Genomic DNA, 113,103 nt, shown 5'->3' on the forward strand with positions numbered 1-113,103 from the left:
GGATCGGCGCCCCGACCACGGCCGTGAGCCCGGCCACACGGCAGGCCTCGCGCAGGGGCCGCAGGCGTGCATCGGCACCGTCCAGCGTCAGCGCTGCCGCCAGGGTCGGTTCATAGCCGGTCAGGGACAGTTCCGGAAACAGCAGGAGCTCCACCCCGGCGTCGGCCGCCGCGGCGATGAGGTCGAGATGGGTGCGCAGATTGGCGGCGAGATCGCCGGCGATCGAAACGGACTGGGCGGCGGCCAGGGTAAGGGTGGGCATCGAGACTCCAGAGCAAGCGGCAGCGACCGGGCGATCCGGGCCCGTCCACCGCGGGTGTTGGGGCGTCCAGCTGGGGGGCACGATAGCTCCGTGCTACCCGAATACGCTGGGTTGCCTGCCGGTTATACCGCTATCGCTACCTCTCAGTATTTGGCGCGGAAGCGCCTCGCTATAGTCGGGCCGTCTATCAATTTCAAGAATAACAGGACGGGTCATGGCGATAATCAACTATGTAACGGAGATCCGCTTCGGCGCCGGCTGCGCGGCCGAACTGGCCGAGGTCAACGCGCGGCTGGGCTTCCAGCGACCGCTGATCGTCACCGACCGGGGCGTGGTGGCAGCCGGTCTCATCGAGCAGCTGATGGCGCTCAATCCCCTGGCCGCCTACCAGGTGTTCGACGCCACCCCGGCCAATCCCACCGAGGCCGCCACCCGCGAGGGCGTCGCCTGTTTTCGGGACGCGGAATGCGACGGCATCATTGCCGTCGGCGGCGGGTCGCCCATCGACCTGGCCAAGGCCATCGCCGTGTCCGCGCGTCATCCGGGACCGCTGAAACAGTTCGCCGTCATCGAGGGCGGCCTGGCGCGCATTACCGCGGCGACGGTGCCCATCGTGGCCATTCCGACCACCGCCGGCACCGGCAGCGAGGTGGGACGTGGGGCCATCATCATTCTCGATGATGGCCGCAAGGTCGGCATCCTCTCGCCCCATGTCATCCCGCGGGTGGCCATCTGCGACCCCCTGCTGACGCTCAGCCTGCCGCCGCACCTGACCGCCGCCACGGGCATGGACGCGGTGGCCCACTGTATCGAGACCTTTCTCGCGCCCGGCTTCAATCCGCCGGCCGAGGGCATCGCGCTGGACGGCCTGCGCCGGGCCTGGCGCCATCTGGAGCTGGCGTTCAACGAACCGGACAATCTGGAAGCCCGTACCCAGATGCTCAGCGCCTCGCTGCAGGGGGCGCTGGCCTTCCAGAAGGGGCTGGGCTGCGTGCACAGCCTGAGTCACTCGCTGGGTGGCATCGATCCGCGGCTGCACCATGGCACCCTCAACGCGGTCCTGCTGCCGGCCGTGGTGGCCTTCAACCGGAGCGCGGAATCGGTGATCCGCGACGAGAAACTCGAACGCCTGGCGCAGGCCATGCAACTGCCGGCGCAACTGTCGGTGGAGCAGGCGCTGGCGCACAAGGCCGAAGCCCTGCGGCTGCCGACGGGACTGGCGCAGATGGGCGTCGACCCGGGACTCATCCCGCGCATCGTCAGCGGCGCCCTGGCCGATCACAGCCACAAGACCAATCCCCGGGAAGCCTCGGCGGAGGACTATGCCCAACTGATCAGGGCCTCGCTCTGAGGCCCTGTCGTCCGTAGCGGAAAGCCCTTCCGCTGCAGTGTCGTCCGCCGTCCTGCCTTGCGCCCCGACTCGTTCCGGGCGGGCAATGGGCTGCGGATGACCGACGACTGCCCTGCAACACCCTCGCGACAATCACAACAATTAAAGGACGCGAAACATCATGGCCCATCCCAGTACCAGCGCATCCCCGGTGCCGTTCGATCCGCTCTACCGCAAGGTCGCCTGGCGCGTGTTGCCCCTGCTGCTGCTCGGCTACATCATCGCCTATCTCGATCGGGTCAATGTCGGCTTCGCCAAGCTCGCCATGCTCAGCGACCTCGGCCTGTCCGACGCGGCCTATGGCCTGGGCGCCGGCATCTTCTTCATCGGCTACTTCATCTTCGAAGTCCCCAGCAACCTGATGCTGCATCGCGTCGGCGCCAAGCTGTGGATCGCGCGCATCATGATCACCTGGGGCCTGGTCTCGTCGCTGATGGCCTTCACCGGGCCCGTCGCCCAGTGGCTGGGCATCAGCCACGAGCTGACCTTCTACGGCTTGAGGTTCCTGCTCGGCGTCTGCGAGGCGGGCTTCTTCCCCGGGGTCATCCTCTACCTGACCTACTGGTTTCCCTCGGCGCTGCACAGCCGCATGATGGCCATCGTCATCCTCGGCAACCCGGTGTCCTTCATCTTCGGTGGTCCGCTCAGCGGCGCCATCATGTACTACATGGGCGGCGGCAGCCTGCTGGCCGGCTGGCAGTGGATGTTCGTCATCGAGGCCGTACCGGCCGTGGTGGTCGGGGTGGTGGTGCTCTGCCTGCTGGACAACGGCATCCAGGATGCCAAGTGGCTGAACGTGCAGGAAAAGGCCGAGCTCACCCGGCGCCTCGCCGTGGAGGCCGCGGAAAAGCCCCGCATCGCCCTGAAGCGCCTGTATGCCCTGCCCATCATCTGGCTGCTGACCGGCATCTACGTCCTGCTGATGCTCGGCAACTACGGCATCAATTTCTGGGTGCCGACCATCATCAGGAACGCCGGGGTGGCCTCGGTCCTGGACATCGGTCTCATCACCGCCATTCCCTATGTGTTCGGCGCGCTGACCATGGTCTGGATCACCCGTCTTGCCCAGCGCACGGGTAACCAGCGCGCCTATGGCGCCCTGATGTCGGTGCTGGCCGGTATCGGCCTGATCCTCTGCGCGGCCTTTCCCCAGCACCTCCTGCTGATGATCCTGGGGGTCGCCTTCGCCGTGGGTGGCAGCCTGAGCGCCATCGCGCTGTTCTGGGGGCTGCCCGGCGCCTTCCTGCAGGGCGCCGCGGCCGCGGCCGGCATCGCCATCATCAACTCCTTCGGCAACCTGGGCGGCTTCGCCGGCCCCTATCTGCTGGGCCTGCTGACCACCCTGTTCGGCTCGGCGCAAGGGGGGCTGATGCTGCTCGGGGGTTGCCTGCTGGTGTGCGCGGCGCTGATGCTGTGGGTGACCCGACGCCCCGGTCAGTCGACCACCGGGCTGCTGGCCGAGTAGCCACGCCGGGATAGCCGCGCGTTTTCGAGCGGAAGCGACCGCCGTTCGCTTCCGCTTTCCTTGTCAGTGAAGAGGACGTCATGGATCTGGTCAGCGAGTTGCAAACCATCGTCGGGCGGCGCCATGTCCTGCAGGGCGACGCCGCGACCCGACGCTTCCGCCTGGGAATCCGCTATGGCGGCGGAGCGGTGCTCGCCGTGGTCCAGCCCGGCACCCTGCTGGAGATGTGGCGGGTGCTGCAGCGTTGCCACGGCGCCGGGACCATCATCATCTGTCAGGCGGCCAACACCGGTCTGACCGGCGGCTCCACCCCGGTGGCCGAGGGCTACGACCGGCCGGTGGTGCTGATCAACACCCTGCGCCTGACCCGCCTGGTCCTGCTGCGCCAGGGCGAGCAGGTGCTGTCCCAGCCAGGCGTGACCCTGAGCCAGTTGGAGACGACGCTGAAACCCCTGGGGCGCGAGCCCCATTCGGTGATCGGCTCGACCTGCATCGGCGCCTCCGTCACCGGTGGCGTCTGCAACAATTCCGGCGGCTCGCTGATCCGTCGCGGACCGGCCTTTACCCAGCTGTCGCTGTTCGCCCGCATCGACGAGGCCGGGCAACTGCAACTGGTCAACCATCTGGGCCTGGCGCTGGGCGACACCCCCGAGGAGATCCTCACCCGGCTCGACGAGGGCCGCTTCGACGACAGCGCCGTGCAGGACCCGGTCGGGGCCATGGCCTCCGATCGCGAATACGCCCGCCATGTCCGCGACGTGACCTCGGCCACCCCGGCCCGCTACAACGCCGATCCGCGGCGGCTGTACGAGGCGTCGGGCTCGGCGGGCAAGCTCGCCGTGTTCGCCCTGCGCCTGGATACCTTTGCCGCCGATCGCAATACCCGGGTGTTCTACATCGGTTCCAATCGAGCGGCTGACCTGGAAGCCATCCGCCGGCACATCCTGGTCAATTTCGCCTCTCTGCCGATTGCCGGCGAGTACATGCACCGCACGGCCTATGAGCTCAGTCGCACCTACGGCAAGGATCTGTTCCTGTTCATCCAGCGTTGCGGTGCGCAGCGGGTACCCCAGGCCTTTGCCTGGAAGACCCGCTTCGATGCCCTGAGCGAACGCCTGGGCCTGGGCGCCCAGCTCGGCGACCGACTCCTGCAACGCCTCGCCGCGCCGCTGCCCGAGCATCTGCCAGCGCGGCTCAACGCGTTCGCCGAGCGCTTCGAGCATCACCTGCTGCTCAAGATGGGCGAAGAGGGCATCGACGAGGCGCGCGCCTATCTGCAGGCCTGGCTGCCCAGCGCGGACGCGGACTTCATCGAGTGCGACGCGGAGGAGGGCAACGCCGCCTTCCTCAATCGCTTCGCGGTCGGCAATGCCATCAACCGCTACCGCGCGGTGCACCGGGACAGCGTGGAAGACATCCTCGCCCTGGATATCGCCCTGCCGCGCAACACCCAGGACTGGTTCGAGACCCTGCCGCCGGAGCTGGCGGAGCAGATCGAGGTGACCATGTATTGCGGGCACTTCTTCTGCCACGTGCTGCACCAGGAGTACCTGGTGAAGAAGGGGCACGACTGCGCGGCTCTCAAGCGGCGCCTGCTGGACCTGCTGGATGCCCGCGGCGCCCGCTATCCGGCCGAGCACAATGTCGGCCACCTCTACGCCGCGGCGCCGGAACTGGAGCGGCACTATCGCCAGCTCGATCCGACCAACGCCTTCAATCCCGGCATCGGGCAGCTGACGCGGCGCCATCGCTGGCAGGAGGACTGCTGCGCGGAGCACTCCAGCGACGCCATCGCCGCGGCGGCGAAGGCGGCCCGAGCGGCGCCTGCGGAGACGAGTCGCACGTCCTGAACGGGAGTGCCGGGCGGCTCAGTTTTCCTGCTGGATCGCGTAGAGCGATTCCACCAGCAGCGCGAACGCCGGGTTCTGCTGAGCGCTGCGCCGCGAGACCAGCTCATAGGGTTCGCTAGGGGACCTGAGCTGCAGCGGCAGGCGACTGACCAGGCCATGCTGGCAGACATAGTCCGCCACCTCGACCGAGACCAGGGCCACCAGCCGAGGATTGCGGCTCAGCAGCGACAGGGTGGTCAGCGCCGAGGTGGTCTCGATCAGGTGCAGCGGAAACGGCAGCTGGGCTTCGAAGAACTCGTGCTCCAAGGTGCGGCGCATGGGCATGTTGGCCCGATAGACCACCCAGCGACTGTCCGATAGATCCTGCAGCTCGACTCGCTCGCGCTGAGCCGCCGGATGGGAGGCATGGGCGATGACCGCGAGGGACTCGTCCTTGATGACCAGGGCGTCGTAGGCAGTAGGCTTGTCGCTCACCGATAGCCGGCAGATGGCGGCATCCAGCCGCCCCTGATCGACCAGGCCGAGCAGACTCTCGCTGGTGTCCTCCACCACCTCGATCGACAGCCGCGGCTGCAGCTCCAGCAGCCGGGAAATGGCGTGGGTGAGCAGGGGGACGGCGCCCATGATGGTGCCGATGGCCAACTTGCCGCCCGAGCCACTGGCGATGGTGTGCAGCTCATGGCGCAGATTGTCCAGGTCGGCCTGGATCAGGCGGGCGAAGCGAATGGCGCAGGTGCCCGCCGGGGTCGGCAGCAGGCCGCGGTTGGTGCGCAGGAACAATTCCACTCCCAGGGTGGACTCCAGCTCCTTGAGCGCCTTGCTGGCGCCTGGCTGCGTGAGCCCCAGGCCTTCCGCGGCGTTGAGCAGTGAACCCTTTTCCGCCAGGGCGATGAGCAGGCGCAGCTGCTTGGCGTGCAGGCGCGACATGATGGTGTTGAGGCTGGCGAGATTCTTCATTGACTGAACGTTATACCGCAGTGGCTGCGATCACATCCTCAACAATAAACAGCGGGTACGAGGCCTGACCCGATTCGTTGGGCTTCGGCGATAGAACCGCCTCAACCCAACCTACGGGGCTGTGTAGGTTGGGTTGAGCGCCAGCGAAGCCCAACGGACCGGCGTCAAGGCGCGCATCCGGTCCCTCACCCCAACCCTCTCCCGGAGGGAGAGGGGGCGGCAAAGGCGCGAAGGGAGGCAGCGGCACTGAGAGGCACGCTTTTACCCTCCCGAAGGGAGAGGTTAGCGTTCAAGGCGCGCAGGGAGGCAGGACGGTATCAGGGGGCACGCTTCTACCCCTCTCCCTTTGGGAGAGGGTTGGGGTGAGGGCGTAAGGGAGGCGGGGCGGTATCAGCAGGATGCCGGCTTCTACCCCCTCTCCCTCTGGGAGAGGGTTGGGGTGAGGGATGATCCCCATTAGAGCAGTGTAAAACTCCCCTCGCGCACCCGCTCCGAATCCAGGCCGACCATCACCTTGAATTCGCCCGGTTCCGAGACCAGCTTGAGGTCGTTGTTGTAGAAGCGCAGGTCCGCCTCGGTGATGGGGAAGTCCAGCTCGCGGCTTTCGCCCGGTTGCAGCATCACCTTCTGGAAGCCCTTGAGCTCCTTGACCGGTCGCGCCAGGGAGGCGGTCACGTCGTGCAGGTAGAGCTGCACGACGGTGGCGCCGGCGCGGGTGCCGGTGTTCTTGACCGTGACCTTGGCAGTCAGGGTGTCGCCCTTCTTCAGGGTGGCGCTGGACAGCTGCGGCGCCGAGACGTCGAAGGTGGTGTAGCTCAGGCCGTAACCGAAGGGGTAGAGCGGGCCGTTGACGATGTCGAAGTAGCGCGAGGTGTACTTGTTCGGCTTGGCCGCATCGAAGGGGCGACCGCTGCTCAGGTGGTTGTAGTACAGCGGCACCTGGCCCACTTCGCGGGGAAAGGTCATGGTCAGCTTGCCGGAGGGGTTGTGGTCGCCAAACAGCACATCGGCCACGGCGTTGCCGCCCTCGGTGCCGGGGAACCAGGCTTCCAGCAGCGCACTGGCCTGCTCCTGTTCCCATTCCAGCGCCAGCGGGCGGCCGTTCATCAGCACCAGCACCAGCGGCTTGCCGGTGGCCTTGAGCGCCTTGATCAGCTCGCGCTGGGTGTCGGGCACGCTGATGCGGGCGCGACTGGAGGCCTCGTGGGCCATGCCCTGGGATTCGCCGACCACGGCCACCACCACCTCGGCCTGGCGCGCGGTGGCCACGGCTTCGGCGATCAGCTCGCTGGCACTGCGCGGATCCACCGCGACCGCCGGTTCATAGGAGTTCAGATAGGCCAGCACATCGCGGTCGTCCAGCAGGTTGGCGCCCTTGGCATAGAGCACCTTGCCCTGACCGGCCACGGCGTTTTCCAGGCCGCGGCGGATGGAGACGGCCTGGGCGGCCACGCCGGCGGCGGACCAGTTGCCCATGACGTCGCGTGGACTGTCGGCCAGCGGACCGACCACCGCCAGGGTGGCGCCCTTGCGCAGCGGCAGCACGGCCTTTTCGTTCTTCAGCAGCACCAGGCTCTCGCGGGCCACCTGGCGCGCCTCGGCGCGGTGCAGGCGCGATTCGGCGTTGGTGTCGACCGGATCCTGGCCCTGCAGGCGGCGATAGGGATCGTCGAACAGGCCCAGGCGGTACTTGGTCAGCAGCATGTCGCGCACGGCCTGGTCGATCTCGGCCTGGGTCACCTTGCCGGCGGCCAGCAGGGCGGGCAGCTGCTTGCCATAGACGTCGTCGTGCATGTTCAGCTCGACGCCGGCCTTGAGCGCCTGTTCGGCGGCGTCGCGGGTATCCCTGGCCACGCCGTGCAGCACCAGTTCGTTGATGGCGCCGTGATCGCTGATCAACAGGCCCTGGTAGTTCCAGTCCTTGCGCAAGAGGTCCTGCAGCAGCCAGCGATTGGCCGTGGCCGGCACGCCATTGATGCTGTTCAGCGCCACCATCACCGCGCCGGCTCCGGCCTCGGCGGCGGCGCGATAGGGCGGCAGGTAGTCCTGCATGAGCCGCTGCGGACTCATGTCGACGTTGCTGTAGTCACGTCCGGCTTCCACGGCGCCATAGCCGCCGAAGTGCTTGATGCTGGCCATCAGGCTGTCGGGGGCGCGCAGGTCGTCGCCCTGGTAGGCGTGCACCAGGGTGGCGCCGATGCGCGAGGTCAGCCAGGTGTCTTCGCCGAAGGTTTCCGAGGCACGGCCCCAGCGCGGTTCGCGGGTGACGTCGACGGTGGGGGAAAAGGTCAGGTCGAGGCCATCGGCTGCCGCTTCCAGGGCGGAGATGCGCCCGCTGGTGGCGATGGCGTCGAGATTCCAGGTGCTGGCCAGGCCCAGGTTGATGGGGAAGATGGTGCGCATGCCGTGGATGACGTCATAGGCATAGAACAGCGGGATCTTCAGCCGGCTGTGCACGACCTGGTCCTGCATCTGGCGGATGTCGGGGCGGGTCACGGTGTTGAACATGGCGCCCACCTTGCCGGCGCGGATGTCCGCCATGATGGCTTCCTTGGGATAGTCCGGCCCGACGCTCACCAGGTTGAGCTGGCCGATCTTTTCCTCCAGGGTCATCTTCGCCAGCAGGGCGTCGACATAGGCGCGCGCCGGATCCTGGTTCTGCGCCGGGGCGAGGGTGGCGCTGACCGCCAGTCCCAGGCCGAGCATGAGTGCGGTGAGGCGTGGTGCGTTCAACATCGTCCCCAATTCCCTGTGCGTACTTTCTCGTTGTTCTTGAGCACCCTTGTGCCGAGGGGATTGTACAGCCGCGACGCCGGGAAGCGGAGCCGTTGACGGCCGGCGGCAAGGCCGGTCGTCAGGGGCGTGGGAGCGGGGGGCGAAGAGCTAGAAACGCGGCTTGCGGGTTTCCCAGTCCGGCTGGTACTTGCGCATCTGGCGCACGTCGTCGCGGCTGCGGATGTCGATGGCGAGGAATTGCTCGTGCAGCTTGGCGAGCTGGTCCTGATCCAGCTCCACACCCAGGCCGGGGGCGTCGCTGATCGCCACGCAGCCGTTGCGGATCGGCAGCTTGCCGCCCTGGATGACCTCTTCGTCCTCTTCCTGCCAGGGATAGTGGGTGTCGCAGGCATAGGCCAGGTTGGGTACCGCGGCGGCCACGTGGGTCATGGCCATGAGGCTGATGCCCAGGTGCGAGTTGGAGTGCATGGAGACGCCCAGGCCGAAGGTGTCGCACATCCGCGCGAGGATCTGGGTGTCCCTGAGGCCGCCCCAGTAGTGGTGGTCGGCGAGCACGATCTGCACGCTGTTCTGGGCCACGCTGCGGCGGAATTCGTCGAAGTCGGTGACCACCATGTTGGTGGCCAGGGGGATGCCGGTGCGCCGGTGCAGTTCGGCCATGCCGTCGAGGCCCGGGGTCGGATCCTCGTAGTACTGCAGGTCGTCCTTCAGCACCTCGGCGATGCGCAGGGACGTTTCCAGCGACCAGTTGCCGTTGGGGTCGATACGCAGCGGTGCCTCGGGAAAGGCCTGGCGCAGCGCCTTGATGCAGGCCGCTTCGTGATCCGGGCCAAGCAGGGTGCCGGCCTTGAGCTTGATGCTCTGGAAGCCGTTCTCCTCGATCATCCGCGCCGCCTGGGCCACCACCTGCTCGGGGCTGATGGCTTCGCCCCAGCGATCGGGCTTGTAGGGCGCATCGATATGCTCGGCGTACTTGAGGAACAGGTAGGCGCTGAAGGGCACCTCGCGGCGCACCGCACCGCCCAGCAGCTCGACCAGGGGAATGCCCAGGGAGCGTGCCTGCAGATCGAGGAAGGCCACTTCGAAGGCGGAATAGGCGTTGGCCACCTGCTTGCTCGGATGGGAGCCGGGCGCCAGCTCGGCACCGGCCACCACGCCACCGGCGAGGCTGGCGACGGTCGTCACCACCCGCGCACGCAGGCCATTTAGGTCCCAGGCGGAGAGCCCGACCAGGCTGCTTTCCATGGCCTTGAGTACCGCCAGCACCGGGGCGTCGCCATAGCTCTCGCCGAGACCGATGTGGCCGTTGTCGCCCTCCACCTCAATGATGGATCTCAGCGCATAGGGTTCATGGATGCCGCTGGCGTTGAGCAGCGGGGCATCGCGAAAGGCGATGGGGGTGACGGTGATCCGTTTGATCTTCACGCTCAGACTCCTGGATTTGTCATTGTGGTGGTCTTTGTCAGTCATCGTATGACTAGTGGTCGGGATCTTCAACCGAAAGAAGTGCCAAGATCCTGATGGCATGACCGCATATCGCATCGGGGTTGCCCGCTCCGGTCGGGGCTGGATAAATAGCCAGCCGCCACCTCATTCGTCCGTTTCGCATGAAAGCTCCGCTCGAAGATCCCTTCTACTATCTGCACAACTTCCAGCGGGTACTGGACTGGGTCGCCCTGCGCTATCCCGACCTGCTCGACGACCGCGAGCAGGCCTTCATCGCCGCCTTCGCCGACCTGCCGCAGCCTTCGCGGGCCCTGCTGGTGCGCCTGGTGATGCGCAAGGGCGAGGTGTTCCGCGCCAGCAAGCTGGTCTATGGCGAGATCGGCTGCCCCCGCGCCGCGGCGACCCCCCTGGTGGGGCTCGGCTGGCTGCTGGCCGATCCGGAATTGCACCTGATCGAACTCTTCGCCCTGCTGCGCAAGGAAGAACTGCTCGGCTGTTTCGGCGCCCGCCTGCCCAAGGCCGGCCGCAAGGAAGACTGGCTGGCGCGCCTGGAAGCCGAACAGGCCACGCCCCTGGCCTTCAGCGGCTGGGCCGGCACCGTGCCCGAGCTGGTGGAGGAGGGCGTCTGGCGGCTGACGCTGATGGATCTCTGCGATCGCCTGCGTCTGCTGTTCTTTGGCAACCTGCACCAGGACTGGACTGACTTCGTGCTGGCCGACCTGGGAATCTTCCAATACGAGACGGTGGCCTTCAGCGCCGAATCCCGCGCCTTCGGTCAGCGCCAGGAGGTGGATGCCTATCTGCACATCCAGCGCTGCCGGCAGGCGCTGCGCGACGGGCTGCCGGCCGCCGAGCTGCTGCCGTTGCTGCCCGCCGAGCGCTTCGCCAACACCTGGCTGGAGTTGCGTCGCGGCAAGCTGCTCCACGAACTGGCGCAGCACCACGAACGCCTCGGCGAACTGGCCCAGGCGCAGGCGCTCTACGCCGCCTCGGCGCATCCCGAATCGCGCATCCGCGCCCTGCGCATGCTCGAACGGCTGGAGGACTGGTCCGCCGCCCAGGCACTGGCGGAAGCCATCGTCGCCGCGCCGGCCCATGACGCCGAACGCCAGCAGGTGGCGCGCATCCTGCCGCGGCTGGTGCGCAAGCAGGGTGGGCCGCCCAACAGGCGCCGCCCGGCCAGTCCGGTGGAGCGGCTCGATTTCGAACTGGTCAACGACGGCCTGCGCCGGGTCGAGTGGCTGGTGCGCGAGCACCTGGGCCGCGACGAGGCGCCGGTGCACTATGTGGAAAACACCCTGCTCACCAGCCTGTTCGGGCTGCTGTGCTGGGACGCCATCTTCCTCGCCATCCCCGGCGCCTTCTTCCACCCCTATCAGCGCGAGCCCGCCGATCTGCGCCTGCCGGGCTTTCGCGAGCGACGGGCCGAGGCCTTCGCCGCCTGCCTGGCGCGGCTGGACGACGGCTCCTATCCAGCGGTGATCCGCGAACGCTTCGCCAGCAAGCGCGGCCTGGCCTCGCCCTTCGTCGCCTGGGGCATCCTCGGCAGCGAACTGCTCGACCAGGCCCTGGCCTGCCTGCCGGCGCGACACCTGCGGCTGTGCTTCGAACGGCTGCTGGAGGATCCGGAAAACAATCGTACCGGCTTGCCCGACCTGATCCAGTTCTGGCCGGCGGACGGCCGCTACCGGATGATCGAGGTCAAGGGCCCCGGCGACCGCCTGCAGGACAACCAGCGCCGCTGGCTGGACTTCTTCGCCGCCCATGACATCCCGGTCAGCGTCTGCCACGTGCAGTGGCAGGTGGCCGCGACCTCCGCATGAGCTATCGCATCGCCGTTCGCGCCCTCTGCGAATTCACCGCCAAGGCCGGCGACCTGGATCTCAGGTTCACCCCGTCGCCCACCGCCCTGGAAGGCATCGAAGGCCACCAGCGGGTGGCGGCGCGGCGCGGTCCCGGCTATGAGTGCGAGGTCAGCCTGCAGGGCGATTTCGAGGATCTGCAGGTGCGTGGTCGCGCCGACGGCTTCGATGCCGCTGCCAATCGCCTGGAGGAGATCAAGACCCACAGGGGCAGCCTGGAACGCCAGCCGGGCAACCATCGCCACCTGCACTGGGCCCAGGCCAAGGTCTATGGGCATCTGCTCTGCCAGAGCCGCGCGCTGGCGGAGCTGACCCTGGCGCTGGTCTATTTCGATATCGGCACGGGCGCCGAGACCGTCTTCACCGAGCAGTGGACGGCCGCGGACCTGGCCGCGCATTTCGAGCTGCAGTGTTCGCACTTTCTCGCCTGGGCGCGCCAGGAACTGGCCCATCGCGCCGCGCGCGATACGGCGCTGGCGACCCTGGCCTTTCCCCATCCCGACTTTCGCCACGGCCAGCGGCTCCTGGCGGAGGCCGTCTACAAGGCCGCCAGCGTCGGCTGCTGCCTGCTGGCCCAGGCGCCCACCGGCATCGGCAAGACGGTGGGCACCCTGTTCCCGCTGCTCAAGGCCATGCCGCGGCAGAACCTGGACCGGCTGTTCTTCCTGGCCGCCAAGACCCCTGGCCGCGCCCTGGCCCTGCACGGTCTCGATACCCTGGACGCGCCGGTGCGGGTGCTGGAGCTGGTGGCGCGGGACAAGGCCTGCGAGCACCCGGAGCTGGCCTGCCATGGCGAGTCCTGTCCGCTGGCCCGTGGCTTCTATGACCGGCTGCCGGCCGCGCGCACCGCGGCCCTGGCCGAACCCACGCAACTGACCCGGGCACGGGTGCGGGAGACGGCCCTGGCCCATCAGGTCTGCCCCTACTACCTGGCCCAGGAACTGGCGCGCTGGAGCGACGTGGTGGTGGGCGACTACAACTACTATTTCGACGGCAGCGCCATGCTCCATGCCCTGGCCCAGACCCAGGAGTGGCGGGTCGGGGTGCTGGTGGACGAAGCCCACAACCTGCTCGACCGCGCCCGTGGCATGTACAGCGCCAGTCTCGACCAGCGTCGCCTGGCGGCGGGCAAGGCGGTGGCGCCGCCGGCCATCGCCAAGGGCCTGCAGACGCTCAATCGCGAATGGAATCGCCTGCACAAGGAACAGCAGGTCGACTACCAGGTGCAGGCGGAATTGCCCGCTGCCTTCCTGACCGCCCTGCAACGGGTGGTGGGTCTGCTCACCGAGCATTTCGGCGAATCCGGGCAGCCACCGGCGCCGGAGCTGCAGACGCTGTTCTTCGACCTGCTGCAGTTCATGCGCCTGGGCGAGACCTTTGGCGATCACTCGCTGTTCGACGTCACCCTGCTCAAGGGCCGCGGCAAGGCGCAGTCGCAACTCAATCTGCGCAACCTGGTGCCGGCGCCCTTCGTCGGTCCGCGGCTGGCGGCGGCGCACAGCTGCACCCTGTTCTCGGCCACCCTGATTCCCCAGCATTTTCACCGCGACCTGCTCGGGGTCCCGGCCGGCAGTGCCTGGGTCGATGTCGCCTCGCCCTTCGCCGCCGAGCAGCTGGAGGTGCGCCTGGTGCGGCTCTCCACCCGCTACGCCGACCGCGCCGCCTCCCGCGCACCCATCGCCGCCCTGATCGCCAGTCGCTATCGCCAGCGACCAGGCAACTACCTGGCCTTCTTCAGCAGCTTCGACTACCTCGACCAGGTGGCCGAGGCCCTCGCCGAACTGGCGCCCGACGTGCCCCAGTGGCGCCAGTTCCGCGGCATGGACGAGGCCGCCCGCCAGGCCTTTCTCGAGCGTTTCCAGGCCGACGGCCGCGGCATCGGCTTCGCCGTGCTCGGTGGCAGCTTTGGCGAGGGTATCGACCTGCCCGGCGACCGCCTGATCGGCGCCTTCGTCGCCACCCTGGGCCTGCCCCAGCTCAATCCGGTCAACGAACAGCTGCGCCAGCGCCTGCAGCGGCGCTTCGGCGACGGCTATCGCTACGCCTACCTCTATCCGGGCCTGCAAAAGGTCATCCAGGCCGCCGGCCGGGTGATCCGCACCGTGCAGGACCGCGGCTGCCTCTACCTCATTGATGACCGATTCACCCAGCCCGAGGTCAGGGCGCTGCTGCCGACCTGGTGGCAGGTGGAGGAGGGCGCGGTGCCCACGGGCGAACCTGCGCCCGCTTGAAGGCTACCGTGGTCATGGCCGCCCGCCGATGCAACTGATCCTATGGCACTCCGGTGTTTTGTTGATCGCGGCCATGGGCCGCTCCTACGATTACATCGAGCCTGTAGGAGCAACTGCCTTAGCCGTTATAGGGGTGCACCAGTTGTAGAGCCGTAGCGTGGAAAACGGCGCAGCCTTTTCCACTGGGGACTTCGTGGCGAGGGCGCCCCACCCCAACCCTCTCCCGAGGGGAGAGGGAGCCATCCACGCAGGCGGTCATCTCCATCATCGAGCCTGTAGGAGCGGCCCATGGCCGCGATCACCGTACAGCCGTCGCTTAGGCCTCCGGCGTCTCCTCGCAAAACCTCAATCTGTTGCCAAAGGGATCGGCGATCTCCATCACCAGGCCCCAGGGCAAGGCCTCGATGCCCGGGCGGGCGAAGCCATAGTTCCTGGCCAGCAACTCGGCCTGGAAGGCGCGGATGCCGGTCATTCGGACGAAGACCGTCGAGCCCGGGCAGGCGTCGCCGTGGTGACCGGACAGGTGGAGGCGCAGGCCGGCGCGCTCGACTTCGGCGTAGAGCGGCAATCCCGGCTCGAAGCGATGCTCCCAGACCAGGCGGAAACCCAGGAAGTGGCAGTAGAATTCACGCGCCTTTTCGTCATCGAAGATGCGCAGGATGGGGCTGGGTTGCCCGAAGGTGATGGCGGCATTGGCCATGAGCGGTCTCCAGGGGCGCGAGAGGAATGTCGATGATGCCCATTCCACCGCGTCCGGCAACCCGAAGTGTGATCCGGAAAGCTTTGGTAACCGCTCTGGCAGGCCAGAGCGTGCGCTAGGCGGCAGTTCACCGGTGCGATGGCGAACCTATCCGGGTATCGTGCATTCTTTTCCTTTCTGGCGGTTCGGCTGGACCGAATCTTTCATCCTTTGTGACCAAGGTTGATCCATGCAGCGTAGACACCTGCTCAAAGCGTCCCTGGCCCTGGCGGCCTACACCGGCATTCCCTCCACCGGGCTGTTCGCCCTCCAGGCCTTTGCCAATCCGGCCAATGGCGATGGCCAGGCCTTCGATTTCGACTGGCTCAAGCAGCACGCCAAGGAGCTGGCCGGCCAGGCCTACCAGCCCACCGCCCAGAAACTGCCCGACACCCTGGCGAACATGACGCCCCAGCAGTTCAATGCCATCGGCTACGATGCCCAGCATTCGCTCTGGCACGACCTCAAGGGCCAGCTGGACATACAGTTCTTCCATGTCGGCATGGGCTTCAAGACGCCGGTACGGATGTATTCGGTGGACCCCAAGACCAACGAGGCCAAGGAAGTCCACTTCCGCCCCGAGTTGTTCAACTACAACGACAGCGGCGTCGACAAGAGCCAGCTCAAGGGCGACCTGGGCTTTGCCGGCTTCAAGCTGTTCAAGGCGCCGCACCTGGCCCAGTACGACATCGTCTCCTTCCTCGGCGCCAGCTACTTCCGCGCCGTGGACAAGACCCGCCAGTACGGCCTCTCGGCCCGCGGCCTGGCCATCGACACCTATGCCGATCGGCCCGAGGAATTCCCCGACTTCACCAAGTTCTGGTTCGTCACCCCGAACAAGAACAGCACCCGTTTCGTGGTCTATGCGCTGCTGGATTCGCCCAGCGCCACCGGGGCCTATCGCTTCGACATCGACTGCCTGAACGACCGGGTGGTGATGGACGTGGACGCCAACGTCAACGCCCGCCGCGACATCAAGCAACTGGGCATCGCGCCCATGACCAGCATGTTCGGCTGCGGCACCCACGAGCGCCAGACCTGCAATACCTACCATCCGCAGATCCACGACTCCGACCGCCTGGCCATGTGGAAGGGCAACGGCGAGTGGATCTGCCGCCCGCTGAACAATCCGCCCAAGCTGCAGTTCAACGCCTTCAAGGACGACAGTCCCAAGGGCTTCGGCCTGGTGCAGACCGATCACGAATTCGAGAGCTACCAGGACGTCATGGTCCGCTACGATCGCCGGCCGAGTCTGTGGGTCGAGCCCACCTCCGCCTGGGGCGAGGGTGCCATCCAGCTGCTGGAGATCCCCACCACCGGCGAGACCCTGGACAACATCGTGGCCTTCTGGGCGCCGGCCGAAACCATCACCGCCGGCAAGTCGCTGCACTATGGCTACAAGCTGCACTGGAGTGCGCTGCCGCCGGTAAGCACGCCGCTGGCGCGGGTCAATGCCACCCGCTCCGGGATCGGCGGCTTCCCCGAGGGCTGGGCGCCCGGTGAGCACTGGCCCAAGGTCTGGGCACGGCGCTTCGCCATCGATTTCAACGGCGGCGGCCTGTCTTTCCTGCCCGAGGGTACCGGCATCGAGCCGGTGGTGACCGTCACCGACGGCAAGGTGCAGGATTTCCACGTGCTCAAGATCGACGAGATCGGCGGCTACCGGGTGATCTTCGACTGGTACCCCACCAGCGACAAGGCCGATCCGGTGCAGATGCGCGCCTTCATCCGCACCCAGGACCGCGCCCTGAGCGAAACCTGGCTGTACCAGTACTTCCCGCCGGCCGCTGACCAGCGCCGTTATCCGGACTGGAAGCAGTCCTAAGCGACGGCTGGGAAAAGCCGCTGTGCCTCTCCGGCACAGCGGCTTTTTTATGCCCGGAGCAAGGGCGCAAAGCCTGACAGGTCGCGGTGATCAGTCGGCCAGTACCACCTGGTTGCGCCCTGCGCGCTTGGCCCGGTAGAGGGCCGCATCGGCCAGGCCGTAGGCGAGCTCGAAGTCGGTGCCCGGCTGGTTGATGCTGAGGCCGAAGCTGGCCGTCACCGGCGCCGTGCCGGTCGTCTCCCGGGCGATGCGCAGGCGCAGGCATTCGGTCATGGCCAGGGCCTCGTCCCGTGCCAGGGTCGGCAGCAGCACGGTGAATTCCTCGCCGCCCACCCGACCGACGATGGCCGGCGCCTGGACCAGCTCCTGCAGGCAGCGGGCGATGGCCTGGATCACTCGATCGCCGGCGGGATGGCCGAAGTCGTCGTTGATGCGTTTGAAGTGATCGATGTCCAGCACGATCATGGCGCCGCCCCGCTGTCGCAGCGCCTGGCCGGCCTGGTCGATCACCGCGCCGCGATTGAGCATCCCGGTGAGGGCGTCGTGGGTGGCGCGGTATTCCAGCTGCTGGCTGAGGGTCTGCAACTGCTGGTTAAGGGCGTTCATCTCGCGTTCGGCGCGATCGCTGCGGGCAATCAGCCGGCGGGTCTCGCGCATCAGGCGTTCGAAATGCAGCGTCAGGTCGCCCAGGGCGGCGCGGTAGCGTTCGGCATCGGCGTCGTCGGCCACATAGAGGGCGCGCGCCGCCTGCAGCACCCCGGCTTCCTGCTCGAACAGGTCGGGACCCGCTTCAACCGGGCTGCAGCGCCTGACGCTGGCGGTCATGCCGGTAGCTCGGGATGCTCGACGAACGTCAGCGCCTGGAAGTCCAGTCGCAGCTCTTCGCCGAATTCCTGGATGGTCTCGTCCTCGGCATCGTAGTACCAGTGCAACTCCACCTGGTTGCCGGCCTGGGCCGCCTGGTCCAGGGCGTCGAACAGGGTGAACAGCATCTTGGTGCTGGAGCTGTTGAAGTAGGCCAGGGCTACGTGCACCCGGATGTTGGCGTCCTGGCACTGGTCGAGATAGGCCCGCAGCGACTCGATCACCGGCAGGTAGAAGGCCGCGGCGTTTTCCGGAAAGGATTCGCCCTTAAGCCAGAGCTCCGCCTCGGCGAAACGGAAGTCCACTTCCGGAGAGGTGGCGGTGGGCGCGATGAACACGGTGTCCATACGAGGTCGGAGTCCCATGTCAGATGATGGCTTTCAGGCAGAACAGGGTGGTGCCCGGCGTCTGCGTGGAGGGATGGAAGGCGAATTCCAGGGGTGCGCTGGCATCGCGCGCCATGGTCAGGAAGCCGAGGCCGGCGCCCTTGCTGTCGGCCGGGGTCTCGGCGCGCAGGGATTCGCGATAGGCCTGCTTGATCTGCTCCAGGGACATGCTGCACAGCGGCTCGAGCCGTGCGCGCAGGGCGTCGACCTTGTCGCTGACGATGGGGTTGGCACAGAGCATCTGGTAGTTGCCGTCCTGGCGGGTGATACAGACCGAACCCTGACCCAGCTTGGCGTCCGCCAGGGCGTCCGGGGGCAGGGCATCGGCGGAATAGTGCAGGACGTTCTGTGACAATTCGATGAACGAGGAGAACAGCTTGCGCCGGGTGGCGCTGCTGATCCCTTCGAATTCCAGTTGCAGCTTCACCACCTCGGCCATGGCGGCGACGATGCCATGGGAGAAATAGCCGCGGTGATAGAAGATCACGTGCTGCTGCTGGGCAATTTCGAGAAAGGCGCCGTTCGTGGGAAAGGAAGCGGTCATGTCGGTCAGGCCACGCGGATGCAGAGAAAGGTGAGGTCATCGCGACGCAGTTCGTCGCCCTGCCAGCGGGCGAGGTCCGCGCTGAGCTGTGCACAGAAGGCCGCGGTGGGCGCCGTGCGCGACTCGCTCAGCCGGGCCAGGGCGCGGCGCTTGCCGAAGGAGGTGCGCCGCGGACCGCCGATCTGGTCGATCAGGCCATCGGTGGTGGCGAACAGCAGGCTGCCCGGTTGCAGCGGCAGGGTGGTGGCCGGCCAGCACTGGTCGAGCGGGCTGTCGGCGTAGCCGATGCCCAGGCGCAGCGGCGCCAGGGTCAGGACCTCCGCGGCGTCGGGTGCCAGGAGGTGGAGGGGCATGCGGGCGCCGGCGTAGGTCAGGCTGTGGCTGTGTCTATCCACCCAGAAACAGGCCAGGTCCAGGCCGTCGTTGGATTCGGAGATGCCGCCGGACTGTCCCAGCATCGCCTTGACGCTGCCGTTGATCGCCGCCAGCAGCGCCGAGGGATCGCGCGGTCCCAGCTGTTGCAGGGCCTGGGTCAGGGACGCCGAGGCGATCAGGGTCATGAAGGCGCCGGGCACGCCGTGGCCGGTGCAGTCGGCGATGGCGCCGAACCAGCCGTCCTCGTGCTGGGCGAAGTGATAGAAGTCGCCGCCGACCACGTCGCGCGGCTGCCAGACCAGGGTGGCGTCCTGCTCCATCACCGCCAGGGCCTCGCGCGAGCTGCGCAGCATGGCGCGCTGAATGACGCTGGCATACTCGATGCTGTGCATGATCTGGCGATTCTTCTCGGCCTGCAGGTCCGCGACCATGCGCATCAGCTGCACACCCAGGCCGAGTCCGACGAAGCGACCCTCGCGGGTGACGATGAAGCCGTCGGCCAGGGCCTTTTCGCCCACCTCGACGGTGCGCCGGGTCAGCTCCTCGATGGACAGGGCGGCGTCCACCACCAGCGGCTCCTTGTCCATGAAGGCGATGCAGCTCTTGCGATCGTAGACTTCGCGGTGATACGGCTTGCTCATCTGCGAGAGAAAGATGTCGCGGTTGATCAGCCCGATCGGCCGGTCGTGCTCGATCACCGCGAGACTGGTGATCTCGCGGCGCTCGTTGAACAGCTCCATGACCATGGCGTTGGTGTGCTCGGCCTCGACCGCGGGCCACTGGGTGCAGAGGTCGAGGGCGCAGCCCTGGCTGGGACGGGAAGAGGTACGCGAGGAGGACAGGGGAGCGGACGACATCGATACGAATCCGTTCTCGGAAGGTCGATGCAGCCTAGGGGCTCCGTATTGAGCTTTGATGACAGAAGCTGGCCAGGCGCCAGCACGGAGTGGCGCCCGGTCAGGGGGATGGCGTCAGCCGGTCAGGATGCCCAGGGCGGCGCGGGTGAAGGGCGGGGGTGGCACGGCGTTGAGCACCGCACCCTGCAGCTGCAGACCGCTGTGGGCGAACTGGCGCTGGGTCGCCTCGATTTCCTTGGCCGTGTTGCAACCGTAGCGCGACACCAGCAGGCAGGTGCCAGCCTGGGCGGCCAGCAGCACGGCATCGGTCACCGCCAGCACCGGCGGGGTGTCGAGGATGACCAGCTCGTAGTCCTGCTGCAGACCGCGCAGCAGTTCGGTACAGCGCGCACTCATCAGCAATTCGGCCGGATTCGGCGGGCGGATGCCCCCCACCAGACAGTCCAGGCCGGGTATCGCCGAGGGCTGGATCGCCTGCTCGGGCGTCGCCAGTCCCGCCAGCACCTCGGCGAGGCCCGGGCGGCGGGCCAGCTGCAGGCGCCGGTGCAGGCGCCCGCGCCGCAGGTCGGCATCCACCAGCAGCACCCGCATTCCGCCTTCGGCCAATACCCGCGCCAGTTGCACGGCCACCGACGACTTGCCGGCGGCAGGGCTGGCACTGGTGATCAGCAGCAGATCGTTGCGCGCCTCGGTGCGGGCGAAGGCCAGGCTGGTCCGCAGGATCCGCAGGGCTTCCTGGTAGCCGCTGTCGAGCGAGGTCTGCAGTGGCCCGCCGACCTGGCGACTCGGCGCCAGCGGCAGTTGCGCCAGCACCGGCAGGCCGAGGTCTTCCAGGCCCTCGGCGTCTTCGATGCCGCGCTCGAGACTGGCGCGCAGATAGACCCAGGCGGCGCCGGCCAGGCAGCCGAAGAGCAGGGCGCTGAGGATCAGCAGGGGCTTCTTGGGATAGACCGGGGCGATCTGGGTGTAGGCGCTGTCGATGATGCGCACATCGCTCACCGTGCCGGCGCGCACCACCGACAATTCCTGGATGCGCTTGCTGATCAGTGCATAGACCTTGTCCGCCGCCTCCACGTCGCGCTGCAGGCGCAGCACCTCCTGCTGGGTCTGCGGCAACTTGGCCAGGCGCTGCTGCAGGGCCTGACGCTCGCCGTTGAGCACCTGGCGGCGCGCCAGCAGGCCCTGGTAGAGCGGATGGGTGGGAGTGAAGCGCAGGGCCAGGCCCAGGCGCTCCATTTCCAGGGCCGATAGCTGGGCGTCGAGCTCCACCGCCTGGCTCAGCAGGCTGCGTCCCTCCGCGCCGATGGCGATGGAGCCCCGTTGCCGCTGGTAGCGGTCCAGGGCCTGGCGACCTGCAGTCAGGCGCTGGTTCACCTGCGGCAGTTCCTGGCGCAGGAAGGCCAGCTGCTGGGTGGATTCATCGGCGTTGCGGGTCACGTCCTGGCGCACATAGGCCTCGGTGATGCCGCGCAGGATGCGTTGCGCCCTGAGCGGATCGGTGTCCTGCAGCTGGATCGAGAGGATGCCCGAGCGCTTGCCGCGCTCGCTGACCATGAGCCGTTCCTGCAGCGCCTGGATGGTCACGCCACGACGCTGCTTGACCAGGATGAATTCGGTGCCCGGATAGGCGTGCAGCTGGGCGATGTCCAGGCGCAGCTCGCCGGCGCTGGCCGGCTCGCCCAGCCGACCCTCCAGCAGCCGCTTGCCCTGGGCATCGCTCAGCAGGAAGCGATCCGGGGCCTCGGCGGTGAGGGTGAGTGGCTGGCCATAGAGGGCATCGGGCACGCTCAGGCTGGCGATGGTCAGCTGCTCGCCGCCCCAGCCGAACTGCTTGAGGCCGAACAGCGGCGGGGCGACGGCCCCACCGGCTCGCTCGTGACGCCGGGCCAGCCAGTCGCCCAGCAGCGGCAGGCGCCGCGGGGTGACGCTCAGGTCCAGGCCCTCGGCGTCCACGACCTCGCCGACCACCCGCCGCGAGGTGAGCAGCTGCATTTCGGTGACGGCTTCCGGCGGTGGCATGGGCCGGCCATTGTCGGATTCGTCCAGACGCACGATGCCGCGCTGGTATTCGATCTGCACCGTCGCCACCGCCTGATAGCGCGGCGCGGCCAGCTGGGTATAGGCCACGCCCAGCAGGGTGCAGAGGGCAATGCAGACGAGCAGGCTGCGGCGATGGCGCCAGAGGGCGGCGCAGTAGCGGGCGAAGCCGATGTCCGCCGCCTGGGTGGCAGCGGGTAGCGAGTGATGCGACTGGTCCATGCAGGAGCGGGCCTTGGGCAGGTACGGAGGAGGACAGCCGTCGCGGCCGCGCGCTGTCGAGGAGACACCGCGCGGCGAACCGGGGGCGAAATCGTCACGCCAGGCAGGGCACAGCTTGGAACACCAGGCGCTGGATCAGGGATCCGCACCTTGTCGGCTGGAGTGCTGCGTCGACTCTAAGCGAAAGCAAAAGCCAAAAATGTGACACTCCATGCAGAACGTGACAGATGCCCGCTTGGCAGTCTCAAGGTGCTAAGGCAGTCTTCTTCGCGACCTGTCGTGTCTCCGGACGACAAGCCCTGGCTTGCGCCGGGTTTTCCGGAGCCGCTGGTGCCCTGCCGAGGCTGGCGGGCGCACCCGGGTATCAGATGCAAACGCCGCTGCCTTCCGGCAACGGCGTGTTCCTGACGGCTTCTTGAATGTAGTCAGCGGTTGAAGCCCGGTTACCCGCCCATGCGCCGCTTGGCCTGCGTGGGCGGTCTTGCACCGGCTGTACCAGGCCTGCGGAAGATGGCGCCTGGTTCTTCACTGCCCTGGACGGCGTTCTCGACTGCATGGCTGTCAGGAGACAGGACAATGAGCGTGGTATCTGACGTTACCCATCCCGGGGTCCGGGTGGGACGGTGGCCGTTCTGGCTGGGCGGTCTGGCGGTCGGCCTGCTGTTATTGCTGGCCCTGCTGTGGCGCCTGCCGGATTTCCGCGACGGCACCGGGGCGCAGAATCTCGAAGCCAGCTATCACGTCCTGCTCAGCCTCAATGCCCTGGACGAGTCCGGCGTGGCCCGGCACTGGTGGTTGCCCACGGTGACCCTGGGTGGCAGTCACGACAAGCAGGTGTCCTGGGGCGCGACCATTCCCACCCACAGCGGCGACTATGTCTACACCAGCTTCAGCAGCTACGGCTTCCTCGCGCCCTATTTCGGTCTCAAGGCCGCGGGTCTGACGCCTTCGCTGCACAGCCTCGCGCTGTTCAACGCCGCCCTTGGCGCCCTGACCGCGCTATTGCTGTTTCGCCTGCTCTACCTGGTGCTGCGCAGCCATGGCGCCAGCCGCGGCCTGGCCGCCACGAGCGCGGTGCTGGGCTGCCTGATCGCGATCTTCAGCCGCGAGGCGCTGCTCTCCCAGGGCCTGCTCTACTGGGTGCAGAGTTTCTACCAGGTGCTGCTGCTGGCCAGTCTGCTGACCTTCTTCCACTACCTGCGGGCGCCGGCTGGCCAGCGCAACCGCCTGGGCTGGCTGCTGGCCGGCCTGGTCTGCTTCGGCGCCCTGACCGAATGGACCGGCTACGTCTTTGGCGGTGGACTGGTCGCGCTGTTCTGGCTGCAGCACCGGCACCTGCCGGAAGGCCGGCGGATGGCCTGGCGCCTGGCCTTCGCCACGGCGCTGGCTGGCCTGCTGGTGCTGTTGCACTACAGCCTGGCGGCGGGTCTGTTGCCGACGCTCAAGGCCTTTGCCCGACGCTTTCTCGCCCGCAGCCCGAACAATGCCCACCTGACCGACTTCTTCACCGGCTACGGGCTGTCCTTCGGCCTGTTCCTGGCCGCGGTGGCCATCGCCCTGGGGGTGCTGCTCTGGAAGCGCAAGTCGCTGAACTGGCCGCGCAGCACCGCGCTGCTGCTGGTCGCCGCCAGCGTGCCGCTGCTGGAGAATCTGCTGCTGCTGCAGCACGCCACCCAATTTTCCTTCGATCGCCTCAAGTTCATCTTTCCCGCCGCGCTGCTGCTCGGCCTGGCCTTCCTGGCGCTGAAGACCCCAGGGCGTGCGGTGCTCGCCGTGGTGCTGGTGGCCGCGGCCCTGCAGAACGGCCAGACCTATCGCCAGGACCTCGCCGGCTATGCCGGCTGGGGCGCCATCGACCGGCAGAACCAGGCGCTGGTGAGTCTGGTGAAAGGCCAGGTCGCGCTGGATTGCACCCTCATCGCCACCGACATGACGGTGCGCGGCTACGCCAACCTGCTGTTCCACCGCAGCATCCACGAATTGCAGCGCCAGCCGCTGGACTACCACGGCGAGCCGGGCGCCTGCGGCGGGCTCTATCTGGAAGGCCGGGAATTCCGCGTCGACCTGCCGGAATACACCCGCGCCCGCCTGAGTCTGGCGGACGGCCGCCAGCTGACCTACGCCAAGGTCGAGGGTGACTGGCGCCTGCAATGAACGCCTTATCCATGAACACGCTGCGAGGAAACCGGGCATGCCGGGTACGCTGATCAATCGACTGAGTTTTCTGGCCCTGGGTGGCCTGATGGTCCTGCAGTTCGGCGTCTTCGAACAGAGCCCGACCAACCCGGTGGGCATCCGCTACGTGGGCGAGCTGTACCTGGCGATCTGCCTGGGTTTCTTCGCGCTCTTCACCCTGAGCACCTGGCATCGGCCGCAGCGCGACTACCGGCTGCTGATGGGCTTCTGCCTGTTTTCCACGGCGATGTTCGTCGGCCTGCCGGCGGTGTTCGCCCAGCTGTTCTGGGGCCAGCCGCTGGTCTACGGCCTCATCGAGGAGCGGCGCGTGCTCTACTGCTTCAGCGCCTTCCTGGTCCTGTACCTGGCCAAGCGACTGAATGCCGTGCAGTTCGAGAATCTGATCATCCTGGTCGGACTGCTCTCGGCACTGCTGTGCTGGCTGTCCTACTTCAAGATGCTGCCGGACCTGCGCGACGAGGTGAAGGACCTCAGCCGCCCCGGACGGGCCTCCACGGGGGCGGGCGCCATCTTCTTCGGCTACTTCATCTGCATCTACTTCGCCGGTCGCGGGCGTTCCTTCATCGACGGGCAGTTGCGGCCCAAGCTGAGGCACGGCCTGCTGGCGCTGTTCTTCCTGGCGACCATCGTGGTGGTGTTGCAGACCCGCCAGCTGATCGTGGTCTGCCTGGTGTTCACCATCCTCGCCCTGCGCGCGCGCCTGGTCGGACCGGCGCTGTTCGGCGCCATCATCATCGCGCCGCTGATCCTCTATCCACACCTGCTGGAAACCCTCGGCTTCAACCTGGATTTCTATGCGCGCTCGGTGCAGGAAGGCCCCACCGACAACGTCCGGGAAACCACCATTTCCCAGATCATCAACCACCTGCAGCTGTACAACGGCTTGCCCAGCGGCAGCCTCAGCCTGATGTGGAACGATGGCTTCAAGCCGATCTTCGGCGACTACTTCTTCCTCTCCGATGTCGGCATCTTCGGCACCGTGTTCCGCTTCGGCTTCCTGTCGATCCTGGTGATTCCCATCGGCCTGGCGGTCCACTACCTGGTGGCGCGCAAGCTGAGCCGCGACCTGGAATTCACCCTGGCGGTGTTTCTCGCCTTCATGACCATCTGGCCGCTGCAGGGACTGTTCGAATACCAGGGCACCGCGGCCCTGCTCTTTGTCATGCAGGCGCTGAAGACCTACCACGGCGCGCCCCAGTACGGGGTGGTGAGCCTGCCGGAGCGACCGGGGGCGCTGCCGCCCGGTCGCCAGGTCTTGCCGGTCTAGCAGCCGGTCAGGCGTTCGACGCGGCGTTCGCCGGGAAAGAAGAAGGGGCGCAGGCGCACGCCCAGGCTGTTGCCGAAGAAGGCGGCCACCAGCCACAGCCAGCCATGCAGGCTGCCCGAGGCGATGCCGCTGAAGTAGGCGCCGATGTTGCAGCCATAGGCCAGCCGCGCGCCGTAGCCCAGCAGCAGGCCGCCGAGCACCGCCGCCACCAGTGACCGCGCGGGGATGCGCAGGCTGGGGCGAAGCGCCCGGCGAGGCCCGCGGCGGCCAGGGCGCCCAGCATGATGCCAAGGTTCATCACGCTGGTGACGTCGAACCAGAAGGGCTCGGCCAGCGCCCGCGCATTGGCCGGTTGCTGCCAGAAGGCCCAGGCGGAGACGTCCAGCCCGAGCAGACCGGCACCCTTGGCGCCCCAGAGCGCGAAGGCCGAGGTGACGCCCCAGGGGCGACCGGCCAGGGCCAGGGTGACGAAGTTCAGTATCGCCAGGGCGATGGCGCCCCAGACCAGCGGCCAGTTGCCGCGCAGCAGGCGTGCCGCGCCCTGGTGTTCGCCGGGGACCGTGGCTTCCAGTCTGCCGTGGCGACGGCGCTCCAGCACCACCGAGATCCAGGCGATCAGGGCGAAGGCCGCCAGGCTGACCAGGATGCCGGGCAGCACGCCCAGGCTGGTCACCAGGGAGGTGGGCGGCAGGCTGGGCAGGGCGAACCACCAGCCCAGGTGCTGGGTGGCGATCAGCGAACCGATGACGAAGAACAGCAGGGTCACCAGCATCCGCGCATTGCCGCCGCCGGCGGTGAACAGGGTGCCGGAGGCGCAGCCACCGCCCAGTTGCATGCCGATGCCGAACAGGAAGGCGCCGATCACCACCGAGGTGGACAGCGGCGAGACATTGCCGCGCACCGCCTCGCCGAACAGACTGCCGGCGCCGAGGGCGGGAAAGAACAGCAGCACCGCCAGGGCCAGCATCACCATCTGAGCGCGCAGGCCGGCACCGCGACGGTCGAGGATGAACACCCGCCAGGCCGAGGTGAAGCCAAAGGCGGCGTGGTAGAGGGTCAGGCCCAGGGCGCCGCCGAGCAGTAGCAGCAGGGCCTGACGACCGCCCACGGCCTGGTTGAGAAAGACCATGCCCACGGCCAGCAGGCAGGTCGCCCACAGGGCTGCCCAGGGCAGGCGAGGAGAGGAGAGCGTAGAGGTCTGCTGCATCATGGTTCCGGTAGCTTCGAACTAAAGTCCGACTATTTTAGTGGGACTTGTTCGGGAATCCCAGCGGACATCTGCTGCTGGTTGAATGAAAAGGTTACATCGATATAACCAGAGGTTATTGGCCGGGCATTACAGCCATTTGCTCGGCGTTGTGGTCAAAGCGGCCAAAGGAATCTTCCGGAGTTACCGTGTCCGCTGCTGTCGCCCTGTCCGCTTCCGCTTTGCCCACCCTGTCGCGGCTGCGCGGCTGGACTGCCCTCGTCGCTGCACTGGTCCTGGCCGGTTGCAGCCTGACGCCGACCTCCCAGGGGCCCACGCGCTCGCCGGCCGAGGTGCGCGCCGAGTTGCTGCGGCTGTTGCCCGCCAGCGTGGCGGATCGGCAGGGCTGGGCCAGCGATATCCAGACCGCCTTCAGCGCCCAGGGTCTCGAGCCCTCGACGGACAACCTCTGCGCGGTGCTGGCGGTGGCGGAGCAGGAATCCACCTACCAGGCCGATCCGCCGGTGCCGGGGCTGGGGCGGATCGCCCGGGAGGAGATCGATAGACGCGCGGCGCGGGCCTATGTCCCCCAACTGCTGGTGCGCACCGCGCTCAACCTCAAGTCGCCCAGCGGCAAGACCTACGCCCAGCGCCTGGACAGTGCCCGTACCGAGCGCGAGCTGAGTCTGATCTTCGAGGACTTCATCGTCATGGTGCCCCTGGGCGGCCAGCTGTTCGGGCGCTTCAATCCGGTACGCACCGGCGGACCCATGCAGGTCAGCATCGACTTCGCCGAGGCCCATGCCCGCGGCTATCCCTATGACCGCGACGGGTCCATCCGCCACGAGGTGTTCAGCCGCCGGGGTGGTCTCTATTTCGGCACCGCGCACCTGCTCGGCTATCCGGCGGACTATTCCACGCCGCTGTATCGCTTCGCCGATTTCAACGCCGGCTGGTACGCCAGTCGCAATGCCGCCTTCCAGAGCGCGGTGAGCCGGGCCACGGGGCTGAAGCTGGCGCTGGATGGCGATCTGGTGGTGCCCGGCTCGCGCACCCAGGGCGAGACCGAGCGCGCGGTCAATCGCCTGGCGCCGGCCCTGGGCATGAGCGACATCGCCATCCGCCATGACCTGGAAGCGGGTGAGTCCGAGGACTTCGCCAAGACCGATCTCTATGCCAAGGTCTATGCCCTGGCCGAGCGCAAGACCGGTCGCAGCCTGCCGCGCGCCATGCTGCCGGGCATCACCCTGGAAAGCCCCAAAATCACCCGGACCCTGACCACCGCCTGGTTCGCCCAGCGGGTGGAGGAACGTTGGCAGCGCTGCCGGGGCCGTGCCTCGCGCTGAGCGGGCAGGGGGCCGAACGGCGTTTTCCAGGTGACGAGGGTCGGGCCCGGGGATGGCAATTGGCCAGACTATTCGCCTACCATGGGGAGATGAAGCGGCCTCGCGCCGTGCGGTTCTGGTGTAGTCCCTAGAGGTCCAGATGACCGATATCCCCGGCTCCCGGTTGACGCTGATCGTCGACCAGCCCACCCCCACGGCCCGCCATCGGCTGCCGCCCCGCGAACAGGCCAAGGCCCTGCGCCTGCTGCGCACCCTGGGCCTCGAAGCCGATACCCCGCCGGAACTGGTGCTGGCCTGGCTGGAGCGCCGCGATGGCGGCTGCTCGCTGCCGGAAGCGGCGCGCCAGATCGGCCTGGGCAACTGGCTGGGGATCACCACCAGCCTGGCCGATCTCACCCAGAATCTGGCGCGCTTCGAAGCGGCCTACGCCCTGGACAGCGTGCTCGACTCCCTGAACGTCCTGGTCGAGCAATCGCCGCCGGAGTCCCGCTAGCCGCTAGAGGCCGGCACCGCGGATGTTGACGTAGAGGCTGTAGAGCGAGTGGGAGCCGGCCATGAACAGCCGGTTGCCTTCCGGGCCGCCAAAGCACAGGTTGGGGCAGCGTTCCGGCAGGTGGATGTGGCCCAGCGCCTTGCCGCTGGGATCGAACACCCGCACGCCATCGAGGGCTTCGGGCTTGGCCGCCGGCGCGCCACTGCTGCCCCAGCCGCACCAGAGATTGCCCGCCACGTCGCACTTGATGCCATCCAGGGCGCCGTATTCCAGCGCCTCGATGTGCTTGCGGCGCTCGCCCAGGCTGCCGTCGTCCTTGACCGTATAGGCCCACACCAGGCGATTGGGCTTGGCGCGGCCCTCGACCACATAGAGCAGCTTCTCGTCCGGCGAGAAGGTCAGGCCGTTGGGACCGTTGAGATCGCCGATCACCCGGGTCACCGCCAGACTCTCGCCGTCGATGCGATAGACCCCGTCGGGCTGCTCGGTCTTGACCCGATGGCCCTCGTAGTCGCTGTTGGCCTGGAACGGCGGATCGCTGAACCAGATGGAGCCGTCACCCTTGACCACCACGTCGTTGGGCGAGTTGAAGGGCTTGCCTTCGAAGTTATCGGCCAGCACCGTCAGGCGCCCGTCGTGCTCGGTGCGGGTGACCCGCCGGCCGAGACCGTGGGTGGTCGAGCCTTCACAGGCGATCAGCCGACCCTGGCGGTCGCGGGTCAGGCCGTTGGCGAAATTCGACTGGGCGCGATAGGTGTCCAGCCGGCCGCTGACCTCATCCCAGCGCACGATGCGGTTGTTGGGGATGTCGCTCATCAGCAGGTAGTTGCCGTCGCCGATCCATACCGGCCCTTCGGCCCAGCGCAGACCGGTGGCCAGGCGCTCGACGCTGGCGTTGAACAGCCGCAATTCCAGGAAGCGGTCGTCGAGGATCTCGATCAGCGGATCGGGATAGCGTTGGCTCAGGGGTTCGGCGGCGCGGGCGAGGGTGGGTAGCGCGAGGGCCGCGCTGCAGATGAGGCCGCCCTGAAGCAGACGACGACGCGACAGCGGCCGGGCGAGCCCCGGGGAAGAGTCATGCATGGTGCAGGTCCTTGATTGTTATTGTTCAGACGAGGCTATGCGGATCGACCTGCGGCAGCAGACCAATCGTCTGACATCATATGTCTTGTGACGCAGGGCGCCAACCCGGGATCCGCGCTACTCGGCGTCCAGCACCAGGCAGGTACGGCCACGGCCCTGGCGCTTGGCCTGATAGAGGCGCCGGTCGGCTTCGTGCAGAAAGCCTTCGAGGTCATTGGCGAGGCCACTGAAGACCCCAGCGCTGAACGACAGTGGCGGGGCGCCGGGGGCATAGGTCTGGGCGTGGCAGTAGCGGCGCAGCAGGTCCAGCGCCTGCAGCAGCTGCTCCGGGGGCAGGCGGCTGACCAGGGCGAATTCCTCGCCGCCGAGGCGGCCGGTCAGGTCCTGGGGCAGGGTGCGAGCCAGTGCCTGGGCAAAGACCACCAGGGCGCTGTCACCGCTGGCGTGGCCGTGCTCGTCGTTGATGCGCTTGAAGTGATCCAGGTCGAGCATGGCCACGCTCAGCGAGTGGCCCTCGCGTTCGGCCTGGCGGAACAGCTCCTGGGCCTGATCCTGGAAGGCGCGCCTGTTGCGCAGTCCGGTAAGGGAATCGTACTGGGCGGCATGGGTGAGGGCGCGCATGAGGTCCCGCCGCTCCAGGGTCGAGACCACCCGGCAGTTGAGCTCCTCGGGGCAGAAGGGCTTGCGCAGGAAATCGTCGGCGCCCTGCTTGATGAACTTGGCGCTGAGCGAGCCCTTTTCGTCGGCCGACAGGCCGATGATGCTGAGGTCGTGGCGGCGCAGCTTCTGCCGCAGCAGCTGCACCAGTTCGAAGCCGCTGAGGCCGGGCATGCTGTGGTCCACCACCAGCAGATCGATGTCCGGCTGCTCCTGCAGCAGGCGCAGGGCCTCGTTGCCGTCGCAGGCGTCCAGCAGCTGGTAGCGGTGTGGCGTCAGCACGTGGCGGATGTAGTTGCGGGTGGCGTCGGAGTCCTCGGCGATGAGGATCTTGACCGCGGTGTTGCTGTCCAGCCGGCGCAGCAGCCGGAAGGCGAATTCGTAGGAGTACTGGCTTTCCTTGAGCACGTAGTCGACCACGCCCTTGGTCAGCAGATCATCGCGCCGGCGTTCGTCGTAGGAGCCGCTGAGAACGATGCAGGGCAGGCGATAGCGCAGCACCAGATCGACGCTTTCGCCATTGGGCGCATCGGGCAGGTTGAGGTCCACCAGGGCGGCAAAGAACAGATTGGCCGAGGTTTCCAGCATCAGCTCGGCTTCGGCCAGGGTGGCACAGAATACCGGCTCGAAATCGCGCTGCTGACGAAAGAGGTGCGCCAGAATCTTGAGGACCATGGGGCTGTCTTCGATGACCAGGATGGAGCGCACCGGTAACTCCTGCAGGACAAGGATCGGCCGAGAGCCGGCCTGGCGTCAGATGAAGCGATCATTCGCCTAGGCGTATCGGCCAAAGGATCGGCGACTTGAATGGTCGCCGATCCTTGGCGTTTCAGCTGTCCGGCAGGCCTTCCAGGGGGCGCTGCCGGGGCAGGCGCAGGGCGTCGTCGCGCGGCAGCGGACGGCTCAGCAGGTTGCCCTGTACCTTGTCCACCTGCAGTGCCTTGAGCGTCGCCAGTTCGGCGAGGGTTTCCACGCCCTCGGCGATCACCTCCTTGCGGGTCTCGCGGGCGAAGGCAATGATCGCCGAAGCCAGCGCCCGGCGTTCGGCGTCGCTGTCGATGTCACGGACCAGACTCATGTCCAGCTTGATCATGTCCGGCCGCAGCCTGAGGATGTGCCTCAGGCTCGAATAGCCGGCGCCGGCATCGTCGATGGCCAGGCGCACGCCCTGGGCCCGTAGCGGTTGCAGCTGGGCATGGAGGGCGGCGTAGTCGTCGACCTCGGCGTGCTCGGTGATTTCCAGCACCAGCCGGCCCGGCGGATTGCCCGCCAGCAGCGCGGGCAGGCGGCCGGCCAGGATGGTCTGCGGTGAACAGTTCATGGTCAGGTAGGTATCGTCCGGCAGGCTCTGCAACCCTTGCAGTGCATAGCGCATGGCGCTTTCTTCGAGTTCGTCGCCCAGGCCCACCGCCGTGGCCTCGGAAAACCACAGATCCGGACTGCGCTGCGGCGGGCAATGGAAGCGCGACAGGGATTCCCAGCCAGCGATACGCAGATCGGCGAGATGATAGATCGGCTGGTAGACGATGCTGGGTTGGTGGGCGGCCACCGCCCCCTGGATGCGCTCGCGCATCTCCACCTGGCCGCGGCGGCTGGAGACGTCCAGGCTGAGGCGATCGGCCACCAGCTCGGCGAAGGTCCGCACCAGTTCCAGGTCTCGGGGACTGAGGGTTGGATCGGGCTGGTACTTGAAGCAGCAGAAGGTGCCATAGAGCTCGCCGTCGTTGAGTCGCACGGGCACGCTCAGGTGCGCGCCGATGGGCACGGCGCGGGTCTCCGGAATCAGCCGGGTGGCGCCGACGGCCCGGGTGTCGGGGATGAGTTCGGGGAGATGGCCGGTGACCACCTGCTGGCAATAGCCCTGGCTGAGCGGCAGGGCATCGCCGGCCTTGATCGGCGCATCGGGCACGGCATCGACATTGCGAAAGACCCGGTCCTGCTGGCGAAATTCGGCCAGGAAGGCCACGTCCATGTTCAGATGGGTACGCAGCGCGTGCAGCACCTTGTCGATGCAGCCCTGGCTGCTCAGGTTGCCGGTATCCAGGCCAACCACGTCCAACAACTCGGTACCTGATTCCCTCATGTCCTCACTCCCGGGAAACTGCGACCTGAACCAGTGTAGAGCCTGGAATGAATTTGTCAGTCAAATGACCTCATCCGTTCGGCTTAACCCTGTTCGGCGTACCAGGCCTCGAAGGCGGGCAGGGCCATGGGGCGGGCCAGCAGATAGCCCTGAACCTCGTCGCAGCCGGCTTCCTGCAGGAAGGCCAATACCTCTGGCGTCTCTATCCCCTCGGCAACGCTGCGATAGCCGAGTTTGCCGATCAGCGCCAGCAGCGCCCTGACCACCTCCTGCTTGCGCGGATCCTGGGGCAGGTCGTGGATCAGCGAGCGGTCGAGCTTGACGCTGGTGACCGGCAATTCGTAGAGATAGGCGAAGTTGCTGTAGCCGCTGCCGAAGTCGTCGATGGCGATCTCCACACCCAGCTCGCGCAGGGCATGCAGCTGGGCGATGGCCTCCGGATTGCGTCTGAGCCATTCGCCTTCGGTGATCTCCACCTCCAGCCGGCGGGGATCGACGCCCTCGCGCCGGCAGGTCTCGCGCAGCAGTTCGACCAGGTCGCCCTCGTCGAAATCCCGTGGCGACAGGTTGAGCGACAGTCGCCCCTGATAGCGATTGTCCCAGTGCGCCAGCTGGCTGACGGCGGTACGGATCACCCAGCGGGTGACGCTGTGGATCAGGGCGGTCTTCTCTATCGCCGGAATGAAGTCGCCGGGCGCGATGGGGCCGAGTTGCGGGTGGGTCCAGCGTAACAGGGCTTCGGCGCTGCGCAGTCGGCGTCCGGGCAGGGCCAGGCGTGGCTGGAAGGCCAGGCTGAAGTCGCCGCGCTCCAGGGACTCGGGAATCTGCCGGACCAGCTGGAAGATGCGCTGGAAGGCCTCGTCCTGCGGACGCTCGTAGACGACCCAGTGACGACTGCTCAGCGTAGCCTGATCGACCGCCACCATGGCCTTGCGCAGCAGGTCACGGACTTCGCCCGAGTCGAGCAGGAAGGGCACCACACCGGCCTTGACCGGTGGATCGATGGGAATGCGGTCGGCCTGGACCGGCATCCGCAACTGGGCGATGAGCGCATCGAGCAGCGGCGGATAATCGCAGTCCTCCGGCAGCAGGAAGGCAAATCTCTTGGTGTCCACGTGATAGACCTTGGCCCGGTCCTTCAGGGCGTCGCACAGGCGCAGGGCCAGGCTGCGCAGGAAGGTCTCGAAGGGCCACATGCCCTGGGCCAGGATCAGCTGCTCCTTCCAGTGGGTCTCCAGCGGATCCACCAGCACCAGCAGGCGCCCCTCGTCGGGCTGGAATTCGGCCAACTGAGCGACATCGGCCTGGAACTGCTGACGATTGGGCAGGCCGCTGACCGGATCGCGACGGCGCAGGTGCTGGCGCAGGGCGATGAGCCTCATCACCTGGGCGGCGAAATCGTCCAGGCGCTTGCGTTCCGCGACCGTCAGTTCGCGCGGCTGGCTGTCGAGGATGCACAGACTGCCGATCGCATAACCGCCCTCGGTGACCAGGGTCGAGCCGGCATAGAAGCGCACATGGGGTGCGCGGACCACCAGGGGGTTATGGCTGAAGCGGGTATCGCAGCAGGCATCGTTGATCTCCATCCGGCCATTCTCGGCCCGGATGGTGTGGGCGCAGAAGGCATCCTCGATGGGCATCTGCGCCAGGTCGAAGCCAACGCGGGCCTTGAACCACTGACGGTCGCGGTCCACCAGACTGATCAGCGCGGTCGGCACATTGAAGCTGCTGGCGACCAGCTCGCAGAGTCGATCAAATTCCTCCGCCGGCGCCGAATCCAGCAGCTCCAGGGCGTGCAGGGCGTTGAGGCGGTCATCTTCGTACTTCAGTGAATCGGCCATCAGGCTATCTCGGGAATGTCGATGAGCCTTGTGCGAGCAACAAGCACATCCTGGAAGAACTGCCGCCACCCGAGCCAGGCGGGTGCAGCAAACGAGAGGCAGGTCTGTGGAGGTATCGGCAAAAAATCGTAAGACTTTAGCCGTTTCGTCTCGCCTGCCAGTCTGGAACCTTAGCGCGGCTGCACGTCGGGTGCGAGCCCTGGTCGAAGAGGTATCCCTGCCGAGTAGCGACCATGACCCTGACCTGCCTGTTCGACATCAACGAAACCGTGCTCGACCTGTCCGCGCTGGATGGCCTGTTCACCGAGCTGTTCGGTGACCCCCGGAGCCGCACGCTGTGGTTCGCCCAGACCCTGCAGAACGCCATGACCGCCGAGCTCTGTGGCCGGCACGCGCCCTTCGAGGCCCAGGGCCAGGCGGCGCTGGAGATGATCGGCGCACGACTCGGACGGACGCTGACGGCCGCTGACAGACAGCGTGTGGCCAAGGCCCTGCAGGCGCTGCCCGCCCACGCCGATGTCCGAGCCGGGCTCGATTTCGCCCGGGCGCAGGGGGTGCGTTGCATCGCCTTTTCCAACAACGCGCGCGCCGCCACCCAGGCGCAGCTGGCCTACGCCGACCTGAGCGACGCCTTCGCCGGCATCCTCTCGGCCGAAGACGCCGGTGCCAGCAAACCCGCCACGGCGGCCTATCGCCAGGCCGCCGTCAGCCTGGATCAGCCGGCCGAACAGCTGTGGCTGGTCGCCGTCCATGCCTGGGACATCGCCGGCGCCCAGGCGGCCGGTTTCAAAGGTGCCCTGTTGCAGCGGCAGGCCGAGCAGGTGGCCAACCCCCTTGCGCCGCCCGCGGTGACCGCCGGCACCCTGCAAGAGGCAGTGGCGCGCATTCTGGCGCACGAGGGCCGCAGCCAGCGGCCCGGCGTGCTAACGTCCGCGCCATCACCGGCGGGTGCCGGGTTTTCAAGACAGTGAGAGTCGCTTTCCCATGACGGATACCCTTGCCCGGCTGCGCGCCGGCGAACTGGCCGGGGCCACGCGCCTGACCCTGCGTGCCGACCTGACCGAATTCCCCGAAGAGATCTTCAGCCTGGCCGACAGCCTGGAAATCCTCGACCTGTCGGGCAATCGGCTGACCCGCCTGCCCGCCGACCTGGGCCGGCTGCACCGCTTACGCATTCTCTTCTGCTCGGGCAATCCCTTCACCGAATTGCCCGAGGTGCTCGGCACGCTACCCAGGCTGGAAATGATCGGCTTCAAGGCCTGCCAGCTGGAGCGGGTGAGCGCTGCGGCCCTGCCGCCGCGCCTGCGCTGGCTGATCCTCACCGACAACCGCATCGCCGAGCTACCCGCCGCCCTGGGTGAGCGCCCCGCCTTGCAGAAACTGATGCTGGCCGGCAACCAGTTGCAGAGCCTGCCGCCGTCCATGGCCGACCTGCACCAGCTGGAACTGCTGCGGCTGTCGGCGAATCGCTTCGCGGCGCTGCCCCCGGCCATCCTCGATCTGCCGCGGCTGACCTGGCTGGCCTATGGCGACAATCCCCTGGGGGCCGAGCGCGAGCGCGCGGTGCGCACCCAGGCGGCGCGGCAACAACGCATCGCCTGGAGCGACCTGGTGCTGGGCGAGCGGCTGGGGGAGGGCGCCTCCGGCATCATCCATCAGGCGCGCTGGCAGTCGCCCACGGGGCCGCGCGAGGTCGCCGTCAAGCTGTTCAAGGGCAGCATGACCAGCGATGGAACCCCGGAAAGCGAAAGCGCCGCCAGCCTCAGTGCCGGCACCCATCCCTGGCTGATCGGCGCCCTCGGTGATCTGGCCGAGCATCCCGAGCAGCGCAGTGGCCTGGTGCTGGAGCTGGTGGAGCCGGCCTTCGGCAACCTGGCCGGTCCGCCGAGCTTCACCACCTGCAGCCGTGACGTCTATCCGGAAGACACCCGCTTCACCGCCCGCGCCGTGCGCAGCATGGCGGGCGGCATGGCCAGCGCCCTGGCGCACCTGCACGGGCATGGCCTGGTCCACGGCGACTTCTATGCCCACAACATCCTCTGGGACGGTGGCGCGCGCTGCCTGCTGGGCGACTTCGGCGGCGCCTCGCTGCTGCCCGAGGACCGGACGCAGGCCGCGCGGCTGCAACGCTTCGAAAGTCGCGCCTTCGGTATCCTGCTGGAGGAGTGGCTGACGCGTTGCAGCGAGCCCGTGGATCCGGCGCTGGCGGCCCTGGCCGCGCAGTGCCAGCAGCCCACGCTCGATGCGCGTCCGCTGCTGGCCGAGGTGGCGCAGCGGCTGCACGGCTAGCCCTGGGTCTCGTCCAGCGCCCAGTCCACGGCGGCCAGGGCGTGCAGTCGCGTGGTGTCGAACAGCGGCACCGCGCTGTCGCCCTGGTCCACCAGCAGCATGATCTCGGTGCAGCCGAGCACGATGCCCTCGGCGCCCTGGGCGACCAGCTCGGCGATGATCGCGCGATAGGCTGCCCGCGATTCGGGGCGCACCTCGCCACGTACCAGCTCGTCATAGATGATGCGGTGCACGATCTGGCGCGCGGCCGCGTCAGGCACCACCACTTCCAGGCCGAAGCGCTCGGTCAGCCGCTCGCGATAGAAAGCCTGCTCCATGGTGAAGGCGGTGCCCAGCAGGCCGACGGTCCGCAGGCCCCGGGCGCGGATCGCCGCACCCGTGGGGTCGGCGATGTGCAGCAGCGGCAAGGTCGTGGCCGCCTCGATCTCCGCCGCCAGGCAGTGCATGGTGTTGGTACAGAGCACCAGCGCCTCGGCACCACCGGCGGCCAGTTGCCGCGCATGGTCCTGCAAGCGCTGACCCAGCGCCGTCCAGTCGCCGGCATGCTGCAGCGCGGCGATCTCGGCGAAATCCACCGACAGCAGCAGGCAGGCCGCCGAATGACTGCCGCCCAGCCGGCGCCGGACCTCTTCGTTGAGGATGCGATAGTAGTGCGCCGAGCTTTCCCAGCTCATGCCGCCCAGCAGGCCCAGGGTGCGCATGGTCGTTCTCATAGTGATTGGCGAACGGGCATCTTGGCGTCTGTTTAAGCGGTGCGTGAGGATCAGTAGGCCGGAGATCGAGCAGTACAGTGAGCGGCCTGGTAAGCCGCAAAAAAGTCGAGGGGATCGGCGGGTGGTTTCCCGATGGAGCTGTGGCGGATGCTGACCCGAGGCCTTGAACGGCAGGTCAGGAAAAGCAGATAGGGAGCGCCCGACTCCTGGTTCGTCCAGGCAGAAGATGAACGCCCAGGGTCATGGCAAGGTGGCGCGCGCTCAGGATGGCGAATGTGTTTTCAGCCAATCCTTGAGCGCGGCATCCATGCGGGTCTGCCAGCCTGAACCCGTCGCGCGGAAGGCGTCGACAACGTGCGGGGAAAGCCGAATGGTGATGCGCTCCTTGGTGACGCTGGCTTGGGGGCGGCCACGACGCAGCTTGGCTTGCAAGGTCACCGGCAATGCACCGATGCGCACCGATTGCTCGACTTTTTCGTCGGTCCACTCCGGGTTTTCCACGTCGATCAATTCAGGATTGAGTGGCTTGCTCATAGCGTTTTACCTCGCGATTGTTTGCCTTGCGGAAGCTGATGACCCGGATGCCAGTGGCGGTTTCGGTGAACACCACGGCGTGCACCCGGCGCGCAATCAGGCCCAGGGCCGAATACCGTACTTCCGGATAGATCCTCCGGTCATCGACCCAGATCAGCGCCGTTTCGAAGTCGAAGTTGGCAACCCCTTCGAAGCTCAGTCCACGAGCGGCGATGTTGGCGATGTTCTTGGCCGGATCGAAGCTTATGTCCATGATTTATTGTATGTACATTAATTGAGGCCGGCAAGACGTCCTTGTACAGCGGATCCCACGGTAGGTGAGGCGGTCTGCCGCTAACGTCGACGAGCCTGGAGGAGGTGGCCTCGATAGCCGTCGAACATGGCTGACATCGTCCGCTCCAGCGCTTGGATACGAGCCCTTATGTCATCAGTGCCCGTGGCACACCCCACGTGCGCAAGCTACGCTTCGAGAGGCCACTCCCGGCCCTTGGAGGTGATCGTCATGCTCAAAGCTCTGTTCGCCGCGGTAGCCCTGACCCTCTTCGCAGCCGCCAGCGTCCAGGCGGCACCCTGCCGGGATGCCCACGGCAAGTTCGTCAAATGCGACACCACCAAGACCAAGGCCGCGCAATGCAAGGATGCCAAGGGCAAGTTCGCCAAGTGCGGTACGCCCGGAGCCACGCCGGTCAACTAGAGGCGGCCAGCCGGACGTCAGGCAGGGTCTTGGTCATGACGCCTCGCCTGACGTCGCCACCTGCGCCTGCCAGCGCCCCGGCGCAAGGGCCGCTAGTCCTTTTCCGCCGACCCCGGCTCCGACCAGGCGCGATGGCGCTCGGCCTTCTGCGCCTCGCTTTCCACCCGATTGAGCACCTCGCCCTCGTGCTGGACTTCGGGGCCGCCGCCATAGACATGGTCGAGGCCCTGCATCAGCGCGGCGTAGCCTTGGGCGGCCACCTGCACCGGATCGTTCTTGGGCCCGGCGCCGACGCTGGTGTCGTCTTCGCCGGCGCGGTGGAAGAAGTTGGTGTCGGTCTGGCCGGGCATGAGTACCGTGAGGGTCACGCCACTGTCCTTGAGTTCGTTGCGCAGGGCGAAGGCGAAGGAGTTGATGAAGGCCTTGGAAGCACCGTAGACGGCCTCGAAGGGAATCGGCGCCGTGGCCGAGATGGACGACGTGAAGAGCACCCGGCCACGGCCGGCGGCGACCATCTCCGGCAACACTAGCTTGGCCAGGTGCACGGTGGACATGACATTGAGCTGGATCAGCGCCATCTCGTCTTCCAGCCGCGTCTGGCCGACGAAGGCGCCGCCCAGGCCGACCCCGGCGTTGAGTACCACGACGTCCAGCGGCCGCCCCTGGCGGCGCAGGAATCTATAGGTCTCTTCCACGCCCACGGCGGTGCGCAGGTCAGCCGCATGACTCCAGACCTTGACTCCCAGGGCGCGCAATTCACGCTCGGCGGCGTCAAGGCCGTCGCCGCGGGAAACCAGCAGCAGATCATGGCCATGGCGGGCCAGCTGCTTGGCCAGTTCGAAGCCGATGCCGCTGGAGGCACCGGTAACGGCGGCCAGTGGCCGGGTAACATTGCTCATGCTGAAATCCTCTGCAGACCTGGTGTAGCTGGGATCGTCGCGGAGAGCTGGTGCTCCCCGCGGCCGACGGTTGACCCCTGACGGCATGGCATAATCGCCAGGCCGTGTAGAGGAGACAAGCGATGCAACCCGCGGATCTGGACGCCCTGGTGACCTGGACCATGCCCTATGGCAAGTACGCCGGCCGCCTGCTGGCCGACCTGCCGGGCCACTACCTCAACTGGTTCGCCCGCAGCGGCTTTCCACCTGGCGAGCTGGGCCGGTTATTGGCGCTGATGCAGGAGATCGACCACAACGGCCTCAAGCCGCTGCTCGATCCGCTGCGCCGCCGGCGCTAGTCCGCCAGGCGACGCATGTCGATATGGGGAATCCCGTCCTCGTCGTACACCGCTGAGCAGGGCGTGAAGCCATAGCGGCCATAGTAGGCCTGCAGATGAGCCTGGGCGGAGAGAAACAGCGAGCGCCCGGGCCAGCGCTCGGCGCAGACGCGCAGGGCTTCCCCCAGCAGCAGGTGCCCCAGCCCGCTGCCGCGGCCCTCGGGGGCGACGATCACCCGGCCGATCACCACGTCCTCGCGTACTGCCCCGAGCAGGCGCAGGTAGGCGTGCAACTGGTCGTCCCGCCAGCCGAACAGGTGCCAGACATCCGCTGCCAGATCCAGGCCATCGGCGTCGGGATAGATGCACTGCTGCTCCACCACGAACACCCGGGCGCGCAGCACCAGGGCGGCATAGAGCTCGGCGGTGGTCAGCGCTGGCGCGGCGCGGCAGCTCCACTGGAGGGTCATGGTCAGTCCTTGCGGCGGCCGGACAGCATGCGGAAGCGGTTGCGGTTGAGCAGCACGTAGCCGGTCAGCTGCAATCCCGCTGCGAACAGCAGGCTGCGCATGGCACCGGGTTCGGTGGGACGCGGACCCTGGTAGAGGCCATAGAGGGAGAAGGCCACGCCCAGCAGGCCAAGGATGAAGAAGACCAGGCCGATCTTGGTCAGGCGGGGGAGGTTGCGCAGATTCATGGGCATATCGTCAGAGGCGAAGGCCGCCACGCTAACCGTCCGCGCCGGGCTTGTCGAGCCGATAGGCAGGCGCGACGGACTGGTCTAACGTGGCTTGATGACCCCTGCAGCGGGAGAGCGTCCATGTTCAGCCATGTACAGCTAGGTGCGCGCGATCTGGAGCGCCTGATCGAATTCTACGACAGCGTCTTGCACGAACTCGGGCTGGTGCGCATGCCGGCGGAAGACGACGGTGGCCCGCCCGGGTGTGGCTGGCAGCGGCCGGGGCGGGAGTGGCCGCAATTCTATGTGCAGCTGCCGTTCAACGGCCTGCCGGCCTCCTGGGGCAATGGCGTCCAGGTGAGCTTTGCCGCGCCTAGTCCCGCGGCCGTGGAGGGGGCCTGGCATCGCGCCCTGCAACTGGGCGGCAGCGACGAGGGTGCGCCGGGCATCCGAGCGGGCTACGGACCGGACTTCTATGCCGCCTATTGCCGGGACCCGGAGGGCAACAAGCTGTGTTTCGTCCACGCCGAGGGATTGGCCGCCGCCTGCGACTAGCGTGTGGTCCGGCGATCCGGCGATCCGATGGTCAGACGTTGGCCGCCAGGGCGACTGCGTCGGTACGGGCGGCCATGATGAAGTCGTTGCGGTGCAGGCCGCCGATGTTGTGCGTCCACCAGCTCACCGTCACCGCGCCCCATTCGGTGAGCAGGGCCGGGTGATGGTCCTCGTCCTGGGCCTCGCGGCCGACGCGGTTGGTGAAGTCCAGGGCCTCGAGGAAGTTGCCGAAGGCATAGCGGCGTTCCAGCCGCGCAATCCCCTCGCGTTCCACCAGCGTCCAGCCGGGGACGGCCTTGAGCAATTCGCTGCTGGCGGCCGCGCTCAGGGCCGGCTCGCTGGAGCGGCAGGGGACGCAATGAGAGTGGGCGAGATCGGCCATGGGGCGCTCCTTGGGAAAGAAAGTCACGAAAGGGCAAGGGTAACAGACCCGCCGGTCAGCTCCCGGCGCCCCGTCCGACCATGGTCGAATGGTCCGAAACCGGTGCGCGCCGTACAACGGAAGGCAACAAGAACAACAGTTTCCCGCCGAGGAGATCGTCCCATGAGTGCCGCCTTCTACCCGGTCCGCGCGGAAGTCGCTTCCCGGACCCTGACCGATGAAGTCACCTATCGCCGGCTGTACCAGCAGTCCATCCTCAACCCCGATGGCTTCTGGCGCGAGCAGGCCCAGCGCCTGGATTGGATCAAGCCCTTCAGCCGGGTCAAGCAGACCTCCTTCGACGATCATCGCGTCGACATCCAGTGGTTCGCCGATGGCACCCTGAACGCCTCCTACAATTGCCTGGATCGCCACCTGGAAACCCGCGGCGACCAGACCGCCATCATCTGGGAAGGCGACGATCCGGCCGACAGCCGCCACATCACCTACCGCGAACTGCATCGCGAGGTCTGCCAGTTGGCCAACGCCCTGCGCGGCCAGGACATCCACCGCGGCGACGTGGTGACCATTTACATGCCGATGATTCCCGAGGCCGTGGTGGCCATGCTGGCCTGCGCCCGCATCGGCGCGGTGCACTCGGTGGTGTTCGGCGGCTTCTCCCCGAATCCCTGGCCGGCCGCATCAGCGACTGCCAGTCCAAGCTGGTCATCACCGCCGACGAAGGCGTGCGCGGCGGTCGCAAGATCCCGCTCAAGGCCAACGTCGACGAGGCCCTGACCAATCCGGCCACCTATTCGGTGCGCAAGGTGATCGTCTGCAAGCGCACCGGCGCCGACATCGCCTGGCACCGCCACCGCGACGTCTGGTACGAGGACATCACCTCGGTGGCGCCGGAACATTGCGAGCCCAAGGAGATGTCCGCCGAGGCGCCGCTGTTCATCCTCTATACCTCCGGTTCCACCGGCAAGCCCAAGGGCATCCTGCACACCACCGGCGGCTACCTGACCTATGCCGCCCTGACCCACGAGCGGGTCTTCGACTATCGCCCCGGCGAGGTCTACTGGTGCACCGCCGACGTCGGCTGGATCACCGGCCACAGCTACATCGTCTACGGCCCCCTGGCCAACGGCGCCACCACCCTGCTGTTCGAGGGCGTGCCCAACTACCCGGACGTCACCCGCATGGGCCAGGTGGTGGACAAGCACCAGGTCAACGTCCTCTACACCGCCCCCACCGCCATCCGCGCCATGATGGCCCAGGGCGATGCGGCCATGCGCGGCGTCGACGGCAGCAGCCTGCGCCTGCTCGGTTCGGTGGGCGAGCCCATCAACCCCGAGGCCTGGCACTGGTACTACAAGACCGTGGGCCAGGAGCGCTGCCCCATCGTCGACACCTGGTGGCAGACCGAGACCGGCGGCATCCTCATCAGCCCGCTGCCGGGCGCCATCGGCCAGAAGCCCGGTTCGGCGACCCGTCCCTTCTTCGGCATCCAGCCGGCGCTGGTGGACAACGAGGGCAACCTGCTCGACGGCGCCGTGGAAGGCAACCTGGTGATCCTCGATTCCTGGCCGGGCCAGTCGCGCTCCATCTATGGCGACCACGACCGCTTCGTCGACACCTACTTCAAGACCTTCAAGGGCATGTACTTCACCGGTGACGGTGCCCGCCGCGACGAGGACGGCTACTACTGGATCACCGGTCGCGTCGACGACGTGCTCAACGTCTCCGGCCACCGCATGGGCACCGCCGAGATCGAGAGCGCCCTGGTGGCCCATCCCAAGGTGGCCGAGGCCGCGGTGGTGGGCATGCCCCACGACCTCAAGGGCCAGGGCATCTATGTCTACGTCACCCTCAACCAGGGCGAGGAGGGCAACGAAGCCCTGCGCCAGGAGCTCAAGCAGTGGGTGCGCAAGGAAATCGGCCCCATCGCCACCCCCGATGTGATCCAGTGGGCGCCGGGTCTGCCCAAGACCCGCTCCGGCAAGATCATGCGGCGGATCCTGCGCAAGATCGCCGTGGGCGAATACGACTCGCTCGGCGACATCTCCACCCTGGCCGACCCGGGCGTGGTGCAGCATCTGGTCGGGACCCATCAGCAGATGAGCCAGGCCGTCGCCTGATCCGGCTGCCTCAGCGACCGCCCGCTATCGTCCAGGTAGCGGGCGGTTTCTTTTTTGGCGGTCCTGTAAGGACGTGTCGCCAGGGTAGAAGCCGCCGCCGTTGCGCTGGCGCTAGAATCGCGCCAGCCGGCGGGCCGCAGGGCACTCCGGTCCGCTACCCGGGGCAAAGGCCGGGACAGGGGCAGCGCTCCGGCGTACCATGCGTGCCACCCCACAAGGGTTTCATGGCGCGCGGGCCCCGGATCGGTCGCCCCCGCCGCTCTCGACAGGAAGCCAGACGTTAGATGACCATCCGCATCGCCTTTCTGCTGTGGCCCGACGTTCGTCCGCTGACCGTGGGCCTGGTCGAGGAAGCGCTGGAACTCGCCTCGCGCCATTCGAGCGATACGCCCTACGAGGTGCGCTTTCTGCAGGCCGGCAGCGAGTTGCAGCCGCGACTGCCGGGTGGCCACTGGGAAGGGCAGCTGGAACGCCTGGATCGGCTCTTCGTGCTGGCCGACGAACCCTCGCCGCCGCTGCCGCCACCGCTGGTCGCGGCCCTGCGCCAGACCGCCCGGGCCGGTGTGGTGATGGGCGGTTTTTCCGCTGGCGTGCACATCCTCGCCCAGCTCGGGCTGCTCGACGGTCATCGCGCCGCCGTGCATTGGCGCTGGCTGGAGGAATTCAGCGAGCAATTTCCCAAGGTCATCGCCACCCACCACCTCTACGAGTGGGACCGCGATCGCCTGACCGCCTGTGGCGGCCTGGCCATCCTCGATCTGCTGCTGGCCATGATCGGCCGTGACCGCGACGCCGAGCAGGCCGGCACCATCGCCGAGGAGCTGATCGTCGAGCGGCTGCGCGAAGGCAGCGAGCGACAGCGCATTCCGCTGAAGAATCGCCTGGGGTCGAGTCATCCCAAGCTGACCCAGGCGGTGATGCTGATGGAGGCCAACATCGAAGAGCCCCTCACCACCGACGAGATCGCCCAACACGTCTGCGTCTCCCGCCGGCAGCTGGAGCGGATCTTCAAGCAATACCTGGCCCGTGTACCCAGCCAGTACTACCTGGAGTTGCGGCTGAACCGGGCGCGCAAGATGCTCACCCAGACCAGCAAGTCGATCATCCAGATCGGCCTGTCCTGCGGCTTCTCGTCGGGACCGCATTTCTCCAGCGCCTATCGCAACTTCTTTGGCGTCACCCCCCGCGACGACCGCAACCAGCGGCGTGGCGCGGCGGGCGAGGGCAGCATGGTGGCCGAGCGCTAGGCGCCGAGCCCCTGCCGATTCAGCTCAGCGACTCGGTCGCCAGTTCGTCCAGCCAGGCGCCCAGCTGGTCGGCCGGCAGGGGCGCGCCGCAATGGAAGCCCTGGATCTCGTCCGCCGGCAGGTGCTGCAGCTGGCGCAGGTGCTCGGCGTCTTCCACCCCCTTGAGGGTCACCCTTAGTCCCAGCGAGCGGCCGAGATCGATCATGGCCCGCACCAGGGCGCTGTCTTCCGGCGCCTGATGGTGGCGGGCGATGAGGCTGCGATCCAGGCGGATGCCGTCCAGCGGATAGCGGCGCAGATAGGCCAGGGAGCAGAGGCCGGAACCGAAGTCGTCCAGGCACAGGCGTACGCCCAGGCCCTTGAGCGCGCCCAGGGTGTTGGCCACGTCGGCGGCCGGATCCAGCAGGGTGCGTTCGGTGAGTTCCAGCTCCAGGCGCGAGGCCGCCAGGCCGCTCTGGTAGAGCGCCTCGGCCACGGTCTGCACCGGATCTTCGTTGGCGTGGAATTGCTGCGGCGACAGATTGACCGACACCGAAAGTCGTTCCGGCCAGCCCTGGGCATCGTGGCAGGCGGTCTCCAGCACCCAGCGTCCCAGGCGCTGGCCGAGGCCGGCGTCCTCGGCCAGGGTCAGGAAGTCCAGCGGCTCCAGCAGCCCCTGGGTCGGATGCTCCCAGCGCACCAGCGCCTCGAAGCCACGCAGGCTGCCATCGGTCAGGCAACGCCGCGGCTGGTAGTAGAGGCTGAGGCGGTCATCGCGCAGGGCCTGGCGCAGGTCCTGCTCCAGGTGCCGGCGCAGCAGCACCTGCTCGTTCATGGCTGGCTCGTGGAAGCGCCAGGTGCCGCGGCCAGCGGCCTTGGCCTGGTAGAGGGCGATATCGGCCAGGCGCAGCAGTTCCGCCGGGATGCCGGTATCCCGCGGCGCCAGGGCCACGCCCAGGCTGCTGCCGATGAAGACCCGCTGCTGGCCGAGGCGGAAGGGTTGGCGCAACTGCTCCACCAGCCGTCGACAGAGGTCGGCGATGGCGCCCGGGTCGCGATCGCCGCTGAGCACCACGCAGAATTCATCGCCGCCCAGGCGGGCCACCAGGTCGGTGGCGGTCACGTTCTGCCGCAGGCGCTGCGCCGCTTCCTGCAGGACCTGATCGCCGGCGGCATGGCCGAGGGCGTCGTTGACCGTCTTGAATCTATCCAGGTCCAGGCTGATCAGCGCCAGGGGCCGCGGCTCCGGTCCTTCCAGGTGGGTGGCGAGAAACTGGTGCAGGCGATGGCGATTGGGCAGGCCGGTCAGGGGATCGTGCCAGGACAGGTGCTGGACCTGGGCCAGGGCCTCGATCTCGTCGGTGAGGTCGGTGACGGTGCCGCGATAGCCACCCTCGGGAATGGCCCGGGCGGCGACCCGACAGGTGCGTTCGCGGCCGTTGCCGTCCAGGTAGTGACAGACCAGCGGCGGCCGCGGCTTGCGGTCGTGCGCCTGGCCGGCGAGCCAGTGCGCCAGGGTGTCGGCATGGGGCGTCAGGAGTTCGTTGAGCGGTCGCCCCAGCCAGCGGTTGGTGGCTTCCCCGGTGACTTCGGCGAAGCGATCCGAGACATAGACCAGGCGCAGGGTGGAGTCGACCTCCCACAGCCAGTCCGAGGTGGCCTCGGCGATGTCGCGGAAGCGCCGCTCACCGATGGCCAGTTCGCTGCGACTGGCCAGCAGGTCATCGTACTGGGCATCCAGCTGGCGCATCGACAGCAGCGCCTGGCGAAACAGCCAGATCAGCCCCAGCAGCAGGATCAGCACCCCACCGCCGAACAGCGGCAGGGTCTGCTGCATCAGCCACAATCCCGGTCGCGGCGGGCGCCAGGTCAGCTGATAGCCGGAGCCGGGCAGTTGCCAGCTGGCACGGCTGCCAGCCGGGTCGGTGGTGATGCTCAGCGGCGGCAGGTTGTTGGCTTCGCTCAGGGCGGCCAGCCGGGCGGGACTCAGCACATTGACGAAGACCAGTACCGAGGCCGGCGCCTCCTGGGGGCGGACGCCGGCATGATCGCCCGGGGTGATGGCGGCGGCGGCCACCAGCGCCGGCATCCCGGCCACGGTCAGCACACCGGACACGCTGCCGGCGCGGGCGTCGGCGCTGCGTGCCGCTGCCAGCAGGCCGGCGATGTCGCCCTGCAGCCAGGGCGTAGCGGGATCGGCCAGTTGGCCATTGAGCAGGCGATAGCGGGGGCGGTCCTGGCCGTCGAATACCAGCACCCCTTCGTAGCCATAGACGCGGTACAGCGATTCGCCGAGGTTGCCCTGGTCGTAGGCCCAGTCGGGGTCCAGTTCCTGATGCAGGCGGCGATAGGCCTCGTCCCATTTGCTGTAGTCGATCAGGTTGCGGGCGACCTCTTCGTCGAGGCGGGTAAAGGTGCGACCGATCGCGCGTTCGGTGTGCTGGGCGACGGTGGCATCCTGGCGCACGGCATTGTCGACCAGCAGATAGCAACCCAGGCCGATAAGGCCGAGGAGCAGTACGCAGAGCGCCGGGAACAGCCGCAGGAGGACGGTATGGCCCCGCCGACGCGGTAAGGCGCTGCGGGACGCGGGAGATGTTGGCATGCCTGGACCCTGGCTGGATGAGCGTTCCTGTGGCTTCGCTCGGCGCGACCCGGAGGTGGCCAAGCGAAGCGGATGAAGCCTTGCCGTCGCTAGACTAGCCCCTGGGGGCGCACGACGCTAAACGTAAAGCGGAAGATGCCAAGGGGATCGCGCTAAGCATCGCGCGAACGCCCGACTTAGGTGGGGTTGCCGGCACCACCGTAGAAGGCACAGCCCTGCCAGGTCTGGCCATTGATGCGCAATTCGGCCTGCAGTGACTGCACGGTGCCGGTCCGGCCATCCACGCAGCGCCGGGGATTGATCCACAGCTCGACCTTCTCGCCATTGGCCTCGGTGGACAGGGCGCGCATGCCGCCGGGCAATTCTTCCTGCACGAAGGGCAGGGCGCGGCGCTGTTGGCCGGCGGTACTGACCAGCATGCCCTGGTTGCTGACCTGGACGCTCCAGTCCGGTCCATGGCCACCGGCATTCATGGCGGTACGCTTGAAGTTGGGATCGCTGCAGCCCGGACCGCTGTACTGCACGCGGTAGACGTCGGTGACGGCGAACACGCCCTGGGCGCCATCGCGACCGCCGGACTTGAGCTTGCCGCGCAGATCGGCGAACAGCGAAGCGGCACCGCTGTCGGCGGCCAGTTCATGGGCATCGCGCAGGATGGCGGTGTTGTTGGCGTCGGTGACGTCGAAGAAGCGCTGTTCCTGGCAGGGGCGGAACAGCAGCTGGTCACCGTTCCAGCGCAGATCGCCCTGCAGGCGCTCGCCGCCCGGTGCACGCGGGGTGTCGTCGCTCTGGAACAGGCTGCAGCCGCCGAGGAGGCCGAGCAGGGCAAGGGGAAAGATGGCACGCGGCGCAGGCATCGCAGGACTCCGACTGAGGTGGGCACACGTTACTCAGACAGCGCCGCGAGCTCAAGGACTTACCAGACGCGATAAGTCTTGCCGGTTTCCCGCCCTTCCACGCTGCGTTCGTAGGCCAGGGTAGCCTCGGCCCCCGATACCGCCTTGAAGCCGCGGAAGAAATCGCCGTAGTGCCCCAGCGATTCCTCCAGCACCGTCGGACTCACGGCATTGATCCGCTGACCCCGCGGCAGCTCGATGGCCGCGCCGCGGACGAAGCCCTCCAGGGCGGCATTGACCATGGCCGCCGAGCTGCCCTGAGCGATGGGCTGTTCGCTGAGGATGCCGGTGGTCAGGGTAAAGGAGGCACCCTCGGCCGCCTGGGTCTGGCCCAGCAGCACCAGATTGACCTGGCCCATCAGCTTGTCCTGCAGGCCCTTCTGATAGGCCTCGGGCGTCATCTCGGTGAAGGGGGCGAAGGTCACCGACCCCACCGCGCTGACCAGGGCGTCGAAGCGCCCGACCTGGGCGAACAGGGCGCGGATGGAATCCGCTTGGGTGATGTCGACCTGCAGATCGCCGGATTGGCGGCCAACGCGGATCAGCTCGTGGCGGTTGCCCAGGCGTTCGGCGATGGCGCTGCCCAGGGTACCGCTGGCACCGACGAGGATGATTTTCATGAGGCGACTCCGTGAAGGGAAGGAGTCTCCAGCCTAGAATGGCGCATTGCCCTGATAAATCACCTGAATGGCAATCCAGTGTTTCCCGGAGGAAACGATGCAGGACGATTTCGCCGATCTCGCCGCCTTCGCCATCCTCTGTGAAAGCGGCAGCTTCACCCGCGCCGCCGAGCGCCTGGGCTGCAGCAAGGGGCAATTGTCGAAGCGCATCCGGGCGCTGGAGGTGCGCCTGGAGACCCGCCTGCTGCACCGTACCACCCGACGTCTCGATCCCACCCCTGCCGGACGCGCCCTGCTGCCCGAGGCGCAGGCCCTGGTGCGCCAGCGCGAGCGGGCCCTGCAGAGCGTGGCCCGCCTGCAGGAGGAGGCAGCCGGGCCGGTACGCCTGACCGTTCCGGTGTCCCTGGGCTACACCTTTTTCGAGGTGCTGCTGGCCTGTCGCGCCACCCATCCCGCCATCCAGCTGGACCTGGTGCTGGACAACGGCTATCGCGACCTGGTGGCCGAGGGTTTCGACCTGGCGATTCGCGCCCGGCTGGACCCGGACGAACGTCTGGTCGCGCGACCGCTGTTCGCCATGCAGGAGGTGACCTGCGCGGCACCCGCCTATCTGGCCGGGCGCGAGGTCCCCCAGGCGCCCGAGGAGCTGCTCGGCCACCGCTGCCTGGTCAACAGCCACTATGCCAAGGGAGAGGTCTGGCTCTATCACCGCGAGCACCGACTCGACCGCGTGCAGGTAATCCCCAGCCTGGCCTGCAATCACTACAGCCTGCTCAAGCAGGCCGCCCTGGCCGGGCAGGGTATCGCCCGGCTGCCCTCGTTCATGGTGCACGAGGAGCTGGCCAGTGGCGCCCTGGTCTGGCTGCTCAGGGACTGGCGCACCCCCAGCCAGCCGCTGTTTCTGGTGCATCCCTACCAGGGTGGCCTGCCCAAGCGAACACGGGTGGTGGCGGAAGCCCTGAGCGACTGGTTCGAGCGTAGTCGGCAGCGCCTGGAGGCGTTGGGGTAGCGGAGCCGATGAGCTGAACGCTGGTGCGGATAGCTCCCTCTCCCCGCGGGAGAGGGCTTGGGTGAGGGCACTCTTCGCCAGGAAGCCCCGGTGGAAAAGGCTGCGCCGTTTTCCACGCTACGGTGCTGTTGGGCTTCGACGGTGGAGCCAACTTACGTGGCGCACAGATAGCCCCCTCTCCCTGCGGGAGAGGGCTGGGGTGAGGGCACTCTTCGCCAGGAAGTCCCAGTGGAAAAGGCTGCGCCGTTTTCCACGCTACGGTGCTGTTGGGCTTCGACGATGGAGCCAACCTACGTGGCGCACAGATAGCTCCCTCTCCCCGCGGGAGAGGGCTGGGGTGAGGGCACCCTTCGCCAGGACGCCCCGGTGGAAAAGGCTGCGCCGTTTTCCACGCTACGGTGCTGTTGGGCTTCGACGATGGAGCCGTCTCAACCCAACCTACGTGGCGCACGGATAGCCCCCTCTCCCTGCGGGAGAGGGCTGGGGTGAGGGCACCCTTCGCCAGGAAGCCCCGGTGGAAAAGGCTGCGCCGCTTTCCACGCTACGGTGCTGTTGGTCGAGGCATGTGGGGCGGCGACGGGGTGACTCAACCGCCCAGATAGGCCTTGCGCACGTCCGGGTTGGCCAGCAGCTCGGCGCCGCTGTCCTGCATGACGATGCGGCCGTTCTCCAGCACGTAGCCGCGGTCGGCCAGTTTGAGTGCCTGGTTGGCGTTCTGCTCGACCAGGAACACCGTCACCCCATCCTGGCGCAGCTGTTCGATGATCTCGAAGATCTGCTGGATGATGATGGGCGCCAGGCCCAGCGACGGCTCGTCGAGCAGCAGCAGGCGCGGCTCGCTCATCATCGCCCGGCCGATGGCGAGCATCTGCTGCTCGCCGCCGGACATGGTGCCGGCGCGCTGGGCATAGCGCTCCTTGAGGCGCGGGAAGAGGCCGAGGACCTTCTCCAGCTGGCGGTCGTAGGCGTGCTTGTCGGTGAAGAAGCCGCCCATGGCCAGGTTCTCCTCCACGGTCAGACGGGCGAATACCCGGCGACCCTCGGGCACCACCGCGATGCCCTTGCGCATGATCTGCGCGGTTTCCTGGCCGACCAGCTCCTCGCCTTCGTAGCGGATGCTGCCGCCGTGGGCCCGCGGGGTACCGCAGAGGGTCATCAGCAGGGTGGACTTGCCGGCCCCGTTGGCGCCGATCAGGGTGACGATCTCGCCCCGGTTCACCTGCACGCTGACGCCATGCAGCGCCTGGATCTTGCCGTAGAAGGTGGAGACGTTGTCGAACTGCAGCATGGTGGTCTCCATCAGGATTCGCCCAGGTAGGCCTTGATCACGTCGGGGTTGTTGCGGATCTGCTCCGGCGTCCCGTCGGCCAGGGGGGTGCCCTGGTTGATCACCACGATGTGGTCGGAAATGCTCATCACCAGGTGCATGTCGTGCTCGATCAGGAGCACGGTCACGCCGTGCTCGGCGCGCAGCAGCGCGATGAGCGCCTTGAGGTCCTCGGTCTCGCGCGGGTTGAGGCCGGCGGCCGGCTCGTCGAGCATGAGGATCTGCGGGCGGGTCATCATGCAGCGGGCGATTTCCAGGCGGCGCTGCTGGCCGTAGGCGAGGTTGCCGGCGTTGCGGTTGGCGAATTCGGTGAGGTTGACCTGCTCCAGCCAGAAGCGCGCATAGTCCATGGCCTCGGCTTCGCTCTTGCGAAAGGCCGGGGTCTTGAACAGCCCGGCCAGGAAGCCGGTGTTGAGGTGGCGGTGCTGGGCCACCAGCAGGTTCTCCACCGCGGTCATTTCCTTGAACAGGCGGACGTTCTGGAAGGTGCGCACCACGCCCTTGCGGGCGATCTTGTGCCCGGGCAGTCCCTGGATGGCTTCGCCATTGAGCAGGATCTCGCCGCCGCTGGGCCGGTAGAAGCCGGTCAGGCAGTTGAACACCGTGGTCTTGCCGGCGCCATTGGGGCCGATCAGCGAGACCACCTGGCCCTGTTCCACGCGGATGTTGACGCCGTTGACGGCCAGCAGGCCGCCGAATCTCATGGATAGGCCGGAGACATCGAGAAGGGCTTGGCTCATTTGTGCAACTCCAGGTGCGGGCGTTGCATCGGGAGCAGGCCTTGCGGACGCCAGATCATCATCACGACCATCAGCAGGCCGAACATCAACATGCGGTATTCGCTGAATTCGCGCATCAGCTCCGGCAGCAGGATCATCACGATGGCCGCGAGGATCACGCCGAGCTGGGAGCCCATGCCGCCCAGCACCACGATAGCCAGGATGATGGCCGATTCGATGAAGGTGAAGGATTCCGGCGACACCAGGCCCTGGCGCGCGGCGAAGAAGCTGCCGGCGAAACCGGCGAAGCAGGCGCCCAGGGTAAAGGCCGAGAGCTTGATCAGCGTGGGATTTAGACCCAGGGCGCGGCAGGCGATCTCGTCTTCGCGCAGGGCTTCCCAGGCGCGCCCGATGGGCATGCGCAGGAGGCGGTTGATCACGAACAGGGTCAGCAGCACCAGCAGCAGGGCGATCAGATAGAGGAAGATCACCTTGTATTCGGAGTTGTAGGGGATGCCGAAATACTCGTGGAAGGGCGTCATGCCCTCCGGCGCCCGGCGTTCGAAGGTCAGGCCGAACAGGGTCGGTTTTTCGATGCCGCTGATGCCGTTGGGGCCGCCGGTCCACTGGGTGAGGTTGCGCAAGAGGATGCGGATGATCTCGCCGAAGCCCAGGGTGACGATGGCCAGGTAGTCGCCGCGCAGGCGCAGCACCGGGAAACCGAGCAGGAAGCCGAACAGCGCCGCCATCAGCCCCGCCAGCGGCAGGCAGACCCAGAAGCCCAGGCCGTAGTAGTGGGAGAGCATGGCGTAGGTGTAGGCGCCGACGGCATAGAAGCCGACGTAGCCCAGGTCGAGCAGACCGGCCAACCCCACCACGATGTTCAGGCCGAGGCCGAGCATCACGTAGATGAGGATCAGGGTGGCGATGTCCACCGCGCCGCGCGAGCCGTAGAAGGGCCACACCAGGGCGATCAGCACCAGGCCGAGGATCACCCAGCGCTGGGTCTTGGGTTCGGTGAGCTTGGTGCCCAGGCCGGTGGCCGGCAGCTGCAGGCCGCCATTGCGGCGCCAGCCGGCGGTGAGCGGGTCACGCACCAGTTGCCAGACGAACATCAGTACCGCAGCCAGGGCCACGATCCAGAGGGTGCGCGGCGGGGCGCCGTGCACTTCCAGGTTGACGCCTACCGTCTCCAGCTTGAGGCCGAGGATGGGATAGGCGACGGCCAGCACCAGCAGGGCGCTGAAGAAGGCGGTTCGCAGACGGGCACTCATACCTTTTCCACCTCCGGGCGACCGAGGATGCCGGTGGGGCGGAACAGCAGCACCAGCACCAGCAGACTGAAGGCCACCACGTCCTTGTACTGGTCACCGAAGACGTCGGCGCCAAAGGCCTCGGCCACGCCCAGCACCAGGCCGCCGAGCATGGCGCCGGGGATGCTGCCGATGCCGCCGAGCACGGCGGCGGTGAAGGCCTTGATACCGGCCAGGAAACCCAGACTCGGATTGATCACGCCGTACTGGATGCCCAGCAGCACCGCGGCCACGGCGGCGAGGGTGGCGCCGATGACGAAGGTCAGGGCGATGATGCCGTTGGTGTTGATGCCCAGCAGGTTGGCCATCTTGATGTCCTCGGCGCAGGCGCGGCAGGCGCGGCCCAGGCGGGAGCGGGAGATGAACCAGGTGAGGCCGAACATGGTGAGCAGGGTGACGATGAAGATCAGCACCTGCACATAGGAGATCACCACGCCGTTCATGGCGTCGGTGCCGATGATGAAGTTGCCCGGCAGCAGGTTGGGGATCGACTTGTCCTTGGAATCCTGGGCCAGCAGCACCCAGTTCTGCAGGAAGATCGACATGCCGATCGCCGAGATCAGCGGGATCAGCCGGTTACCGCCACGCAGGGGGCGATAGGCGATGCGTTCGATGCTGTAGCCGTAGGCACTGGCGATGATGATGCTGGCGCCAAAGGCGGCGAGCATGACGATGGGCAGGCTGTGGATACCCAGCATGGCCAGGCCGGCGATGGCGATGAAGGCCACATAGGAGCCGATCATGTACACCTCGCCATGGGCGAAGTTGATCATGCCGATGATGCCGTAGACCATGGTGTAGCCGATGGCGATCAGCGCATAGGTGCTGCCGACCGTGAGGCCGTTCACCAGCTGTTGCAGGTAGTGGTAGAACTCGGGCATGGGTGTCTCCAGGGGACCTTGGTGCACTTCTGGTGCGGGTCCCAGGCCTCGGATGGAGGCGGATAAACGAAGCCCACCGCCGTTGGCGGTGGGCTCCGGTGTTACAGGCAGGGCTTACTTGGCTTCAGTCTTGGTGCCGTCGGCGTGCCATTCGTAGACCACGAACTCGAAGTTCTTCAGGTCGCCTTTCTCGTCGAACGCCAACTCACCGGTGGGGGTGTTGAAGGTGTTGCTGCGCAGTGCCTTGGCCACGTCCTCGGGCTTCTCGTCGCCCGCCTTCTCGATGCCTTCGGCGATGACCTGCACGGCGGCGTAGGAGGGGAACACGAAGGGACCGCTCGCATCCTGCTTCTTGTCCTTGAACGCCTGCACCAAGGCCTGGTTCTTGGGATCCTGGTCGAAGGAGCGCGGCAGGGTGACCAGCAGGCCTTCGGAGGCCTTGCCGGCGATGGCGGAGATGGAGCTGTTGCCCACGCCTTCCGGACCCATGAACTTGGCGGTCAGGCCCTTCTCGGCCGCCTGACGCAGGATCAGGCCCAGCTCGGGGTGGTAGCCGCCGTAGTAGACGAAGTCGACGTTGGCCTGCTTGAGCTTGGCGATCAGCGAGGAGAAATCCTTGTCGCCGGAGTTGATGCCCTCGAACACGGCGACCTTGACGCCGGCCTTGTCCAGGGTCTGCTTGACCGCGGTGGCGATGCCTTCGCCGTACTGCTGCTTGTCGTGGATGACCGCGACGATCTTCGGCTTGACGTGCTCGACGATGAACTTGCCGGCGGTCGGGCCCTGCATGTTGTCCAGGCCGATGGTGCGGAAGATCAGCTTGTAGCCACGGCTGGTGATGTCGGGGCTGGTGGCCGCCGGGGTCACCATCAGGATGCCTTCGTCCTCATAGATGTCTGAGGCGGGCTGGGTGGAGCTGGAGCAGAGGTGGCCGACAACGAACTTAACGCCATCGTTGACGATCTTGTTGGCAACCGCCACGGCCTGCTTGGGATCGCAGGCGTCGTCGTAGATCACGCCTTCGAGCTGCTTGCCCTTGACGCCGCCGGCCTTGTTGATCTGCTCGATGGCCATCTGGGCACCAATGAACTCCATGTCACCGTACTGGGCGACCGGACCGGTCTTGGGGCCGGCCAGACCGATCTTCAGGGTGTCGGCTGCCAGGGTGTGGCTGGCCATGCCGGCCAGGGCCAGGGCCGCGACCAGGCGGGAGAAACGCAGAGTTGCCTTTTTCATGAGTGCTCCACTCGGAATGCTTTTATTAATGAGGCAGTTGGAAGCGAAAATGTGCCGATTTTGTTCTTTATGACGCGCCGCGCAGTTTAATCACCGTCTGTTCGTCTTGGAAAGCTGGCGACGACAACTTGTCGGATCTGTGGCCCGTGCGTCCGGGCGCTCGGCAAGCGGGGAGGGCAACGGTAGAATCCGCCCTTTTCGCGAGGCCCGCACCATGACCGATCACGCAACGCGCTACGCCACCCTGCTCGGGCAGACCGCCGCCATCGGCTGGGAAGAATTGCAACCGCATTTTGCGCGGGGCGTGCTGCTGGAAGTGGCGCCCGAGCTGGACCTGATCGAAGCGGCCATCGCCGTGACCCAGGACGAGGCCGCCCGGGTGGGTCTGTGGCTGCAGCAGGGCCAGCTGGCCAAGGTCGACGAAGACCGCGCAAGGCGCCGGCTGGAAGCGCCCGAGGTGCCCCTGTGGGCGGTGGTGGTGGCGCCCTGGGTGCTGATGCAGGAGCGTCCGGCCGAGCGCTGAAACGCAAGGGCCCGCGCAAGGCGGGCCGTTGTTGACGGGGTGGCTCAGCGTTCGCTGTCGAGATCGCGCAGCTGGTGTTCGCCGTAGCGATCGCCAGCCACGGCGTCCGGTGGCAGCAGGCGTTCCAGTTCGGCGCGATCCGCAGCGCTCAGCGTCACCTCCAGCGCCCCGAGGGATTCGTCGAGCTGACCGCGGCGGCGGGCACCGACCAGCGGCACGATGTCGTCGCCCTGGGCGGCGACCCAGGCCACCGCCAGTCGGGCCGGGGTGGTGCCCCGGTGTTCGGCGAACTGCTTGAGGCCTGCCACCAGCGCCAGGTTTTTCTCCACGTTGCCCGGCTGGAAGCGCGGACTATGAGCGCGGAAGTCGCCGCTGCCCGAGGGTTGGCGCCAGTGACCGCTGAGCAGGCCACGGGAGAGCACGCCATAGGCGGTGATGCCGATGCCCAGTTCGCGGCAGGTTGGCAGGATCTCCGCCTCGATGCCGCGCGAGACCAGCGAATACTCGATCTGCAGGTCGCAGACCGGATGTACCGCGGCGGCCCGCCGCAGGGTCTGGGCGCCCACCTCGGAAAGGCCGATATGGCGGATGTAGCCGGCCTGCACCAGCTCGGCGAGGGCGCCCATGGTGTCCTCGATGGGCACCTGGCGATCCAGCCGTGCCGGGCGATAGATGTCGATGTGGTCCACACCCAGGCGCTTGAGGCTGTAGGCGACGAAATTCTTGATCGCCGCCGGCCGGGTGTCGTAGCCCAGCCACTCGCCGCCCGGACCGCGCAGGGCGCCGAACTTGACGCTGATCAGCGCCTGGTCGCGTCGACCGCGCAGGGCTTCGCCCAGGAGCAGTTCGTTGTGGCCCATGCCATAGAAGTCACCGGTGTCGAACAGGGTGACGCCGCGTTCGAGGGCCGCCTGGACCGTGGCGATGGCCTCGCCACGGTCGGCGCTGCCATAGAGATCGGACATGCCCATGCAGCCCAGACCAAGGCTCGATACTAGGGGGCCCTGCTGGCCCAAGCGACGCTGTTGCATGAGGGATTCCTCGTCAGGTGAATGAGGCTTCACTCTAGCCAGGATGACGCTGTGCGATAATCCGGTCTCGACACAACGACCTGTTCGCTCAGCCGTACAATGGAGGCGCCTTGAATCTGGATGACCTGGCGGCCTTCGCCGCCGTGGCCGAGGCCCGCAGCTTTCGTGGCGCCGCCTATGTGCGCGGTGTGGCGGCGTCTTCGCTGAGCGATGCGGTGCGGCGGCTGGAGCGGGAACTGGATGTCCGGCTGCTGCACCGCACCACCCGCAGCGTGACGCCCACCGCGGCCGGCCAGCGTCTGCTGGAGCGCCTCACCCCCGCGCTGCGCGAGGTGCGCGGCGCGCTGGACGCCATCAATGCCGAGGGCGAGAGTCCGGTGGGGAGCCTGAGACTCAATGTGCCCACCATCGTCGCCCGCGTGCTGCTGCCGCCGCTGATCGGCCCCTTCCTGGCCCGGCATCCGGGCATTCGCCTGGAGGTGGTGGCCGAGGACCGGCTGATCGACGTGCTCGCCGCGGGTTTCGATGCCGGGGTGCGCTACGACGAGCACCTGGAGGCGGACATGATCAGCGTGCGACTGGGCCCAGTCACCCAGAGATTCGCCGTGGCCGGAACCCCTGCCTACCTGGAACGGCACGGCGTACCAACACACCCCGCCGACCTGGTCCGGCATTCCTGCATCGGGCATCGCTTCGCCAGCGGCCTGGTGGCGCAGTGGAGCTTCGAGCGCGGCAGCGAGGTCAGCAACGTCACGCCGGGCAGTCGCCTGCTGGCCTCTGCGCTCGACCTGGAGCTGCAGGCCGCCCTCGACGGCGTCGGCCTGATCTATTCCTTCGCCGACTATCTGGCCGAGCCCCTGGCCGACGGTCGCCTGGTGGAAGTGCTGGCGGACTGGTCCACGTCCTTTCCCGGTCCGCGGCTCTACTATGCGGATCGCCGCCAGCTGCCGGCCCCGCTGCGGGCCTTCGTGGCCTTCTTGCGCGAGCGTCACGGCTAGGCGATCGCGCGGGGCGCCGCTACCCTGAGCGCCAGTCCGCCGCCTGGAGCCGCCATGACGTCCCTGTTCATCCGCCTGGTACCGTGCCCATGATCATCGGCACCGCCGGTCACATCGACCATGGCAAGACCGCCCTGATCCAGGCCCTCACCGGGGTCGCCGGTGACCGCCGCCGCGAGGAACAGGCGCGCGGCATCACCATCGACCTGGGCTATGTCTATGCCGATCTGGGCGACGGCGGTCTCACCGGTTTCATCGACGTCCCCGGTCACGAGCGCTTCGTGCACAACATGCTGGCGGGCGCCAGCGGCCTGGATCTGGCCCTGCTGGTGGTGGCAGCCGACGACGGCGTCATGCCGCAGACCCGCGAGCACCTGGCGATCCTCGAATTGCTCGGCATTCCCCGGCTGCTGGTGGCCCTGACCAAGGCCGATCGGGTGGATGCCGAGCGACTGGCCCAGGTGCGTCAGGACGTCAGTGCGCTGCTGGCCGCCGGCCCCTTTGCCGGAGCGCCGCTGTATCCGGTGGCCAGCCCCAGCGGCGTGGGCATCCCCGAATTGCGCGCCGCCTTGCTCGCGGCCCTGGGCCAGGTGCGCCAGCGCAACGCCCGCGGCAGCTTTCGCCTGGCGGTGGACCGGGTGTTCAGCGTCGCCGGGGCCGGGGTGGTGGTCACCGGTACTGCCTTTGCCGGCCAGGTGGCCGTCGGCGACGAACTCATCCTCACCCCGCGCGGCCAGCGCCTGCGGGTGCGGGGGCTGCATGCCCAGAACCGCGCGGCGGAAACCGCCCAGGCCGGCCAGCGGGTGTCCCTCAATCTCGCCGGTGAGCGGCTGAGCACCGACAGCCTCGCCCGCGGTGACTGGCTGGTGGCCGAGGCGCTGCATGCGCCCACCACCCGTATCGACGTGGAGCTACGACTGCTGCCCGGCGAGGCGCGCAACCTGGCGCACTGGACGCCGGTGCACGTGCACCTAGGCGCCCAGGATCTCACCGGTCGCGTCGCCCTGCTGGAAGGCGACAGCCTCGCCCCGGGCGCCACGACCCTGGCGCAGCTGGTGCTCAATGCGCCGCTGCACGGGGTGCATGGCGATCGCCTGGTGCTGCGCGACCAGTCTGCCCAGCGCACCCTGGGCGGCGCCCGGCTGCTCGATCCCTTCGCCCCGGCGCGCCATCGCCGTACGCCCCAGCGCCTGGCCCAACTCCAGGCCCTGCGTCGGGGCGGTCTGGAGGAGGCGCTGCCCGAACTCCTGGCCCAGGCCGACGGCGGTCTCGATCCGCGACTGCTGGCGCGGCAGTTCAACCGCCCCGAAGGCGACTGGCAATTGCCCGCCGACACCCTGAGGGTGGAGACGCGGGTCGGCCCGCGGCTGTTCGCGGCGGCGCTGTGGCAGGCGGCGCTCGAGCGCCTGGGCGCGGCGCTGGCGACCTTTCACCAAGAACAACCCGACGAGCTGGGTCCCGATCGGGATCGCCTCCGCCGCATCGCCGCGCCGGAACTGGAGCGGACGGTCTATTTGGCCCTGCTGGAGACGGCCCTGGCCGAGGGGCGATTGCAGAGCAGCGGTCCCTGGCTGCACCTGCCCGATCACCGGGTTCGCCTCACCGAGGCGGAGGAGGGGCTCAAGACCCGCCTCTGGCCGCTGCTGGAGGCCCAACGCTTCGATCCGCCCTGGACTCGTGATCTGGCCAGGAGTCTGGATCAGCCCGAGGCCGAGGTGCGGCTGCTGCTGCGCAAGCTGGCCCGGCTGGGGGAACTGACCCAGGTGGTCAGGGATCTCTTCTATCCCCAGGCGAGTCTGGAAGCCGCGGCCGGCGAGGCATTGCGCCTGGAGCGCGAAGCGGGGATCATTCGCGCCGCGGCCTTTCGCGATGCCCTCGGCATCGGTCGCAAGCGCAGCATCCAGATCCTCGAATGCCTGGATCGCATCGGTTTCACCCGTCGCTTCGGCGACGAGCGCCGGGTCCGCCCGGACAGCGCCTGGGCCCGCGCGGCCGAGGGCTAGCGCAACAGAGGAAGGCAATCACGCCCGGTGGCGTGGCCGGGCTTCAAACCCGGTTGGGGACGGCAGCCGTTCCCGGGTGGGTTCGACTCCCACTGCCTTCCGCCATTTCCCGCCGTCAGTGCCCATCCGTCTGGTGATGGATCACCGCGCCCTCCCGTTGCAACTCCTGCAGAAACCACTCGGCCGCCCAGAGGTGTTCGGGCATATAGAGACCCGCCGGCAGGGGTTCACCGCCCGCCAGGCCCAGCACCCGCTCCAGCGACAGCACCAGCCCGAGGGCGGTCAGCGAGGCCTGCCCCTGGTTGAATTCCAGCACGGCGCGTGCGCCGGTGGTCTGGCCGTCCCTTTCACCGCTCACCCTGACCGCGATCTCGGCCGCTGTTTCCGCGCCCCGCCGCCGGCTGGAGGACTCGCCCATGGCGATGTCGAAGCGGAGCTCCGGGGCGGCGGTGGCGGCCCGGAGACTGAGCAGATCGATGGAGCCGAAGGCCGTGGCGGCCAGCGTGCGACCGTCCAGCGCCGTGACGCTGCCCTGCAGGTCGGCACCGCTCAGCCAGGCGCGGCGTCCATGATGGAAGGCCAGGGCAGCGGGTGCCGTGCTGTGCACCCGCTCCATGTCCTCCCAGGCCAGGGGACCGGCCGGGTCCGCCTCATCCAGCAAGACCTCTATACCGATGGCCGCGACCCGGGTGAAGCGGCGGGCGAGATCGAGTGCCAGCGCCAGGGCGGCGCCCGAGGCCCAGTGGCTGGACAGCACCAGGGCATGGGCGGCGGGGCGGTGCATGAACTGGGCGACCTCCGGCCCCAGTTCGGTGACGCCGGTGTTGGCATTGAGATAGGGGATGCCCAGGTGCTGGGCGAGGCGCAAGCCGTGCAGGGCCTGATCCGGTGCCAGCATGATCATGGCTGCCGGGGTGAGCGCGGGGTCCAGTCCCAGCCCCGGCTGGTCGAGATCCAGGCGCACCGCCCGGGCCTGGCTGGCGGCCTGGGCGACATCCTCGGCCGTGGCGAGGTTGCGGCCGCCGACCAGCAGCGGCCAGTCAGGCTGGCGCTGGCGGAACCAGTGGACGGCCTGGCGGCCTACCGTGCCCGAACCGCCGGCAAAGAGTATGGGTTGCAGTGGCATGATGCTGTCCTCTTCGTTGCAGTGCTGAGGTTCCGGAGACCGCACAGCCGATTGCCACGGGCTGTTATCCGCATTAACCTACCATGTGTAGGTTCCAGTTCAGGATTAACCTACCTTTAGTAGGTTTGCAAGAAGACGTGACCAATGGCAGCGCGATCCATCCCTGAAAAACCGGTCTCCGAAGGGACCGGACGGCGTCTCTCCAAGGCAGCCCGGCGTCAGCAATTGCTGGACACGGCGCGGGTCATCGTTCGGGAAGAAGGTGCGGATCGCCTGACCCTGGGCTATCTGGCCGTGCAGGCGGGCGTCTCCAAACCGGTCGTCTACGAGCATTTCGGTACCCGCTCGGGGCTGCTCATCGAGCTCTATCGCTGGCTCGATCTGGCGCAGATGGATGCCTTTCGCCAGGCCATGACCGCCCGGCAGCAGGGCTCCGAAGAAGCCACCGCGGCGCTGGCCGAGGGCTACATCCGCTGCGTGACCGACATGCAGGGTGAAGTCGGCGTAGTGGCGGCGGCGCTGGCGGGGAGCGAGGAAAAGACCGCGGTGTACCAGGAGTTGCTGGAACATGGCACCCAGATGGTGACGGCGGTGCTCACGCCGCACAGCAAAAGATCCACCGCGGAGTTGCAGGTGTCCTGCATCGGTCTGGTCGGCGCCGGCGAGGCCCTGGCCGCGGCCGTGGTGCGCGGGGCGCTGGGCGAGCGCGAGGCCATCGAGGCCTTCACCCGCCTGGTGCGCGCGGTGCTGTAGCCGGCGGCGCTAGTAGACGTCCTTCAGATAGCGCTTCTGTTCGCTCATCCCGCGCAGGTACTCGCTGGCGGCCTCGTCGCTGAGATGGCCATGGGTCGCCACCACCTGGCGCAGGGCCTGGTCGACGTCCTTGGCCATGCGGCTGGCGTCGCCGCAGACATAGACGCGGGCGCCGTCCTGCAGCCAGCGCCAGACGTCGGCACCGCGTTCGCGCAGCCGATCCTGCACATAGATCTTTTCGGCCTGGTCGCGGGAGAAGGCCAGGCTCAGTTCGTTCAGCAGGCCATCGCGCTGGAAGGCTTCCAGTTCGTCGCGGTAGTAGAAGTCGTGGGCGGCGTGCTGCTCGCCAAAGAACAGCCAGTTGCGGCCCTGGTCGCCCCGGGTGCGGCGCTCGTGAAGAAAGCCGCGGAAGGGCGCGATGCCGGTGCCGGGGCCGATCATGATCAGCGGGACGTCGCCCTGGTCCGGCAGGCGGAAATGGCGCGAAGGCTGGATATGCACCTCGGTGGCGGCCTCGCCCAGGCGGTCGGCGAGAAAGCTGGAGGCCACGCCCTTGCGCTTACCGTAGCGCACCGCCGAGACGGTGAGGTGCACTTGGCCGGCATGGGCCAGGGGGCTGGAGGCGATGGAGTAGAGGCGCGGCTGCAGGCGCTTGAGGCTGCCGAGCAACTCGCGGGCGTCGTGGCGGGCGGGAAAGCGGGCCAGTACATCGGCCAGTTGCCGGCCCCAGAGCCAGCGCTTGAGTTCGTCCCGGTCGCCCAGCAGGGCGCGGCACTCGGCACTGCCGCTGCGCTCGGCGATCAGCGCCAGGGTCTCGGGGTTGGGGCGGGCGATCTCGTAGTGTTCGCTCAGCGCCTGGCGCAGCGACAGCTCGCCGACCTTGGCCACGGCGACCGGTTGTTCGCCGTCCAGTCCGGCGAGGGCGAGGACCTCCTCGACCAGCTCCGGGCAGTTGCGCGCCCTCACGCTCAGGGCGTCGCCAGCCTCGTAGGCCAGCGGTTGCTGGGTCTCGAAACCGAATAGCCGCACCTCCTTGTTGGACCCGGCACTGTTGAGTCTCTGGTTGATGACCAGCCGCGCGGACACCGCCGTCGGGCGGCTGGTCGTGGCTGAACTGGCGATAGGCACGTGCTCGGCCTGAGGTGCCAGTTGCGCCTGCAGGGCGGTCAGCCAGGCGTCGGCGCCGTCGAGGCCATCGGCGTCGCAGTCCAGGCGCGGGCAGAGGCGCCGGGCGCCGAGGTCGGCCAGGCGGGCGTCGAGGCGCTGGCCATGGCCGCAGAATTGCTCGTAGGTGGAATCGCCCAGGGCCAGCACGGCGTAGTCCAGTTCGGCCAGGGAGGCGTCGAGGCGATTGAGACCCTGCCAGAAGGCCTGGCCATTGTCCGGCGCTTCGCCATCGCCAAAGGTGCTGCTCACCAGCAGGACGCGACGGGCACCGGTCAGGCGTTCCACGGCATAGGCGGCCATGTCGTGCAGCTCCACGCTGAGACCGGCCTGGCACAGGCGGGCGACGCAGCGTTCGGCCAGGGCTTCGGCGTTGCCGGTCTGGGAGGCCCAGAGCACCACCAGATCGGCCGGCGCGGTGGAGGCCATGGCCAGGCCGGCGGCCTGGCGTTCCGGCAGGCGGCTGAACAAGCCGGCGAGGAGGCCGTCGAGCCAGAGGCGGGTGTCGGCGGCCAGCGGCGCCTGGGCCGGCAGGCAGGGCACGCCCTGGGTCGCGCCGTCGCGCAGACCGTCCATGAAGCCGGCCAGGTAGGTGCGTTCGGCCGCGCTGAACTGGGGCCGTACCGCAGTCGCGACCCCGGTGAGCTCGGCCAGCCGCGCCAGGGCAGGCAGCCGGGCGCTCTCCCTGACAGGCTCGTCGGCCGGCAGCTGGCGATGGGGAATGGTGGCGACGCGGGTCAGGCGCACCGCGCAGACCTTGAGTTCCGGTTGCAGCGAGAGCGGATCGACGGCGTCGCTGGTGACGGCGTTGATGGCCAGCTCGCTGCCCTGGACGTCGGCCCAGTGAAAGGGCGCGAAGCAGTTGCCGGGCTGGACCCGGTCGCTGATGGTCACCGGCAGCACCGCGCGGCCGCGGCGTGAGGTGATCTCCAGGCGGTCGCCCTGCGCCAGGCCCAGGGCCTCGGCGTCCTGGGGATGCACCTCCACGAAGGGCGCCGGATTGAGGCGGTTCAGGGCGGCGATCTTGCCGGTCTTGGTGAGCGTATGCCACTGGTGCTGCAGACGCCCGGTGTTGAGCACGAAGGGGTAGTCGGCATCGGGCAGCTCGGCCGGGTCCAGGTGCGGGCGGGCGAAGAATTGCGCCTTGCCTCTGGGGGTGGCGAAGTTGAGTGCGGTCGGTTCGCCGGTTTCGTCCAGGCGCAGGGTCTGGCTGCGGCCGTCGTTGCGATAGCGGATCGGCTGGCGCGGATCGCTCTCTGCGCTGGGGCAGGGCCATTGCAGCGGCGTCTCGCGCAGCCGGGCATGGCTGGCGCCGCGGATGTCGTAGCCGGTCTGGGGGTTGTGGAATTGCCGGATCTCGTCGAACACCTCGGCGGCCGAGGCGTAGCTGAAGTGTTCGCCATAGCCCAGGGCGCAGGCCACGTCGGCGATGATCCGCCAGTCGGCGCGGGCCGCGCCGGGCGGGGTGACGGCCTGGGGTGCCAGGGTCAGGTTGCGCTCGGAATTGATCATGACCCCGTCGGCCTCGGCCCAGAGCGCGGCGGGCAGGAGGATGTCGGCGTAGCTGTTGGTCTCGGTGTCGAGAAAGGCGTCCTGGGTGATCACCAGTTCGGCGGCCTGCAACCCGCGGATGACCGTCTCGCGATTGGCCACGCTGGCCACCGGGTTGGTGCAGATGATCCAGCAGGCCTTTACGGTGCCGGCGGCCAGGTCCTCGAACAGGGCGACGGTGCCCTGGCCCAGGCGGGTATGCAGGGTGCCTTCGGGGATGCCCCAGGCCCGCTCGACGAAGGTGCGGTCGGCGGCGGACAGCAGGCTGCGCTGGCCGGGCAGGCCGGGCCCCATGTAGCCCATCTCGCGCCCGCCCATGGCATTGGGCTGGCCGGTCAGGGAAAAGGGACCGCTGCCGGGGCGGCAGATCTTGCCGGTGGCCAGGTGCAGGTTGCACAGGGCATTGGTGCTCCAGGTGCCGTGGGTGCTCTGGTTCAGGCCCATGGTCCAGAGGCTGGTCCATTCGCCGGCCTCGCCGATCCAGCGCGCGGCGGTGCGGATGTCCGCCTCGGTCAGCCCGGTCCCCGCGGCCACCCGTGCCGGACTGTAGTCGGCAAGAAACTCGGGCATGGCCGCCCAACCTTCGGTATGGGCGGCGATAAAGGCTTCGTCTACATGGCCCTCGGCGTGCAGCAGATGCAGCAGGCCGTTGAGCAGCAGCAGATCGGTGCCCGGACGCAGTTGCAGGAAGAGATCGGCCTTCTCGGCGGTGGCGGTGCGCCGCGGATCTATCACGATCAGCTTGGCGCCGCGCTTGACCCGATCCAGCAGCCGCAGAAAGAGGATGGGATGACAGTCGGCCATGTTGGCGCCGCTGACCAGGAAGAGGTCGGCGCGATCGAGGTCGTCATAGGAGCCGGGCGGACCGTCGGCGCCGAGGGACAGCTTGTAACCGGTGCCGGCACTGGCCATGCACAGGCGGGAATTGGATTCGAGCTGGTTGGTGCCGATGAAACCCCGCGCCAGCTTGCTCGCCAGGTACTGGGCTTCCAGCGACAGCTGCCCGGACACATAGAAGGCGATGGCGTCGGGTCCGTCGCGGTCGAGGATGGCGCGCAGGCGTTCGGCGGTGGCGGCGATGGCCTGCTCCAGCCCGGTCTGCACCGGTTCGTGGGAACGGTCGTGGCGGACATAGGCCTGCTCCATGCGTCCGCTGTCCACCAGCGCCTGGTGGCTGGTGCTGCCCTTGGTGCAGAGCCGACCGCGATTGGCGGGGTGGTCGCGATCGCCGCTGACCTTGGTGATCCGACCGTCTTCCACCTGCATGACGATCCCGCAGCCGACGCCGCAGTAGGGGCAGACGCTCTTGATGTGGGTAGTGGCCATGGCAAGGATCCTTCGAAAACCAGAAAGCGAAAAGGCGCCGGTCGCGCTCCCCGGAGGGAGGCGAACACGGCGCCTTTGTCGTGAAAGGAAGCGATCGGCGTTGACCGCTCCATGCTGAAGATTTAGCAAGGCTCGCGCCAGCTTGGCCCGGCGCGCGCGGGGGCGCATTCCTACTGCTCTGGCGGGGTGCCGGTGGCGCTGGCCGAGGCCACGGCGGTGGGGGTCGCGATGCGCCGTGACGGGGCAGGCCGGCCCGCTCTTGCACCGTTGTGGTTCTGCTCGGCGGGCGTTCGGACAGCCTCCGGCAAGCCACTCGGCAGGCCGCAGCCCGCGCCAGCGGCGGATCTTCGGGCGATCAGGCGGAACTGGCACAGCCGATGCAAAAGCCCTGACAGACCCGCACATTCGGGTCGCCCGGTCGATCAACGGCGATCGACAGCCACCGCAGGCGACGGGCATGGAGCAGAGCCAAGGGCTCCTCCCTACCAGAACAGGCAAAGGCGCCTGAGACCGCAAGGTTTCAGGCGCCTTTTTATTTGCCGCGAATCAACCTGATTGGCCTCGGCCGGGGGATAGCCTCCATGAACAGCATCGTGACCCGCAAAGAACGCCTGATCGTCGTCGGCAACGGCATGGTCGGCCATCACCTCGTCGAGCAGCTGCTGGCGGCCGGCGCCCTGGACCACTACGAGATCCATGTCTTCGGCGAAGAGCGTCAGCGCGCCTATGACCGGGTCCATCTCTCCGAGTACTTCGCCGGTCGCGACGCCGAATCCCTGGCCATGAGCGAAGCCGGCCTCTATGCCGTGCCCGGCCTGGTGCTGCACCTGGGCTGCGCGGTGACCGCCATCGACCGCGAGCAGCGCGAGGTACTGACGCCCGAGGGTGCCTTTGGCTACGACCGCCTGGTACTGGCCACCGGCTCCTATCCCTTCGTGCCGCCCATCGAGGGCGCCGAAGGCGACTCGCGCCTGGTCTATCGCACCCTGGACGACCTGGACACCATCCGCCTGGCCGCCGCCAGGGCGCGCCGCGGCGTGGTGGTGGGCGGCGGCCTGCTCGGCCTGGAAGCGGCCAATGCGCTGAAATCCCTGGGTCTGGAGGCCCATGTGGTGGAATTCGCCCCGCGGCTGATGCCGGTGCAGCTGGATGACCTCGGCGGCGCCGCGCTCAGGCAGCGCATCGAGGACCTGGGCGTGGGCGTGCATCTGTCCAAGGCCACCCAGAACATCACCGCCGGCAGCGAGTATCGCTACCGCATGAACTTCGCCGGCGAGGATTTCCTCGAGACCGACCTGATCCTGTTTTCCGCCGGCATCCGGCCCCAGGACGCCCTGGCCCGCAACTGCGGCCTGGAACTCGGCGCCCGCGGCGGGGTGGCGGTGGACAACGGCTGCCTGACCAGCGATCCCTTCATCCATGCCATCGGCGAATGCGCCGCCTGGAACGGCAGCATCTTCGGCTTGGTCGCCCCGGGCTACCAGATGGCGCGCCTGGTGGCCGCCACCCTCTGCCATGGCCAGGCCACGCCCTTCACCGGCGCCGACATGTCCACCAAGCTCAAGCTGCTGGGCGTGGACGTGGGCTCCATCGGCGATGCCCACGGCGCCACCCCCGGGGCGCGCAGCTATCGCTACATCGACGAAGCCAGCGCCAGCTACCGCCGCCTGGTGGTCTCCGCCGACGGCAAGCACGTCCTCGGCGCCGTGCTGGTGGGCGACAACAGCTACTACGACACCCTGCTGCAATACGCCCAGAACGGCATCCCGCTGCCCCAGGATCCGGCCAGCCTGATCATGCCGGTGGGCGAGGGCGCCCCGACCCTGGGCGCCGATGCCCTGCCGGCCACAGCGACCCTCTGCTCCTGCCACAACGTCACCAAGGGCGCGGTCTGCGCCGCCATCGACGCCGGCTGCACCGACCTCGCCGGCATCAAGAGCTGCACCAAGGCCGCCACCGGTTGCGGCGGCTGCGCGGCACTGGTCAAGCAGGTGTTCGAGCACGAGCTGATCGCCCGCGGCGTCGAGGTCGACAAGAGTCTCTGCGAACACTTCGCCCACACCCGCCAGGAGCTCTATCACCTGGTGCGGGTTGAAGGCATCCAGAGTTTCGACGAGCTCCTGGCGCGCCACGGCCGCGGCCAGCATGGTTGCGACATCTGCAAGCCGGCGGTAGCCAACGTCCTGGCCTCCTGTTGGAACGCCCCCATTACCGATCCGCACCTGGTGCCGCTGCAGGACACCAACGACACCTTCATGGCCAACATGCAGAAGAACGGTACCTATTCGGTGGTACCGCGCATCCCGGGCGGCGAGATCAGCCCGGAAGGCCTGATCGCCATCGGCCAGGTGGCGAAGAAATACGATCTCTACACCAAGATCACCGGCGGCCAGCGCATCGACCTCTTTGGCGCCCAGTTGCACGAGCTGCCGGACATCTGGGGCGAGCTGATCGCCGCCGGCTTCGAGACCGGTCATGCCTACGGCAAGTCCACCCGCACGGTGAAGAGCTGCGTGGGCAGTACCTGGTGCCGCTACGGGGTGCAGGACAGCGTCAAGATGGCGCTGGACATCGAGCACCGCTACAAGGGCCTGCGCGCGCCCCACAAGCTCAAGTTCGCCGTCAGCGGCTGCACCCGCGAATGCGCCGAGGCGCAAAGCAAGGACATCGGCGTGATCGCCACCGAGAACGGCTGGAATCTCTATGTCTGCGGCAATGGCGGCATGCGCCCGCGCCACGCCGAGCTGTTCGCCACCGACCTGGATGACGAAACCCTGATCCGCTACATCGACCGGCTGCTGATGTTCTACATCCGCACCGCCGACCGTCTGCAGCGCACCTCGGTGTGGCGCGAGTCGCTGGAGGGCGGGCTGGACTACCTCAAGCAGGTGATCATCGAGGACAGCCTGGGCCTGGGCGCCGAACTGGAAGCCCAGATGCAGCTGGTGGTAGATCGCTACGAATGCGAATGGGCCAACGCCCTGAACGATCCCGACAAGCTCAAGCGCTTCCGTACCTTCGTCAACCAGCGCGGCAACGACCCGGACATCCACTTCGTCAAGGAGCGCGGCCAGCGCCGGCCGGCGCGTCACCACGAACTTCAGCTCATCACCGTTACCGAGGAGGCTTGACCATGACTCAGACCAATACCGCCCGCGCCCTGGAGCCCCGCTGGCAACCCCTGTGCAGCCTGGCCGACCTGGTGCCCCAGTCCGGCGTGGTGGCCCTGCACGAGGGTGAGCAGGTAGCGCTGTTCTACCTGCCGGAAACCGCGCAGAAGGTCTTTGCCGTGGGCAATCGCGATCCCAAGTCCGGCGCCAACGTCATCGGCCGCGGCATCGTCGGCCAACTGGGCGCGGATCTGGTGATCGCCTCGCCGCTGTACAAGCAGCACTTCCGGCTGGCGGACGGCGGCTGCCTGGAGTATCCCGAGCAGGCCCTGCCCACCTGGACGGTGCGGCTGAATGGCGAGCGAGTGGAGATCGCCTGAGGCGGCTTGGCCCTCACCCCAACCCGCTCCCGGAGGGAGAGGGGCGGTCCGGAGTGGGGCGGGCTTCGCACGTAGCCTGGACAACGGCGCAGCCTTGTCCGGGAATAGCTGACGCAATACCAAGTGACCCTCACCCCAACCCTCTGCCGGAGGGAGAGAGGACGGTCCGGAGCGGGGCGGGGCTTCGCGCGTAGCCTGGACAACGGCGCCGGCTTGTCCGGGTTCCCCGCCGAATACCGCTATCCCCATTGTTGCAGCTGCCGCAGTGCAGCTTTGCGCAATCGGGACCTGCGCCGGGCGGCGAAATGACTGCCGGGGGACGATACTCAAGGAGCGGGGACGCTGTCTGCCGATCCTGGTCATCGTCCCGCCGGAGGTCACCATGCGCCTGACAAGAACAATTCGCTCCGCGCTGTTCATCGCCCTGCTCTCGGCCCTGGCCGCTATCGCCCTGTTGGAGGGCTGGCGCGCGCAACCGGTGGGCGAACTCACCCTGCGCGCCGATCCGGTCTGTACCCACGGATATGCACCCTATGGCTGCTATCCGGTTCCGGCCCGAGGCGGCGATCTGGGGTGGCTGGAGCGCCTCTAGGTCGTCAACCCGCCTGCAGGTCGGTTGCCAGCAGCGCTGCCAGCTCGCGGTCAGTCAAAGAGGGACCGACCAGGGCCCCTTGGACCTCATCGCAATGCTGCGCCTGCAGCCAGGCCAACTGGCCGGGCGTCTCCACGCCCGTTGCCGTCACCCTGAGGCCCAGGGTTCGTCCCAGGCCAATCAGAGCCTGGACGATGGCGGCATCGACCTGCTGGTCTTCCAGGTGCGCGACCAGTCGGCTATCCAGGCTGATGCCATCCAGCACGGGGTGGCGCAGCGCCTCCAGGGCGCTTGAACCTCGGCCGAAGTCGGCCAGACTCAGGCGCACGCCCAGCGCCTTGAGCGCCTCGAGCAGCATCAACATCGGGGCGCTGTCTGCCTGCGACAGCGCCTCGGGCAGTTGCAGCTCCAGGCGTTCCGCTGCCAGGCCGCTCGTCTGCAAGGCGCGGGCGACCGCCGCCACCAGGGCCTCGCCATCGGCGAACGGACGTGCGGACAGATTGATGATCAGCCGCAGTGGCGCGGGCCAGGTCGCGGCAGCGTGACAGGCGTTGTCCAGCAACCAGAATTCCAGGGGAACGCTGAGTCCGGTCTCCTCGGCCAGGGGCAGGAGGACCTCCGGCGGTAGCAGGCCGCGCTGCGGGTGGGCCCAGTGCAGCCGGACCTCGATGGCGTTCAGCCGACCCTCGGCGGCGCTCCGCCGAGGCAGGTAACCCAGGCGCAGCTGGTCGAGCGCCAGCGCCTGGCGCAGCTCCTGTTCCAGGTCACGCCGCTGGCTGAGCTGGGCGTCCATCGCCGGGGCATGGAAGCACCAGCCGTTGCGGCCCGCGGCCTTGGCCTGGTACAGCGCGATATCCGCCAGGCGCAGCAGGTCCTCGACCTGGCTGGCCTGCTCCGGCGCCTGGGCGATGCCGATGCTGGTGCCGACGCTGACCGACTGTTCCTCCAGCAGGATGGGTCGGCCGATGGCATTCACCAGCCGCGCACAGATCTGGTCGACGGTCGCCACATCCAGGTGACCGAGCAGCACCACGATGAATTCGTCGCCGCCCAGGCGCGCCACCAGGCCGCCAGGTCTCAGACTGGCCTGCAGACGCCGGGCGATTTCCTGCAGCACCCGATCGCCGGCGGCGTGGCCGAGGCTGTCGTTGACCGGCTTGAAACGATCCAGGTCCAGGCTGAGCAGCGTCAGCGGGGTCCTGGCTTGCGTCAACTTGCGCGCCAGGTAGTGCTGCAATTGCAGGCGATTGGCCAGGCCGGTCAGGCTGTCGTGTTGCGACAGGTGTTCGATTTCCGCCTGGGCATTGACCGCGGCGGTGATGTCACTGGCGGTGCCGCGAAAGCCAGCGTCCTTGGGCAGCGGTCGGGCGGTGATCTCGCAGACCCGGGAGTGACCCAGGCGGTCGCGATAATGGCAGCGCAGCACCTGGCGCTCGTCGAGCTGGCGGGCATTGCCCTGGAGCCAGGCAGCCAGCGGGGTCGTCTCGCTGCTGAACAGCTCCGCCAGCAGCCGCCCGAGCCAACTGCCGGGCGTATGCCCGGTGATGCGGGCGAAGCGTTCGGACAGATAGGTGATGCGGCCCGCGGCATCGCTTTCCCACAGCCAGTCGGAGGCGGCCTCGGCGAGTTCGCGAAAGCGCCTTTCGCTGCGACTCAGTTCGGCCTGGCTGGCGATCAGGGCATCGAACTGTTGGTCGAGTTGCCGCGCCGAATTCAGCGCATGGCGGATCAGCAGGGCCAGCACCAGCCCGAGCAGCAGCACCCCGGCCAGAAAGACCGGCAGGGTGCGGTGCAGGAGCTGGGCGCCGGGTTGCGGCGGTTGCCAGTTGAGCAGCAGCGGTGAATCCAGGAAGCGCAGCGTTTCATGATCGACCAGGGGCACCCGCGACGCCTCGAGTCGCGGCAAGCCATAGGTATCGCTGAGATGGGCCAGGGTGTCCGGATCGAGCACGTTGACGAACAGCATCACCGACGGGGCGCCGGGACCCGGGGCCACGCTGTAGCTCGCGCCGGGCGTGATGGTGGCCGCGGCGACCAGCGCCGGGACACCACCCACGCTCAGCACCCGTACCAGGCTCTCGGTCTCGCCAGGACGCTGGCGGGTGGCCGCCAGCAGGCCGGCCAGATCGCCTTCGAGCCATTGCGCCGCCGCGCGCTCCGTCGGCCGGCCATCGATCACCGCATAGACGGTACGATCCTGCGGATCCAGCACGAAGACCCCGTTGTAGCCATAGAGCTCATAGGGGATGTCGCCGACGTTGCGCTCGTCGTTGGCCCAGAAGAGGTCGACCGCCAGGTGCAGGTGCTTGTAGGCCTCACCCCACTTGGCGTAGTTGATGATGTTGTGGCCGATCTCGTTTTCGACCTGCACCAGAGTGCGGTCGATGTAGGTCCGGGCGCGTTGCTGGACGTCGGCGTCCTGGCTGGTGGCGGTCCTGATCAGCAGGTAGCAGCCGAGGCCGAGCAGGATCGGCAGGGCGCAGATGACCGGAAAGAGGCGCAGCAGCAGGTTGTGGCTGCGGCGGGTGGCGATGGGCGTGGACGGCATGGTGAACCTGGGCGGTGCTGGACGACGGTCAGGATTCCCGCGAGGTGGCCAAGGACGGCGCGAGGGGTGCCTGGCCAGCGGCCATTATCCGCCACCCTCACCCAGCCGTCTGCTCGCGGCCTGACCAGGGGCAGCGCTGAGCTGCCCGGACGGTCGACCGTTCAAGGCCGCGGTGGATAGCTGACCAGCAGCTCGTTGATCAGACGGCTGAAGGCGGCGCTGCGTTGGCTGGGCGTGGCGTTCTGATCGTCCAGCAGGCGCTCTTCGCTGGCACGCCAGACCAGCTTGCCGTCACGGCCATCGAGCATGTCGAGCTGGACCGTCATCACCGGGTAGGTGACGGTCTGGGTGCGCACATAGCTTGGTCCCCAGGGGCCGGGACCCCAGGCGGAGCCCCAGGGACCGCCCCAGCCCGGACCCCAGTAGGGATCGGCATAGCTGTAGCTCTGCTGGCGCTGGTCGAGGATCACATAGAGCTTGAGCTTCAGATCCGGGCGCGTGCCCGCCGCCGCTGGGCGCAGCCCGCGCTGGTCGAGGCCGCTGCTCACCGAATCGCGCAGGCGCTGCTCGGTGAGATCGCTGCGCACCCGCGGATCGTTGGGGCGGTACTCGATGGCCGGGTCCGCCCAGCCCCAGCTGCGATAGGCGGCGAAATCACGGCTGGCGTCATAGTCCAGATTGCGCGGGCCGCGCTCTGCGCAGGCTGCCAGCAAGAGGACCGCAAGCAGCAGGAGACAACGTTTCATGGGCGATCCTCTGAGGTGAGCGCGCTAGTCTGCTTGGACTGGCTTAAGGGCCACTTATCCCTTCAGCTCGGCGGATAGTTGGCCAGCAGGCGGCGGGTGGTCTCGCGCAGGGTGCGCGCGCGTTCGCCGCTGTTGCCGTTGCTGGCCTGCTCGGCGGCCGAGTGCCAGAGCACCTGGCCGGTGGCGGGATCGAGCAATTCCACCTCCAGCACGTCGACCAGGAAGGTCCGGGTGCGGGTCCGCGCCTGGCCGACCGTGGCGCCATAGCCGGGGCCGTAGCCATAGGGCCCGTAGCCGCCGTAGCCGTAGCTGGTGTCGTAGTAGTCGGTGTATTGCTCGCTGCGCTGCTGCTGGGTCAGGCGGGCGCGTACCTGCAGATCGGCGCGGGCACCGCCGATGGCGGGCCGCAAGCCGCGCTGGTCGAGACCATCGGCCACCGCCTGCTGCACGGTCTGGCCATCCAGGCCGCCGCTGACCACCGCGGCGCCCGGTGCCCAGCTCCAGGTGCGATAGCGACTCCAGTCACGCGGTGCCGGCGGATAGGCCGCCGGATCCTGCTGCGGCAATACCGGGAGCGACGCCTCTGGCAGGCTGCTGGCGACATAGGGATTGGGCGTCTGGCAACCGGCCAGGGCGAGCAGCGCGAGCGACAGGCAGAGCAGGGGGTGACGCATGACCGGTTCCTCGGAGGAATGCTGGCCAGAGCATACCGCGCCCTACGTCATCCTGCCTTAGCTTGGCAGAGCCAATGCAGATAGCGCCCCAGGCCCGCGAAAGCCGGGTGCCGTCGGTGGGCCAGTTCCATGGCCACCAGCTCCTCGCCGTCGGCACGGGTCTGGAATTCCGGCGGCATGTAGTCGTGAAAGACCCGGACGCCACTGCGCGCCCGAACCTGCCAGTCTGCCGCCAGCCAGGCCTCGACCTCGCGCGGATCAAGCGGCCGTTGCGGCGTCAGGCCGCGTTGGCCCGCGCCGGCGTAGTCACCCTGCCGGAGTTTGCGAAAATGCCCCTTGAGCAGGTTGCGATAGATCAGGGCGTCGCGGTTGTAGAAGGCCAGCGACAGCCAGCCGTCCGGGGCCAGGCAGCGTTGCAGCGTAGGCAGGATCGCCGGGGGCGTCTCCAGCCATTCCAGCACCGCGTGGCAGAGCACCAGGTCGAAGGGCTCGGCGAAGGCGGGCAACTCCTGCCAGGGCAGCGCCAGCCAGTCGGCGTCGAGTCCGGCGGCGGCGAACGCCTCCTGGGCCCCGGCCAGCATGGGCGCCGAGGGCTCGGCCAGGGTCACGGCATGGCCCTGCTGCGCCAGCCAGAGACTCATGTGGCCGAGCCCGGCGCCGATGTCCAGCACCCGCAGCGGCCGCGCGGGCAGTACCTCGGCCAGATCCGCCTGCAGCACGGCCAGGCGGATGGCGCCCTTGGTGCCGCCATAGATGTTGGCGGCGAAACGGGTGGCGCGGTCGTCGAAGAAGGTATCGGTCACGGCAGGAAACGCCTCTCGTTGTCGGCCAGCTTGGCCAGCACCGCCTGCTCCACGTCCAGCTCCAGTTCGCTGCCCAGTTGCAGCAGATAGAGCAGCACGTCGGCGATTTCCTGGCCGGCGTGTTCGCGCTCGGCGGCGCTCAAGGTGCGGGCTTCGGCATCGCTCTTCCACTGGAAGATCTCCACCAGCTCGGCCATCTCGACGCTGGCGGCCATCGCCAGATTCTTGGGATTGTGATAGCGGCGCCAGGCGTTGGCATCGCGGATCGCGTGCAGGCGGGTGAGCAGGGCAGGGAGGTCCATGGGCGTCCGGGGGTCGACAAAACGCCATTCTCCCATGGCGAGACGGCTGTCGTCCGCCGGCCTGCGCGACAGCCTGACGCCGCTGTTCTACCCTGGGGCCCATCACCGACACCCTGGTTGCTGGAGCCCTGATGAAATCTTGCCTGACCGGACTGGGCTTGGCCCTGCTGTTGACCACTGGCGTCGCCCATGCCGAAAAGCTGCTCTTGGAGGGCACCCTGGGCCAGGTCCGAGTGGTGGTGGAGGTCGATTCCACCGCCAACGACGAAGCCTATGGCCGCTACTTCTACGACCGCTATCGCCGCGACCTGCGCCTGAGCGGTCCGGCGCAATCGGGCGACCGGCTCAAGCTGGAGGAGGGTGCGCCCTGGCAGGACGGTCCCAAGGCCAGCTGGTCACTGACGCGCGGCAAGGATGGTTCCTGGACCGGCACCTGGAGCGGTGCCGGCAAGACCCTGCCGCTCGCCCTGGCGCCGCTGCAACCGGGGCAGTCCGCGGCAGCGGATCGCTATCGGCAGAAATTGCGCCAGGGCGATCCCTATGAGTATCGCCGCCTGCAGGGACTCAGGCTGGAACAGGGCGAGCGCCAGACCTTCATGGGCCGGGGCCTGCGCTGGTGGCGCGAGCCGGTCTCGGGCATGCGGCTGTTCACCGTGGAGGGTGCCAGCGAGGCAGCCAATGCCGTACTGCGCGAACGCCTCTGGGCGGAGGTCGATGCCCACCTGAGCTGCATCGGCACTGACGGCGAGCACAGCCTGGAGGTGACCCCGCAGCTGCTCAGCGAGCGGGTGCTCAGCGTCAATCTGTTCAGCCAGTACAGCTGCAGCGGCGCGGCTCACCCGGATTTCGGCAGCGCGCCCCTGACCCTGGATCTGCAGACCGGCGAGGAGCTGGCGCTGGAGGATTTTCTCTGGTTGGGCCACGGCCAGCCGATTCGTCCGCAGCCGGAGGATCGCTATTCCCAGGCCCTGGCAGACTATAGGCAACAGACCCTGGCGCCCTGGGTGATCCGGCTGTTCACCCGCCTGTATCCGCAACTGATGCAGGCGCCCGCCGACGGCGACGGCTGCGACTATCGTAGCGCCGACGTCTGGCAATTCGCGCCCTGGTACCTGACGCCCAAGGGCCTCTATCTCGGCCCGACCTTCTTCCGCGCCGCCCGCAACTGCGACGAACCCGGCGGCACCCTGGTGCCCTACGCCGAAGTCCGCAAGCATCCGGGGCCGCTGGTGGACCTCCTGCCCCGCTGACGTAGGTTGGAGCTGAGCGCAGCGAAGCCCAACAGCGCCGCCTGCCTCGAAGGTCTGGCTGCCCAGTAGCAGCACCATGACCAGCTAGGCGGTTCAGCTGCGCCTAACGCTGGTGCCGATCGGTGGCTTTTCCTACTTCCGCAAGAGCTTTTGCAGCCGGGCGTGCTGCCAGAGGGCGATCCTGTCGCGCAGGAAGAAGGTCTGGATGCCACGACCCAGCAACAGGATTCCCCAGATGGCGGCGACCCACAGGGACCAGTGGCTGTCAGGCGAGGTCGCGCGATTGAGCACATAGAGAAAGACACAGATGACCATGCCGCGCAGCACCTGCCAATAGAAGCCGATCTCGGCGGCGACCTGTTCACGGGCATTCGCGATTCGCTCGTCTGCAGCGGATCCCACTGCTTGAGTGGCTTGACCTGTCAGGTCGGCAACGCTGATTTCCAGAACGGCAGCCAGGGCGCTCAGGGTCTCCAGACTGGCCTGCTCGCCATTTTCGATGCGTTGCACCGTACGGGTGCTTATGCCCGCGAGTTCAGCGAGCTGCTCTTGCGACCACGCTCGGGCCAGGCGGTGTTCCTTGATTTTGTTGGGCAGTTGCATCTCGGTTTCTCCAGCGGTGGTGGACGAGCAAAAGCCTAGCCGCAAGGCCCTCTGTCCGACACGACGACAACCCGACAGCAGCCTGACAGCGAGGTGACAGGGACCTGACGGCCTCGCTGACAGGGAAGAGCGGAAGCCCGTCTCCTGACAGGGTCTTCCCTGTCCATCCACTCTACACCGGCTACACGCGGTGAAAACCGTCCAGGGATTTCCACAGCAGGTTCGGCTCCGCGGGGTAAGGCTGCGCCGTTACCCACCCTACGATCAGCCGTGAGCCCGTAGCGTGGAAAACCGCAGGGGTTCTCCATTGGACGTTGAGTATCGGCAGCGGACAGGGCTTCGCCGCCTTCCACCCTAGTCGTCGGCGATCAGCCGCTTGCCCAGGGTGACGACCTCGGCCTCGGCATAGCCCAGGGCCGCATAGAAGCCGAGGATCGCCGCATTGTCCCGGCGCACCATCAGCTGCAGCTTGGGACAGCCGCGTTCGCTCAGCAGCTGTTCGGCGGTCGCCACCAGCCGCCGGGCATGGCCGCGGCGCTGATGCTCCGGGGCAACTGCGAGGTAATAGAGCCAGCCGCGATGACCGTCGGTGCCGACCATGGCGCTGGCCATGAGGGTGCCGTCCGCTTCGCCCACCAGGAACAACTCGGGTTGTTCGGCGAGCTTGCGCTGGATGTCGCGGTAGGGATCGTTCCAGGGGCGAGTCAGTCCGCAGGCCTGCCACAGATTGATCACGGCCTCGGTGTCGGCGGACTGGAAGGGGCGGATGTGCATGGGGCGGGATCTCCATCGCGGCCATGGCGGTGCGCCGTAGCGACCGCTCCTACAGGTTACGGTACACCCTGTAGGAGCGGCCCATGGCCACGATCAGCTTTTCCAGCTAGAGAAAGTTCTCCGCATAGTGGCAGGCCACCTGGCGGGCTTCCACGTTGCGCAACGCCGGGACCTCGGTCTTGCACTTCTCCGTCGCATAGGGGCAGCGACGGTGGAAGACGCAACCGGGTGGCGGATCCAGCGGGTTGGGCAGCTCGCCCTGGATGCGGATGCGCGGCTTGCTCGGGTCCGGGTGCAGACTCGGGGTGGCCGACAGCAGCATCTGGGTATAGGGATGCAGGGGCCGCTCGAACAGCAGGTCGCGGCTGGTCTTTTCGACGATGCAGCCCAGGTACATCACCATCACTTCATCGGCGATGTGGCGCACCACCGACAGGTTGTGGGAGATGAACACATAGGCGGTCCGGTACTGCTGCTGCAGATCCATGAACAGGTTGAGCACCTGCGCCTGGATGGACACGTCCAGCGCCGAGGTCGGCTCGTCCGCCACCAGCACCTTGGGCTGCAGCATCATGGCGCGGGCTACGGCGATGCGCTGGCGCTGGCCACCGGAGAACATGTGCGGATAGCGCTGGTAGTGCTCCGGCCGCAAGCCCACCTGCTGCATCATCGCCTGTACCTTCTCGCGCCTTTCGGTGCGGGAGAGGCTGGTGTTGATCTGCAGCGGCTCGGCCAGCTGGTCGCCGATCTTGCGGCGTGGATTGAGCGAGGCATAGGGATTCTGGAACACCATCTGCACCTCGCGGCGCAGTTCCTTGCGGCGGGCGGCGTCGGCGTTTGCCACGTCCTGACCGCCGATGACCAGGCTGCCGGCGGTGGGCTGCTCGATCAGGGTCAGGGCGCGGGCCAGGGTCGACTTGCCACAACCCGACTCACCCACCACGGCCAGGGTGCGCCCGGCCTGAAGGTCGAAGGAGACGCCGTTGAGCGCCTTGACCGTGGCGTTGTCCTTGAACAGGCCGCGGGAGATTTGATAGTGCTGGGTCAGGCCCTTGGCTTCGAGCACGAGGTGCTCGGGCGCCTGCTCCGGGGTGGTGGAGCGGGCGAGGACGGTGGCTTCAGACGGCGCCATGGCGATCCTCCGGCAACTGGCTGGGACGTTGATGTTCGGGCAGCACCGCAGGCGCCTCGCCCGGGGCGACGTTGCGCGGGAAGAAGCAGCGCACCGCACCACGGTCGTAGGGCTCCAGCGCCGGACGCTCCTGGCAGCGCGGCTGCACATAGGGGCAGCGCGGGCTCAGCAGGCAGCCGGCGGGCCGGTCGTAGCGACCGGGAACGATGCCGGGCAGGGTGTGCAGGCGGTCCGTCTGGCTGTGCTCGGGAATGGCCGCCAGCAGGGCTTCGGTATAGGGGTGGGCGGGGGCGTCGAACAGGGTCGGCACCACGCCTTTCTCCACCGCCTGGCCGGCGTACATCACCACCACGCGCTGGGCGGTCTCGGCCACCACGGCGAGGTCGTGGGTGATGAGGATCAGGCCCATGCCCTCGTCGCGCTGCAGATTGACCAGCAGCTCCATGATCTGCGCCTGGATGGTCACGTCCAGGGCGGTGGTGGGTTCGTCGGCAATCAAGAGGCGCGGCTCGGCGGCGATGGCCATGGCGATGGCGACGCGCTGGCTCATGCCCCCGGACAGCTGGTGCGGATAGGCGCCCAGGCGACTGGCCGCGGCCGGGATCTCGACCTTTTCCAGCAGCTCCAGGGCGCGCTGGCGAGCGGCGCGACCCTTGAGGCCCAGGTGCTGGCGGATCACCTCTTCCAGCTGGAAGCCCACGGTGTAGCTGGGGTTGAGCGCCGTCATCGGGTCCTGGAAGACCATCGACAGCTCCTTGCCGATCAGATGTCGCCGGCGGCGGCCCTTGAGGCTGAGCAGGTCCTGGCCGTCGAAGGCCAGGCGGTCGGCGGTGATGCGGCCGGGGTGATCGATCAGGCCCATCACGGCCATCATGGTCACCGACTTGCCGGAGCCGGATTCACCGACGATGGCGACGATCTCGCCCTGATCCACGGTGAGATCGAGGCCTTCCACCACCGGCGGGGCGTCGGTGCCGCCGAAGCGCACCGAGAGGTTCTGGATTTCGAGGAGGCTCATGACTGCACCTTCAGACGCGGATCGAGGGCATCGCGCAGGCCGTCGCCCATCAGGTTGATGGCCAGCACGGTGAAGAGGATGGCGAGACCCGGTAGGGTCACCACCCACCAGGCGCGCTCGATGTAGTCGCGGGCCGAGGCCAGCATGGTGCCCCACTCGGGGGTGGGCGGCTGCACGCCGAGGCCGAGGAAGCCCAGGGCGGCGGCATCGAGGATCGCCGAGGAAAAGCTCAGGGTCGCCTGGACGATCAGCGGCGCCATGCAGTTGGGCAGCACGCTGACGAACATCAGCCGCAGGGTACCGGCGCCGGCCAGCCGCGAGGCGGTGACATAGTCGCGATGCAGTTCGCCCATCACCGCGGCGCGGGTCAGGCGGACATAGGAGGGCAGCGAGACGATGGCGATGGCCACCACGGTGTTGATCAGGCCTGGGCCGAGGATGGCGACGATGGCCACGGCCAGCAGCAGCGAGGGCAGCGCCAGCATGATGTCCATCAGGCGCATGATCACCGGACCGGCACGGTTGGGCGAGAAGCCGGCGACCAGCCCGAGCAGGATGCCGGGGATCAGCGAGAAGACCACCGAGGCCAGGCCGATCAGCAGCGACAGCCGGGCGCCATGGATCAGCCGGCTGAGCAGGTCACGTCCCAGCTCGTCGGTGCCCAGGGGGAACTGGCTGTTGCCACCGTCCAGCCACAGCGGCGGGGTGAGCATGAAGTCGCGGAACTGCTCGCTGGGCGCATGGGGTGCGACCCAGGGCGCGAAGAGCGCGCAGAACACCACGATGACCATGAAGATCAGCCCGCCGAGGGCGCCCTTGTTGCGGGCGAAGGCGTGCCAGAACTCCTTGAAGGGAGAGGGATAGAGGGCGCTCGGGTCTTGAGCGGCCGGGGTGTTTACCGTTGTCATAGGCTCTGTCCGTATGGGCGCATCAACGCTGGTGGCGGATGCGCGGATTGACCAGGCCGTAGAGGATGTCCACGACGAAATTGACCAGGATGACCAGGGTGGCGATCAGCAGGATGCCGTTCTGCACCACCGGATAGTCCCGGGCGCCGATGGCCTCGATCAGCCACTTGCCGATGCCGGGCCAGGAAAAGATGGTCTCGGTGAGCACCGCGCCGGAGAGCAGGCTGCCGACCTGCAGGCCGAGCACCGTCAGCACCGGGATCAGGGCGTTGCGCAGGGCGTGGACGAAGACCACCCGCCCCGGCGACAGGCCCTTGGCGCGAGCGGTGCGCACATAGTCCTCACGCAGGACCTCGAGCATGGCCGAGCGGGTCATGCGGGCGATCACCGCCAGGGGGATGGTGCCCACCACGATGGCCGGCAGGATCAGGTGCTTGAGGGCATCGACGAAGGCGCCGGGCTCGTCGGAGAGCAGGGTGTCGATGAGCATGAAGCCGGTGCGCGGCGGGATGTCGTAGAGCAGGTCCAGGCGACCGGAAACCGGGGTCCAGCCGAGCTGCACGGAGAACAGCATGATCAGCAGCAGGCCCCACCAGAAGATCGGCATGGAATAGCCGGTCAGGGCCACGCCCATCACCCCGTGGTCCACCGTGGTGCCGCGCCTGAGGGCGGCGATGATGCCGGCCAGCACACCGAAGACCGTGGCGAACAGCATGGCCGCCACCGAGAGTTCCAGGGTGGCCGGGAACAGGGTCAGGAATTCGTCCCAGACCCCGACGCGACTGCGCAGGGATTCGCCTAGGTTGCCCTGGGCAAGGTTGCCGATGTAGTCGAAATACTGCTGGTACAGGGGCTTGTCGAGGCCCAGGCGGTGCATGGCTTCGGCGTGCATCTGCGGATCGACGCGGCGTTCGCCCATCATGACCTCCACCGGATCGCCGGGGATGAGGCGGATCAGGGCGAAGGTCAGCAGGGTGACGCCAAAGAACGTCGGTATCAGCAGCCCGAAGCGACGGGCGATGAAGGCGAGCATCGGAGGGGGTATCTCCTCTTGAGGCTGATCAAGACGGCGCGAGTACATGCCCGGCCGCGTTTTTAAGTGAGAGCCCGCGCAAAAGCTAATGAGCTTTTGATCTGACTCTCAGACCTTGTGGGTCTGGATTCATCCCTGACGAGACCATCCTGGTCCGCAACGAACGACACCTGCGGACAGCAGGCTCGTTCGGTCCTACGAATAGGTTCGAAGAGCGCTCTGGAGCAAGGCTCCAAACCCGGCAGACTACCACGTTGCCACGGGCGTCGATATCCTCGACACGGCCCGGGCTTCGCCGGTGTTCGCAGCGCGATCCCGGCCAGATGCCGGACACTGCGTGGAAGCCGCCGGGTCCCGCCATTACAGCAGGTTGAACGGCAGGGTGGAGACCAGGCGCAATTCCTTGACGTTGCCGTCGACCTGGTTCTGGCTGGCGCGGTGATCGGTCAGCAGCAGGCGGAAGCGACTGTCCTTGAGCGCGCCCTGCTGCACCTTGTAGGTGGTGACCAGGCCGATCTCATGGTGCTTCTCGCCATCCTGCTGCAGGACCTCGGCATAGTTGGCGTACTTGCCGGCGCCGGCATCATAGTGGGTGCCGTCGATGTCCCAGCCCTTGGCGTACCAGACACCGGTGCTCAGGCCGGGCACGCCGAAGTAGCTCCAGTCGGTCTCGTAGCGGATCTGCAGCGACTTCTCGTTGGGGCCGTTGTAGTCCGAGACCAGGGAGTTGGCCAGGTAGATGGCCGCGGTCTCGTGGGCGTAGTCGAAGTACTCGTTGCCGTCGATCTGCTGGTAGGCCAGGGTCAGGCTGTGGGCCTGGTGGCTGCCGGTGAACGCCAGGCTCCAGGCGGTGTTGTCGATGTCACCAGCCTTGGCGCTGCCGGCATCGACGGTGCGGTAGGCGTTGGCCACCGCCTTCCAGGCGAAGGTATCAAGAGAACCGCCGGCCTGGGTGACGCTCAGGAAGTACTGATTCCAGACGTCCTCGAAGTTGGCGCCATAGACGCTGACTTCCCAGCCCTGGGGCAGCTTGTAGTTGCCACCGAGAAAGCTCAGGCGGTCGGCGGTGACCTCGCGGGTACCGTACTCGGTGGTCCACTTCTCGTCGCCGGCACCAGTCCGCGGACTGACGCGGGTGAAGCTGCCACCCTGCAGCGAGAGGTTGTCCCATTCGTCGCTGGTCAGGGCGAAGCCGTCGAAACCGGAGGGGAAGGGCCGGTTGTCGTTGTAGCTGATCACCGGGGTGTCGAGCATGAACCGGCCGATCTTGAGCTCGGTGTTGGAGACGCGGAAGCGCGCATCGGCGATGCCCAGCTTGGACCACTCGGCATGGCCCTCGCCCTCGGCGTTGGCCAGGGTGCGGTTGCCGCCGCCACCGATCTGACCCTTGCCCCGCTCCAGGTTGGTGGCCTGATAGCCGGCCACGTCGATACCGAAGCCCACCGGGCCCTGGGTGTAGCCGGAGCTGTACTTGAGCGCGGTGGCCTGGACCCAGGTATTGCGCGAGTGGGTGCGCACCCGGGTGCCGTTCTTGCTGTAGCTGAAGATCGGATCGGAGCTGGTCTCGCGGGCAAAGAAGTTGCGCGTGGTCAGGGTCAGGCTGTCGTCGGCGAAAAAGCCCTTGGCGCCTGCCTGGCCCTTCACCGGCTTCTGCACGTTGGGCAGGGTCTGGACCTCGTTGGCGTAGCTGGGATCTTCCGGCGCCGGGGACTGGGCGTGGGCGGTCAGGGCCAGGGTGAGCAGGGAGAGGGCGAGGCCTCCCCGGTGGACGTTGGTCATCAGGTGTGCTCCAAAGCGGTCGTTTTTTCTGTTATCTGGGCGTTTTCCGGCACGGCCGAACCCGTCGCGCCGAAACACGGCGCGAGGCGGGAAAGGTCGAGGGACGGGCCGCCCGGGCCCGGTCGCTTACGGCATCAGTTGCCGATCAGTCGAGGGTCACCGTGGAGAAGTCGTAGACCCCCAGCGGACTCTGCACATAGCCCTGCACCTTGGGTTGCAGGACATCGGTGAACAGCGGGTGCGCCAGCGGAATCCAGGGCATCTGCTGGTGGAAGATCTGCTGGGCCTGCTCGTAGAGCGCGGTACGCTGGGCCGGGTCGTTGATGCGCTTGGCCTTTTCGATGGCGTCGTTGAAGGCCTTGTCGCACCAGAAGGCGCGGTTCTCGCCGCCCTGCACCGCGGCGCAGCTCAGGTTGTTGGTGAGGAAGTTGTCCGGATCCCCGTTGTCGCCGGTCCAGCTCATCATCATCAGGTCGTGCTCGCCGGCCTTGGTGCGCTTGACGAACTCGCCCCACTCGAACTGGGTGATCTCGGCCTTGATGCCGATCTTGGCCAGGTCGCCCTGGATCAGCTGGGCCACCAGGGCCGGACTGCCGCCGGGGCCGGTACCGGTGCTGATGTAGTACTTGAGGGTGAAGCCATCGGCGTAGCCGGCTTCCTTGAGCAGCGCCTTGGCCTTTTCCAGGTCATGGGGCCAGGCCTTGATGTCCTTGGCGTAGCCCAGCAGCGAAGAGGGATAGGGATTGATCGCCGCCTTGGCGCCGCCTTCGCCGAACACCGTCTTCAGGTAGTTCTGCTGATCGAAGGCCATGGCGATGGCCTGGCGCACCCGCACGTCGCTCAGCGCCTTGTGCTTGGTGTTCATCGCCAGGTAGGAGGTGGTCTGGCTTTCCACCTGGGCCAGCTTGAGGCTCTTGTCCTGCTTGAGCATCGGCACGTCCTGCGGTTTCACCGTCAGGCCGATCTGGCATTCGTTGTTGCGTACCCGCTGGATGCGCACATTGGGGTCCAGGGTCACCGCCAGCACCAGGCCATCCATCTGCGGCTTCTTGCCGAAGTAGTCCGGATTGACCTTGTAGCGGGTGTTGGAATCCTTGGCATAGCGCTGGAAGACGAAGGGACCGGTGCCGATGGGCTTCTGGTTGATGTCGTCGGTCTTCTTGCTGGCCAGCAGGCTGTCGGCGTATTCCTTGGACAGGATCGAACCGAAGGCCATCGCCAGGTCGGCGAGGAAGGGCGCCTCGGGCTGGTTGAGGGTGAAGCGCACGTGGCTGTCGTCCACCTTGTCGATGGACTTGATCAGGCTGCCCATCTCCATGGCCGCCGCATAGGGATAGCCGCTGGGGGAGAGGTTGTACCAGGGATTGTTCTTGTCGAGCATGCGCTCGAAGCTGAACACCACGTCGTCGGCGTTGAAATCACGCGTCGGCTTGAAGTAGTCGGTGGTGTGGAATTTCACCCCCTGGCGCAGGGCGAAGGTGTACTGCAGGCCATCGGGGGAGACCTCCCAGCTTTCGGCCAGGCCCGGCTCCAGCTCGGCGGTGCCCTGCTTGAATTCCACCAGGCGGTTGTACAGCGGCGTGGCCGAGGCATTGAAGGTATAGCCGGAGGTGTAGCGACCCGGATCGAAGCCTTCCGGATTGGCCTCGGTGCAGACCACCAGGGGCCGGGCCAGGGCGGCATTGGCCGTCAGGCAGAGGAGGGCGGCGAGAGACAGCGAGAATAGCGGTTTGGACACGGAAGGCTCCTCGTGAAGGCCCGCAGGGCGGGCCGGACAGAATCAGCGGTCGAGGCTTACGCCATAGAAACCGGTGACGCCAAAGGGATTGATCTTGAAGCCCTGCACTTCTTTGCGCATGGGCTGGGACACCACCGAGTGGGCCATGGGGCTCACCGGCATCTGCTGGCGAATGAGCTGCTGCGCCTGCTCGTAGAGCCGGGTGCGTTCGGCGCGATCGTTGCTGGTCTTGGCCTTCTGGATGAGGGCGTCGTAGTCCTTGTCGCACCAGCGCGCATAGTTGCTGCCGCCGATGGCGCTGCAGCCGTAGAGCACGCCCAGCCAGTTGTCCGGATCGCCGTTGTCGCCGGTCCAGCCATAGGTCAGCACATCGTGTTCGCCAGCCTTGGCGCGCTTGATGTACTCACCCCATTCGTAGCTGACGATCTTGGCCTTGATGCCGACCTTGGCCCAATCCTGCTGGATCATCTGCGCCGACTGGCGGGCGTTGGGATTGGAGGCGCGCTGCACCGTCATGGCCCAGAGCGCGATCTCGGTGCCGTCCTTGATCCCCGCCTGCTTGAGCAGCGCGCGGGCCTTGGTCGGATCATAGGGCGCGCCCTTGATATTCTTGTCGTAGGACCACTGATTCGGCGGGATCACGTTCTGCGCGACCTGACCGGCGCCCTGGAACACGGTGTCGACGATGGCCTGCTTGTTGATGGCCATGTCCAGGGCACGCCGCACCTCGGGCTTGTCCAGCGGCGGGTGCTGGACGTTGTAGGCAAGGAAGCCGACGTTGAAGCCCGGCTGCTGCAGGACCTTGAGGTTGGCATCCTGCTTCATCTCCACCAGGTCCGCCGGACGCGCATAGCCGCTGACCTGGCACTCGTTGGCCTTGAGCTTCTGCAGGCGGGTGGCGGCGTCGGGGGTGATGGCGAAGATCAGGTTGTCGAGCTTGACGTCCTCGGGCTTCCAGTAGTCCGGATTGCCCTTGAAGCGGATCACCGCATCCTTCTGGTAGCGGCTGAAGACGAAGGGGCCGGTGCCGATGGGCTGCTGGTTGAGCAGCTCCGGCTTGCCCTCCTTGAGCAACTGCGCGGCGTACTCCGCCGACTGGATGGAGGCGAAGCTCATGGCCAGGTCGGCGGCGAAGGCGGCATCGACCTTGTTCAGGGTGAAGACCACGGTGTGGTCGTCGACCTTGGCCACCTTGGCGATGTTCTGGTCCAGCCCCATGTCGGTGAAGTAGGGGAATTCCGTGGGGTAGGCCTTACGGAACGGCTGCTCCTTGTCGAGCATGCGCTGGAAGGTGAAGACCACGTCGTCGGCAGTGAAGTCGCGGGTGGGCTTGAAGTAGTCGGTGGTATGGAATTTCACGCCCTGGCGCAGGTGGAAGGTATAGGTCCTGCCATCCGCGCTCACGTCCCATTTGGTAGCCAGGCCCGGCTCCAGGGTGGTACCGCCACGCTGGAACTGCACCAGGCGGTTGAAGACGGTTTCCGCGGAGGCATCGAATTCGGTGCCCGAGGTGTATTGCGCCGGATCGAAACCGGCCGGGCTGGCTTCCGAGCAATAGACGAGATTGCTCGCCGCCTGGGCGAGCGGAGCACAGGCGAGCAGGCTCGCCGCCAGCAACGAGTAGGCGTAGGGAAGGCGCATGGGTCTCACTCCATCAGTCAAATGAACGGCCAGGGCCGGGAGTCTGGCTCCCAGCCTTGGCCAAGAGGCTTCACTTGCTGACGCTGACGCCGTAGAACTCGTTCAACCCGAAGGGGCTGATCTTGTAGTCCTGGACTTCCTTGCGCATCGGCATGTAGACCGTGGAATGCGCGATGGGCGTCATGGGTACCTGCTGCTTGAGCACCTGCTGGGCCTGTTCGTAGAGCTTGGTGCGCTCGCCCTGGTCGGTCACGCGCTTGGCCTTGACCACCAGGTCCTCGAACGGCTGGTAGCACCAGCGGGAGAAGTTGTTGCCACCGATGGCCTTGCAGCCGAAGAGGGTCGCCAGCCAGTTGTCGGGGTCGCCGTTGTCGCCGCTCCAGCCGATCAGCATGATGTCCTGCTCGCCGCTCTTGGAGCGCTTGATGTACTCGCCCCATTCGTAGCTGACGATCTTGGTCTTGACGCCGATCTTGGCCCAGTCCTGCTGCAGCATCTCTGCCATCAGGCGCGCATTGGGATTATAGGGACGCTGCACCGGCATGGCCCAGAGGGTAAGTTCGGTGCCTTCCTTGAAGCCGGCTTCCTTGAGCAGGGCCTTGGCCTTTTCCGGATCGTAGGGCGCGTCCTTGATGGACTTGTCGTAGGACCACTGGGTCGGCGGCATGGCGTTGACCGCCACCTGGCCGGCGCCCTGGTAGACGGCGTTGATGATGGCCTCCTTGTTGACGGCCATGTCCATCGCCTGACGCACCTTGAGCTTCGCCAGATCGCCATGTTCGACGTTGTAGGAGATGTAGCCCAGGTTGAAGCCCGGCTGCGACGGCAGCTTGAGATTCGGGTCCTTCTTCAGGCCGTCCAGGTCCGCCGGACGCGGATAGACGGTGATCTGGCACTCGCCGGCCTTGAGCTTCTGCATCCGTACCGAAGGATCGGTGTTGATGGAGAAGATCAGGTTGTCCACCTTGGGCCCATCGACCTTGTCCCAGTAGTCCGGGTTGGCCTTGTAGCGGATCACCGCATCCTTCTGGTAGCGGCTGAAGACGAAGGGACCGGTGCCGATCGGCTTCTGGTTGATCTCGGCAGCCTTGCCGGCCTTGAGCAGCTTGTCGGCGTATTCGGCCGACTGGATCGACGGGAAGGGCATCGCCAGGTTCTGCAGGAAGGCGGCGTCCACTTCGTTGAGGGTCATGCGCACCGTGTAGTCGTCGACCTTTTCCACCTTGGCGATGTTCTGGTCGAGGCCCATGTCGGTGAAGTAGGGGAATTCGGTGGGGTAGGCCTTACGGAACGGATTGTCCTTGTCCAGCATGCGCTGGAAGGTGAAGAGGACGTCATCGGCATCGAAGTCGCGGGTCGGCTTGAAGTAGTCCGTGGTGTGGAATTTCACGCCCTTGCGCAGGTGGAAGGTGTACACCTTGCCGTCTTCGCTGATGTCCCAGCTCTCCGCCAGACCCGGCTTGACCTGGGTACCGCCGCGCTCGAACTGGGTCAGCTTGTTGAAGATGGTTTCCGCCGACGCATCGAAATCGGTGCCAGTGGTGTATTGCGCCGGATCGAAACCGGCCGGGCTGCCTTCGGAGCAGAACACCAGGTTGGTTGCCTGGGCCAGGGGTGCGCCGGCCAGCAGACCGGAAGCGAAGAGGGCAGCGAGTACGTTCTTGTGCATGGAGACCTCATGTCGGGGACGGCGCAACACGATGTGGCGTTGCGAAACAGAATGCCGATGTCTTGTGGACAGATGAGCCCACATGCACAGCTTATGCCCATGTCCATAGCTCAGGCGAGCTATTGACCCTGAGCGACCCAAACAGGAAACAGATGTCGCAAAGATGTAAGACGAGGTATCACGACGGGAAGGCAGTGCGCACCAAAAGTGCGCACCGATACAGCGTTGTTACTTTTCTGCCCTAGATCAGGGCATCTGTACCTCGATGGTACCGCCCGCAGTCACTTCGACGGTGGTGGTACCGGGGGCAACGTCCGGAGTCACGGCATCGCTGGCAGCTTTCATCGCCGACATGCGCAGCATCGGCAGCGGCTGGGGTACGCCACTGGTGCCCAGGTCCAGGTTGACGATGCGATAGCCCGAGCCACCCAGGGCTTCGGTGGCCAGCTGGGCACGCGCCTTGAAGGCGGCCACGGCGTCCTTGAACAGGGCATCCTCCTGCTGCTTGCGGGTGCCATCGGCAATGGTGAATTGCAGGTTGCCCATCTTCAGGTTGCCCAGCAACTCGCCGGTCAGCTTGGACAGGGCAGCGAAGTCGGCGCTTTCCAGACGCAGTTCGCCGCGCTCGCGCCAGGCATTGATGGCGCGGCCCTGGTCTTCGTAGACCGGGTAAGTGTTGCGATTGCCCAGGGAAACGTCCACGCCGGCGACCTTGCGCGCCTGTTCCAGGGCGGCGTTGAGGGTCTTGGTGGTGTCGCTGGCCAGGGCCGCCGGATCCTGGCCCTGGCTTTCGGTGTAGAGCATGACCTGCATGCGGTCGCGCGGCACCTCACGACTGACCTCGGCCCTCAGGCTGATCTGGTTGTAGCGCGCTTCGTCGGCCTGGGCGCCGGTGGCGAGCAGGGTACTGAACAGGGCGGCGCCCAGCACGAGCGGGCGTAGGGAAGGGGTCATGGTGTTCTCCTGGTTGGCAGTACGACAGCGGTGTGACCGCGGACCCGGCGGATGGTGCGTCGCTTTGCCGCGTCGGCGGCTGCGGACGGATACCCATCGCTATAATGCCAAGTCTGCTCTGACCGGCAGGTCCCTCGGGGCTGCCGTCTCGATCGTTTCTTGCGCCTGGAACCTCGCATGTTCTCCTTGCCCGTTCAATGGTTGTCCGCCAATCGCCAGAATCTCGGGCGCCTGGTCCTTATCCGCGTGCTGGTACTGGCCGCCCAGGCCGGCTCGGTGGGTATCGCCCGGCTGTCGGGCATCGTCCAGCTGCCCTGGACGGCCCTGGCCATCACTCTGGGCGTCTCGGCGGTGCTCTGCCTGTTCGCCGCCCTGCGGCTGACCCGCCCCTGGCCGGTCACCGAGCAGGAGTACGCCGCGCACCTGGGTTGCGACCTGGCCATTCACAGCGCCCTGCTGTATTTCGCCGGCGGACCCACCAACCCCTTCGCCTCCTATTACCTGGTGCCCCTGACCATCGCCGCGGCCACGCTGCCCTGGCTCTATACCCTGGTGCTGGCGGCCCTGACCCTGGCGGTCTTCTCGCTGATGCTGCTGTCCTACGAGCCGCTGCACCTGCTGGTGGCCAACGATGGCGCGGTGCTCAGCTACGGCATGTGGCTGAGCTTCGCTCTGTCCGCCGCCGTCATCACCCTGTTCGTCGCGCGCATGGCCACCGCCCTGCGCGAGCAGGAAAGCCTGCAGGCCCAGCGCCGCGAGCAGGCCATGCGCGATCAGCAACTGCTGGCCGTGGCCACCCAGGCCGCCGGCGCCGCCCACGAGTTGAGCACGCCGCTGTCCACCATGAGCGTGCTGCTCAAGGAGCTGCAGCAGGAGTACGCCGGCCAGCCGACCCTGAGCGAAGACCTGGCGCTGTTGCAGGCCCAGGTCGGGCAGTGCAAGCAGACCCTGCAGCAACTGGTACGCGCCGCCGAAGCGGACCGCCGCCAGACGGTGCAGGAGCAGACCGCCGTGGAATGGCTGGAGGCGACCATGGATCGCTGGCACCTGATGCGACCGGAAGCCACCTACAGCTTCGAGGTGGTCAGTCTGGGCACGCCGCCGCGCCTGACGCCGCCGGTCGAACTTACCCAGGCACTGCTGAATCTACTCAACAACGCCGCCGACGCCTGCCCGGAAAACCTGGCCATCCGTCTGCACTGGGACGCCCGCGAATTGTGCCTGTCGATTCGTGATCACGGTGCCGGAGTGCCCCTGGCCATTGCCGAGCAGCTCGGCAAGCCCTTCTTTACTACCAAGGGCAAGGGCTTCGGCCTGGGCCTGTTTCTCAGCCAGGCCAGCGTCACCCGCGCCGGCGGCACGGTGAAGCTCTACAATCACGAAGAAGGCGGCACCCTGACCGAATTGCGCCTGCCGCGGCACTACGCCCTGGCGTGAATGCCTGGAGAATTCTATGACTGACGACCTCAACAGCGGTTTCGACGACCAGCCCCACATCCTGCTGGTCGACGACGATCCCACCTTTACCCGGGTGATGGCCCGCGCCATGGACCGCCGCGGTCTGCGCGTGTCCATCGCCGACAGCGCCGAGGAAGGCCTGCAACTGGCCAAGGAAGACCTGCCGGACTACGCCGTGCTCGACCTGAAGATGGAAGGCGACTCGGGGCTGGTGCTGCTGCCCCAGCTGCTGGAGCTGCATCCGGAGATGCGCGTGGTGATCCTCACCGGCTACTCCAGCATCGCCACCGCGGTGGAAGCCATCAAGCGCGGCGCCACCAACTACCTGTGCAAGCCGGCCGATGCCGACGACGTCCTGGCTGGCCTGCTCGCCCAGCACGCCGATCTCGACACCCTGGTGCCGGACAATCCCATGTCGGTGGACCGCCTGCAGTGGGAGCACATCCAGCGGGTGCTGTCCGAGCACGAAGGCAACATCTCGGCGACCGCACGCGCCCTGGGCATGCATCGCCGTACTCTGCAGCGCAAGTTGCAGAAGCGTCCGGTCCGCCGCTGAGAACCTATTCAAAGTCGGCTGCGCGTCGGCCAATCAGCGTTGAAAAGACCTTCGGAATGCTCATTTGACACTCGTAAACCCGAGCGCGGGTCCGATCCGCTTCCTCAGGTCTTTTTGCCTTGTTTGGCTTTAGCGCGCGACTTTGAACAGGCTCTTTCTGCTCGCCATCGCCCACGGTAGCGTGGGCGACAAACTGTTACATTGTTTCAGTCAGAATTCATTCAGGCTTTCCGGCATAGGCTGTGCAAGCGTCTCCTTGAGCAGTCCCTGAGAGTCCGAGCATGTCCGAATCCGCCGTACCCGTGCCCTCCGTCTACGGTGCTTCCCGTGGGCATTTCCTGGCCCGCGTCTGGGCCCTGATCACCCCCTACTGGCGCAGCGAAGAGAAAGGCAAGGCCTGGCTCCTGCTGTCCGTGGTCATCGCCCTGTCCCTCGCCGGGGTCGGCCTGTCGGTGGCCCTGAACACCTGGTACCGCTACTTCTACGATGCCCTGCAGAATCGCGATCTGGCCGCCTTCATCCGGCTGATGCTGTACTTCTGCGGACTGGCCGCCACCGCCATCCTGCTGGCCGTGTACCGCCTCTATCTGACCCAGGCGCTGACCATCAACTGGCGGCGCTGGCTGACCGAAAAGCACTTCGGCCTCTGGCTGTCGGATCGCAACTACTACCAGCTGGAACGCGAAGGCGGCGCCGATAACCCCGACCAGCGCCTCACCGAAGACATCCGCGACTTCGCCGACACCACCCTGAGCCTTGGGCTGGGCTTCATCCGTACGGTGGTCAGCCTGGTGTCCTTCAGCGTCATCCTGTTCGGCATCTCCGGCGACATCACCCTGTTCGGCATCACCATCCCGGCCTATATGTTCTGGGCCGCGCTGATCTACGCCACCATCGGCACCTGGCTGACCCATCTGATCGGCCGGCGACTGATCGGCCTCTACAACCAGCAGCAACGCTATGAAGCCGACCTGCGCTTCGGCCTGATCCGCGTCCGCGAAAAGGCCGAGAGCGTGGCGCTGTTCCGCGGCGAAGCCAACGAGCACCGGCGCCTGCTGGATCGCTTCGGCTACGTCTGGGGCAACTACCACCTGGTGATGAACTACACCAAGCGGCTGACCTTCTTCACCGCCGGCTACAGCCAGATCGCCATCATCGCCGGCTTCGTGCTGGCCGCGCCGCGCTATTTCTCCGGCAAGATCCAGCTGGGCGACCTGATGCAGATCAACTCGGCCTTCGGCAATGTCCAGGAGAGTCTCAGCTGGTTCGTCGACGCCTATGTCAGCCTGGCCGGCTGGCGCGCCGTCTCCGACCGTCTGCTGACCTTTCGCGAGACCATGGCCGAATTCAGCCAGGAGGCCGACATCCTGGTGCCCCATGCCAGTGACAGCGACCTGATCCTGGAAGGGCTTTCCCTGGGCGCCGCCGGCCGGTTGCTGCTGCATCCCACCGATCTGCGCATCGCCCGTGGCGAACACCTGCTGATCGAAGGTGCCTCGGGCAGTGGCAAGAGCACCCTGTTGCGGGCCCTCGCCGGACTCTGGCGGCAAGGGCAGGGCGGTATCGCCGTACCGCCGGGGCGCCAGCTGTTCCTGCCGCAGCAACCCTATCTGCCCATTGGCACCCTGCGCGAAGCCCTGGCCTATCCGCAACCCGTGGCGGCCTACAGTGACGAGCGCCTGACCGAAGTCCTGCGGCACTGTCGCCTGGATCACCTGGTGGAGCACCTCGACGAAAGCCGTCATTGGGAACGTACCCTGTCGCCGGGCGAGCAGCAGCGCGTCGCCCTGGCCCGGGCGCTGCTCTATGCACCCGACTGGCTGTTTCTCGACGAAGCCAGCTCGGCGCTGAGCGAAGCGGACGAGCGCGCGCTCTATGAGCGCCTGCTGGCGGAGAACCCCGGCCTGACCCTGGTCAGCGTCGGCCATCGTCCGAGTCTGCGCGCCTACCACCGTCGCCACCTGCTGCTGGAGGGGCAAGAGTTGCGTCCTAGAGCGGTCGGCGAGGCATCCTGATATGGACTAAGCGGTCTAAATCGGGCGTTTGGGAGGAGGGGGGTGCTATGATTCCAGAGTCCCTTCAATCGGTACGAGAATCCATGTCAGCACCCACCGTATCCCGCCCCCGAAAAAGACCCCGTAGCCTGGCAGAAGAGGTCGTCGGGGTGCTGATTCAGCAGATCGGCGACGGCCAATTCCAGCCCGGCGACAAGCTTCCCACCGAGTCGGCCATCATGCAGGCCCAGGGCGTGAGCCGCACCGTGGTGCGCGAGGCCATTTCCCGACTGCAGGCCGGTGGCTATGTGGAGACTCGCCACGGCATCGGCACCTTTGTGCTGGAGCGGCGCCCCGAGTCGCCGCTGCCGATCGATCCGGCCACCATCACCACCCTCAAGGACGTGCTGGCGATGCTCGAGTTGCGCATCAGCCTGGAAGTCGAGGCCGCCGGCCTGGCCGCCCAGCGCCGCTCGGCCGAGCAACTGCAGGCCATGTGGGCGTTGCTGGAAGCCATGCGTACCGGCGTCGAGCAGCCCGATCGTGCGGTGAGCGCCGACCTGGAGCTGCATCTGCTGATCGCCAGCTCGACCGGCAATCGCTATTTCAGCGACATCATGAGCTACCTGGGCACGGTGCTGATTCCCCGGACCCGCCTCAATTCCGCCTATCTCGCCCACGATGACCAGCAGCTCTACCAGCGTCGTCTGGATGCCGAGCACGAAGCCATCCTCCAGGCCATCGAAGACGGCAACCTGGAAGCGGCTCGCGCAGCCATGCGTCTGCACCTGAGCAACAGCCGCGAGCGCCTGAGACGCGCTCACGAAGAAATGGAGCGCCAGGCGGAAGAGGTCTGAAACGGGGCTGGAGCGTCTTGAGGAGCATTTTTCTGGTTGGGGCTTGCCCCTTCCATAAAAGAGGTTGTACGATGACTTACAACAGGTAGCGGACCTGCCGCACCTCAGTCCAACCTATGCCGAGGCACTCAAGATGACTCCACAAGAACTCAAACACGTCCTCTCTTCCGGTCTGCTGTCCTTCCCGCTGACCGACTTCGATGCCAACGGCGACTTCCGCCCCGATACCTATGCCAAGCGCCTGGAGTGGCTAGCTCCCTATGGCGCGACCGCGCTGTTCGCCGCCGGCGGCACCGGTGAATTCTTCTCGCTGGAAGCCAGCGAATACAGCGGCGTCATCAAGACCGCGGTGGACACCTGCCAGGGCAGCGTGCCGATCCTCGCCGGTGTCGGTGGCTCCACCCGCCAGGCCATCGCCTATGCCCAGGAAGCCGAACGGCTGGGCGCCAAGGGCCTGCTGCTGCTGCCGCACTACCTGACCGAAGCCAGCCAGGACGGCGTGGCCGCCCATGTCGAAGCCGTCTGCAAGTCGGTCAAGATCGGCGTGGTGGTCTACAACCGCAACGTCTGCCGCCTGCAGCCCCATCACCTGGAGCAACTGGCCGAGCGCTGCCCGAATCTGATCGGCTACAAGGACGGCCTGGGCGACATCGAACTGATGGTCGCCATTCGCCGTCGCCTGGGCGATCGCTTCAGCTACCTGGGCGGCCTGCCCACCGCCGAAGTCTATGCCGCCGCCTACAAGGCGCTGGGCGTGCCGGTCTATTCCTCGGCCGTGTTCAACTTCGTGCCCAAGACCGCCGTGCAATTCTACGAGGCCATCGCCCGTGACGATCACGAGGCGGTCGGCAAGCTGATCGACGACTTCTTCCTGCCATATCTGGAAATCCGCAACCGTTGCGCCGGCTATGCCGTCAGCATCGTCAAGGCGGGCGCCAAGATCGCCGGCTACGACGCCGGTCCCGTGCGGACTCCGCTGACCGATCTCAAGCGGGACGAATACGAGCAGCTGGCCGCGCTGATGGACAAGCTCGGTCCGCAGTAAGGTCTGCTACCCGGGAGGTGCTCCGGCATCTCTCCTCCCGTTGCACAACCCGCGGCCAGTCGCTTGGTCGCGGGCTTTTTTTTGCCCGCTCGCCGGGGTTGGCAGACCTTCGGCAGCACGCGGCAAAAGGCGATCGGCTTAAGCTATCGCTAAGGACCGGGTGCGAGTCTGAGCAGACCAGCGCGCCTGAGCGTGAAGCCGGGCAGGGTGGCGCTCCAGCCCTTTCCTGAGCAACGCTTCGCTTGGAGGTCCCCGCCATGAGCGCCGCCCTGCTGTATCTCGCCCTGGCTGCAGCCCCCGGACACACGACCTGCCTGGCGGCAAGACCGCCCTCGGCCGCGGCGCTGGCGCAGGCGGTCAGTCATCCTCCCGCGGCCGAGCCCCAGGCGCTGCCGGTCCTCCATACCGCAGGCACCCTGCCGCATACCGGCATCCACGACCAGTCCGCCGCGGCGGTACGGGATTTCGGCTACATGCTCGATCTGGCGCTGGCCTGGCGGGACAGTCGCGATGCCGCGGCCCTGGCGCGCCTGGCCAGCTATCTCGATGCCTGGCTGCCAGGGTATCGGCCCAGCTTCCAGCCCATCGACGAGACCAATCTGAGCAATCTCATCGTCGCCTATCAGCTGACCGCGGCGGACCTACCCGCCGCGACGGCTCGGCGTTCCCGCGCCTTCATCAAGACCCTGGCCGAGGGTTATCTGCAGCAGATGGCGGCGCATCGGGGGGATGCCCACGGCGTCTGGAGCAACAACTGGCAGAGTCACAGGATCAAATTGGCGACCCTGGCCGCCGGCGCGCTGGACGATCCGGCGCTGTTCGCCCGGGCGCGGGCGGCCTTCGTGGCGCAGCTGTCGGTCAATCTCAAGCCCGATGGCGAGGTGCTGGACTTCGGCGAGCGCGATGCCCTGCACTATGTCGTCTACGACCTCGAACCCCTGGTGCTGGCGGCGGCGGTGGCCCAGGGTCGCGGCGAGGACTGGTTGCACCTGCCAGGCGCTGAAGGCCAGACCCTGGCCAGGGCGCTCGACTGGCTGCTGCCCTATGCGCAGGGCCAGCGCAGCCACGAGGAGTTCCGCAATACGACGGTACGCTTCGATGTGCAGCGTGCCCAGGCCGGGCTGCCCGGCTATTCAGGCACCTGGCAGCCCCGGGGCGCCAGAAACCTGTACTGGTCGGCCAGTCTGCTCGATCCGCGCTATGCGTCCATCGCCCGCCAGCTCGCTGCGGCACCGCCGCGGCTGCTGTGGGCCTATGCCCCGGCCTGTCAGGGCTAGCGCCCCTATCAGTCCAGGCTGCGGATGCTGACCCGGGAGGTGCCGTCGGCCACCATATCGAGCCGATCGGCCGCGCTGCGCGACAGGTCGATCAGGCGTCGACGAACCGTCGGGCCGCGATCGTTGATGCGCACCACCACGCTGCGGCCGTTGGCCAGATTGGTGACTTGGACGCGGGTGCCGAAGGGCAGGGTGCGGTGGGCGGCGGTCAGGGCGCCAGGGTCGTATTTTTCACCGCTGGCGGTACGGCGACCGGCGTGCCACTTGGAGTAGAAGGACGCCATGCCGGTGTCCTGATAGTCATGGGCAGCGCTGGAGGACAGCGTGGGCGGGAAGCTTTCCTGACTGGCGCAACCGGCGAACAGCAGGACCAGCGACAGCAGTCCGGCACAGTGGATCCTATGCATCTCGATGCCTCCTGGCAAAACGACCGGCAGCAGCTTAAGGGCTCGCACCGAGGCTGTCAGCCCCGGTCCGTAACCCCGTACGACTGCCGTCAGCCTTCCAGTTTCTGCTTGAGCAGCTGGTTGACCTGGCCGGGGTTGGCCTTGCCCTTGGAGGCCTTCATCGCCTGGCCGACAAAGAAGCCGAACATCTTGCCGCGCTTGGCTTCGTCGCTGGCGCGGTATTGCTCGACCTGGGCGGCATTGGCCACCAGGACCTCGTCCAGCATCGCCTCGATGGCACCGCTGTCGGTGACCTGCTTGAGACCCTTGGCTTCGATGATGGCATCGGCGCTCGCGCCTTCGCCGGCGGCCAGCGCCTCGAACACCATCTTGGCGATCTTGCCGGAGATGGTGTCGTCCTTGATGCGCAGGATCAGGCCGCCCAGCTGGGCCGCGCTCACCGGCGCCTGGGCGATGTCCAGGTCCTGCTTGTTGAGCAGGCTCGACAATTCGCCCATCACCCAGTTGGCCGCCAGCTTGGCGTCGCCGCTCACCTGCTGGACTTCCTCGAAGTAGTCGGCCAGTTCGCGGCTGGCGGACAGCACGCTGGCGTCATAGACCGACAGCCCGTACTCGCTCTGGAAGCGATCGCGCTTCTCGGTCGGCAGCTCGGGCAGCTGACTGCGCACCTCGGCCAGGAAGGCCGGCTCGATCACCACCGGCAAGAGGTCGGGGCAGGGGAAGTAGCGGTAGTCGTTGGCTTCTTCCTTGCTCCGCATGGAGCGGGTCTCGTCCTTGTTGGGATCGTACAGGCGGGTTTCCTGCACCACCTTGCCGCCGTCCTCGAGGAGTTCGATCTGGCGCTGAACCTCGTGGTTGATGGCCTTCTCGATGAAGCGGAAGGAGTTGACGTTCTTGATCTCGGCGCGGGTACCGAAGGCCTCCTGGCCCTTGGGGCGCACCGAGACGTTGCAGTCGCAACGCAGCGAACCCTCGGCCATGTTGCCGTCGCAGATGCCCAGGTAGCGCACCAGGGCATGGATGGCCTTGACGTAGGCCACGGCTTCCTTGGCGCTGCGGATGTCCGGCTCGGAGACGATCTCCAGCAGCGGCGTGCCGGCGCGGTTCAGGTCGATGCCGCTCATGCCGTGGAAGTCTTCGTGCAGGCTCTTGCCGGCGTCTTCTTCCAAGTGCGCGCGGGTGATGCCGATGCGCTTGACGGTGCCGTCTTCCAGGGTGATGTCCAGGTGCCCCTTGCCGACGATGGGATGATCCATCTGGCTGGTCTGGTAGCCCTTGGGCAGGTCCGGGTAGAAGTAGTTCTTGCGCGCGAAGACGTTGCGCTCGGCGATCTCGGCATCGATGGCCAGGCCGAACTTGCAGGCCATGCGCACGGCCTCGGCGTTGAGCACCGGCAGGGTGCCGGGCATGCCGAGGTCGACCAGGCTGGCGTGGGCGTTGGGCTCGGCGCCGAAGCTGGTGGCGCTGCCGGAGAAAATCTTCGATTGAGTGCTGAGCTGAGCGTGGATCTCAAGCCCGATCACGGTTTCCCATTGCATGTCTCTATCCTTCCTCAGAAGCCGCTCGGCGCCTGGCGATGCCAGTCGCTGACCTGCTGGTACTGGTGGGCGACGTTGAGCAGACGGCCTTCCTGGAAATAGTTGCCGAGCAGTTGCACGCCCACCGGCAGGCCGTCGACGAAGCCGGCCGGCATCGACAGGCCGGGAATGCCGGCGAGGTTGGCGGCGATGGTGTAGAGGTCTTCGAGATAGGCGGAGACCGGGTCGTTGCTCTTCTCGCCGAGTTTCCAGGCCAGGTTCGGCGTGGTCGGGCCGAGGATGACGTCGACCTCGGCGAAGGCCGCGACGAAGTCGTTCTTGATCAGCCGGCGGATGCGCTGGGCCTTGAGGTAGTAGGCGTCGTAATAACCGGCCGACAGGGCATAGGTACCGACCATGATGCGGCGCTTCACCTCGGCGCCGAAGCCTTCGCCACGGGATCTCTTGTAGAGATCTTCCAGATTGACCGGATTCTCGCAGCGATAGCCGAAGCGCACGCCGTCGAAGCGTGACAGGTTGGAACTGGCTTCGGCCGGGGCGATGACGTAGTAGGCCGGAATCGCGTGCTGCAGGGTGGGCAGCGAGATGTCCTTGACGGTGGCGCCGAGCTTCTTGAGCGCCTCGACCACGGCCAGCACCTTCTCGCCGATGCGGGCGTCCAGGCCGGCACCGAAGTATTCCCGCGGCAGACCGATGCGCAGGCCGCTCAGCGGCTGCTGCAGGGCCGCCTGGTAGTCGTCCACCGGCTGGTCGACGCTGGTGGAGTCCTTGGGGTCGAAACCGGCCATGGCCTGCAGCAGCAGGGCGCAATCCTCGGCAGTGCGCGCCAGCGGGCCGCCCTGATCGAGGCTGGAGGCGTAGGCGATCATGCCCCAGCGCGAGACGCGGCCGTAGGTGGGCTTGATGCCGGTGAGGTTGGTCAGGGCCGCCGGCTGGCGAATCGAGCCGCCGGTGTCGGTGCCGGTGGCGGCCGGCAGCAGGCGCGCGGCCACGGCCGCGGCGGAGCCACCGGAAGAGCCGCCCGGTACCCGGGTGACGTCCCAGGGATTCTTCACCGGACCGTAGTGGCTGGATTCGTTGGCCGAACCCATGGCGAATTCGTCCATGTTCAGCTTGCCGAGGGAGACGGCGCCAGCCGCGGCCAGTCGCTCCACCACGGTGGCGTCATAGGGCGCCTTGAAGCCGGTGAGGATCTTCGAGCCGCAGCTGGTCAGCACCCCCTGGGTGCAGAACAGATCCTTGTGGGCGAGAGGCGCACCGAGCAGGGCGCCGTTTTCGCCGGCGGCGCGCCGCGCGTCGGCAGCCCGCGCCTGGGCCAGCGCCTGGTCGGTGGTCACGGTGATGAAGCTGTTGAGCCGGGGGTCGAGCTGTTCGATCCGCTGCAGCAGGCCGCGGGTCAGTTCCTCGGCGGAAAAATCCTTGGCGGCCAGGGCGGCAGCGATTTCGGTCAGGGTCAGCTGATGCATGTCGTGTCTCACTCGATCACCTTGGGAACCAGGTACAGGCCGGCTTCCACGGCCGGGGCGATGGCCTGGTAGGCCTCGCGCCGGTCGTCTTCGGTGGCCTGGTCGGGTCGCAGGCGCTGGGTGGCTTCCAGCGGGTGGGCGAGGGGGGCGATACCCGTGGTATCCACGGCCTGCATCTGGTCGACGAGGCCGAGGATGTCGTTGAGGGTGGCGGTGGTAGCGGCGAGATCCGCCTCATCGAGACCCAGGCGGGCCAGGTGAGCGATCTTTTCGACGTCGGTGCGTTCGAGCGCCATCGGCTTCTCCAAGCAGGAAGGCGGCGTGACCCGGTTGGCGGCCGCGTATGCTGGAGACGGGCTGGGCGGGTCGGGCGCCGCGTTGAACAGGGGCTTAACGGCCCGGAAAAGCTCTCAATCTAGCATATCGGCGCCTTGCCCTAAATCCCTGCGATTGTTAGAGTCTGCCGCACTTTTTTACCCGCACGTTTGTCCTGTCGCGTGCCTGCTTGTCACCGCCTAGGGTCACCTCATGTTCAAGAAATTGCGTGGCATGTTCTCCAGCGATCTGTCGATCGACCTGGGAACCGCCAACACCCTGATTTATGTCCGCGAGCGTGGCATCGTGCTCAACGAGCCGTCGGTCGTCGCCATCCGTACCCATGGCAACCAGAAGAGCGTCGTCGCCGTCGGTACCGACGCCAAGCGCATGCTCGGTCGGACGCCGGGCAACATTGCCGCCATCCGCCCGATGAAGGACGGCGTCATCGCCGACTTCAGCGTCTGCGAAAAGATGTTGCAATACTTTATCAACAAGGTGCACGAGAACAGCTTCCTGCAGCCCAGTCCGCGGGTGCTGATCTGCGTGCCCTGCAAGTCGACCCAGGTCGAGCGCCGCGCCATTCGCGAATCCGCGCTGGGCGCCGGTGCCCGTGAGGTGTTCCTGATCGAGGAGCCGATGGCCGCGGCCATTGGCGCCGGTCTGCCGGTCGAGGAAGCCCATGGCTCCATGGTCGTCGACATCGGTGGCGGCACTACCGAGATCGCCCTGATCTCGCTGAACGGCGTGGTCTATGCCGAATCCGTCCGCGTCGGCGGCGATCGCTTCGACGAAGCCATCGTCACCTACGTGCGTCGCAACTACGGCAGCCTGATCGGCGAATCCACCGCCGAGCGCATCAAGCAGGAAATCGGTACCGCCTACCCGGGCGGCGAGGTCCGCGAGATCGACGTCCGTGGCCGCAACCTGGCCGAAGGCGTACCGCGCAGCTTCACCCTCAATTCCACCGAGGTGCTCGAAGCCATGCAGGAGTCCCTGGCGACCATCGTCCAGGCGGTCAAGAGCTGCCTGGAGCAGTCGCCGCCGGAGCTGGCCTCCGACATCGCCGAGCGTGGCCTGGTGCTGACCGGTGGTGGCGCCCTGCTGCGCGACCTGGACAAGCTGCTGTCGCTGGAAACCGGCCTGCCGGTGATCGTCGCCGAAGACCCGCTGACCTGCGTGGCCCGTGGCGGCGGCAAGGCGCTGGACATGATGGATCGCCACGCCATGGACCTGCTGTCCACCGAATAAGGCAGTTCCAGGCTACAGGCCCCGCTCCGGCCGCCCCTGGCGGCCGGAGCGCCGGGCGCGTTCTGCGAGGAACTCACCATCAAGCCGATTTTCAGCAAAAGCCCGGCGCTGGGCATTCGTCTGCTGATCCTGGCCGCCCTTTCGGTGGGTGTCATGGTCACCGACGCGCGCTTCGACTACCTGAAACCGGTACGCAGCGAACTGGCGCTGGTCCTCTCGCCCCTCTATGAGGTGGCGGGTTTTCCCCTGCGCGCCTGGGAAGGCGTCAGCGACCAGTTTTCCAGCCGCACCGAACTGATGGCGGAAAACGAGCGGCTCAAGGCCGAGCAACTGCTGCTGCAGCGCCGTCTGCAGAAACTCGCCGCCCTCACCGAGCAGAACGTGCGCCTGCGCGAGCTGCTCAATTCCGCCGCTCTGGTGGACGACAAGGTGCTGGTCGGCGAACTGATCGGCGTCGACCCCAATCCTTATACTCACCGCATCATCATCGATAAGGGCGCGAAGGACGGCGTCTTCGTCGGCCAGCCGGTGCTCGACGCCAGCGGCCTGATGGGCCAGGTGGTGGAGGTGATGCCCTATTCGGCGCGGGTGCTGCTGCTCACCGACGTGACCCACAGCATTCCGGTGCAGGTCAATCGCAACGGCCTGCGCGCCATCGCCGTCGGCACCGGCAATCCCGAGCGGCTGGAACTGCGCTATGTGGCCGACACCGCCGACATCAAGGAAGGCGACCTGCTGGTGAGTTCCGGCCTGGGCCAGCGCTTCCCGGCGGGCTATCCGGTGGCCACCGTCTCCAAGGTGATCCACGACTCGGGGCAACCCTTCGCCGTGGTGCGCGCCATTCCCACCGCCAAGCTCAATCGCAGTCGTTACATGCTGCTGGTGTTCAGCGATACCCGCACACCCGAGCAGCGCGCCAACGACGCCGCCGAGGCCCAGGAGGCCGCCGATCGCCACGCGGCCCAGCGCCCGGCCGCGCCGGCGAATCCGCCGCCGGCGGCCGCCAATGTCACGCCGGCGCCCGGCACCGGTAGTCGCAGCGCGACGCCGGCCAAGCCGCCCGCGGGCCAGGGCAGCAGCTCGGCCCATCCCGCCACGCCGACCAAGCCACCCGCGAACGCGAGCGGCAGCGCGGCGCATCCGGCGACACCGGCCAAGCCGCCGGCGCAGGGCGCGACCGCCACGCCGAGCCATCCGGCCGCTAACGCCGCTCAACCGCAGCGCCGGGTCCAGCAACCCGCGCCGGAACTGCCGGACGAGGGTGATCGTTGATGGCTTTGCGCATCGGCCACAACGGGTGGGTGATCTGGCTCACCCTGTTGGTCGGGTTGCTGCTGTCCGTCGTGCCCATGCCCGAGTTCATGGAGATCGGCCGGCCGCTGTGGCTGGCGATGCTGCTGACCTTCTGGACCCTGACCCTGCCGCACCGTGTCGGCCTGTTCACCGCCTGGACGATGGGCATCGCCGAAGACGTGCTCTACGGCAACCTGCTGGGCCAGACCGCCCTGGTGCTGAGCCTGGTGGTCTTTCTGGTGCGCTCCCTGGCGCAGCGACTGCGGGCCTTTCCCATCTGGCAGCAGAGCTTCGTGCTGCTGGTGGTCTACGGCATCGCCCAATTGCTGGCGCTGTGGCTCAACGCCCTGGCCGGCAGCCGGCCACCGACCCTGGTGTTTCTCACCCCCTCGCTGGTCAGCGCGCTGCTCTGGCCGTGGATCTACCTGCTGCTCCGCGGGCTGCGCCTCAGATTCGGCGTCAACTAAGCTGGTTTCACCTGCAACAGGCTGGCATTCTCCCGTCATCCCCCCGCCGTCTGGTTGTTGTCGATGTCCCAGCTCTACCTCGCCTCCGCTTCGCCCCGCCGCGCCGAACTGCTCGAACAGATCGGCGTGGCCTTCCAGAAGGTCGTCGCAACGGTGGACGAAACCCCGCATCCGGGGGAGGCGGCGGACGCCTATGTCGAACGCCTGGCGCGGGCCAAGGCAGCCATGGGCCGACAGGTGCTGGGCGGTGCCTCCGCCGGCTGCGTGCTGGGCGCCGATACCTGTGTGGTGCTCGATGACCAGCTGCTCGGCAAACCCCGGGATCGCGCCGACGCCCTGGCCATGCTCGCCGCTCTCAGCGGACGCCGGCACCGGGTGGTGACCGGCGTCGCCGTCGCCGATGGCGAGCGCTGCCTGAGTCGCGTGGTGTCCGCCGAGGTGGAATTCCGCCCCCTGGCGCCCGGCGAGGCCGAACGCTACTGGGACACCGGCGAGCCGGCCGACAAGGCCGGCAGCTACGCCATCCAGGGCGCCGGCGCGGTCTTCGTGCGCGGCCTGACGGGTAGTTACAGCGCCGTGGTAGGGCTGCCGCTGTGCGAGACCGCGGAACTGCTGAGCGCTTTCGCCATCCCTTGTTGGCGGTCTGTCTGACGGCCGAATATCCCGTGCTGAGGCGCCTGGCGCCACGGTCCCCTTTCTGCCCTTCCACGTTGTCCAAGAGTCCTCCATGAGCGAAGAGATCCTCATCAACATCACTCCCATGGAGTCCCGTGTCGCCGTCGTGGAAAACGGTGTGCTGCAGGAGGTGCACGTCGAGCGCACCCTGAGACGCGGCATCGTCGGCAACATCTATCGCGGGCGGGTGGTGCGGGTGCTGCCGGGCATGCAGGCGGCCTTCATCGACATCGGCCTGGCGCGGGCGGCCTTCATCCATGCCGCCGAGATCTCCCAGCGCGAGGGTGCGGCGGTGGAAAGCATCAACGCCCTGGTACGCGAGGGCCAGACGCTGGTGGTGCAGGTCACCAAGGATCCCATAGGCACCAAGGGCGCCCGCCTCACCACCCACCTGTCGATTCCCTCGCGCTACCTGGTCTACATGCCGCGTACCTCCCACGTCGGCATCTCGCTGAAGATCGAGGACGAAGCCGAGCGCGAGCGGCTCAAGGCGATCATGGCGCGCTGCGTGGAGAGCGAGGGCATCGAGCACGAGGGCGGCTTCATCCTGCGCACCGCCGCCGAGGCGGCGCGCGAAGAAGACATCCTCGCCGACATCCGCTACCTGCGACGGCTCTGGCAGCAGATTTCCGGCAACCTCCAGGGACCGACGCCGGTGCCCATCTACGAAGACCTGACCCTGGCCCTGCGCGCCCTGCGCGATCTGGTCGGGACGCGCACGGAAAAGATCCGCGTCGACAGTCGCGAGAATTTCCAGCGCATCGGCCAGTTCGTCGAGGAGCTGATGCCTGAGGTGGCGACGCGGCTGGAGCACTATCCGGGCGAGCGGCCGATCTTCGACCTCTATGGCGTGGAAGACGAGATCCAGAAGGCCCTGGAGCGCAAGGTGCTGCTCAAGTCCGGTGGCTATCTGGTGATCGACCCCACCGAGGCCATGACCACCATCGATGTCAACACCGGCGCCTTCGTCGGCCATCGCAATCTGGAAGAGACCATCTTCAAGACCAATCTGGAGGCGGCCACCGCCATCGCCCGCCAGCTGCGGCTGCGCAATCTCGGCGGCATCATCATCATCGACTTCATCGACATGGAAGACGAAGAGCACCAGCGCCAGGTGATCCGTACCCTGGAAAAGCAGCTCGAACGCGACCATGCCAAGACCAACATCATCGGCATCACCGAACTGGGCCTCTTGCAGATGACCCGCAAGCGCACCCGCGAGAGCCTGTCCCAGGTGCTCTGCGAGCCCTGCGCCAACTGCCAGGGGCGCGGCATCCTGCGCACCGCCGAGACCATCTGCTACGAGATCTTCCGCGAGATCCTGCGCGAGGCGCGGGCCTACCAGGCCAATTCCTACCTGGTGCTGGCCAACCAGAAGGTGGTGGATCGGCTGCTGGACGAGGAATCGGGCAACGTCGCCGATCTCGAGGCCTTTATCGGCCGCACCGTCAAATTCCAGGTCGAGACCATGTATTCCCAGGAGCAGTACGATGTCGTGCTGCTCTAGGTCCGGGTCTTGATATCCCTGCTCAAACGCGGCGCGCTGGGTCTGGCGCTGCTGGTGCTCGTCCTGTTGACGCTCTACCTCGGCCTGGGGCGGTTGCTCATGCCCTGGGTCGGCGAATACCGCAACGAAGTCGAGTCGCGCGCTGCGGCGGCGCTCGGCGAGCCGGTGCGCCTGGGCCGACTCGAAGGACGCTGGGCCCGCTGGAATCCGGTGCTGATCCTGCGCGATCTGTCTCTGGGACGCGGCGAGGGCATGGTGCAGCTGGATCATCTCCAGGTGGTGCCGGATGTCTTCGGCAGCCTCTGGCATCGCCAACTGCGACTCAAGTCCGTGCAGGTTGATGGCGTCCATCTGGTCCTGCAGGAGGACGCCCAAGGGCACTGGCAATTGCGCGGCCTGCCGCCGCGAGCGCCGGATGCCAAGCCCTTCGATCCGGGTCCGCTGCTCGATGGCCTGGCGCGTCTGGGGCATGCCAGTCTGCTGGACAGCCAGCTCAGCCTGATTCCCCAGCAGGGTTCGCCGGTAACCCTGAGGTACGCCGAGGCCAGTCTGTCCAGGCAGCTCAGTGGCGCCTTGGAACTGGCGACCCGTTTCCGGCTGCCCGACGGTGGCACGGTAGCGGCGCACTTCACCGCCATGCCGCGTCCCGAAGACTGGCGTGCCAGCACCGTCGAAGGCTATCTCAGCCTGCCCGCCAGCGATTGGTCCCGCTGGGTGCCGGCGGCCCTGACCCGGCAGTGGCAACTGCGGCGTGTCCAGGCGGCAGGCGAGCTCTGGTTCGCCTGGGCCGAAGGTCGACTGGAGCGCTCCCACCTGCGGCTGAAGGCGGATGAATTGACGCTCGCCTACGCCGATCATCCGCCGGTGCGCCTGCAGGCCCTGACCCTGGACGCCGACCAGCAGGCCGGCGACGCCAGCCAGTACCGTGGGGCCCTGGCGCTTAAGGCCCAGCTCGACGGCAAGCCGCTGGAGGCCCGCTATGGCCTGGGCTATGACAGCACCGCCCAGCACCTGCAGGTGCGCGGCGACCAGCTGGATCTCAGGCAGGCCGCCAGGCTGGCGCGGGACCTGGCGCCCCTGCCGGCACCGGTTGCCCAGGCGCTCCAGGCCCTGGCGCCCCATGGCCAGCTGCGCAACCTCAATGCCGACTTCTATCCGCAGAAGCCGCTGCGCGAGCGCCTTTCCTATGCAGCCAACCTGGATCGCGTGGGCTTTGCCGCCTATCACGGTGCCCCGTCCGCCGAGGGCGTCACCGGCAGCCTGAGCGGTAGCCTGGGCGGTGGCGAATTGCGTCTGGATACCACCGACTTCATGCTGCACCTGAGCGATCTCTTTCCCGAACCCTGGCGCTATCGCACCGCCAGGGCGCGGCTGACCTGGAGTCTCGACGACCAGCGCTTCACCCTGGGCAGTGCCCTGATGCAGGTCACCGGCCCGGAAGGCGCTGCCAGTGGCGACATGCATATCCAGCTCGGCTTGCATCCCGAGGTGGACAGCTACATGGACCTGCGCGTCGGCCTCAAGGATGGCGACGCCAGCTACACCCGCAAGTACCTGCCGACCAAACTGCCGGCCACGGATTTCAGCCCGGAGCTGGCCCAGTGGCTGAGCACCGCCATCGTCGGCGGCCGCATCGACGAAGGCATCTACCAGTACCAGGGATCGCTGCGCCACGGCTCGCCGGCGCACTCGCGCACCATGAGTCTGTTCTTCCGGGTGCACGACGCCCAGTTGGCCTATCAGCCTGGCTGGCCCGCCCTGCGCGAGGCGCGCGGCGATGTCTTCATCGAAAGCGATGGGGTCAAGGTGCAGGTCCCCGAAGGACGCATCCTCGACACCCGGGTCAGGGACGTCGAGGCGCGCATTCCGCTGCTGCACGATGGCAGCGCGCCGCACCTGCGGCTCAGCGCGCGACTCGACAGCAGCGTGCGCGATGGACTGAAGATCCTCCAGGAAACGCCGCTGCCGACCGCCAAGGTCTTTGCCGGCTGGAAGGGCGAGGGCGCGCTCGCCAACAGCAGCCTGAACCTGGACATCCCCCTGGCCAAGGGGCAGCCACCGGTGGTGGTGGTCGAGCTGACGCCGGACAAGGCGCGCCTGGAACTGGCCGATCCCCCGCTGACCCTCACCGAGCTGCGCGGCACCTTCCGCTACGACACCCGCAGCGGCCTCAGTGCCCCCGACATCCAGGCGCGGGTCTTCGACCAGCCCATTCGCGGTCAGGCGCTGGCCGAGGGCAAACCCGACGATCCGCGCACCCGGCTGGTGGTGGACGGCCGGGTCGACGTCGACCAGCTGGCGCGCTGGCTGGGCAGCGAAGGACGACCCATCCCGGCGCGTGGCCTGCTCGGCTATCGCCTCGGCCTGACCCTGGCCGAGCACAGCGAACTGGCGGTCACCTCGGATCTGCGCGGGGTGGCCATCGATCTGCCGGCGCCCTTCGGCAAGAATGCCGACGAGGCACGTGACGGCTTCTTCAGCCTGGCGCTCAACGACGGCGAGCGGCGGGTGGAGGCGACCTACAAGGGCCTCGCCGATGCCGTGCTGCTGCTCGATCCCAAGGCCATCGCCAAGGGCCGCGGCGAGATCGTGCTGGGCGGCGGCACCGCCAATCTGCCCACCGCCGCCGGCTACGACCTGCGCGGGCAACTGGCGGAATTCGACCTGGCTGCCTGGCAGGACATCTACCAGCGCTATGGCAAGGCGGGGAGCGGCGGCAGTGCAGGGCAGGGCGGTGGCAACACCCTGGATGTCTCCAGCCTCGGGCGGGGCGATCTCAACTTCGGGCGCTTCCTGGCCTTCGGGCAACAGATCGACAACCTGCGCCTCACCTATGAACCCCAGGGCAGTGCCTGGCAACTCGGCCTGGCCAGCCAGACCATCGCCGGCCAGGTGCGCATCCCGCGCCAGACCGGCCAGCCGATCGACATCAACCTGCAGCACCTGCGCATCCCCCAGACGCCGGCGGACCCCTCGGTGGAAAGCGAGGCGCCGCGCCCCGATCCGCTGGCCGACGTCGATCCGCGCAGCCTGCCGGCGCTGAATCTGGTCATCGATCGCCTGGAGCTGGGCGGCCGTCTGGTGGGTGCCCAGCGCCTGCAGCTCAGGCCTTCGCCCTCAGGCGCCAACTTCAACGCCCTGGATCTCGACCTGCGGGGCCTCAAGGTGCAGGGCGCGCTGCGCTGGGAAGGTGCGCCGGGCGCGACCCACAGCTACTACCAGGGCCGCCTCGCCGGCGGCAATATCGCCGATATCCTGCTGGGCTGGAATTTCGCCTCCAGCGTCACCAGTCGCGATTTCCGCCTGGATGCCCGGGTCGACTGGCCCGGCTCGCCAGCCTATGTCGCCCTGGCCCGCCTCAATGGCAGCCTCGATGCCCGCTTCAATGACGGCCAGTTGCGCCAGGTGGAAGGCACGGCCTCGGCGCTGCGCATCTTCGGTCTGCTCAATTTCGAATCCATCCGCCGCCGCCTGCGGCTGGATTTCTCCGATCTGTTCGGCAAGGGCCTGAGCTACGACAGCATCACCGGGGTGCTCGACGCCCAGCAGGGGGCCTTCCGCACCCGCAAGCCCATCAGCCTCAGCGGGCCGGGTGCCGAGATGAGTCTGCAGGGCCTGCTGGACATGGCCAGCAACCGGGTCGATGCCAACCTCAAGGTGGGGCTGCCGGTCAGCAACTCCCTGCCGCTGGCCGCGCTGATCGCCGGGGCACCGGCCATCGGTGGCGCGCTGTTCATCGTCGATCGACTGATCGGCGATCGCATCACGCGCATGGCCAGCATCAACTACCACATCGAAGGCCCCTGGCAGAATCCGACCATGACCACGGGCAAGCGCGATTGAGCATTGCCCTGCGGCCGCACCGCTGCTTAGGATGGACGCTCCCTTCTGGAGTGCCTGCATGTCCATAGCCATCCTGCAGATGGTCAGCGGCCCCGCGGTGGCGGCCAATCTGCGCGCCGCCGAGCGACTGCTCGAACGCGCTGCCGGAGCGGGCGCGCGCCTGGCGGTGCTGCCGGAAAACTTCGTCGCCATCGGCCATCCGGCCCCCGCCGAGCTGGCGCGGGCCGAGGCGCTGGGGCAGGGCGAGATCCTGCCCTGGCTCTCCAGTCGGGCGCGCGAACTGGGGCTCTGGTTGCTCGCCGGTACCCTGCCGCTGCTGCCCGACGGTGCCACCGAGGGCAAGCCGTGTGCCTGTTCGCTGCTGTTCGACGACCAAGGTCGCCGCGTCGCCCGCTATGACAAGCTGCACCTCTTCGATGCCGACGTCAGCGACAGCCAGGGCAGCTATCGGGAATCCGACCACTATGCCGCCGGTGAGACCCTCACGGTGGTGGATACCCCGGTCGGCCGCCTGGGCCTGAGCGTCTGCTACGACCTGCGCTTTCCCGAACTCTACAGCGCCCTGCGCGCTGCCGGTGCGGAGCTGATCAGTGCCCCCTCGGCCTTTACCGTGCCCACCGGCCAGGCCCATTGGGAGCTGCTGCTGCGCGCCCGGGCGGTGGAGACCCACAGCTACCTGCTGGGCGCTGCCCAGGGCGGTGTCCACGCCAATGGCCGCACGACTTGGGGCCACGCCATGGCCGTGGATCCCTGGGGCGAGGTGCTTGCCGTCCAGGCCAGCGGCGAGGCCGTGCTGCTCATCGAGCGCGATGCCGAGCGCCAGGCCCAATTGCGCCAGCGAATGCCCGTCACCCAGCACCGCCGCTTCCTGCCGGCGCGCCTGGCCGAACGGCAATGACGGCCATTGGTCTTTTGCATCAGGGCCCCGAGACTTCCGCGAGTAGGCTAGAGGCCAGGTCGCGACCCTTTCATCGTTCCGACGCCCCTGGTGGCGTCGTCTGGAGTTTCCATGAGTGATTACCTGAATAGCGTCGGCTCGGCCCTGCTGGGCCCCGGCGGACTCGCGGTGGACGATCTGCAACCCGTGCTGCAGCGTCTGGCCGGACCCGGCATCGACGCCGCCGACCTGTATTTCCAGAGCATCGTCTCTGAGTCCTGGCTGCTGGAAGACGGCATCGTCAAGGAAGGCGGCTTCCACCTCGACCAGGGCGTCGGGGTGCGGGCGCTGTCCGGCGAGAAGACCGGTTTCGCCTACAGCAACGCCATTACCGGCGAGGCCCTGGATCTGGCCGCCCAGGCCGCGCGTTCCATCTCCCGCAGCGGTGCCGAAGGCCAGGTCCAGGCGTTTCGCGCGGTGGAGCCGGCGCAGCGGCTCTATGGCCAGGACAATCCCCTCGAAGTGCTGGATCGCGCCACCAAGGTCACCTTCCTGAAGCAGCTGGACGAGGCGACCCGCGCCCTGGATCCGCGCATCCAGCAGGTCACCATCAGCCTGGCCGGGGTCTGGGAGCGCACCCTGGTGGCCGCGGTCGACGGCACCCTCGCTGCCGACGTACGCCCGCTGGTCCGCCTGGGCGTCAGTGTCATCGTCGAGCAGAACGGCCGCCGCGAGCGCGGCAACAGCGGCGGCGGCGGTCGCTGCGACTACCGCTATTTCCAGCGTGACGACCGCGCCCTGGGCTATGCCCGCGAAGCGGTGCGCCAGGCGCTGGTCAATCTCGAAGCCACCGCGGCCCCGGCGGGCACCCTGCCGGTGGTGCTGGGGGCCGGCTGGTCCGGCGTGCTGCTGCACGAGGCGGTCGGCCATGGCCTGGAAGGCGACTTCAACCGCAAGGGCAGCTCCAACTACAGCGGCCAGCTCGGTCGCCAGGTGGCGTCCTCGCTGTGCACCATCGTCGACGACGGTACCCTGCCGGATCGTCGCGGCTCCCTGTCCATCGACGACGAGGGCACGCCCAGCGGCTACAACGTGCTGATCGAGAACGGCATCCTCAAGGGCTACATGCAGGACAAGCTCAACGCCCGGCTGATGGGCGTGGCGCCCACCGGCAACGGTCGCCGCGAATCCTATGCGCACCTGCCCATGCCGCGCATGACCAACACCTACATGCTGGCCGGCCAGAGCGATCCGGCCGAGATCATCGCCTCGGTGGAGAAGGGCATCTATTGCGCCAGCCTGGGCGGCGGTCAGGTGGACATCACCAGCGGCAAGTTCGTCTTCACCACCAACGAGGCCTATCTGATCGAGAACGGCAAGCTCGGTCGCCCGGTGAAGGGCGCCACCCTGATCGGCAACGGCCCCGAGGTCATGAATCGGGTGTCCATGGTCGGCAACGACCTGGCGCTGGATGCGGGGGTAGGGACCTGCGGCAAGGACGGCCAGTCACTGCCGGTGGGCGTGGGTCAGCCGACCCTGAAGATCGATGCCATCACCGTGGGCGGCACCGGCGCCTGATGCAGGCGCCGGCCGTGGCCATCGCGGACAGGGACCTAGCGCAGACCGCGCTGGCTCTCGTCGAGGGTGCGGATGTACTTGAACACCTTGCGCGCCGCCGCGGGCGGCTTGTTGTGCGCGGCCTCGTGCTGGGCATGCCGCACCAGCCCGCGCAGATGCTGGCGGTCGGTTTCCGGATAGAGCGCCACGAAGGCTTCCAGGGCCTGGTCGCCCTCGGCGATCAGGCGGTCGCGCCAGCGCTCCAGGGCGTGGAAGCGCTCGTTGTACTGCCGCGTCGAGGTGTCCATCTGGTCGGCCAGGGCCAGGATGGCTTCCAGGTCCTGGTCGCGCATCAGCTTGCCCAGGTACTGGACATGCCTTTTGCGCGCGATGTGCGTCTTGTGCTTGGGCGCCTCGGCCAGGGCCTTGCGCAACGGATCGGTCAGCGGAAGGCGGTCCAGCTGCTCGGCCGGCAGACCGGCCAGGCGTTCGCCCAGATCCTGCAGCGCATGCAGCTCGCGCTTGACCTGTGTCTTGCTCTTTTCGCCCAGCGGCGCGTCGTCGTCGTAAGAATCAACCATGAACTATGGGGTCCAGCTAAGAATGGGCGCCATCATAACGAGTTGCCGCACGGTTGTCCGGCCTGGCCGGCGCCGTCCGTAAGGAGAACGTCATGAATCGCAACGCCGCCGTGGGTCCCGCTGCGCTCCCCGAATTGCGCGAACAGGTCGAGGCCATCCTGGCCGAGGCCCGGCGCCAGGGCGCCAGTGCCGGTGAAGTGGCCGTATCGGTCGACCAGGGCCTGTCCACCTCGGTCCGCAAGGGCGAGGTGGAAACGGTCGAATTCAATCGCGACCAGGGCTTTGGCATCACCCTCTATGCCGGTCAGCGCAAGGGCTCGGCCAGTACCTCCGCCACCGGTCCCGAGGCGATCCGCGAAACCGTGGCTGCGGCCCTGGCCATCGCCAAGCACACCTCCGAGGATCCCTGTGCGGGCCTGGCCGACGCCGAGCTGATGGCGCGCGGCGAGTTGCCCGATCTCGATCTCTATCATCCCTGGGACATCACCCCCGAGCAGGCCATCGAGCAGGCCCTGGCCTGTGAGGCGGCGGCCTATGCCGCCGACAGTCGCATCGGCAACGCCGACGGCACCACCCTCAATACCCACCAGGGCTGTCGGGTGTACGGCAACAGCCACGGCTTCGTCGGCGGCTATGCCAGCACCCGCCACAGCCTGAGCTGCGTGATGATCGCCGGCAGTGGCGAGGCCATGCAGCGCGACTACTACTACGACGTCAACCGGATCGGCAGCGAGTTGATGAGTGCCGAGGAAATCGGCCGCCGCGCCGCCGAGCGCGCCGTGAGCCGCCTGGGCGC

93 protein-coding genes, 1 tRNA gene and 2 pseudogenes (2 of these 96 only partly in view) are annotated in these 113,103 nt (G+C 67.3%); 42 read left to right on the plus strand and 54 right to left on the minus strand.

What is annotated here, in order from left to right; translation table 11 throughout:
* Positions 1 to 262 carry the 5' portion of a carbon-nitrogen hydrolase family protein gene (locus BGI51_RS13250; RefSeq protein ID WP_187978625.1) on the minus strand. It extends 488 nt beyond the left edge of the window, so 262 of the gene's 750 nt are visible here — the first part of the coding sequence; the start codon lies at positions 260 to 262; its stop codon lies beyond the left edge, outside the window.
* Between the two features lie 214 nt (positions 263 to 476).
* On the opposite strand from BGI51_RS13250, the gene BGI51_RS13255 reads away from it, so the two are divergent.
* The 3 genes from BGI51_RS13255 to dld all read left to right on the plus strand — a co-directional run bounded on the left by BGI51_RS13255 (position 477) and on the right by dld (position 4,967).
* Positions 477 to 1,613, plus strand: coding sequence for an iron-containing alcohol dehydrogenase (locus tag BGI51_RS13255; RefSeq protein WP_133859930.1), 1,137 nt, complete (start codon positions 477 to 479; stop codon positions 1,611 to 1,613).
* 160 nt (positions 1,614 to 1,773) lie between these two features.
* Positions 1,774 to 3,117, plus strand: coding sequence for an MFS transporter (locus BGI51_RS13260; RefSeq protein ID WP_187978626.1), 1,344 nt, complete (start codon positions 1,774 to 1,776; stop codon positions 3,115 to 3,117).
* Between the two features lie 80 nt (positions 3,118 to 3,197).
* Complete coding sequence (dld, locus tag BGI51_RS13265) at positions 3,198 to 4,967, plus strand: D-lactate dehydrogenase (RefSeq protein ID WP_187978627.1); 1,770 nt, start codon at positions 3,198 to 3,200, stop codon at positions 4,965 to 4,967.
* An 18-nt stretch (positions 4,968 to 4,985) separates the two neighbouring features.
* Here the strand turns inward: dld and BGI51_RS13270 are convergent, their stop codons facing one another.
* The 3 genes from BGI51_RS13270 to BGI51_RS13280 form a co-directional block, all read right to left on the minus strand.
* Entirely contained in the window at positions 4,986 to 5,924 is a 939-nt protein-coding gene (locus BGI51_RS13270) for a LysR family transcriptional regulator (RefSeq protein ID WP_187978628.1), read from the minus strand.
* A gap of 456 nt (positions 5,925 to 6,380) precedes the next feature.
* Positions 6,381 to 8,660 (minus strand): beta-glucosidase BglX, encoded by a 2,280-nt coding sequence (gene bglX, locus BGI51_RS13275; protein WP_187978629.1) that lies wholly within the window; start codon positions 8,658 to 8,660, stop codon positions 6,381 to 6,383.
* A 147-nt stretch (positions 8,661 to 8,807) separates the two neighbouring features.
* Positions 8,808 to 10,085, minus strand: coding sequence for a glucarate dehydratase family protein (locus BGI51_RS13280; RefSeq protein WP_187978630.1), 1,278 nt, complete (start codon positions 10,083 to 10,085; stop codon positions 8,808 to 8,810).
* A 182-nt stretch (positions 10,086 to 10,267) separates the two neighbouring features.
* Here BGI51_RS13280 and BGI51_RS13285 point away from each other — a divergent pair, with 182 nt between their 5' ends.
* Together BGI51_RS13285 and BGI51_RS13290 are read left to right on the plus strand one after the other, a co-directional pair.
* On the plus strand, positions 10,268 to 11,929 hold the full coding sequence (locus tag BGI51_RS13285; RefSeq protein ID WP_187978631.1) for a VRR-NUC domain-containing protein: 1,662 nt from the start codon (positions 10,268 to 10,270) through the stop codon (positions 11,927 to 11,929).
* On the plus strand, positions 11,926 to 14,199 hold the full coding sequence (locus tag BGI51_RS13290; protein WP_187978632.1) for an ATP-dependent DNA helicase: 2,274 nt from the start codon (positions 11,926 to 11,928) through the stop codon (positions 14,197 to 14,199). The genes BGI51_RS13285 and BGI51_RS13290 overlap by 4 nt, the downstream gene beginning before the upstream one ends.
* Before the next feature lie 316 nt (positions 14,200 to 14,515).
* Here the strand turns inward: BGI51_RS13290 and BGI51_RS13295 are convergent, their stop codons facing one another.
* Positions 14,516 to 14,899: a glyoxalase superfamily protein gene (locus BGI51_RS13295; protein WP_133859922.1), complete on the minus strand. Its 384-nt coding sequence runs from the start codon at positions 14,897 to 14,899 to the stop codon at positions 14,516 to 14,518.
* Between the two features lie 229 nt (positions 14,900 to 15,128).
* Between BGI51_RS13295 and BGI51_RS13300 the strand changes: the two genes are divergently transcribed.
* Complete coding sequence (locus BGI51_RS13300; protein WP_187978633.1) at positions 15,129 to 16,763, plus strand: glucan biosynthesis protein D; 1,635 nt, start codon at positions 15,129 to 15,131, stop codon at positions 16,761 to 16,763.
* 90 nt (positions 16,764 to 16,853) lie between these two features.
* On the opposite strand, the gene BGI51_RS13305 is transcribed toward BGI51_RS13300, so the two are convergent.
* The 5 genes from BGI51_RS13305 to BGI51_RS13325 form a co-directional block, all read right to left on the minus strand.
* The gene (locus BGI51_RS13305; protein WP_187978634.1) at positions 16,854 to 17,588 is read right to left on the minus strand and encodes a GGDEF domain-containing protein; all 735 of its coding nucleotides are present in this window, start codon (positions 17,586 to 17,588) and stop codon (positions 16,854 to 16,856) included.
* Positions 17,585 to 17,974: a DUF1987 domain-containing protein gene (locus BGI51_RS13310; protein WP_133859919.1), complete on the minus strand. Its 390-nt coding sequence runs from the start codon at positions 17,972 to 17,974 to the stop codon at positions 17,585 to 17,587. Before BGI51_RS13310 ends, BGI51_RS13305 begins: the two co-directional genes overlap by 4 nt.
* Positions 17,975 to 17,993: 19 nt before the next feature.
* Positions 17,994 to 18,557, minus strand: coding sequence for a SiaB family protein kinase (locus BGI51_RS13315; protein ID WP_187978635.1), 564 nt, complete (start codon positions 18,555 to 18,557; stop codon positions 17,994 to 17,996).
* A 5-nt stretch (positions 18,558 to 18,562) separates the two neighbouring features.
* Positions 18,563 to 19,789 (minus strand): SpoIIE family protein phosphatase, encoded by a 1,227-nt coding sequence (locus tag BGI51_RS13320; protein WP_187978636.1) that lies wholly within the window; start codon positions 19,787 to 19,789, stop codon positions 18,563 to 18,565.
* 114 nt (positions 19,790 to 19,903) lie between these two features.
* Positions 19,904 to 22,048: a polysaccharide biosynthesis tyrosine autokinase gene (locus BGI51_RS13325; RefSeq protein WP_187978637.1), complete on the minus strand. Its 2,145-nt coding sequence runs from the start codon at positions 22,046 to 22,048 to the stop codon at positions 19,904 to 19,906.
* Positions 22,049 to 22,624: 576 nt separating this feature from the next.
* Between BGI51_RS13325 and BGI51_RS13330 the strand changes: the two genes are divergently transcribed.
* Together BGI51_RS13330 and BGI51_RS13335 are read left to right on the plus strand one after the other, a co-directional pair.
* The gene (locus tag BGI51_RS13330; RefSeq protein ID WP_187978638.1) at positions 22,625 to 24,202 is read left to right on the plus strand and encodes a hypothetical protein; all 1,578 of its coding nucleotides are present in this window, start codon (positions 22,625 to 22,627) and stop codon (positions 24,200 to 24,202) included.
* 37 nt (positions 24,203 to 24,239) lie between these two features.
* The gene (locus BGI51_RS13335) at positions 24,240 to 25,511 is read left to right on the plus strand and encodes a hypothetical protein (protein ID WP_187978639.1); all 1,272 of its coding nucleotides are present in this window, start codon (positions 24,240 to 24,242) and stop codon (positions 25,509 to 25,511) included.
* Here BGI51_RS13335 and BGI51_RS13340 read toward each other — a convergent pair.
* Positions 25,508 to 26,718: pseudogene (locus tag BGI51_RS13340) on the minus strand (YeeE/YedE family protein). The gene BGI51_RS13335 and the pseudogene BGI51_RS13340 overlap by 4 nt on opposite strands.
* 221 nt (positions 26,719 to 26,939) lie before the next feature.
* Between BGI51_RS13340 and BGI51_RS13345 the strand changes: the two are divergent.
* Together BGI51_RS13345 and BGI51_RS13350 are read left to right on the plus strand one after the other, a co-directional pair.
* Positions 26,940 to 28,043: a DUF1615 domain-containing protein gene (locus BGI51_RS13345; protein WP_290127629.1), complete on the plus strand. Its 1,104-nt coding sequence runs from the start codon at positions 26,940 to 26,942 to the stop codon at positions 28,041 to 28,043.
* Positions 28,044 to 28,182: 139 nt separating this feature from the next.
* Complete coding sequence (locus BGI51_RS13350; RefSeq protein ID WP_133859912.1) at positions 28,183 to 28,536, plus strand: hypothetical protein; 354 nt, start codon at positions 28,183 to 28,185, stop codon at positions 28,534 to 28,536.
* A 3-nt stretch (positions 28,537 to 28,539) separates the two neighbouring features.
* On the opposite strand, the gene BGI51_RS13355 is transcribed toward BGI51_RS13350, so the two are convergent.
* The 4 genes from BGI51_RS13355 to BGI51_RS13370 all read right to left on the minus strand — a co-directional run bounded on the left by BGI51_RS13355 (position 28,540) and on the right by BGI51_RS13370 (position 34,200).
* Positions 28,540 to 29,619 (minus strand): SMP-30/gluconolactonase/LRE family protein, encoded by a 1,080-nt coding sequence (locus BGI51_RS13355; protein ID WP_187978640.1) that lies wholly within the window; start codon positions 29,617 to 29,619, stop codon positions 28,540 to 28,542.
* A gap of 117 nt (positions 29,620 to 29,736) precedes the next feature.
* Positions 29,737 to 30,984, minus strand: a complete 1,248-nt coding sequence (locus BGI51_RS13360; RefSeq protein WP_187978641.1) for a GGDEF domain-containing response regulator — start codon at positions 30,982 to 30,984, stop codon at positions 29,737 to 29,739.
* 121 nt (positions 30,985 to 31,105) lie between these two features.
* Entirely contained in the window at positions 31,106 to 32,359 is a 1,254-nt protein-coding gene (locus BGI51_RS13365; RefSeq protein WP_187978642.1) for a sensor domain-containing phosphodiesterase, read from the minus strand.
* Positions 32,360 to 32,442: 83 nt separating this feature from the next.
* Complete coding sequence (locus BGI51_RS13370; protein ID WP_252977075.1) at positions 32,443 to 34,200, minus strand: putative bifunctional diguanylate cyclase/phosphodiesterase; 1,758 nt, start codon at positions 34,198 to 34,200, stop codon at positions 32,443 to 32,445.
* Positions 34,201 to 34,433: 233 nt separating this feature from the next.
* Between BGI51_RS13370 and BGI51_RS13375 the strand changes: the two genes are divergently transcribed.
* Together BGI51_RS13375 and BGI51_RS13380 are read left to right on the plus strand one after the other, a co-directional pair.
* The gene (locus BGI51_RS13375; RefSeq protein ID WP_187978643.1) at positions 34,434 to 35,171 is read left to right on the plus strand and encodes a haloacid dehalogenase type II; all 738 of its coding nucleotides are present in this window, start codon (positions 34,434 to 34,436) and stop codon (positions 35,169 to 35,171) included.
* Positions 35,172 to 35,184: 13 nt separating this feature from the next.
* Entirely contained in the window at positions 35,185 to 36,489 is a 1,305-nt protein-coding gene (locus tag BGI51_RS13380; RefSeq protein WP_187978644.1) for a leucine-rich repeat-containing protein kinase family protein, read from the plus strand.
* On the opposite strand, the gene BGI51_RS13385 is transcribed toward BGI51_RS13380, so the two are convergent.
* The 3 genes from BGI51_RS13385 to BGI51_RS13395 all read right to left on the minus strand — a co-directional run bounded on the left by BGI51_RS13385 (position 36,486) and on the right by BGI51_RS13395 (position 37,989).
* Entirely contained in the window at positions 36,486 to 37,190 is a 705-nt protein-coding gene (locus BGI51_RS13385; protein WP_187978645.1) for an aspartate/glutamate racemase family protein, read from the minus strand. The genes BGI51_RS13380 and BGI51_RS13385 overlap by 4 nt on opposite strands.
* A gap of 273 nt (positions 37,191 to 37,463) precedes the next feature.
* The gene (locus BGI51_RS13390; RefSeq protein WP_133859905.1) at positions 37,464 to 37,736 is read right to left on the minus strand and encodes a BrnA antitoxin family protein; all 273 of its coding nucleotides are present in this window, start codon (positions 37,734 to 37,736) and stop codon (positions 37,464 to 37,466) included.
* Positions 37,714 to 37,989, minus strand: coding sequence for a BrnT family toxin (locus tag BGI51_RS13395; protein WP_133859904.1), 276 nt, complete (start codon positions 37,987 to 37,989; stop codon positions 37,714 to 37,716). The genes BGI51_RS13390 and BGI51_RS13395 overlap by 23 nt, the downstream gene beginning before the upstream one ends.
* Before the next feature lie 249 nt (positions 37,990 to 38,238).
* Between BGI51_RS13395 and BGI51_RS13400 the strand changes: the two genes are divergently transcribed.
* Positions 38,239 to 38,430 carry a hypothetical protein gene (locus tag BGI51_RS13400; protein ID WP_133859903.1) on the plus strand — a complete coding sequence of 64 codons (192 nt, stop codon included), beginning with the start codon at positions 38,239 to 38,241 and terminating at the stop codon, positions 38,428 to 38,430.
* A gap of 92 nt (positions 38,431 to 38,522) precedes the next feature.
* Here the strand turns inward: BGI51_RS13400 and BGI51_RS13405 are convergent, their stop codons facing one another.
* Positions 38,523 to 39,329 carry an SDR family NAD(P)-dependent oxidoreductase gene (locus BGI51_RS13405; RefSeq protein WP_187978646.1) on the minus strand — a complete coding sequence of 269 codons (807 nt, stop codon included), beginning with the start codon at positions 39,327 to 39,329 and terminating at the stop codon, positions 38,523 to 38,525.
* Positions 39,330 to 39,451: 122 nt separating this feature from the next.
* On the opposite strand from BGI51_RS13405, the gene BGI51_RS13410 reads away from it, so the two are divergent.
* Entirely contained in the window at positions 39,452 to 39,667 is a 216-nt protein-coding gene (locus BGI51_RS13410) for a DUF3820 family protein (protein ID WP_158892131.1), read from the plus strand.
* On the opposite strand, the gene BGI51_RS13415 is transcribed toward BGI51_RS13410, so the two are convergent.
* Positions 39,664 to 40,116, minus strand: coding sequence for a GNAT family N-acetyltransferase (locus BGI51_RS13415; protein WP_187978647.1), 453 nt, complete (start codon positions 40,114 to 40,116; stop codon positions 39,664 to 39,666). The genes BGI51_RS13410 and BGI51_RS13415 overlap by 4 nt on opposite strands.
* 2 nt (positions 40,117 to 40,118) lie before the next feature.
* A complete protein-coding gene (locus BGI51_RS13420) occupies positions 40,119 to 40,343 on the minus strand; it encodes a hypothetical protein (RefSeq protein WP_133859899.1) in 225 nt (74 codons plus the stop codon).
* 123 nt (positions 40,344 to 40,466) lie between these two features.
* Between BGI51_RS13420 and BGI51_RS13425 the strand changes: the two genes are divergently transcribed.
* Positions 40,467 to 40,880, plus strand: coding sequence for a VOC family protein (locus BGI51_RS13425; RefSeq protein WP_187978648.1), 414 nt, complete (start codon positions 40,467 to 40,469; stop codon positions 40,878 to 40,880).
* A gap of 31 nt (positions 40,881 to 40,911) precedes the next feature.
* Here BGI51_RS13425 and BGI51_RS13430 read toward each other — a convergent pair whose 3' ends face one another.
* Entirely contained in the window at positions 40,912 to 41,262 is a 351-nt protein-coding gene (locus BGI51_RS13430; protein ID WP_187978649.1) for a 4a-hydroxytetrahydrobiopterin dehydratase, read from the minus strand.
* A 162-nt stretch (positions 41,263 to 41,424) separates the two neighbouring features.
* Here BGI51_RS13430 and acs point away from each other — a divergent pair.
* Positions 41,425 to 43,382 (plus strand): annotated as a pseudogene (gene acs, locus BGI51_RS13435) (acetate--CoA ligase).
* Between the two features lie 284 nt (positions 43,383 to 43,666).
* Positions 43,667 to 44,629 carry a GlxA family transcriptional regulator gene (locus BGI51_RS13440; RefSeq protein ID WP_133859895.1) on the plus strand — a complete coding sequence of 321 codons (963 nt, stop codon included), beginning with the start codon at positions 43,667 to 43,669 and terminating at the stop codon, positions 44,627 to 44,629.
* Between the two features lie 19 nt (positions 44,630 to 44,648).
* Here BGI51_RS13440 and BGI51_RS13445 read toward each other — a convergent pair whose 3' ends face one another.
* From BGI51_RS13445 to BGI51_RS13455, 3 genes are all read right to left on the minus strand, one after another.
* Positions 44,649 to 47,213 carry a bifunctional diguanylate cyclase/phosphodiesterase gene (locus tag BGI51_RS13445; RefSeq protein ID WP_187978650.1) on the minus strand — a complete coding sequence of 855 codons (2,565 nt, stop codon included), beginning with the start codon at positions 47,211 to 47,213 and terminating at the stop codon, positions 44,649 to 44,651.
* 176 nt (positions 47,214 to 47,389) lie between these two features.
* A complete protein-coding gene (locus BGI51_RS13450; RefSeq protein ID WP_133859893.1) occupies positions 47,390 to 48,070 on the minus strand; it encodes a hypothetical protein in 681 nt (226 codons plus the stop codon).
* A gap of 59 nt (positions 48,071 to 48,129) precedes the next feature.
* Positions 48,130 to 48,729 carry a short chain dehydrogenase gene (locus tag BGI51_RS13455; RefSeq protein ID WP_187978651.1) on the minus strand — a complete coding sequence of 200 codons (600 nt, stop codon included), beginning with the start codon at positions 48,727 to 48,729 and terminating at the stop codon, positions 48,130 to 48,132.
* Positions 48,730 to 48,826: 97 nt separating this feature from the next.
* On the opposite strand from BGI51_RS13455, the gene BGI51_RS13460 reads away from it, so the two are divergent.
* On the plus strand, positions 48,827 to 49,738 hold the full coding sequence (locus tag BGI51_RS13460; protein WP_187978652.1) for a LysR family transcriptional regulator: 912 nt from the start codon (positions 48,827 to 48,829) through the stop codon (positions 49,736 to 49,738).
* Positions 49,739 to 50,324: 586 nt separating this feature from the next.
* Here BGI51_RS13460 and BGI51_RS13465 read toward each other — a convergent pair.
* The 5 genes from BGI51_RS13465 to BGI51_RS13485 form a co-directional block, all read right to left on the minus strand.
* Positions 50,325 to 51,026 carry an ABC transporter ATP-binding protein gene (locus BGI51_RS13465; RefSeq protein ID WP_007159574.1) on the minus strand — a complete coding sequence of 234 codons (702 nt, stop codon included), beginning with the start codon at positions 51,024 to 51,026 and terminating at the stop codon, positions 50,325 to 50,327.
* Positions 51,027 to 51,037: 11 nt separating this feature from the next.
* Positions 51,038 to 51,805 carry a high-affinity branched-chain amino acid ABC transporter ATP-binding protein LivG gene (gene livG / locus BGI51_RS13470; RefSeq protein WP_133859890.1) on the minus strand — a complete coding sequence of 256 codons (768 nt, stop codon included), beginning with the start codon at positions 51,803 to 51,805 and terminating at the stop codon, positions 51,038 to 51,040.
* Positions 51,802 to 53,058 (minus strand): high-affinity branched-chain amino acid ABC transporter permease LivM, encoded by a 1,257-nt coding sequence (locus tag BGI51_RS13475; protein WP_187978653.1) that lies wholly within the window; start codon positions 53,056 to 53,058, stop codon positions 51,802 to 51,804. Before BGI51_RS13475 ends, livG begins: the two co-directional genes overlap by 4 nt.
* Positions 53,055 to 53,978 (minus strand): high-affinity branched-chain amino acid ABC transporter permease LivH, encoded by a 924-nt coding sequence (livH, locus tag BGI51_RS13480; RefSeq protein ID WP_007159571.1) that lies wholly within the window; start codon positions 53,976 to 53,978, stop codon positions 53,055 to 53,057. Before livH ends, BGI51_RS13475 begins: the two co-directional genes overlap by 4 nt.
* Positions 53,979 to 54,092: 114 nt before the next feature.
* Positions 54,093 to 55,214 carry a branched-chain amino acid ABC transporter substrate-binding protein gene (locus tag BGI51_RS13485; protein WP_187978654.1) on the minus strand — a complete coding sequence of 374 codons (1,122 nt, stop codon included), beginning with the start codon at positions 55,212 to 55,214 and terminating at the stop codon, positions 54,093 to 54,095.
* 214 nt (positions 55,215 to 55,428) lie between these two features.
* Between BGI51_RS13485 and BGI51_RS13490 the strand changes: the two genes are divergently transcribed.
* Complete coding sequence (locus BGI51_RS13490; RefSeq protein WP_187978655.1) at positions 55,429 to 55,737, plus strand: DUF2288 domain-containing protein; 309 nt, start codon at positions 55,429 to 55,431, stop codon at positions 55,735 to 55,737.
* Positions 55,738 to 55,781: 44 nt separating this feature from the next.
* On the opposite strand, the gene BGI51_RS13495 is transcribed toward BGI51_RS13490, so the two are convergent.
* Positions 55,782 to 56,768: an aldo/keto reductase gene (locus BGI51_RS13495; protein ID WP_187978656.1), complete on the minus strand. Its 987-nt coding sequence runs from the start codon at positions 56,766 to 56,768 to the stop codon at positions 55,782 to 55,784.
* Between the two features lie 110 nt (positions 56,769 to 56,878).
* On the opposite strand from BGI51_RS13495, the gene BGI51_RS13500 reads away from it, so the two are divergent.
* The 3 genes from BGI51_RS13500 (at position 56,879) to BGI51_RS13510 (ending at position 59,874) form a co-directional block, all read left to right on the plus strand.
* Positions 56,879 to 57,766 carry a LysR family transcriptional regulator gene (locus BGI51_RS13500; protein ID WP_187978657.1) on the plus strand — a complete coding sequence of 296 codons (888 nt, stop codon included), beginning with the start codon at positions 56,879 to 56,881 and terminating at the stop codon, positions 57,764 to 57,766.
* A gap of 89 nt (positions 57,767 to 57,855) precedes the next feature.
* Positions 57,856 to 59,769 carry a selenocysteine-specific translation elongation factor gene (selB, locus tag BGI51_RS13505; RefSeq protein WP_187978658.1) on the plus strand — a complete coding sequence of 638 codons (1,914 nt, stop codon included), beginning with the start codon at positions 57,856 to 57,858 and terminating at the stop codon, positions 59,767 to 59,769.
* Positions 59,770 to 59,778: 9 nt separating this feature from the next.
* A tRNA-Sec gene (locus BGI51_RS13510) sits at positions 59,779 to 59,874 on the plus strand.
* Positions 59,875 to 59,884: 10 nt separating this feature from the next.
* Here BGI51_RS13510 and BGI51_RS13515 read toward each other — a convergent pair.
* Positions 59,885 to 60,895, minus strand: coding sequence for a hypothetical protein (locus tag BGI51_RS13515; protein ID WP_187978659.1), 1,011 nt, complete (start codon positions 60,893 to 60,895; stop codon positions 59,885 to 59,887).
* Positions 60,896 to 61,039: 144 nt separating this feature from the next.
* Here BGI51_RS13515 and BGI51_RS13520 point away from each other — a divergent pair, with 144 nt between their 5' ends.
* Positions 61,040 to 61,648 (plus strand): TetR/AcrR family transcriptional regulator, encoded by a 609-nt coding sequence (locus BGI51_RS13520; protein ID WP_252977076.1) that lies wholly within the window; start codon positions 61,040 to 61,042, stop codon positions 61,646 to 61,648.
* 9 nt (positions 61,649 to 61,657) lie between these two features.
* Here BGI51_RS13520 and BGI51_RS13525 read toward each other — a convergent pair whose 3' ends face one another.
* Positions 61,658 to 65,689, minus strand: coding sequence for a bifunctional nitrate reductase/sulfite reductase flavoprotein subunit alpha (locus BGI51_RS13525; RefSeq protein WP_187978660.1), 4,032 nt, complete (start codon positions 65,687 to 65,689; stop codon positions 61,658 to 61,660).
* 581 nt (positions 65,690 to 66,270) lie between these two features.
* On the opposite strand from BGI51_RS13525, the gene nirB reads away from it, so the two are divergent.
* The 3 genes from nirB (at position 66,271) to BGI51_RS13540 (ending at position 69,771) form a co-directional block, all read left to right on the plus strand.
* Positions 66,271 to 68,820, plus strand: a complete 2,550-nt coding sequence (nirB, locus tag BGI51_RS13530) for a nitrite reductase large subunit NirB (protein ID WP_187978661.1) — start codon at positions 66,271 to 66,273, stop codon at positions 68,818 to 68,820.
* A 2-nt stretch (positions 68,821 to 68,822) separates the two neighbouring features.
* Complete coding sequence (gene nirD, locus BGI51_RS13535; protein ID WP_187978662.1) at positions 68,823 to 69,179, plus strand: nitrite reductase small subunit NirD; 357 nt, start codon at positions 68,823 to 68,825, stop codon at positions 69,177 to 69,179.
* A gap of 382 nt (positions 69,180 to 69,561) precedes the next feature.
* A complete protein-coding gene (locus BGI51_RS13540; RefSeq protein WP_133859878.1) occupies positions 69,562 to 69,771 on the plus strand; it encodes a hypothetical protein in 210 nt (69 codons plus the stop codon).
* A gap of 4 nt (positions 69,772 to 69,775) precedes the next feature.
* Here the strand turns inward: BGI51_RS13540 and BGI51_RS13545 are convergent, their stop codons facing one another.
* From BGI51_RS13545 to BGI51_RS13565, 5 genes are all read right to left on the minus strand, one after another.
* The gene (locus tag BGI51_RS13545; protein WP_187978663.1) at positions 69,776 to 72,319 is read right to left on the minus strand and encodes a bifunctional diguanylate cyclase/phosphodiesterase; all 2,544 of its coding nucleotides are present in this window, start codon (positions 72,317 to 72,319) and stop codon (positions 69,776 to 69,778) included.
* A gap of 161 nt (positions 72,320 to 72,480) precedes the next feature.
* Positions 72,481 to 73,065: a DUF4136 domain-containing protein gene (locus BGI51_RS13550; RefSeq protein ID WP_187978664.1), complete on the minus strand. Its 585-nt coding sequence runs from the start codon at positions 73,063 to 73,065 to the stop codon at positions 72,481 to 72,483.
* Positions 73,066 to 73,127: 62 nt separating this feature from the next.
* On the minus strand, positions 73,128 to 73,739 hold the full coding sequence (locus BGI51_RS13555; RefSeq protein WP_187978665.1) for a DUF4136 domain-containing protein: 612 nt from the start codon (positions 73,737 to 73,739) through the stop codon (positions 73,128 to 73,130).
* 47 nt (positions 73,740 to 73,786) lie between these two features.
* Positions 73,787 to 74,542, minus strand: a complete 756-nt coding sequence (locus BGI51_RS13560; protein WP_187978666.1) for a methyltransferase domain-containing protein — start codon at positions 74,540 to 74,542, stop codon at positions 73,787 to 73,789.
* Positions 74,539 to 74,844 (minus strand): nucleotide pyrophosphohydrolase, encoded by a 306-nt coding sequence (locus tag BGI51_RS13565; protein ID WP_187978667.1) that lies wholly within the window; start codon positions 74,842 to 74,844, stop codon positions 74,539 to 74,541. The genes BGI51_RS13560 and BGI51_RS13565 overlap by 4 nt, the downstream gene beginning before the upstream one ends.
* A gap of 131 nt (positions 74,845 to 74,975) precedes the next feature.
* Here BGI51_RS13565 and BGI51_RS13570 point away from each other — a divergent pair, with 131 nt between their 5' ends.
* Positions 74,976 to 76,094 carry a hypothetical protein gene (locus tag BGI51_RS13570; protein WP_187978668.1) on the plus strand — a complete coding sequence of 373 codons (1,119 nt, stop codon included), beginning with the start codon at positions 74,976 to 74,978 and terminating at the stop codon, positions 76,092 to 76,094.
* Positions 76,095 to 76,226: 132 nt separating this feature from the next.
* On the opposite strand, the gene BGI51_RS13575 is transcribed toward BGI51_RS13570, so the two are convergent.
* From BGI51_RS13575 to BGI51_RS13625, 11 genes are all read right to left on the minus strand, one after another.
* Complete coding sequence (locus BGI51_RS13575) at positions 76,227 to 76,697, minus strand: helix-turn-helix domain-containing protein (RefSeq protein ID WP_187978669.1); 471 nt, start codon at positions 76,695 to 76,697, stop codon at positions 76,227 to 76,229.
* Between the two features lie 354 nt (positions 76,698 to 77,051).
* Entirely contained in the window at positions 77,052 to 77,471 is a 420-nt protein-coding gene (locus BGI51_RS13580; protein ID WP_187978670.1) for a GNAT family acetyltransferase, read from the minus strand.
* Positions 77,472 to 77,577: 106 nt separating this feature from the next.
* Positions 77,578 to 78,603 carry a peptide ABC transporter ATP-binding protein gene (locus BGI51_RS13585; protein ID WP_133859869.1) on the minus strand — a complete coding sequence of 342 codons (1,026 nt, stop codon included), beginning with the start codon at positions 78,601 to 78,603 and terminating at the stop codon, positions 77,578 to 77,580.
* Positions 78,590 to 79,621, minus strand: a complete 1,032-nt coding sequence (locus tag BGI51_RS13590) for an ABC transporter ATP-binding protein (RefSeq protein ID WP_133859868.1) — start codon at positions 79,619 to 79,621, stop codon at positions 78,590 to 78,592. Before BGI51_RS13590 ends, BGI51_RS13585 begins: the two co-directional genes overlap by 14 nt.
* Entirely contained in the window at positions 79,618 to 80,529 is a 912-nt protein-coding gene (locus BGI51_RS13595) for an ABC transporter permease subunit (protein ID WP_027602553.1), read from the minus strand. Before BGI51_RS13595 ends, BGI51_RS13590 begins: the two co-directional genes overlap by 4 nt.
* A gap of 22 nt (positions 80,530 to 80,551) precedes the next feature.
* Positions 80,552 to 81,562, minus strand: a complete 1,011-nt coding sequence (locus BGI51_RS13600) for an ABC transporter permease subunit (protein WP_133859866.1) — start codon at positions 81,560 to 81,562, stop codon at positions 80,552 to 80,554.
* Between the two features lie 360 nt (positions 81,563 to 81,922).
* Positions 81,923 to 83,341 (minus strand): OprD family outer membrane porin, encoded by a 1,419-nt coding sequence (locus BGI51_RS13605; RefSeq protein ID WP_187978671.1) that lies wholly within the window; start codon positions 83,339 to 83,341, stop codon positions 81,923 to 81,925.
* A gap of 145 nt (positions 83,342 to 83,486) precedes the next feature.
* Positions 83,487 to 85,079 (minus strand): ABC transporter substrate-binding protein, encoded by a 1,593-nt coding sequence (locus BGI51_RS13610; RefSeq protein WP_187978672.1) that lies wholly within the window; start codon positions 85,077 to 85,079, stop codon positions 83,487 to 83,489.
* Positions 85,080 to 85,121: 42 nt separating this feature from the next.
* Complete coding sequence (locus tag BGI51_RS13615; protein ID WP_187978673.1) at positions 85,122 to 86,720, minus strand: ABC transporter substrate-binding protein; 1,599 nt, start codon at positions 86,718 to 86,720, stop codon at positions 85,122 to 85,124.
* Between the two features lie 70 nt (positions 86,721 to 86,790).
* Positions 86,791 to 88,389, minus strand: coding sequence for an ABC transporter substrate-binding protein (locus BGI51_RS13620; RefSeq protein ID WP_059314002.1), 1,599 nt, complete (start codon positions 88,387 to 88,389; stop codon positions 86,791 to 86,793).
* Between the two features lie 246 nt (positions 88,390 to 88,635).
* Entirely contained in the window at positions 88,636 to 89,343 is a 708-nt protein-coding gene (locus tag BGI51_RS13625; protein ID WP_158892193.1) for an SIMPL domain-containing protein, read from the minus strand.
* Positions 89,344 to 89,520: 177 nt separating this feature from the next.
* Between BGI51_RS13625 and BGI51_RS13630 the strand changes: the two genes are divergently transcribed.
* The 6 genes from BGI51_RS13630 (at position 89,521) to BGI51_RS13655 (ending at position 96,530) form a co-directional block, all read left to right on the plus strand.
* Complete coding sequence (locus BGI51_RS13630; RefSeq protein ID WP_183631112.1) at positions 89,521 to 90,780, plus strand: ATP-binding protein; 1,260 nt, start codon at positions 89,521 to 89,523, stop codon at positions 90,778 to 90,780.
* A 16-nt stretch (positions 90,781 to 90,796) separates the two neighbouring features.
* Complete coding sequence (locus tag BGI51_RS13635) at positions 90,797 to 91,357, plus strand: response regulator transcription factor (RefSeq protein WP_007159542.1); 561 nt, start codon at positions 90,797 to 90,799, stop codon at positions 91,355 to 91,357.
* A 281-nt stretch (positions 91,358 to 91,638) separates the two neighbouring features.
* Entirely contained in the window at positions 91,639 to 93,372 is a 1,734-nt protein-coding gene (locus BGI51_RS13640; RefSeq protein ID WP_187978674.1) for an ABC transporter ATP-binding protein/permease, read from the plus strand.
* 83 nt (positions 93,373 to 93,455) lie between these two features.
* Positions 93,456 to 94,208: a FadR/GntR family transcriptional regulator gene (locus BGI51_RS13645; RefSeq protein WP_178083873.1), complete on the plus strand. Its 753-nt coding sequence runs from the start codon at positions 93,456 to 93,458 to the stop codon at positions 94,206 to 94,208.
* Between the two features lie 133 nt (positions 94,209 to 94,341).
* The gene (gene kdgD / locus BGI51_RS13650; protein ID WP_133859859.1) at positions 94,342 to 95,253 is read left to right on the plus strand and encodes a 5-dehydro-4-deoxyglucarate dehydratase; all 912 of its coding nucleotides are present in this window, start codon (positions 94,342 to 94,344) and stop codon (positions 95,251 to 95,253) included.
* Positions 95,254 to 95,510: 257 nt separating this feature from the next.
* Positions 95,511 to 96,530: an alginate lyase family protein gene (locus BGI51_RS13655; protein ID WP_252977077.1), complete on the plus strand. Its 1,020-nt coding sequence runs from the start codon at positions 95,511 to 95,513 to the stop codon at positions 96,528 to 96,530.
* Positions 96,531 to 96,538: 8 nt separating this feature from the next.
* Here the strand turns inward: BGI51_RS13655 and BGI51_RS13660 are convergent, their stop codons facing one another.
* From BGI51_RS13660 to gatC, 4 genes are all read right to left on the minus strand, one after another.
* Positions 96,539 to 96,937, minus strand: a complete 399-nt coding sequence (locus tag BGI51_RS13660) for a septal ring lytic transglycosylase RlpA family protein (RefSeq protein ID WP_187978675.1) — start codon at positions 96,935 to 96,937, stop codon at positions 96,539 to 96,541.
* A gap of 89 nt (positions 96,938 to 97,026) precedes the next feature.
* Positions 97,027 to 98,475: an Asp-tRNA(Asn)/Glu-tRNA(Gln) amidotransferase subunit GatB gene (gene gatB / locus BGI51_RS13665; RefSeq protein WP_187978676.1), complete on the minus strand. Its 1,449-nt coding sequence runs from the start codon at positions 98,473 to 98,475 to the stop codon at positions 97,027 to 97,029.
* A gap of 14 nt (positions 98,476 to 98,489) precedes the next feature.
* Positions 98,490 to 99,941 carry an Asp-tRNA(Asn)/Glu-tRNA(Gln) amidotransferase subunit GatA gene (gene gatA / locus BGI51_RS13670; RefSeq protein ID WP_187978677.1) on the minus strand — a complete coding sequence of 484 codons (1,452 nt, stop codon included), beginning with the start codon at positions 99,939 to 99,941 and terminating at the stop codon, positions 98,490 to 98,492.
* Positions 99,942 to 99,949: 8 nt separating this feature from the next.
* Complete coding sequence (gene gatC, locus BGI51_RS13675; RefSeq protein WP_187978678.1) at positions 99,950 to 100,237, minus strand: Asp-tRNA(Asn)/Glu-tRNA(Gln) amidotransferase subunit GatC; 288 nt, start codon at positions 100,235 to 100,237, stop codon at positions 99,950 to 99,952.
* A gap of 232 nt (positions 100,238 to 100,469) precedes the next feature.
* Between gatC and mreB the strand changes: the two genes are divergently transcribed.
* The 8 genes from mreB to tldD all read left to right on the plus strand — a co-directional run bounded on the left by mreB (position 100,470) and on the right by tldD (position 111,747).
* The gene (mreB, locus tag BGI51_RS13680; RefSeq protein ID WP_133859853.1) at positions 100,470 to 101,507 is read left to right on the plus strand and encodes a rod shape-determining protein MreB; all 1,038 of its coding nucleotides are present in this window, start codon (positions 100,470 to 100,472) and stop codon (positions 101,505 to 101,507) included.
* A 126-nt stretch (positions 101,508 to 101,633) separates the two neighbouring features.
* Entirely contained in the window at positions 101,634 to 102,779 is a 1,146-nt protein-coding gene (gene mreC, locus BGI51_RS13685) for a rod shape-determining protein MreC (RefSeq protein ID WP_252977297.1), read from the plus strand.
* Positions 102,779 to 103,267, plus strand: a complete 489-nt coding sequence (gene mreD / locus BGI51_RS13690) for a rod shape-determining protein MreD (protein ID WP_133859851.1) — start codon at positions 102,779 to 102,781, stop codon at positions 103,265 to 103,267. Before mreC ends, mreD begins: the two co-directional genes overlap by 1 nt.
* Before the next feature lie 63 nt (positions 103,268 to 103,330).
* The gene (locus BGI51_RS13695; RefSeq protein WP_187978679.1) at positions 103,331 to 103,918 is read left to right on the plus strand and encodes a Maf family protein; all 588 of its coding nucleotides are present in this window, start codon (positions 103,331 to 103,333) and stop codon (positions 103,916 to 103,918) included.
* 76 nt (positions 103,919 to 103,994) lie between these two features.
* Positions 103,995 to 105,449 (plus strand): ribonuclease G, encoded by a 1,455-nt coding sequence (gene rng, locus BGI51_RS13700; RefSeq protein ID WP_187978680.1) that lies wholly within the window; start codon positions 103,995 to 103,997, stop codon positions 105,447 to 105,449.
* A 9-nt stretch (positions 105,450 to 105,458) separates the two neighbouring features.
* A complete protein-coding gene (locus tag BGI51_RS13705) occupies positions 105,459 to 109,292 on the plus strand; it encodes a YhdP family protein (RefSeq protein WP_187978681.1) in 3,834 nt (1,277 codons plus the stop codon).
* Positions 109,293 to 109,350: 58 nt separating this feature from the next.
* Positions 109,351 to 110,190 (plus strand): carbon-nitrogen hydrolase family protein, encoded by an 840-nt coding sequence (locus BGI51_RS13710; protein ID WP_187978682.1) that lies wholly within the window; start codon positions 109,351 to 109,353, stop codon positions 110,188 to 110,190.
* Between the two features lie 111 nt (positions 110,191 to 110,301).
* Positions 110,302 to 111,747 carry a metalloprotease TldD gene (tldD, locus tag BGI51_RS13715; RefSeq protein WP_158892217.1) on the plus strand — a complete coding sequence of 482 codons (1,446 nt, stop codon included), beginning with the start codon at positions 110,302 to 110,304 and terminating at the stop codon, positions 111,745 to 111,747.
* A gap of 35 nt (positions 111,748 to 111,782) precedes the next feature.
* Here tldD and yjgA read toward each other — a convergent pair whose 3' ends face one another.
* Positions 111,783 to 112,307 carry a ribosome biogenesis factor YjgA gene (gene yjgA / locus BGI51_RS13720; protein ID WP_133859845.1) on the minus strand — a complete coding sequence of 175 codons (525 nt, stop codon included), beginning with the start codon at positions 112,305 to 112,307 and terminating at the stop codon, positions 111,783 to 111,785.
* Between the two features lie 92 nt (positions 112,308 to 112,399).
* Between yjgA and pmbA the strand changes: the two genes are divergently transcribed.
* A protein-coding gene (gene pmbA, locus BGI51_RS13725; RefSeq protein WP_187978683.1) for a metalloprotease PmbA crosses the window boundary here: on the plus strand, positions 112,400 to 113,103 show its 5' portion. 646 nt of this gene lie beyond the right edge of the window; 704 of the gene's 1,350 nt are visible here — the first part of the coding sequence; the start codon lies at positions 112,400 to 112,402; its stop codon lies off the right edge, out of view.

Origin of the sequence: Pseudomonas oryzihabitans (assembly GCF_014522265.1) — a bacterium.
Classification (GTDB): domain Bacteria; phylum Pseudomonadota; class Gammaproteobacteria; order Pseudomonadales; family Pseudomonadaceae; genus Chryseomonas; species Chryseomonas aestiva.

What these genes read in the sequence shown, in the direction of transcription:
- BGI51_RS13430 (WP_187978649.1), bottom strand. Translation starts at nt 41,262, where the DNA reads ATGGCCGATCTCGCCCACTCTCATTGCGTCCCCTGCCGCTCCAGCGAG.
- BGI51_RS13285 (WP_187978631.1), top strand. Translation starts at nt 10,268, where the DNA reads ATGAAAGCTCCGCTCGAAGATCCCTTCTACTATCTGCACAACTTCCAG.
- BGI51_RS13440 (WP_133859895.1), top strand. Translation starts at nt 43,667, where the DNA reads ATGACCATCCGCATCGCCTTTCTGCTGTGGCCCGACGTTCGTCCGCTG.
- BGI51_RS13375 (WP_187978643.1), top strand. Translation starts at nt 34,434, where the DNA reads ATGACCCTGACCTGCCTGTTCGACATCAACGAAACCGTGCTCGACCTG.
- BGI51_RS13310 (WP_133859919.1), bottom strand. Translation starts at nt 17,974, where the DNA reads ATGGACACCGTGTTCATCGCGCCCACCGCCACCTCTCCGGAAGTGGAC.
- BGI51_RS13540 (WP_133859878.1), top strand. Translation starts at nt 69,562, where the DNA reads ATGCGCCTGACAAGAACAATTCGCTCCGCGCTGTTCATCGCCCTGCTC.
- dld (WP_187978627.1), top strand. Translation starts at nt 3,198, where the DNA reads ATGGATCTGGTCAGCGAGTTGCAAACCATCGTCGGGCGGCGCCATGTC.
- kdgD (WP_133859859.1), top strand. Translation starts at nt 94,342, where the DNA reads ATGACTCCACAAGAACTCAAACACGTCCTCTCTTCCGGTCTGCTGTCC.
- BGI51_RS13515 (WP_187978659.1), bottom strand. Translation starts at nt 60,895, where the DNA reads ATGCCACTGCAACCCATACTCTTTGCCGGCGGTTCGGGCACGGTAGGC.
- BGI51_RS13410 (WP_158892131.1), top strand. Translation starts at nt 39,452, where the DNA reads ATGCAACCCGCGGATCTGGACGCCCTGGTGACCTGGACCATGCCCTAT.
- BGI51_RS13600 (WP_133859866.1), bottom strand. Translation starts at nt 81,562, where the DNA reads ATGCTCGCCTTCATCGCCCGTCGCTTCGGGCTGCTGATACCGACGTTC.
- selB (WP_187978658.1), top strand. Translation starts at nt 57,856, where the DNA reads ATGATCATCGGCACCGCCGGTCACATCGACCATGGCAAGACCGCCCTG.
- BGI51_RS13465 (WP_007159574.1), bottom strand. Translation starts at nt 51,026, where the DNA reads ATGCTGCAGTTCGACAACGTCTCCACCTTCTACGGCAAGATCCAGGCG.
- BGI51_RS13370 (WP_252977075.1), bottom strand. Translation starts at nt 34,200, where the DNA reads ATGGCCGATTCACTGAAGTACGAAGATGACCGCCTCAACGCCCTGCAC.
- gatA (WP_187978677.1), bottom strand. Translation starts at nt 99,941, where the DNA reads ATGCATCAGCTGACCCTGACCGAAATCGCTGCCGCCCTGGCCGCCAAG.
- nirB (WP_187978661.1), top strand. Translation starts at nt 66,271, where the DNA reads ATGAACAGCATCGTGACCCGCAAAGAACGCCTGATCGTCGTCGGCAAC.
- BGI51_RS13590 (WP_133859868.1), bottom strand. Translation starts at nt 79,621, where the DNA reads ATGAGCCTCCTCGAAATCCAGAACCTCTCGGTGCGCTTCGGCGGCACC.
- BGI51_RS13580 (WP_187978670.1), bottom strand. Translation starts at nt 77,471, where the DNA reads ATGCACATCCGCCCCTTCCAGTCCGCCGACACCGAGGCCGTGATCAAT.
- BGI51_RS13390 (WP_133859905.1), bottom strand. Translation starts at nt 37,736, where the DNA reads ATGAGCAAGCCACTCAATCCTGAATTGATCGACGTGGAAAACCCGGAG.
- BGI51_RS13270 (WP_187978628.1), bottom strand. Translation starts at nt 5,924, where the DNA reads ATGAAGAATCTCGCCAGCCTCAACACCATCATGTCGCGCCTGCACGCC.
- BGI51_RS13325 (WP_187978637.1), bottom strand. Translation starts at nt 22,048, where the DNA reads ATGGACCAGTCGCATCACTCGCTACCCGCTGCCACCCAGGCGGCGGAC.
- BGI51_RS13335 (WP_187978639.1), top strand. Translation starts at nt 24,240, where the DNA reads ATGCCGGGTACGCTGATCAATCGACTGAGTTTTCTGGCCCTGGGTGGC.
- BGI51_RS13365 (WP_187978642.1), bottom strand. Translation starts at nt 32,359, where the DNA reads ATGAGGGAATCAGGTACCGAGTTGTTGGACGTGGTTGGCCTGGATACC.
- BGI51_RS13615 (WP_187978673.1), bottom strand. Translation starts at nt 86,720, where the DNA reads ATGCGCCTTCCCTACGCCTACTCGTTGCTGGCGGCGAGCCTGCTCGCC.
- BGI51_RS13350 (WP_133859912.1), top strand. Translation starts at nt 28,183, where the DNA reads ATGACCGATATCCCCGGCTCCCGGTTGACGCTGATCGTCGACCAGCCC.
- BGI51_RS13320 (WP_187978636.1), bottom strand. Translation starts at nt 19,789, where the DNA reads ATGTCGTCCGCTCCCCTGTCCTCCTCGCGTACCTCTTCCCGTCCCAGC.
- BGI51_RS13305 (WP_187978634.1), bottom strand. Translation starts at nt 17,588, where the DNA reads ATGACCGCCAGCGTCAGGCGCTGCAGCCCGGTTGAAGCGGGTCCCGAC.
- BGI51_RS13570 (WP_187978668.1), top strand. Translation starts at nt 74,976, where the DNA reads ATGAAATCTTGCCTGACCGGACTGGGCTTGGCCCTGCTGTTGACCACT.
- BGI51_RS13635 (WP_007159542.1), top strand. Translation starts at nt 90,797, where the DNA reads ATGACTGACGACCTCAACAGCGGTTTCGACGACCAGCCCCACATCCTG.
- BGI51_RS13405 (WP_187978646.1), bottom strand. Translation starts at nt 39,329, where the DNA reads ATGAGCAATGTTACCCGGCCACTGGCCGCCGTTACCGGTGCCTCCAGC.
- BGI51_RS13605 (WP_187978671.1), bottom strand. Translation starts at nt 83,341, where the DNA reads ATGACCAACGTCCACCGGGGAGGCCTCGCCCTCTCCCTGCTCACCCTG.
- rng (WP_187978680.1), top strand. Translation starts at nt 103,995, where the DNA reads ATGAGCGAAGAGATCCTCATCAACATCACTCCCATGGAGTCCCGTGTC.
- BGI51_RS13640 (WP_187978674.1), top strand. Translation starts at nt 91,639, where the DNA reads ATGTCCGAATCCGCCGTACCCGTGCCCTCCGTCTACGGTGCTTCCCGT.
- BGI51_RS13575 (WP_187978669.1), bottom strand. Translation starts at nt 76,697, where the DNA reads ATGCAACTGCCCAACAAAATCAAGGAACACCGCCTGGCCCGAGCGTGG.
- BGI51_RS13445 (WP_187978650.1), bottom strand. Translation starts at nt 47,213, where the DNA reads ATGCCAACATCTCCCGCGTCCCGCAGCGCCTTACCGCGTCGGCGGGGC.
- livH (WP_007159571.1), bottom strand. Translation starts at nt 53,978, where the DNA reads ATGCCCGAGTTCTACCACTACCTGCAACAGCTGGTGAACGGCCTCACG.
- BGI51_RS13260 (WP_187978626.1), top strand. Translation starts at nt 1,774, where the DNA reads ATGGCCCATCCCAGTACCAGCGCATCCCCGGTGCCGTTCGATCCGCTC.
- BGI51_RS13385 (WP_187978645.1), bottom strand. Translation starts at nt 37,190, where the DNA reads ATGCGCACCCTGGGCCTGCTGGGCGGCATGAGCTGGGAAAGCTCGGCG.
- BGI51_RS13525 (WP_187978660.1), bottom strand. Translation starts at nt 65,689, where the DNA reads ATGGCCACTACCCACATCAAGAGCGTCTGCCCCTACTGCGGCGTCGGC.
- BGI51_RS13520 (WP_252977076.1), top strand. Translation starts at nt 61,040, where the DNA reads ATGGCAGCGCGATCCATCCCTGAAAAACCGGTCTCCGAAGGGACCGGA.
- mreD (WP_133859851.1), top strand. Translation starts at nt 102,779, where the DNA reads ATGGCTTTGCGCATCGGCCACAACGGGTGGGTGATCTGGCTCACCCTG.
- BGI51_RS13565 (WP_187978667.1), bottom strand. Translation starts at nt 74,844, where the DNA reads ATGGACCTCCCTGCCCTGCTCACCCGCCTGCACGCGATCCGCGATGCC.
- BGI51_RS13295 (WP_133859922.1), bottom strand. Translation starts at nt 14,899, where the DNA reads ATGGCCAATGCCGCCATCACCTTCGGGCAACCCAGCCCCATCCTGCGC.
- gatB (WP_187978676.1), bottom strand. Translation starts at nt 98,475, where the DNA reads ATGCAATGGGAAACCGTGATCGGGCTTGAGATCCACGCTCAGCTCAGC.
- BGI51_RS13450 (WP_133859893.1), bottom strand. Translation starts at nt 48,070, where the DNA reads ATGCCTGCGCCGCGTGCCATCTTTCCCCTTGCCCTGCTCGGCCTCCTC.
- tldD (WP_158892217.1), top strand. Translation starts at nt 110,302, where the DNA reads ATGAGTGATTACCTGAATAGCGTCGGCTCGGCCCTGCTGGGCCCCGGC.
- BGI51_RS13290 (WP_187978632.1), top strand. Translation starts at nt 11,926, where the DNA reads ATGAGCTATCGCATCGCCGTTCGCGCCCTCTGCGAATTCACCGCCAAG.
- BGI51_RS13555 (WP_187978665.1), bottom strand. Translation starts at nt 73,739, where the DNA reads ATGCGTCACCCCCTGCTCTGCCTGTCGCTCGCGCTGCTCGCCCTGGCC.
- BGI51_RS13475 (WP_187978653.1), bottom strand. Translation starts at nt 53,058, where the DNA reads ATGAGTGCCCGTCTGCGAACCGCCTTCTTCAGCGCCCTGCTGGTGCTG.
- yjgA (WP_133859845.1), bottom strand. Translation starts at nt 112,307, where the DNA reads ATGGTTGATTCTTACGACGACGACGCGCCGCTGGGCGAAAAGAGCAAG.
- BGI51_RS13355 (WP_187978640.1), bottom strand. Translation starts at nt 29,619, where the DNA reads ATGCATGACTCTTCCCCGGGGCTCGCCCGGCCGCTGTCGCGTCGTCGT.
- BGI51_RS13645 (WP_178083873.1), top strand. Translation starts at nt 93,456, where the DNA reads ATGTCAGCACCCACCGTATCCCGCCCCCGAAAAAGACCCCGTAGCCTG.
- mreB (WP_133859853.1), top strand. Translation starts at nt 100,470, where the DNA reads ATGTTCAAGAAATTGCGTGGCATGTTCTCCAGCGATCTGTCGATCGAC.
- BGI51_RS13460 (WP_187978652.1), top strand. Translation starts at nt 48,827, where the DNA reads ATGCAGGACGATTTCGCCGATCTCGCCGCCTTCGCCATCCTCTGTGAA.
- BGI51_RS13415 (WP_187978647.1), bottom strand. Translation starts at nt 40,116, where the DNA reads ATGACCCTCCAGTGGAGCTGCCGCGCCGCGCCAGCGCTGACCACCGCC.
- BGI51_RS13315 (WP_187978635.1), bottom strand. Translation starts at nt 18,557, where the DNA reads ATGACCGCTTCCTTTCCCACGAACGGCGCCTTTCTCGAAATTGCCCAG.
- BGI51_RS13425 (WP_187978648.1), top strand. Translation starts at nt 40,467, where the DNA reads ATGTTCAGCCATGTACAGCTAGGTGCGCGCGATCTGGAGCGCCTGATC.
- BGI51_RS13625 (WP_158892193.1), bottom strand. Translation starts at nt 89,343, where the DNA reads ATGACCCCTTCCCTACGCCCGCTCGTGCTGGGCGCCGCCCTGTTCAGT.
- livG (WP_133859890.1), bottom strand. Translation starts at nt 51,805, where the DNA reads ATGAGCCAAGCCCTTCTCGATGTCTCCGGCCTATCCATGAGATTCGGC.
- BGI51_RS13550 (WP_187978664.1), bottom strand. Translation starts at nt 73,065, where the DNA reads ATGAAACGTTGTCTCCTGCTGCTTGCGGTCCTCTTGCTGGCAGCCTGC.
- BGI51_RS13585 (WP_133859869.1), bottom strand. Translation starts at nt 78,603, where the DNA reads ATGGCGCCGTCTGAAGCCACCGTCCTCGCCCGCTCCACCACCCCGGAG.
- BGI51_RS13595 (WP_027602553.1), bottom strand. Translation starts at nt 80,529, where the DNA reads ATGACAACGGTAAACACCCCGGCCGCTCAAGACCCGAGCGCCCTCTAT.
- BGI51_RS13630 (WP_183631112.1), top strand. Translation starts at nt 89,521, where the DNA reads ATGTTCTCCTTGCCCGTTCAATGGTTGTCCGCCAATCGCCAGAATCTC.
- BGI51_RS13395 (WP_133859904.1), bottom strand. Translation starts at nt 37,989, where the DNA reads ATGGACATAAGCTTCGATCCGGCCAAGAACATCGCCAACATCGCCGCT.
- BGI51_RS13485 (WP_187978654.1), bottom strand. Translation starts at nt 55,214, where the DNA reads ATGAAAAAGGCAACTCTGCGTTTCTCCCGCCTGGTCGCGGCCCTGGCC.
- BGI51_RS13490 (WP_187978655.1), top strand. Translation starts at nt 55,429, where the DNA reads ATGACCGATCACGCAACGCGCTACGCCACCCTGCTCGGGCAGACCGCC.
- BGI51_RS13655 (WP_252977077.1), top strand. Translation starts at nt 95,511, where the DNA reads ATGAGCGCCGCCCTGCTGTATCTCGCCCTGGCTGCAGCCCCCGGACAC.
- nirD (WP_187978662.1), top strand. Translation starts at nt 68,823, where the DNA reads ATGACTCAGACCAATACCGCCCGCGCCCTGGAGCCCCGCTGGCAACCC.
- BGI51_RS13380 (WP_187978644.1), top strand. Translation starts at nt 35,185, where the DNA reads ATGACGGATACCCTTGCCCGGCTGCGCGCCGGCGAACTGGCCGGGGCC.
- BGI51_RS13710 (WP_187978682.1), top strand. Translation starts at nt 109,351, where the DNA reads ATGTCCATAGCCATCCTGCAGATGGTCAGCGGCCCCGCGGTGGCGGCC.
- BGI51_RS13330 (WP_187978638.1), top strand. Translation starts at nt 22,625, where the DNA reads ATGAGCGTGGTATCTGACGTTACCCATCCCGGGGTCCGGGTGGGACGG.
- BGI51_RS13495 (WP_187978656.1), bottom strand. Translation starts at nt 56,768, where the DNA reads ATGCAACAGCGTCGCTTGGGCCAGCAGGGCCCCCTAGTATCGAGCCTT.
- BGI51_RS13695 (WP_187978679.1), top strand. Translation starts at nt 103,331, where the DNA reads ATGTCCCAGCTCTACCTCGCCTCCGCTTCGCCCCGCCGCGCCGAACTG.
- bglX (WP_187978629.1), bottom strand. Translation starts at nt 8,660, where the DNA reads ATGTTGAACGCACCACGCCTCACCGCACTCATGCTCGGCCTGGGACTG.
- BGI51_RS13620 (WP_059314002.1), bottom strand. Translation starts at nt 88,389, where the DNA reads ATGCACAAGAACGTACTCGCTGCCCTCTTCGCTTCCGGTCTGCTGGCC.
- BGI51_RS13400 (WP_133859903.1), top strand. Translation starts at nt 38,239, where the DNA reads ATGCTCAAAGCTCTGTTCGCCGCGGTAGCCCTGACCCTCTTCGCAGCC.
- BGI51_RS13255 (WP_133859930.1), top strand. Translation starts at nt 477, where the DNA reads ATGGCGATAATCAACTATGTAACGGAGATCCGCTTCGGCGCCGGCTGC.
- BGI51_RS13660 (WP_187978675.1), bottom strand. Translation starts at nt 96,937, where the DNA reads ATGCATAGGATCCACTGTGCCGGACTGCTGTCGCTGGTCCTGCTGTTC.
- BGI51_RS13455 (WP_187978651.1), bottom strand. Translation starts at nt 48,729, where the DNA reads ATGAAAATCATCCTCGTCGGTGCCAGCGGTACCCTGGGCAGCGCCATC.
- BGI51_RS13545 (WP_187978663.1), bottom strand. Translation starts at nt 72,319, where the DNA reads ATGCCGTCCACGCCCATCGCCACCCGCCGCAGCCACAACCTGCTGCTG.
- gatC (WP_187978678.1), bottom strand. Translation starts at nt 100,237, where the DNA reads ATGGCGCTCGAACGCACCGACGTCGAAAAGATCGCTCACCTGGCCCGC.
- BGI51_RS13300 (WP_187978633.1), top strand. Translation starts at nt 15,129, where the DNA reads ATGCAGCGTAGACACCTGCTCAAAGCGTCCCTGGCCCTGGCGGCCTAC.
- BGI51_RS13420 (WP_133859899.1), bottom strand. Translation starts at nt 40,343, where the DNA reads ATGAATCTGCGCAACCTCCCCCGCCTGACCAAGATCGGCCTGGTCTTC.